We start from the raw sequence: 115343 nt of genomic DNA, 5'->3' as shown, positions 1-115343 counted from the left end.
TCGGCTTGCTCTAATAGTTCATCTAATGACAAGAATTCATCAATATATTCGGGTGATTTTTTAGATTTATTGTCTAAATACTTCGTATCGTAAGCCACGACTCTGCAACCTAAAGATTTTACTTTCTTTGCAAAAGAACTACCGATTCTACCAACTCCGATAACCCCTACTGTTTGTTCACTATGCCGGTATAGAGGCACACTTTTTTGATAATCCCAAATCCCCTTACGAACATAACTATTCATTAGAGATATACTTCTAGTAAAATTCAACATCATCGCTAATGCTTGATCAGCTACTTCATTCATTCCATAATCCGGAACATTACATACCTGAACACCATGTTCAGTTGCTGCATCTGTATCAACGTTATCCACACCAACACCATATCGGACAACTAGTTTTAGATCAGGTAAGTTTTCTATAACTCTCCTTGTGATTGGTGCATACTGATTAATAAATACTTCATAACCCTTACCTTTTGAAATTAAATCGTCTTCTGTATTACACTGTTCCAATTCAAAAGAAATCCCTTCTTTTTCGAGTGTTTCTTTTTCAATATCTACATTTCCATGATCGCAATCAGTTATTAAAACCTTCTTCTTTAACATAAAATTACTCTCCTCTCTTTACTTATCAGAGAATTTAATGTAAGCGATACCATTAAAGTATAAAACTTACTTATTAAAACCTCCTTATCTTTCTTTTTGTTCCGTAATACGGAATCAAGTTCCACAAATAATTATAACAAGCGCTTACATTTTTAACAATACAAAAATTAAAAATAAATTGAATATTTAACTTACTAATCGAAACTCAATTTACAAAAGATAATTTATCCTCTACTATTAAGTGGTAGCAATATCTTTAAGAAAAGGGTGAGAACAATATGTCAAACGTTCAATCTATTGAACGTGCTTTTACAATTTTAAAGGTACTTTCAAATAATCCCGATGGTTTGAGAATAACTGTATTGGCTGAAAATTCTAGCTTAACAAAAAGTACAACACATAGAATTACTTCAACACTTGTAAATTTAGGTTATGTTCAACAAGATCCTGAAACTGAAAAATATATGCTTGGTAATCAATTAATAAAATTAACAAGTGTGATGTTAAACAACATGGATGTAATTAAGGTTGCAGAACCCTACCTTGTTAATTTATCTAGAGATGTTAATGAAACGGTTCATTTATGTGTGGAAAATAATGGGGAAGTCCTTTATGTAGATAAAAAAGAAAAGAATCAGAACATCAGGATGTATTCTACAATCGGAAGTCGGGCTCCCCTCTATTGTACTGCTGTTGGTAAAGTTCTTCTTTCTGGCATGAATCCAATTTATTTTGAAGAAGTTATTAATAACATGACTTTTGAATTACGGACTGCACTAACCATTACCTCACAAGAGAAGCTTAGGAAGGAAATAGAAAAAGTAAAAGTACAAGGATATGCATTGGACAATGTTGAAAATGAAGAAGGAATTCGCTGTATAGCTTCACCTATTTATGATTACAAAGGTAATATAATAGCAAGTTTTAGTATATCAGGTCCTACTAATAGAGTGTCGCTTGATAGAGTAAATACTGAATTAGTAAAAAAAGTTAATATGACTTCTAAGTTAATTTCTGAACAATTTGGATACATAAAAAAAGAAAGTATTTAGTTCCACCTATCTTTATAACAAAATTAATTAGAGATCGGCAATAAACGACCAAATTGCTAAAAAGGAATATGATGTTTTTTTGAATTGTACTTTTTTCATATATGAAATACAAAAAAGGAAGCCCTTAACAGCTTCCTTTTTCATATATACATCTAATTCTGTTTACGATTCATCAACCAAGATACGGAAATTTATTATCCGTTAACTCAAATGAGTAATCTTCCGAGACAACAGATCCTACGATTTTGTCACTATCATATAGTTGAAGCATAAAATCAGCCATTTCTTCACTGGTATGATATTTATCAAATGCCTGGTCCATATCAAAATCTTTATCGCTATTAGCAATTTTGGCAAATTCAGATTCTGTTGCGGCAGGAGCTAATACTTTAGCTTGCATTTTCGCACCATTTTCTCTTAACTCAAGGGCAAGGTTTTCCGTAAAGGAACTAACGTAAAATTTCGTAGCACTATATATGACCGCAGTTGGAGCCATATTATAACCCGCTGCTGAGGAAATGTTAATTAATTGCGTTCCTTCTACATTAGCATAATCTTGAACATAAAGAGTAGATAGTATCGTTAACGCTTCGATATTCAAGTGAAGCATATTTTGTGCCCGACCGAGATCTTCATCTTTTATCAGTGTATGAATACCAAATCCAGCATTATTAATCCATGTTTCAATGTGGTATTGCTTTAAGTATTTATATAGCTGAATAACTTCCGTTGCATTGGATAAGTCAGCGACTTTAATCACTACATCGACTTCAGGATGATCCTCCAAAATTTCATCCTTTAATTGATGTAATAACGTTTCACGGCGGGCTATAATGATTATATTTTTTCCTCGGTTTGCAAATTTTTTGGCAGCTGCATAACCAATTCCTGAACTTGCTCCCGTTATGGCTGTATATTTTTGCTTAATAATAAATTCCTCCTTAAACCTTACTCACCTTTTCATTGTACCCGCGATGTATTTTTATTAACCTTCATTTTGTTAAATGGTCTACACAGACAATAATTGAAATTTATTCTTTTTAAAATCCTGTAGCCATTATCATTCTTTCTCGGTTTTTCAGAAATGTTTCTCTACAAATCTGCTTAATGTTGGAATAATTTTGCAAACAAATTTCGTCATAAATTAGCTTATTTAATTGATTTGCAGAATAATGCTTTTGATTAGGGGTTAACCTCCAATTAACCATAGCCATTCGGACAAACTTATCTTTTATCGAATCCATGAAATCTAGCATAACTTTATTGTTTGCAGATTCAATCATACACCGAGTAAAAAGAATATGGTTCTGTATGTACTTATAATAATCATCATTTTTTTCAGCATCTAGCTGCATGTTCAAATACAGTTTCAACTTTTCGATATTGAAGTGAAGTCCCCTTGCTTCTACTTCATCAACTGTAAATTCTTGCAAAAAAAAGATTACTTGACTAACGTCTAACAATTCTTTCAAGGAAATCTCTCGTACTATAATTCCACGATTTTTAATTGAACTTACAAAACCCTCAGACTCTAAACGTGAAATTGCACCTCTGATTGGTGTGCGGCTCATATCGAGTTCCTTTGCTAATCCATTTTCTGATAAGAGCATTCCTGGCATATAATCTGCTGTAACTATATGTTCACGGATTTTTGTAAAAGCTTTATCAACCAATGATTGTTCGGCCATGTTATTAATCCCCTTCGACAAATATTCACATACATTCTAAATTATCCTACTATTAACCTCAAGACATTTCCCCTTACATTCTTGTATGGTCGAGATCACGAATATGAAATAAAAATGAAGAAGAAGCACCTAAACACTTCTCCTAATAAAAAATATTTATGATACAACAATTTCACCAAGACCTAAAAAGCGTTCTCTTATTTGATCGATGGTATACTGATCCACATCTTTTGCTATCAAATATTGGTCAATACTTTGATAAGTTTCAAGGATGTATTCATAGGCTTTAAGAATATAATCACGATTAGAATACATATACTCCTGTGGAATATTTTCATTGGAACTAACTAAATGATGCATTGATTCTAAGTTTGTGTAAGTTACTTCATAATTGGAGACAATATCTTTTCTTTCTACTCCGGCTAGTCCTAACAGTAACATGGCTAAAATTCCTGTTCTATCTTTTCCCGCTGCACAATGAAAGAGGATGCAGCCTTCTTCAGCCCCTGCAATCACATCAAATATTTTTTTAACAGAATCGCTCTTTTGCTCCAATAGATCAATATAGAAATCTCCCATCGTCACCTTATAAGTAGAGAAGGTGATATCAGATACTTCTTTCGTAATAAAAGGGATATTATGATAGTTACAAAAATCCACTTCTGCAAGTGGATTTTTATGTTTCTCAATTTCATCTGCTCCACGCAGGTCAATGATAGTCTTCAATCCGTATGCTTTCAAAAAGTCGTTATCCTCTTGAGTAAGCTTACTCATATCACTCGATCTTAGAAAAGAGTGCCATTTTGTCTGCTGTCCGAATCTTGTGCTATACCCACCTAACTCTCGACAATTATCTAAACTATCTAAGGGTAAGCGAACCCAGTTTAATGTTGCATTTTTCATTTAAAACCCTCCTATATTAACTACTTCCATATTTAATATTAGATTTAATCTTTGTCATAACAAACTCAAGAACAATCATTAATAAACAAATCAAAATTACAATTGTAGTTGTTTGCGCATAGTTATAAGTATTAATAGCTTGTGTCAATAACAGACCAATTCCACCAACCCCTATGATTCCTAAACCGATGGATTCAGAAACATTGCTTTCAAAGCACACAGTAATCCATGCAACAAACGCGGTAATACAAAGCGGAAGCAAACCATGATACACAATCTTAAACCAAGATGCCCCTGTGGACTTCATCGCTTCAATAACCTCGCCACCTGTCTCTTCAATACTGCCTGTAAATGTCTTAACTAGATAGCCAACAGCAGAAATTAAAATTGCGATAAAACCCGACACATTGCCAAAACCTAGACTGGCTATTACCATTAACCCCCAAACTAATGAAGGAACAGATCGAATAATAGCAAAAAAACCTTTTATACAATTGGCTAAATATGGATTCGGCGCAATATTTGATGCTGCTAGAAAGCTTAGAAACATTGCTATAAAAATACCTACCACTAATGTTAAAAAAGCCAATGCTAAACTAGTTATAATATTTACTACGGCATTAGGAACAATAGAAAAATCAATAGCCATCATTTGACTTACAACGTTCGGGACATTTTCTAATCGTTCAAAAAACGATTGCATATCTAAGTTGATAAGCTTTACAGCTATAATAAAAACCGCACCTAATATAAGTACTAGAAAAATCGACTTGCTAAAACTTCCTTTTGAAGTGACCCTAATATGCTCCATGTGTCTTTAATCTCCTTACTATATATGACTTTGTGAACAACCTCTATAATTAAACAAAACGTCTTCGAATCGAATTGGTCACAAACTCTGTTAACAAAATAATCAAAACGACCATGGCAATAATGGTAATAGCTTCTCCATACTTAAATAAATTGATATTTGTATCAATTAAGACACCAATTCCCCCTGCTCCAACAAGGCCTAAAACAGCAGACGCTCGAACATTAATCTCAAAAGCAAATAATGTCCAATTAATCCAGGCAGGAACAAACTGCGGTATAATGCCATGGAACAAAATTTGAAGGTAAGAAGATCCATTCGCTCGTAAAGCCTCAAGCTTATCACCAGAAATTTCATCAATAGATTCTGCGTAACTTTTACTTAGAAAACCGATTGTTACCAAAATCAATGCCAGAACGCCAACAATCCCCCCTATACCAAAGATATATACCAATAAAGCTCCCCAAATAATGAAAGGAATATTACGTAAAATCGATACGAACCCACGTGTTATTACCCTAATGGTTTTATACTTATTGGTATTTTTCGATATTAATATTCCAAAAATGAACGCAATAATCGTAGAAATATAGGTAGCGATGATCGCATATCCAAGCGTATCGATTACTGCTGGAATATATTGTTGTATATTCTGCACGTTTGGTGGAAGAAAGTTTTCAAAGAAAAACATAATAAAGTTTGGCAAACCCATGAACATATCGATAAAGGAAATTTCTAAGTAAAATATGGAAAAAATCAACATAGAAAAGAGAGCCGCACCAATTACATAGATTCTGGTTGAATCTGTTTGCTTAAGGGGTATCTTATATAAGGCTTGTTTACTCATTGTTTTGACCCACAGCCAACCGCTTTGACTGCTCTCCCCCCATATCTAACTCTTTTTCCACTACTTCTCCTTCACCCTTGAGCGTTAGTTGCGATTCCTTTCCTTCATATATATCCTGTGTTATTTCATCTGTTAATTGTGATGGAGATCCATCAAAGACAACTGTCCCTTTTTTAATTCCAATAATGCGTGTGGCATACTTTTTGGCATAATCTACCTGATGTAAGTTCACAATACAAGTTAGTTTCTTTTCTTGAGAAATGGTATGAAGCTGTTGCATCACTATATTAGCGGAGAGTGGGTCTAATGATGCGATTGGTTCATCTGCAAGCAGCAGCTTTGGTCGCTGTAATATCGCTCGACAAATTCCAACTCGTTGCATTTGCCCTCCAGAAAGCGTATCAGCTCGTTTATATATTTGATCTTCTAGTCCGACTTTTTTCAAAAGCGTAATGGCCTCCTGTTTATCTTCATGGCGATAGAGACCGAACAAACTCTTGTACAATGGAACATTACTTAATTGTCCATGGAGAACATTTTTAATAACATTCGTTCTACCAACTAAGTTATAATGTTGAAAAATCATTCCTATTTTAGAACGTTCTTTACGTAATTTGCGCCCGCTCAATTTTTCCAAATGCTGTCCGTCAAAGATAACTTCTCCTTTAGTAGGATCTACAAGGCGATTGATATTTCGAATGAGCGTAGACTTACCAGCCCCAGATGGCCCGATGATGACAATAAATTCACCTGGATAGAAATCTAAGGAAATTCCATTCAACGCACGAGTATCTTTACCATAGACTTTAACTAAATTTTTTATAGATAATAATGAATTCATTCTGCATCTTCCTCTAATGCATTTATGGCTTCAAGCATTTCAATAGTGGTATCATAATAATCTTGTTCAGGTGCTACAAAACGGGCTTTAGGATCATTGTGAACCGCTTCAAAATATTTCTCATCTTCAAAAGATACAAACGCATCTCTTAAGGCTTTTTTAAAGTCTTCTGGTAAATCCTCTCTCATAATATAGGAAGCGTCTGGGATATCATCTGTACGACCAATAATCTTAAATTCATCTTTCTTAATAGTTCCTGCCTCAACCATACTATCTAGCTGACCAATCGCCACTGCAGCTGCGTCAAAATCATCCATTTTAACCCCCATTACACTATTTACATGGGATTCTGAGAAGGTAACATTTTCAAAAAAGTTTCCAGACTGCTCAACTAAATCAGGATCAAGATCAAACTCTTGAACTAAAGTTCCCTTTGGATATAGATAGCCTGAAGAAGATGCAGCATTAACAAAAGCAAAATTCTTTCCTTTTATATCCTCTAAATTGTTAATTTCTCCGTTGTCTTCTTTTGCAATAAAAGCAGTATAATATTCTTGGCCTTCTACTTGAGGAATAGCTAATAATTCCGCTCCTGCTTTTTGGTCAGCTTGATAGTAGCTCATTGGGCTAGCTAGCATGATATCTAAATTCCCACTCGCTAGGGCTTCAATTCCAACAGCATAACTGCCCCCTTCAAATTCTTTTACTTCTATTCCTAATTCTTCCGCAAGGTGATCTCTCAATGCTGAATGCATTGAAGCTGCATTGGGATTGTTTTCATTTGGCATTTGAACCAATGTTAGTTCCTCTGGCCAACCTTTGTTGTCTGCACCTTCTGAAGAAGATTGTGAACTTGCTTCATTTCCACACGCTGCCAAAGTTGTTATAAGTCCTACTATTAAAAAGAATTTTGATACTATTTTTATCATTTTCTATTCTCCTTTATTAAAAATTGAACAATCATAAAATGACAACCCAGGAATTAACTGATAAACATAGCTAGCCTTCCATCTCTTCTTTGGGTAAATATTTTTTATCACCTCTCCTTGTATGTAAGTTGTATACATCTATAACTATAAAAGTATTTTGTTAAGTTCGTTTGTTCATTGCGTAAAGGTTGAGTAAATATTTGTAAATTTAAATACACCAACCTTAGTGCAGTGCGGATGTTCACTTAATAATAGTACTTAAAATGTTGATTTCCACTATTATTGCACTATCTTTCATGTAGACTACTTTGTTAGAAATATCTCAATTTAAAAAAGCCTTTCCCAAAAAATGAGAAAGACCTTAAAAATACGTATTCACAACTAACTTGAAGCTAAGGAATTATCCTACTCTACCAACTTATTCTGAAATGCATAAATTACAGCCTGCGTACGATCATGCACCTCTAACTTCCCTAAAATATTGCTCACATGTACTTTTACTGTTTTTAAAGCAATATACAATTCATTAGCAATTTCTTGATTCGACTTCCCTTTTGCCATCAATAATAAAATTTCTTTTTCTCGTTCAGTTAATTGCTCGTGAAGTGCGGTATCCTGACCAGCACGCATACGATTCATGATTTTTCCAGTCACTTCTGGCTCTAAAATGGACTGTCCCTCATACGTCGAACGAATGGCTTTCGCAATTTCACTTGCTTTCGATGTTTTTAACATATAGCTTGTCGCTCCAGCTTCTAACGCAGGATATACTTTCTCATCATCTAAGAAACTCGTTACTATGATGATTTTTGCTTCTGGCCACGCCTCGATTATCTTTTTCGTTGCTTGAATTCCATCCATTTCTTTCATGACAAGATCCATTAAAATAATGTCTGGGCGTAAATCTAATGCAAGGTCTACAGCCTGCGTACCATCATCTGCCTCTGCTATTACATCAATATCAGGTTGTGAAGAAAGATATGCAGATACGCCAATTCGTACCATTTCATGATCATCGACAAATAAAACTTTAATCATTGGATGTATCTTCCTTTCTTAAGATAGGTACTTTTACTTCCAATCGTGTTCCTTCATTCGGTACGCTTATTATCTTGAATGTACCGCCAACTTCGTACGCGCGTTCACGCATATTCTGCATACCATAAGAGCTTGTTTTGACATCTTCTGCTTGAAATCCAATACCGTCATCCGACACACGTAAAATAATATTTTGGTCTCGCTCAATTAAGAGAACCTGTAACGTAGTTGCTTTCGCATGGCGTAACGTATTTGAGATAGACTCCTGGAAAATACGAAATAGCTGATCTTCTACTCCTTTATCTGTGTTAAAATCCTCTAGTTTCGCATCAATTTCTAATGGAACTTTTTGCGTTAATTCATGTAGGAGCTCCTCGACTCCCTCTTGCAATGACTTTCCTTTTAAAGCTACGGGTCGTAAATGCAATAATAATGCCCGCATTTCGAGTTGTGATTGGTGGATCATTTTTTCTACCATATTTAACTGTTTATTTAAGTTTTCATCTTCAGAAGTTCCCGCTTCATTAATTGCTGACATCATCATCGAAGCAGCAAAAAGCTGTTGACTTACAGAATCATGTAATTCTCTTGCAAGTCGATTTCTTTCCTGAACTACCACTTCCTGCAAGCTTTGTTCACGTTCATTTGCTCTTTCGGTCGCAATCCGTTGCGCATGTTCTGTTTGGACTCTTAATTTATCTTGAAGCTGGTTCATGCGGTTCGAAATAGTATCCATTTCTTTCGGAATTTCTTCTTTTTCAGGATGTCTGTCTCCTTGAATTATTCCGTTTAACATTTTTTCAATTTGCTTCAGGTTCTCTTTCCAATACCAGCCAATAATCGTACCAATGACCGTACCGAAGATAATCGTTAAAGCTACTAATGTTAATAAGAAAGATACATCTCCTATTTTCGCTTCCCATAATGCACTCCATCCGATGGAATCGTTTAAGGAAAAGGTTAAAAAAGTCATGACCACAAATGTAAACCCTAAGAAAAAACTACAAGCAATTGACAAGAGGACATATCGCATAATCGTCTTCATACGCGTTTCACCTCAATGTCTCCAGAAAATATTGAAGTAATGATTTTTACTCTTGGGTACGTTACACTGTAAGACTCAGTCTCATAATGAATAGATTTATTCATTAACCTTTGATGATACTCCCCAAATATCGATGCTCTTCCAAAAACGGAACTATGATGGATACTGACTTCAACTTCATATGGAACATAGATTTCAATATTACCAATTAGGTGACGAATGGATATTACTGCTGTATCATTCGGAAGCACGGTATTACTTAAATCAATAATACGATCACCGAAAATGCCATGCATGTTAACATCTTTCCACTGATAAGCAGTTTCTTCTGTTCGATAATCATCAAAAAAACGTTCATCGAATAAAGGCTCTACATATGTCATGGTTTCACGCTCGTAATCCTTTTCCGGAAATTCTGGTGTTTCCTGACTAGGTTCTTGAGTTGATTTAATATAATTCAATATGAAAAAGACAATCGCCGCAACAATGAAGAAACGTATTGCCAATAAGTTGAAAAATGAAAAGGTGAAACTAATTAAAGAAATCGCAAATACAATTTTCCACCATAAACTATGCAGCCTTTTCCAACTAAAATACACGAAGAATCCAGATATTAGTGCGGAAAACAAGGACCCACCGTGGAAGAATATAATTTCAAAAACAAAGAGAATAGCCCCGATGATCAATATCCAGTTAAAATATTTCGTGCTGAGTTGTTTGAACATCTGCCATTCTCCTCTCTTTTTGTTTTGTTTAAATGCTTTTGTTCATTATAACTAATCTAATTTTAATATGTAATAAATACAGGCGCAAAGTAAATACGCCTGTATTAGTATATCATGAAGATTTCCTATCTACCGAATCTATTTTACTTCATTTTCTTTCTCTTCTAATTTCTTCTCAAGCGCTGCAATCTTATTATCGAACGTACTTTGATAGTAAGAGCTATTTACTCTATACTCTAGATTTTCAATATATTGTTCCATTTCTTCAAACTTGGAGTAAGGTTTTTCTGCTGAATCTGTAACCACACGGTTAATCTGATGATTCGCTTTTGCGATATTCTCACGCCCCATTAGTTCCATTCTGCGCAAATGCATATCTTTTAAGCGATGCTTCATTTCTTCGTATTTTTGCTCTAAATCTTCTAGTTGCTTCATCGCTTCTTCTCTCGATGCTTTCATGCGATCTGCGCGACCTTGGTATTCTTCATATTCTTTTAAAGCAAATTCATGCATTTCTTCTTCTTGCGCACGATCGGCAACTCCCGCCTGTTTTAATCTTTTATCTGCAAGATCTTGTGCTTTCATGTATTCGCGTGTGAATTCTTCCTTTAATTTATACTGACGGTCAATAAGCTTTCTTACTTTTTCCTTTTCTTGTTCACTTTGACGTAGATAATGGTTTAATGCTGCAATTGGATTCTTTTGTTCCTTTTTATCCATCATGGTGTGAAGATCCGCGGAAACTGAGTCCTTTATTCGTGTAAAAATATTCGTTGCCATAAAAAATCTCTCCTTTTAATGTTATTTTATTTATTTAATTCTGCCCACTGTCGTTCAAAATTGGTAAATGGGTCATCATCTTCTTTTACTTCATGAACGATATCACTGTCTGTTGAATTCCAATTTTTATATATAAGATAAAGCGCATAGGCAGCTGCTATTCCAATAACCGCATAAATGTTTGAAAAGGTGATGCTTAGAACAATTAAACCAAGGATCACCCACCCAACTTTTGCAGCTGTGGAATCCGTTTGGATGAATTTCTTGAAGCATACATAAAGTAACCCTACACTGATTGCCAGTAATACCATCGGACCGAGATTGACAAGCAAGATGAATAATGCAACCATTCCACCGAGAAATAACATAAATTTTTTCATTGCCGTTTTCCTCCTTTCGTTATCATATCTTTATCTTACCGACTATACCGTTCCCCGATAATGAGCTTGAGAAATATCTTTTACTACGACTTAAGGTCTATATGGGGCTAAACCCTTTTAAAAAAGTAACTAAGGTCACTATTAGATATGTAGAACGGCACTATTCACTACTTTTTTGCTTTTCTCATGCTTTTTTGGGCTTTAGATTAAACCCCATCCTCCTGGGTAGTTGCCGGAGTATACTTTCCATGCTGAAATGTATTATTCTATTTAAAAATTTATCTCTTTCAATACCTAACTTGTTAGCAACTTCTTTTACAGCTTTTAAAGAGGTCGCTTCTTCTCAATCATTCTCCATTAACTTCCCTTCAAACTCGAAATTTCACAATAAGACTAGAACAATCAATTAATTTCTACATAAAGATAGTTAAATGTACCTAAAAATTACAATTAGAATGAAAATTGACAACATACCTAACAAATATTAATATTTAAACTAACATTTCTATCTATTAATTTATTGAAAGGAGGTAAGTAATGTCGTAGGTAGGTATACCTTGAAATACAGTGAAGGAGGCATAGGAATCTTGGGGTTAGAATACAACAATAGTTTTCTTTGGTTTGTAATAGGATATGGATTAATTATCGTAGTAATCGGAGCTCTTTATTCTAAAAAAGTTTCCTCAAGTGAGGATTTCATACTTGCTGGTAAATCTCTTGGACCAGTCGTATTAATGGGGACATTGCTAGCAACCTGGGTTGGAAGCGGGACTGTTACAGGTGGACCTAACTCTATCGCGTATTCAAATGGTTTATGGCCAGCAATTGGTTATGTTATCCCTAGTTTAATTGGGATTACTATTCTGCTATTAATATCAGCAAAGATTCGCAACTATGGAAAATATACTGTGTCAGAAATACTTGAGATTAAATATGGTCCTTTTGCTAGAATTCTTTCCTTAATCATTATTGTGCTTGCCTTTGTTGGTATAGTTTCTTATCAATATCAAGGGCTCGGATTTATTTTACACGTATCAACCGGTATCTCTGTAGAAACAGGAACAATTATAGGGGCTGTATTAATTATCTTCTTGGCAACAATAGGTGGATTAATGTCTGTAGCTCCAACCGATACTTTAAGTGCATCAATAATTTTTGTAGGCTTAATTATTGGAGTTCCTGTTATTTTGGGGGATATTGGTGGGTTCGATGAACTAATTAATAACGTGGATACAGAAAGTCTAGACCTATTCGGAAATCTAAATCTACTACAAGTTATGGGTTTTTATATACCTGTTTTATTCCTACTCTTAGGAGATCAAAATATGTACCAAAGGATATCTGCATCCAGTAGTGATAAAACGACCAAGCTTGGTATTTCTGGTTGGATTATAGGAATGTTAATCTCTACCCCTTTGGTAGCACTTCTAGCATTCTCCGCTAGATACTACTTTCCTGAACTAGATCCGGGAATGGCATTGATATCAACTTCATTGGTCTTACCAACTGCAATTGGTGGTTTATTAATTGCCGCAGTTACCTCCTTTATTGTTACTACAGGAAATTCTTATTTATTATCTTCAGCAACAAATATAACTTATGATATTTACGGTAACTACATTAATCCAAAAGCTACTGATAAGCAAAAGTTAGTTTTTACTAGACTATTAATACCACTACTAGGATTAATTGCATATCTATTAACTACTTATTTCCCAACTGTCCTAACCGTTCAAATGTATGCTTATACAGTCTACGGTGCGGGAATTACACCTGCTTTACTAGGAGTATTTTTATGGAGACGTGTAACAAAACAAGCTGGTATTTCTTCGATGTTAGCTGGTGTTACATCTACATTAATTTGGGAGTTCTTAGATATACCATTTGGTATCAATAGTTCCCTGATTTCTATTCCTATAGCAGTATTAGTATTAATTGTTGTAACTTTATTCACCTCAAAAAAACAAGAATTAGTCGACTATAGAAAGGATGGTTTAATTGCAAACGAAAAATAGAGTTGAAAAATTAAGGGCAATTATGGGAGAAAATAACATTGATGTATCTATCATTATGAACTTTGAGAATCAATACTATTTAAGTGGATTAAAGGCAATTACTTACTCACGTCCAATTGTACTTGCGATTGATACAAAAAATCTCAGTTTGATTATCCCCTCATTGGAAGAAAATCACGCAAAAGAAAAAACAGACGCAACTGAACTCTATATTTACCATGAAACAAGCTTATATGGAAGTGACAAAAACTCTTACTTAGATTATTTAGAAACAGTTATTTCTCATTATCCGAGTGGAACGAGAGTGGGAGTTGAATTTTCATCCTTATCTTTGAAAATGGCAAATATACTAAAAGAAGCTGGTTTTGAATTGGTTAATTTAGATCATAAAATCGCGGAAATGCGCTTTATTAAAAGCGATGAAGAAATTGAAATGGTAAAAGAGGCCGGAAAATTAGTAAGTTTAGCCTTAAGTAAATCATTGGAAAATGCTCAACCAGGTATAACGGAAATGGAGCTTGATCGTCACGGAACACAACTCTTATTTGAAGAAATGGATAATTATCCAAACGCTACTCTTGATTATTTTGCTATGTCACCATCTGGATTAGAGAGAAGCATTATGCCCCATGTTTTTTCAAATACTAGAAAACTCTTAGATAATGACATTGTGGTTCATAGTAGACAAGTAGCCTTAAATGGATATCGAGCGGAATGTGAAAGAACTTTTTTTGTAGGAAAACCAACTGAGAAACAATTAGACGCATTTAAAGCAGCATATGAAGCACAATTAGTGGCAATGGAAAAAATAGCCGTTGGCGTTACTGCTAAAGAAGTAGATGAAGTGGCTAGAGACATCTTTCAACAATATGGTTTAGAAAAATATTGTATTCATCGAACTGGTCATGGTATTGGAATTGGACTTCATGAAGAGCCTTCCCTTCGTTTTGATAATGATCTCGTCTTACAAGAAGGAATGATCTTTACAATTGAACCAGGAATATATATTCCTGGTGTTGGAGGATTCCGACACTCTGATACGGTAGTCCTAACAAACAAAGGAACAAAAATTATCACAGAATATCCTAGAGAAATAGAGAATTTAATTTTTAATAGATGAATTAAACTAAATAAACAGCAATAGCCTTAGGTGGCTACTGCTGTTTTTCATTTTAGTTTCTTTAATATTTTCTACTTTGTGTGTATATAAATATGATAATCAAAGTTTGTCTCATTGATATTGCATCTGACATAATTACGTTATAATTAACTATAATTAATGCTGCTTTAATATAATTTTATGTTGTAAAGGAGCCAATTCAATGAACATCTACCACATAGCAGACAAAATTATTAACGTCATCAAAGATATGATAGATGAACAAATTATTATATGTGATACAAAAGGAATTATCATTGCTAGTACGAATCAAGAACGTGTAGGAGATTATCACGAAGGATCCGTATTGGTTATCAAAAATAAGGAACCACTTATGATTACCGATTCATTAACGATCAATTTAAAAGGAGTTAAAACTGGCATTAACCTCCCCCTCTTTTTTAATAAATCCGTTATTGGTGTTATCGGTATCACTGGAGAAATCGAAAAGATAAAGCCGTTTGGGGAAATTGTTCGGAAGATGACAGAGCTGTTGATTCATGAGAATAATTACTATGAACAAATTGAGTTTGAACATAGATCTGTAGAAAATGTTATATTTGATTTACTTCGAAGTAAAAAAGTAGACCGTCCTTTATTGGATAGAGCAGAAACACTAGGTATGACACTAGATGGTACGAAACAGGTAATTATTTTAGTAATAAACAAAATTAATTCCACTCTCCAAAACCAGGTGTGGCAGTACCTAAATAATCTTATACCAGAGAAAGATATACTTGTTCGTTGGGGGAACAATCGCTTGTTCTGGATGCATACACTTTCATCAAAAAAAATAAAGCCTGACTTTTTGAAAACATTGCAAAAAGCTTGTGAAAATAACTTTCCCATTGAATTACATATCGGGGTAGGAGATACGGCAATTGTTGGTGACCTATATCGTTCCTACGAAGAGGCACTCATTGCGATTAATTATTTCCCTGTCAATACCCGGATATCTTTTCATACAGATTTACAGTTGGAACTTTGTTTGCAAGATATTTCTGATGATACAAAAAAGGAATATATTCATAGAACAATCGGTACGTTAATCGATCATAAACAATTACTACATACATTGCATGTATTCATAGAGAATGAATCATCCTTGCAAAAAACAGCAGAAGCATTATTCATTCACATCAATACACTGCATTATCGATTGTCTAAAATTCACCAGTTTACCGGACTCGATCCTAAACGCTTTAAAGATTTAACGAATCTATATCTAGCAATTACATTTTTAGATGAACATACAATTAATTCAAATAATACATCATCATTTTCGTATAAAAACACATAGAATTTTCTATGTGTTTTTATTTATACTGTATAAATTGTAAAAATAATTAAAGGCCTACAGGAGATTACTAATTATGTTAGATAAGTCAATTATTGAACAGTTTAAAGAAATTGTTGGAGAAAAAAATGTAGAAACATCCAACATGTCGCTTCATTCTTACAGCTATGATGCCACTCCTGGTTTTCGAAAAACACCAGATGTCGTTGTGGCACCAAATAACACAGAAGAAATAGCTGAAATCGTTAAAATTTGTAATGACCATAAAATCCCACTGACTCCTCGAGGATCAGGAACGAATTTAAGTGCTGGAACTACGCCCCTCAAAGGTGGGGTTGTATTACTTTTTAAACATATGAATAACATCCTAGAGATTGATGAGCAGAACCTGACTATTACTGTACAGCCAGGAGTAGTTACGAAAAAATTAATAGATAAAGTAGAAGCAAAGGGATTACTTTATCCCCCAGATCCTAGTTCAATGAACATCTCTACAATTGGTGGAAATATCAATGAAAATTCTGGTGGTTTGCGTGGGCTTAAATACGGCGTAACGAGAGATTATGTTCTTGGATTGAAAATTGTTCTTCCCAATGGCGACATTATTGAAACGGGTGGAAAGCTTGCCAAAGATGTAGCCGGATATGATTTAACTCGCTTATTTGTTGGATCAGAAGGTACTCTTGGAATTATCACAGAAGCTATTCTGAAATTGGTACCGATGCCAGAATATAAGAAAACAATGCTCGCAACTTATGCAGATATCGATGACGCAGCAAGAACGGTATCCGCAATTATCGAAAACCGAATCATCCCTGCTACTCTCGAATTTCTAGATCAGCCAACCGTTGAAGTCGTTGAAGAATACAATCAAATTGGCCTGCCTACCGATGCAAAAGCGATTTTATTAATTGAACAAGATGGTCCAGAATCAGTAGTAAATAAGGATATAGAAAAAATTGCAGAAATATGTAAGGAGTTAAAAGCGGTAACTGTAAGCGTTGCTAAAAATGAGCAAGAAGCAACTGCACTGACGACCGCACGTAGATCAGCACTGTCTACGATCGCTCGTTTACGACCAACTACCTTTTTAGAAGATGCCACCGTTCCAAGATCACAAGTAGCACCAATGGTAAAAGAGATTAATAGAATCGCAGAAAAATATAATGTAAAAATATGTACATTTGGTCATGCCGGAGATGGAAATCTTCACCCAACCGTTCCAACAGATGTGAGAAATAAAGAAGAATATCATCGTGTTGAGCAAGCTTTTGCTGAGATATTTGAAAAAGCGGTTGAGCTCGGTGGAACAATAACTGGAGAACATGGTGTTGGTGCAATGAAAGCACCATTTCTAAAACTTAAATTAGGCGAAGAAGGACTTCGAGCATTAAAGAGCGTCAAGCATAGCTTTGATCCAAATAATATCATGAACCCTGGAAAAATGTTTTTTGAAGAAGAGGAGAAAGGAGAATAGAACGTGGATACTTTAGTAAAAGAGCGGATTCAAGTAGACTTTCAGAATCGTATGAACAGAGATGAACTGGAAAATTGCATGCGCTGTGGGTTTTGTCTGCCTGTTTGCCCGACATATATCCAATCAGGGTATGACGAAACACAATCCCCTAGAGGACGAATCGCATTAATGAAAGGCATTGTTGATGGAGAAATCGAACCAGATGAAGATATTGAACAGACATTGAATGAATGTCTTGGCTGCAGAGCGTGTGAACCAGCTTGCCCTGCGGGAGTTAATTATGGTCAGCTTTTAGAGGAAGCAAGAGATATTTTCAATCAAAATAAGCAACATTCTCTCCCAGAAAAAGTAATTAGAAAAACTGTCTTTGAAGGATTATTTCCCCATCAAAACAGAATGGAAAACATGACCTCTCTTCTCACCTTTTATCAGCGTTCTGGCCTGCAAAAGATAGCTAGAAATATTGGATTTATGAAGCTATTTCCAGATACTCTGGCTACTATGGAAAAGGTACTGCCATCTACTCCATCACGAAAAGAAATGCGGTCTCAAGTTTCCTACTATGTACATAAAAGTCAGCTAAAAGCGACCGTAGCATTTTTCAAAGGCTGCTTAATGGATACAATGTTTCGAGAAGTGAATAAAGCAACGATTGAACTATTACAAAAATTCGGATGTGACATTGCCGTTCCAGACACACAAAATTGTTGTGGTGCATTACACGGACACTCTGGAGAAAAAGAAAAAGCGAAAGAACTAGCTAAGAAAAACATTGCTGCATTTGAAGAAGTCGGTGCTGATTATATTATTACAAATGCTGGTGGATGCGGGGCTTTCCTCCATGATTATGGTCATCTGCTACACGATGATCCCGAATGGTCAGAGAGAGCAGCAAACTTTGCTTCAAAAATTAAAGATATTACCGCAATTCTTATCGACCTTGATTTTCATCTGACGCCTCTGCAAATGCCAGAACAGGTCGTTACTTACCAAGACTCGTGCCATCTACGAAATGTACAAAAGACATTCGATGAGCCAAGACTTCTATTACAATCGATTGATGGTCTTCATTATGAAGAAATGAACGATGCAGCAAGATGTTGCGGTTCAGCCGGAATATATAACATCGTTCATTCCGAACTTTCTATGAAACATTTGGATTACAAAATGGAACAAGTAAAAGATACCGCAGCAACAACTATCGTGACTACCAATCCGGGATGCCTCTTGCAAATGAAATTAGGTATCGAACGAGAAGGATTGTCTGATAAAATGCGTGCTGTGCACATTGTTGAGTTGTTGATTGAGGCCGTGGATCGAAGAACAAGTGTATAAGTTTACACATTTGAAACCCAAACTGTTTAATTAATTCTACCAGTTTGGGGTTTCGTTCTATTTACAACTTTTTTATATTTGTTACGCTATTTTGGTTTATAGAACCGCTCTATTCACTACTTTCTTCGATTTCTCACGCTATTTTGGTTTATAGAACTGCTTTATTCACTACTTTCTTCGATTTCTCATGCTATTTTGGTTTATAGAACCGCTCTATTCACTACTTTCTTCGATTTCTCATGCTATTTTGGTTTATAGAACCGCTCTATCACTACTTCTTTGGATTTTTTAAGCTTTTTTCGTTTATAGGACCGTTCTATCCACCATTTTCGCGATTTCTCAAGCTGTGTTTGGGTATTAGACCATCCACTAAATTTAAAAGGAGCTAGTAAGATACTAGCCCCCTGAATCATTATAACTTCACTACTCCTCTACCACTTCCCCGGGTGCTTATGTACATATTCAGGAAAATCGGTAATAATTCCATCTACTCTTAGGTCAAGTAAGCGATCTGCCTGTTCTTGTGTTCTTACTGTATAAGCCCACATTTTCATGTCTTTATCATGAACACGATCAACTAAGTCTTCTGTAACAATATTCATATTTGGATTAAAGTAGTCGGCATATGTAGCAAATTCTTCTAGTTCTTCATCCGTTACATCTGCCCATGTTAGGCCTGCCAACACACCGTGTGGAATTCGAGGTAATAGCTCCTTTGATAATCGTACGGATTCATGGTTAAATGACTGAATGATAATTTTACCGTTTCTTGGTTTATGCATATTACGATCTCTTAAAGCTTCAGCAACTTTTTCTTCCATTCCTGGATACAGTTCAGGAGACTTTAATTCTATTAAAATACCAATTTTCCCACGGTATTTATCAAGAATTTCTTCAAATGTCGGAATAGGCTCCCCCGCGAACTCTTCACCAAACCAGCTTCCAGCATCTAATTGTTGAATCTCTTCTAGAGTATAATCACTAACATTCCCACTTCCATCTGTCGTCCTGTTCACTGTTGTATCATGGATTGCAATCAATTCACCGTCTGCTGTCATTTGTACATCGATTTCGATAAAATCCGACTTCATTTGTAATGCCTTATCAAATGCTGCGATGGTGTTTTCTGGAGCATGACCGGATGCGCCTCGATGAGCTACGTTAACCACTTCTTTGTGATGCGGATTTGCTTTTGTTTCTGCATTGGATGCAAAGGCGGGTGAAGTGAACACCGACATAAAAATAATTGCTACTAATACCATAAAAATGAGTTTACTAGACATTGAATCTCTCCCTTTTTCTTTATTTGGTTTTCATTATAATCAATGACTATTAAGGGAAAGTGAATTGTATGATAAGTATTTGTAAGGATTTTCCAAAGAAAAAGAACTGATTACTAATCGCATTGATCTACAATTTCGATTTTTTACAGGTTGACATCCCTGGTAATTAAAATGATACTGCTATTGAAGCATTCTTCTTTTCAATTCTCAGTTTTTACATAAATCATAACAAGAAATAATAACGTTTTTATAAGGAGGTATTCATTTGCAAAAGTACTCCAATCACAATTCATATGGATTTCGATTTAAAGGAGATTATCAAAGAAATGTAGCAGGCTTACAAGCGATTGGATATGAGTTACGGAGTGATCCGAGTTATTATTGGGAAGGCCTGAATAGGGGCGAAAAGAACGTAATTGTCTTTCAGTACACGTTAAATGGAAGAGGAGCTATACGTATTGGTGAAACAACACATCAATTAGAAAAAGGGACAGCGTTCTTTATAGATATTCCAAGCGATCATTGTTATTACTTGCCTGATAACTCCGCAGAATGGGAATTTATATTTTTTACGATATACGGTAACGAAGCGCATAGTTTATTTACTGAGATTACCAGAAAACATGGACACATCTTTCAATTACCGATTCATGCTGGTCCAATTAGACATATTCTAAAAACAATAGAAAAAATTGAAACAACAGGAATTAATCATGGCTATGAAGCCTCCTCATGTGCATATTCATTTATCATGGAGTGCCTAGAATATGTAGAATATGAACAAAGAAATGCAACAGTTGCCCCTCCCCCTATTTTAAAAGCAGTCGAATATATGAAAGAAAATTTTCAAAAAGACATTACGCTGGATGATATTGTTCGTGAATCTGGATTGTCAAAATATCATTTCACCCGTCGATTTGTAAAATCAATGAATGATACACCGATTCACTATCTCAATAATATGAGGGTGAAACAAGCTCTCCAACTACTGTTAATAGAAGAAAAAACAATTGAAGAAATATCAAAAGAAGTCGGATACTCTTCAAGCAATTATTTTAGTAAGGTATTTAAGCACATGGTTGGTGAGACTCCCAGTGAATATCGAAAAAACACATGCGTTATGCCCGTCAACCATTTATTTATCGACTAAACAAAAGAAGCAATATTTTACTCATGACAAAAAAATTTACGATTGAAAGCGTATCTAATCAGTATTATGATGTATTCAATAAATAGCAATTTTCTCCCACATTATACAGGCGATAATACTTCTACTTCAACGCGATAAAGGTTTCCAAACGGGTTAAGTGAGGAGAAAATTTTTTTAGGAGGTATAAGTAATGTCAAAAATAACATTTCTAGGTGCAGGTAGTACCGTATTTGCTAAAAATGTCTTAGGTGATTGTATGACAGTAGAAGCTTTACAAGATTTCGAGTTTGCTTTGTTCGATATTAATCAGGAGCGACTGCAAGATTCTGAGATGATGTTAAAGAACATGAAATCTAATATGAATTCTACCGTCAAAATTAAATCATATCAAGATCGTAAAGAGGCACTTCGCGGGGCAAAATATGTTATCAATGCTATCCAAGTAGGTGGCTATGATCCTTGTACGATTACCGATTTTGAAATCCCGAAAAAATACGATCTACGCCAAACCATCGCTGATACGGTTGGTATTGGTGGTATCTTCCGGAATTTGCGAACGATTCCAGTGATGCAGGAATTTGCTAAAGACATAAAAGAAGTGTGTCCAGATGCATGGTTCCTTAATTATACGAACCCTATGGCTTCCCTAACAAATGTCATGTTAAAAGAAGGAATCAAAACGATTGGACTTTGTCATAGCGTTCAAGTTTGTGCAAATGATTTACTTACATCATTAGATATGCCGACAGACAATGTTCAGTGGAAAATTGCTGGTATCAACCATATGGCTTGGCTTTTAGAAATTACCCGTAATGGAGAAGACCTTTATCCTGAAATAAAAAAACGAGCAAAACAAAAACAAAAAGAAAAGCACGATGATATGGTCCGTTTTGAACTGATGGATAAATTCGGCTATTATATTACAGAATCTTCTGAACATAATGCGGAATATCATCCCTACTTTATGAAGAGCCGCTATCCTGAATTAATTGAGCGTTTTAATATTTCATTAGATGAGTATCCACGCCGTTGCGTTAATCAAATTGAGGGCTGGAAACAAATGCGTGAAGACATTGTAAATAATACGGAATTAAACCATCAACGGTCGCATGAATACGGCTCCTATATTATTGAAGCAATGGAAACAAATATTCCGTTTAAAATTGGCGGTAATGTATTAAATAAAGGAAGATTAATAAATAATTTGCCTGAAAATGCAGTTGTTGAAGTCCCTTGTCTCGTTGATGCAAGTGGTATTTCTCCAACCTATGTTGGTGATTTACCGGAACAATTAGCTGCTTTAAACAGAACAAATATTAATACACAACTATTAACAGTAGAAGCTGCCTTAACAAGGAAAAAGGAGACAATTTATCAAGCAGCCCTGCTCGATCCACACACATCTGCAGAATTATCCATCGATGATATTATTTCCCTATGTGATGATTTAATAGAAGCACACGGAGATTGGTTACCTGAATACCTATAAAAAAATATAGAGGTGGGAGAACCAAAAGAATAGGTTTACGATAGCCGCTTCAGAAATATACTGTGCTTATCCAACGGCGGCTGGTGAGCCTCCGGCTGCTACGGAATCCAGGTTCTCACCTGTGCCTAACTCCCACAGGAGTCTCCATACATTTCTTACGCTAACTAACATTATCAATCGACTCTTTAGTCTAACATTTAATTATTTGTCTAAAAAACACTCGTTTTATAGTGCAGCTAATTACAAGCAGATTATTGAAAGCGGTTTATTATGTTCACAATCAACTTCAAATGAAAAGGAGTATCCTTATGCGATTATGTTTCAGATCATTTTTATTAGTAATGTTAGCAGTGATGATCCTTGCAGGCTGTACGGATGAAGAAACAGAAGTCAGCTCAAAGGATAATGAGGGTTCAGGTAATCAAGTAACGTTAACTGTCTATTCTACAGTATCCAATGAAGCAGAGCAGAATGCAGTTAAGAAAGTAGTAAACGATTTTGAGAAAGAAAATCCCCATATTCGGATCAATTTGAACCTTCCCGGTCAAGACTATGAAAGCCAACTGCGGATTCGAATGGCTGCCAATGACCTTCCAGATTTATTTGACACACATGGCTGGGCGAAGAACCGATATGGGGAATATACGATGGACTTAAGAGATATGGATTGGGTGGAGCATCTTGATCCAACATTGGAACAAATTTTTATTGATGAAAAAGGAAAAGTTTATGCTTATCCACTTAATCAGGCTATGGACGGATTAACCTATAATAAACAAATTCTAGAAGACTATAACATTGAGGTACCGGAAACGTTTGAAGAATTTATGCAATCTTTAGAAACTATCAAAGAAAAAAGTGATGGTGAAATTGCACCATTCTGGTTCGATGGTTCCACTACGACATCTTTCGGCCAGTACTATGATCAATTTGCTACTCCTCTACTCATTACTCATCCAGATCATGATTATAGAGATGAGCTATTGAACGGTACTTTTGATTGGGAACCTTATACATTTTTATCGGAAAAACTGTTGGAAATGCATGAGAAAGATTTACTTAATATCGATGTATTAACGGCTAGAACGTATGAACAAAATCAACTGATTGCTCAAGGGAAAATTGCTTTTGTAATGCGTACCGTACCGATAAATGTTATTAAAGAATTGAACCCTGATATCGAACTGGGTGTTATGCCCGTACCAGCTATTCATCAAGGAGACAGTCCGAGCTGGATCGGTGGAGAACGACATACACTTGCTATTTGGAAAGATACACCACATACCGAAGAAGCAAAAGCATTTCTTGATTTTCTTTCTAGACCAGAAAATGTAAAAGCTGTTGCAGAAGGAACTTCTCTATCTGCTGGACTTACGAACGCGAAAGCAGACATCTATTATCAGCCTTATTTTGATAAATATAAAGATATAGTAGTTGAACCATACTTCGATCGTATTTACTTACCAAACGGTATGTGGAAACCAATGGGAATGAGTGGCCAAGAGCTATTATCTGGTGCACTTTCCCCAAAAGGCGTAACCCAAAAAATGAAAAGTGAATATTTACGATTATTTGAACAAGCAGGATTCGATTAAACCCTTAAGATGATCAACGCATTAAATTTCTATAGGAGTTGAATGAAAATGGCAGTAAGCGTAAAGAAACCCTCACGAATCGCGCGAAACTCATCCCTTTGGTGGATGTACTTACCAGCCCTCCTGTTTGTTTGTTTTTTTATCGTGTATCCGTTTTTAAATGGTATTCGTATTTCATTCAGAAACTGGAATGGCTTCTCTCAAACATTTGACTATGTTGGTCTTAGACAATATACACGGTTGCTTACCGATCCTGATACATGGACAATTGTACGTAACACTTTGATTTACGGGATAGGTAGTACCTTATTTCAAAATATCATTGGACTAGGGTATGCCTTATTACTAAATCAAAGCATTAAATTCAAAAGTATTACGAGAACAATCATCTACTTACCTGTCATTATTAGCCCATTAATTATGGGATATATTTGGTACTTCTTTTTCTCCTATCAAGGCGGAGCATTAAATGATGTTCTCTTGGCATTAGGATTAGATAGAGTAAATATTTTAGGAAATGTAGATATCAATATTTGGATTATTGTTTTCGTAAACACATTTCAATTCGTAGGAGTAGCAATGATTATCTACTTAGCAGGTTTACAAAGCATTTCCAGAGATTTTTACGAAGCAGCAAATATCGATGGGGCTTCCGCTTTCCAGAAATTCAAAAATATTACACTTCCACTATTGATGCCATCAATTACGATTAATATCGTAATCAATATCATTGGTGGTCTAAAACTATTTGATGTCATTATTTCTCTAACTGGTGGAGGACCCGGTAACTCCTCACAATCGATGTCTACATTTATGTATGATTTATATTTTACAAAAGAAGATGCAGGATATGCAGCAACACAAGGTGTACTTATGATGGTGATTATTTTAATACTTAGCTTGTTAGCACTTATCTACTTTAAACGTAAGGAGGTTGAAGCATAATGGATTATATTTCAAGTAAACGAAAAATTACATTATCCACTTTTGCTTTAATTTTTGCAGTGCTTCATTTTCTTCCTTTCTATATATTAATTACGACAGCACTAAAAACAAAGAGCGATTTCAGTTCAAAATGGGTTTTTTCGACAGAATTTAGCTGGTCTAATTTTACAGAAGCTTGGCAAGTAGCGAATTTAGGCAATGCCTTATTAAACACTGGTATTATAACGTTCTTTGCAGCAATTTTATTAATTGTTATTGGATCACTTGCCGCTTACCCACTGGCAAGAAGACAAACAAAACTTAATCGATTTATGTTTATGTTCTTTATTGCCATTATGGTTGTCCCGCCACTTGCTGCATTAGTTCCTTTATATCAACTGGTAGTGAATATCGGCTTAATGAATACACATGAAGTAGCCATCTTTAATAACGTAGCTTCGTATTTACCCCTAACCATCTTTTTATATGCAGGATTTATTCGCTCTACGATTCCGAAATCTCTAGAAGAAGCAGCTAGGATTGATGGAGCTGGAACATTTCGAATCTTTTTTCAGATAGTTTTTCCTTTACTTAAACCAGTAACAGCTTCAATTCTGATTATCGCTTGTGTGTATATTTGGAACGACTATCAATTTGCTATATTCTTTCTTCAAGATGAAACTGTTCAGACAATGACGGTTGCATTATCTAGATTCTTTGGGGAAAATGCCAATAATATAAATTTAGTTGCAGCCGCGGCGATTATTGCTACACTACCGATGGCTATTCTCTTCCTCCTCCTGCAAAAACACTTTGTCAAAGGACTTGCAGCTGGTTCTGTTAAAGGATAGCCTATATATCCCATATATAGAAATTCTCTTAACAAATTAAAAAATTGATTGACAAGATCAAGAAAAGCTGTCCAAAATCGGAGAATGCTCCTACCTGGACAGCTTTTTGTATTAAAAATCTCTATCTTCTTCAGCGTCAGGAAGTGTTTCCATAAATCCTTCACGCATTTTTTTGAGTTCTTTTTGTTGTTTTTCTCTAAATTTAGGATCGAGTTGACGCTGTCTTTTTTCTATCGTTATAATGCCATGTTCGCTCCTCAATGCTTTGATAAGCGAAATACACATGAGAATCATTAAAATTCCAAATGGGAATGCAGAAATCAGCATAGCCATTTGAAGTGCATTGAGTCCTCCAGACCACAATAGAACAGCGGCAATTGCAGCAAGGATAACACCCCAAATAGCCTTAATTCCCATACCTGGGTTTAATTCTCCTCCTGTTGTCAGCATACTTAACACAAATGTACCGGAATCGGCAGACGTAATGAAGAACGAAGCAATCAAGAGTACTGCGACACCGATAACTACCGCTGCCATAGGTTGTTGCTCCAGAAATGCAAATAATGCTACTTCGTTTCCTAGTTCATTCATTAACTGATGAATCACGCCTCCTTGAGCCGCATCCATTTCTAACCCTGCGATACCAAAAACAGAGAACCATAAGGCGCTAAATAATACTGGTACAGCCGTTACTCCAATAACAAATTCACGAATTGTTCTACCTCTTGAAACCCTTGCGATAAAGGTTCCAACAAATGGTGACCAGCCAATCCACCATGCCCAGTAAAATAGTGTCCATGCATTTAGAAACTCTCTGTCACCGGTAAATGCATTCATATTTAAAGTCATTGATGGTAGATTTTGAACATAATTACCAATAGTTGTTGTAAAGGATTCAATCATTTGTACAGAAGAGCCGAGGACAAACACAAATGCCATTAATGCGATAGCAAGAACCACATTCGCCCAGCTCAGGTATCGTATACCTTTATTGATACCTGTAGTTGCAGAAAGAATGAATAATACAGTCACAATTAAAATAACAATTAAATTTGTAGCCAGATTATTTTCAATTCCATCAAAACTAAAGCTCAAACCAGCTGTAATTTGTGTCGCACCTAGTCCGAGAGACGTTGCAATACCAAATACAGTAGCAAAAACAGCTAGTGTGTCAATGGCAATTCCTAGTGGACCTTTAACACGGTCACCAAACAGTGGTGCAAAAGTGGAACTAATTAAAGCAGGTGCGCGGTGGCGGAATTTAAAGTAAGCCAATGCCAATGCTAGCACAGCATATGTAGCCCATGGATGAAGTCCCCAATGGAATAAGGTGTACTGCATTGATTCTTCTGCAGCTGCAATTGTTTCAGGTTCCGCAGAAGGAGGTGAATAATAATGTGTTACTGGTTCTGTCACTCCGTAGAATACCAGTCCAACACCCATACCGGCGGTGAATAAAAACGCAAACCATGTAAAATAGCTATAATCTGGTTTTTCGTCAGGTTTACCAAGTTTAATTTTTCCATATGGCCCAAAAATAAGAAATAGGGCAACCAAAACAAATCCTGTAGTAACTAATAAGTAAAACCAGCCAAACGTATTCGAAATATAGGTATCAACTATGCCTAAAACATACTCAACATTTGCAGGAAAAAAAGCTCCCCATATAATAAATACAGATACTAATGCCATAGAAACCCAAAAAACAGGTGTAATTGATTTGATAATATGACCTCCTTATCTTTCTTTGTCAAAACTCTTGTAGTATAACATAAACAGAAAACATGTAAAATACTTCTGTTTGATTAACCACTTAATTGTATGTCTTCAGTGTTTGTTATCAAAGAGTAATCGCCAAGTAGTTATTTTATAATACCTTCAACCTCCACCTTTATTCACGCTTCTTTTCCTTCCTTGCTTCCATTTCCCTATTTTCTTAACAATAAACACATCTGCACTTGTTGAAAGCTGAAATATTCTGTCTATACTTATGATTGATTTATGGTACGCTCAGTTTGTCCCAGTTGAGAAAATATAACCATTAAATTTTTAGAATTCAATTGTGTTCGTTTTGACAATATATAGGAAATTTATATTATAGAGGTTAAACCTATTGTTAAACACATATGTGATATTAGTAGGAAGACTTCTATTATTAAAAAAGCATTATCAAAAACATCCCGAAAAAGAATATTTTGATAATGCTATAAATATCAAAATGGATTTTACAATCAATTTATCTTATTAAATGTTGTTAACCAATTTTTATCTTTGATTCGATTCGTCCATTCACGTAATAATATAAGGAGAAATTTCTAAAGCTAATTTCTTCGTTATACGTTTATCAGCGAATTTATAATTATCTACCATGAAATTTGCTCACATATCTATGATATATAACTTTTACCATAAATGAAAGTGTTTTAAATCATTAAATCCAATTAAGAACATATTTAATCATATTGTAAACGTAAGAGTAAGACAATAGTCTATTCTATTTGACCGATCCAAGCATACCAGCAACAAAGTATCTTTGCAACAAGAAGAAAATTAGTGCTGTTGGGATTGTAGTAATAACAATTACTAACATAATTACCCCATAATCAGGTGTATAGCTGGAACCTAAATTTGAAATTAATAACGGAACGGTCTGATTTTCTGGAGATTGTAAAACTACCAATGGCCACAGGTAATTATTCCAACTATTCATGAATGTAATAATTGCTGCTGCTGCATATGTTGTCTTCATCGATGGAAGATAGACCCGAAAGAAAAGTCCCAATTCTGATAATCCATCAATCCTGCCTGCTTCTAAAAGCGCACGCGAGAACATCTTTGTGTTTTGTCGGAAGAAGAAAATTAAAAACGCAGTTGTAATAGTTGGTAATGCCGCTGCAGCCAATGTATCAATACCTATAAGAGGTGCTACTTGAGAAATACCTCCAAAAAAACGAAATAGTGGAATCATGATCGCTGCAAAAGGAATCATCATCGACAGTAGCAATATACTAAATACAATATCCTTTTTCTTACTACGAAAGATTTCAAAACCATATCCAGCCAACGATGCAATGAGAAGTGCAAACACAGTGGTCCCAATCGCGATTATCGCTGAGTTCCACATGGCTTGACCAATGGCAACGGAATCCAACATATTTTTAATATTCTCTATAAAATGTGCACCAGGAATTAAACTTCCCCTTGTCACATCAATAGACTTGTTAGTCGCACTAACAATCATGTAGTAAAACGGAAATATCGAAATGATTGAAGCAACGGTTAAAAATGCATACATAAACCCTTGTTTGAATTTAGTCATTCTTATCACCTGCAATTCTGAACTGAATAATCGAGAAGAATACTACCATCGCAACAATCGTAAATGATACTGCAGCTGCATAACCAAAATCAGGAGTGTATTCAAACGATAAATTATAAATATATTGAGAAATGGTCGTCGTAGCATTTCCTGGTCCACCTTCTGTTATATTCATAGGCTCATCGAATAACTGAAGCGTACCAATCGTGGAAACAATAGAAGTGAATAATATAATCGGCTTTAGCATGGGAACTGTAATTCTAAAAAATTGTTGAAAGGCGGATGCACCATCTATTCTTGCTGCTTCATAAATGGATTCATCCACATTTTGAAGTGCGGAAAGATAAAATATCATGTTATAACCTACCCATCTCCACGTAATCGCCAAGATAATGACTACTTTTGCCCAAAAAGGATCTTGTAGCCATAAAATAGGTTCAGAAATAATACCGAAATCCATCAACATGGTATTTACTGTGCCATTATTACTAAATAAATATTTAAAGATTATCGAATAAGCAACGAGTGATGTAATTGCTGGTAAGAAGATAGCTGTTCGAAATAGTCCTTTAAATTTCAAATTTTTATTATTTAACATGACTGAAATAATTAACGCAAATATAATCATTAGAGGTACTTGAATAATAAAAAAGATAACGGTATTAAATAAAGCTGTGAGAAAATTTGGATCTGTAACTAATCGAATATAGTTATCAAAACCTACATATTCTAAATTCACCCCAGGACCTGACTGAAATGATAGGAGGAAAGCTTGAATCATAGGATAAAAATAAAAGAGGCAAATCATAATTACTGCTAATATTATAAATAACCAACCTTTTTTCTTACGCGTCTTCGGTGGTAACTTCCATCTCTTTTTTCTATTAAACTTTGTATTTGTATTGGTTGACTCCATGAATTTCCACCCCTCTCTTAAAAAACGTAAGCTCTACAACATGATTATTATCTAAGCTGTCTTTCTGCTTGTTGTTGAGCTTCTTCCAATATCGCATCGAGGTCTCCGCCTCTGAGATACTGTTGCAACGAAATAGCGAGCATATCCGAAATAGCATACGTATGCATACCATAATTTACACCTGGAATCTCTTCTGCCCACTCCGAAAAATCTTCATAAATAGTTTGCCCTCCAAAGAACTCTACTTCTTCTCCATATATCCCTGCTTCGTTAGCTGGAATATATGTTCCAATTGCACCTATCTCATTAACCAGTTCACTATATAAATTAATACTTGAACCAAACGTATTGATGAGAAAATCAGCAGCCTGTTCTTTCCCAGGTATATTCAGTACGTAAAAAGATGAACCACCTGAATTAGTTGCATTCACAGATCCTTCTATACCAGGAAGTCTTGGAAATGGAACCACTGCCCAATTACCTAAGTGTGATTCTTCTGCAGTTATCGATGGCGTAAACCAATTCCCATTAGCTTGTGATATAACCAAATCATTGTTGACTGCTTCTAATAATTGACTCCACCCGGAATGGAGATTCAATAAACCTTCATCGACAAATGTCTTATATAACTCCAGAGATGTTTTTAACGATTCATTACCGGCAATATTTGGTGTTACTCCATCTTCTTCTGTTAGCCATTCCCCTGAAGATTGAATCATCATCCGAATAATTCCGAGATCATTATGGTCGTTCGTTATCAGATTTTTTCCAGTTGTCTCTTTTACATCTTTACCGATTTCGATGTACTCTTCCCATGTGATATTCTGTAGATCTTCAACAGTGTATCCGGCTTCTTCTAAGTAATCTCTTCGTACATATAATCCAGCCGATCCCGTATCAAATGGGATAGCGTAATTTTTCCCATCTTTACTTGTAGCTTGAATCTTATATGAAAGGAAATCATTCGATTCAAACTTCCCAGTCAAATCATAGAAAGCATCCGGGTATGCTTCAAGAAATGTCTGCGCCCGATAATCCTCTATTAAAACGATATTCGGAAGACCTTTTTGAGCCCCAGAACTTAAACTCGTATTTAACTTTTGAACAATATCTTCCTGAGCATTTTCAATGATATTTAACTCAAAATCAGCGTCCTTTTCCTTATGAATTTCTTCAGCTATTCCAAGAGCCTTCACATTGTAATAAGGATCCCAAGCCCATACAGTTAACGCTTCTGGTGTTTTGGATTGCGCATCTGATCCATTTCCTGAACACCCAGCTATAAAAATCGAAGTGACAACTACAATGACTAATAGAATCTTTCTCATTTTCTCCCTCCTTCTATACTTTTCATGACACAACTACCAATATTAATGCGCTTTCATAAATAAAAAAGAATATTTAAACTCTAATAAATTCGTATTCATAAACCACCGCAGCGTATTAAATAATTGTAGAGGTTAGAACATAACGATGTTTTCAAAAGATAGAGCATACTTAGAATATACATAAGAAATATACAGAGACTCCTTGGATTTAAGGCATAGATGAGACGGAATGCAGAGTCCAGAGACTCATCAACCGCCTTTGGATTAAGCGCAGTATATTTCTGAAGCGGGTTGTCAGACCCTTGGTTTAGGTTTTATCTTTTGATAAAATACTTTTGTCCCAACCTCTACTTGCTATCTAAAGCGATGTTACATCAATACACTTATATAAATTTAGTGGAGAAAATTGGTTTTTTGAATAGCCTTTTAAACTCAATGAAAAATGAAAATCATCGTTTTTCAATTGGTACTTATCCAATACACCTGGACCACAACTAGCTGAACCTAGCCCTTGTTGTTGATGGTCTAGGTTTAATACAATGAAATCTTCTTCTACTAAATCGGTAGTATGGCGAGCTTCTTGAATATTTTCAGTTGTATAATGATGCGCGCTAAAATTAAAGGCATCCCCTGCAATAAATAAGCCGACCCCATTATTATCTGTTAACGATGCCCAAGTCACTTCAGATCGATTTCCATTTTCTTGTGGCACCACATAAGGCGTATACAATTCTTCCACTGTTTTGGACCAAATTCCAAAACGATTCGCTAATTTACTATCAACATAAGATTCACCAGGGCCGCGACCGTACCAATCGACAAGGTTATATCGTTTATCCAGATTCAGTTGTAGACCAATACGCGGTAAAGTCTCTGAAGCTTCCCCTACCTTTATTCCTGAGACATCAATATTCACCGTACCATCATTAAATACGTTATACGTAATCTTGGTATCAAATCCCCAACTAAATGCTGGAGGAGAAACTTTGCTACTGACGGTGATAGTAACAAAATCTTTTGCTTTGGATACTTCGTAATCAATTGAATTAAGCCTATGCTGCATCATATGAAGTCCATGATTTTTCCAATTTCTCTCTTCAATTGTCGATCCGAATTCATCTGAACCTAATTGATCATTATCTGTCGTTGCCCGCCAGAAGTTTAGTTTTGGGCCTTTTTCTAACATTTCATGGCCATCCACTTGCCAGGAATCTAAGACTCCCGTACTTTTATTAAAAGTAATTTGAAAATGGTCACCCATCACAGTAATCGCACGACTTGATTCATCTGCTTCCACACGTAATACGCCATTACCTGTTAATTTACCTACTTCTTGCACGTCTTTTTCCTGAACAGGAAGTAAAAACTGTTGCCAAGCAACCTCATGACCAGCTTTTGCCCATTTCGTATCTTCCTTCTGGTTGAACTGGATGTTCAGCCAATAATCCGTTCTATCTTTAATGAGAGCAGGTAATGTATACGGAATCTCTACCTCTTTCATATCTCCAGCTTCAATCACTGGAAGTTCAATCGACCCAGAATCAATAATCGTATTATCTGCAACTAGTGACCAAGTAGCTGATAGATGATTTAAATTAAGGAAGTTGTAGCGATTCGTAATATGGACAATCCCTTCTTTCAGATTACCCGACTCTACTAGTACAGGTTCAATCACTTTCTTATACTCTATTAATGCAGGAGAAGGAGTTCCATCTGGCATTACCATTCCATCGATTACAAAGTTAGAGTCGTGCGGTATTTCACCAAAATCTCCACCATAGGCAAAATATTCTTCGCCATCATCATTTGTTTGACGAATTCCATGGTCTAACCATTCCCAAACAAAACCTCCCTGCAAACGATCATACTTATAAAATAAATCGAAATACTCTTTGAAACCTCCGGGCCCATTCCCCATTGCATGCGCAAATTCACATAATATATGAGGTTGTTCTAAGTCTCTCCGCTCACCTAACTTTTGCATAATTTCCACAGAAGTATACATCGTGGAAAACATGTCTGCTGCTACATGCAATTCATTTGGTTTATTATTTGTTTTATCCAATATGTGACGCGATTCCCCCTCATAATGAACGAGTCTGGTCGGGTCTTTTTCCTTCGTCCATTTATACATGGCTTCTTGGTTACGCCCAAAGCCAGATTCATTTCCTAAAGACCAAATAATGACAGAAGGATGATTCTTATCCCTCTCCACCATCCGCTTCATCCGATCTACATAAGCTTCTTGCCAACTTGGGTTGTCACTTATCGGATGTTCGTACCCCGAAAACCCAAAACCATGACACTCAATATCTGTTTCATCAATCACATATAATCCATATTCATTACATAAATCATAGAACTTCGGATCATCTGGATAATGCGACGTTCGCACTGCGTTAATATTATTCTGCTTCATTAATTGAATGTCTTTTTCCATCCACTCTATCGGAACAGCCCTTCCTAAATCAGGATGATGTTCATGACGATTAACTCCTTTAAATAGTACTGGCACTCCATTTACCTGAATCAGACCATCTTTTAATTCCACTGATCTAAATCCGACTTTCACAGGAATTGTTTCTATGACGCTACCATTTTCATCTTTCAACGTAATCAGTAAATGATAGAGATAGGGTATCTCTGCAGACCATTTTTTAGGAGAAGTAACATTCATTTTCAAAGAAACGTTACTCACTTCTTTTCCATTAACATTCACATCAATAGCCGTTGTTTTTATAACTTGATAAGCATTATCTAACAACTCTAATTCAATATTATAGGCACCTGTGTTCTTAGATGATGAATGAATAATCGCATCCACATCAAGTTCTGCATCGTCGTAATTCTTATCTAAGATTGTTTTCACAAAAAAGTCATGTACATGTACGTTTGGTTTTGTAGTTAAATACACATCTCTGAAAATACCACTCAACCACCACATATCCTGATCCTCGATATAACTTCCTACGGACCACTGATATACACGTACGGAAATCGTATTTTTCCCTTCATGCACGTAGGCACCTATATCAAATTCAGACGGCAATCTGCTCCCAGTGCTATAGCCGACAAATTCACCATTTATCCATACATGAAAAGCACTATCTACTCCTTCAAAACGTAAAATTATCTGATCGTCTAACATCTCTTTTGAAATATGAAAGTCTCTTCGATAAGACCCGGTTGGATTTTCTGAAGGAATATGTGGTGGATCAACTGGAAAAGGATACTGCACGTTCGTATAATGTGGCTTTCCATAACCATTCATTTGCCAGTTAGAAGGAACGTATAAATCATCCCATTCGTCAACGTTATAATCGTTTGTATAAAAATTTTGAGGAGCTAATTCTGGACTTTCTGCATAATGAAATTTCCAATTTCCGTTTAATAGTAAAAATCCATTGGAATGACTACGCTCATAACTTAGAGCATCCACTTTGTTACTAAATGACATAAAATAGGAATGTTCTTTAAGGCGACTCTTTTCTAATACCGACAAAGACTTGTAATCTCTCTTTTGTGACATATAAATAAACCTCCCGAGTTGAATCAATTTGTAAAACCTTATCAAATACTTACAAAATAACCTTTTCATACCTCCTATGTTAAGTTTAATTGTATATTCTCGTAATTTTATATTACCTTAATGTATCATTAATCTTTATTAATTAACTTAATTAAGATAATGTTATAGTTATCTTAACGAATATAGAATCATTTATCAATACTAAATTTTTAGAATAGAATAATATTTAACCATTACATTCACCCAAAACGAAGAATAGGCATAAGTTATATAAAATGAGACTTCCATCAGTGTGGTGATACAGACGGTTGTTCTCTAGATAAAAATAACCAAGTACCTATAACTTATTACAAAAAGGAAGTGTCTCGATGAAAAAGTATTACTATGTAACGGCAAACACTGCAAAGGGATTTTTAAACTTACTTCCCTCCAATATAAAGCGCCTCCATCAAGTCATTGGATTAAAACATCCTTCTCAAAAGATAAAAACAAAAATTCTAAAAAACTTAATCTCAAAATATGAATCTACTAATGAAGTGGAAGTATTAAAAAGTGCATTAGGTGATAGTTACTTGGATGGTGTTGTTATTCGTAAAAAAGGCATTGCTTTTTTAAATGATTGCATTCTACCAGATGATAGAAACGGGATAGTCGAACTAGATTTAAGTCCATTTACACAACACAATCCGATAAAAAATAAGGAGCAAGTAGAAAAATTCAACCATCATACTGAAAAAGCATATAAAAATCTAGAAACAGGCTTACGAGTTCATGATGACCTGGAAGAGATCTATATTAAAGAAATGAATTTTGAACGAGCGGATGAAATAACCGAGAGATTTATTCAAGAAAGATTAAAAGGGCAACTAAATAAAAATCGAAATGCACTTGAATATCATCGCCTTTTTGGTACCACGACTGTGGATGGCCCTGTCAATGTCATCCCCCATATTACGGAAAAACTTTCTCGTGTTTTTTATGTAAAAGGGCGGGCTGGCACAGGCAAGTCTACATTTATGAAAAAAGTAGCAAGTGCTTGTATAGAATATGGTTATGATACGGAAATTTATCATTGTAGTTTCGATCCTAATAGTATTGATATGGTATTAGTTCCCGATTTACAATTTGGTCTCTTTGATAGCACGGACCCTCATGAATTTTTCCCAACCAGGGAAGGGGAGGAAATCATTGATTTATACGAAGAAGCAGTCACTCCTGGAACAGATGAAAAATATGTTGATGAAATTAACAAAGTAAATGACCACTACAAATCCTTTATGAAAAAAGGTGTTGTAGAGCTGAGAAAGGCTGGAGAATATTTGGAAGAATTGGAACAACAGTATTCATGCACCGAAAAACAGCAAAAAGAAATCCTCAAATTTATCGGACATCAGATCCAGTAATTTTGAAAGTCGGAGCTTAAAGATAGTAATATCTTTATCGAAGTGTTCTGAGAGCTAAGATAAATTATGTCAAAATCACACGCAACCCTTTTTGCGTTATTTATTAGCTTAAACAAATGGGAACAATAAAAGGGGTTGCGTGTTTGAATTTTATCTTTCCCTCTATTTAGAAACGCTTTACAATGAAAGGTACCTCACTAATAACTTCTCTCTACTATCTTTCAATTCCTAATAAATATAAGATAATCGCTACTACTTCAACTAGTTGAACAACAGCTATCATTGCTCCAAATGCTGGATAAGCATTTTTATGCGTTTTACCTGAGTTAGATCGAATGATTGTTACAGGATAGCCTCCATGAAGTTATAGTCTCCTCTAGTAGATACACAAGAAAGATATTCGTATTATGAGTTATTCCTCTGTTTGTCTCTCGTAGTAGCAATCGAATCCCTTCCTCTAACCCTTCTGATACTAAGAATCTTCTCAAAAAACATGTTTAAAATTTAGAGTAGTGCTTTTGTTCCATCGATTGGAAAGCTATAAATGGCTACATTCGAACTATTGATTATATTATTTTGAGTAGCAAAATAATTCATACGACTACAATAAGGAGGAAATTCTATGCGAAAGAAATTATTATATCTAGTTGTAGCTATTCTGTTCTTATCTATCACCTCTACTTCAGCTTTAGCAAAACATGACCCTGGACAAGATGCGCAGAATCTCCATTTTAATTCCATCGTTGTCGATGGTCATAATGATACGATGATGAAGGTGGTAAATGAAGAAACATGGCTACCTGAAACAGATATCGGAGACGAAACATCATTTCAGCTTGATATACCCAAACTTCAGACAGGCGGTATCGACGCTCCCTTTTTTGCGGCATATACTTCCGGATATTATGATAACAACCCTAAAAGTATAAGCAGGACGTTAGCCTTAATTAATGCATTATACTGGACAGAAAAACAAAACCCAGAGGATTTAAAAATTTCATCATCTACCAAAGAAATCATACAAACCGTGAAAGATAATAAAATAGCGGCTGTTCCAACAATCGAAGGTGCTTATTCCATGGAAGAACATAATGCATTGGGGCTTCTGTATCAATACCATGACCTTGGTATAAAAGCTATTGGCTTTAATTGGAATTATTCAAACGCCCTGGGTGAAGGTGCTGACAGAGTATATGGCGATTCTGATAGAACACCTTCTGAGGGAGGACTAACAGAGTTAGGTACTAAAATAGCTCGGGAAATGAATAAACTAGGGATGGTCATTGATGTGTCTCATATGTCGAGAAATACATTTTGGGACGTAATTGAAGTCTCTGAAGCTCCTATAATAGCATCCCATTCAGGCGTAAATGGATTAAAAGATCACCAGCGCAATCTAACCGATGAACAGCTTTTGGCACTTAAAGAAAATGGGGGCATCATCAACATCGTTTTTTACCCTGCATTTTTGACAGACAATCCAACTGGTTATGTTGAAAATGTCGTTGATCATATCGAATATGTTGTTAATTTGATCAGCATTGATCATGTCGGGCTCGGTTCTGACTTTGACGGTGCCTCGATGCCTGATGATCTGCAAGATGCATCAAAAATGCCTAGAATTACGGAAGAACTAATCCGCAGGGGGTATTCAAATCAGGAGATTGAGAAACTGCTGGGCGAAAATCAACTACGTGTACTGAAAGATGTCGAAAAAGCGGCAGAACACGACTCATCACAACGAGGTATGAGCCCTGTTATAAAACCTGATTATGAAATGGGCGAAATCATTGATAGCAGAACACCTCTTCTAACAGCAAAAGTCGAGACGAAAAAAGGAACTCCCGTAGCTATTGATAGTTTGAAAGTTATTATAGATGGCATCACTTACAAACCTAATTTTAATAATGATTCATCAACTTTATCGTTGCAATTGACTGAAGACTTACAGGAACGCTTCCATGTGGTGACCTTTGAAGCAGCAAATAAAGCTGGCAAGGTCACAAGAGAGACTAGAATATTTTACGTTGAGGATTAAGATCAATTTATTGCCATACAGGAGCAGGATGAGTACATCTTGCCCCTTTTTTTGTTCAAAATCGTCTTTGATTTTTAGTAACTCAAGACTGACATTTTATAAACCAGAAAGTGACAGTACCTGAATAATCGTAAAGAACTTTTTATGTACCTCTACTCTATTTCAAATAGTAGTTAAAATTCCTAATTTGCTTAGGAATAGGGATAGCTTTTTTGGATGGTAATATTCTGGTACCACATTTTCTTGTTGGGCACCTTATAGATTCTAGCCCAATTCATCAATAAACCAAAACCTCAAACAGCGGAAATCTAAAAAAACTTTCCACCAATTGAAGTTTTGGCGTTTGATCAAGTTCCACATTTACCTAGCCCATTCGTTCTTTGAAGAAAGATTGGATATTATGTGCACGGAATTCCACCCATTCTTTATATAACGGTCCTTCAACGATAGTCTGCTCTGTACCATCTACTGAATTTAATAGATATCTTCTGGCCAATTAGCCACTTCCTCGCCAATATATTCTTCAAATTTCTCACGACTTAAATCACAAGATAGTACTGCCCCATTTCTCGGAATTTCTAAAGCCTCTCCATTCGTCGCCACTCTATCTTCGATTTGAGAGATTACACCATCAACAGCTTAAACTTCAACTTCCCAGCGATTAGATGGAGAAACATCATATTTATCAGGAGTAAATAAAATGATTTGGTTCTCTCCTCTTTCTGTATTCACCCCATCCAATAGAAGTTCCGATCCATTTTTTTCCTCAATGATTTGTACAGCCGTATAGAATTAGGATTGCCATTCCGAATGATCAAAAACTGGACCATCTTTATACGTGTTTCGTTGCCACTCCTTTTTTCATTTCACGCTTTAATTCACCAGCAATAATATTTTTCTGTATTTCTGACGTTCCTTCGTAAATCTTAGTGATCCGAGCATCACGGTAATAGCGTTCAATCGGATAGTCTCTCATATACCCAATACCAGCATGGATTTGTACAGCTAAGTCTGCTACTTTATTGTAAACTTCAGAACCATATAACTTAGCAATGGCTGCATCTTTAACGACACGTTGATTTTGATCTGTCATCCAAGCTACTTTATAAGTTAACGCTTCGAGCGCTGTAATTTCTTTACTGATATCTGCAAGCATATGCTGAATTGCCTGTATTTCAATGATCGGTTGACCGAATTGCTCACGTTCAGAAGTATATTCCAAACAGTGTTCAAGGAGGCGTTTACTTGAACCTAAATTCCGTGCTGATAGCCCTGCACGACCGTTAGCAAGGATTTTTAAGGCATTCACATAACCGTGGCCCTCTTCGCCAAGTACGTTCTCAACCGGAACTTCCATATCTTCAAAGAAAAGCTCTGCAGAATGTGAACCGCGAAGCCCCATTTTATCTTCTACGCTCCCTAAAATAAAGCCAGGGAAATCCTTCTCTACGATGAAAGAAGTGATTCCTTTCGCTCCTTTCGAAGGGTCTGTAACGGCCATAACAGTAAATACATGTCCATCTATAGCATTCGTAATATAATGCTTCGAGCCATTAATAATGTATTTGTCACCTTTTCTCACTGCAGTTGTTTTCATATTAGCAGCGTTGGATCCAGCACTTGGCTCCGTGAGAGCAAAAGCAGCTATCCATTCGCCGGTTGCTATTTTTGGTAAGTATTTTTGTTTTTGTGCTTCCGTTCCCATTTGTACAATCCCAACAGAACCAATGCCGGTATGAGCACCGATTAGCGTCGTAAATCCGTTATGTGTTTTACCAAGTTCTTCGTAGATTGCACATTTCCCTACCATATCCAGTCCGAGGCCACCGTATTCTTCTGGAATTCCAAGGCTAAAAAGTCCCATTTGCTTAGACTGCTCCACAATACGCTCTGGAATTTCATTATTCTCCTCAATTTCCATTGCTACTGGTTCTACTTTTTCTCGTACAAACTTTCTTACATTCTGTCTTAAAAAATCAATATCTTCCGAAAAATTAAAGTTCATGTCGACCTCTCCTTATCTGTTTTTAAATTCCGCTTGTCTTTTTTCAAGGAAAGCAAGCGTTCCTTCATGTTTATCCTCTGTGCCAAATGCCACTGCTTGGGAAAGCTTTTCGATCCACATTGCTGTATCTGCATCAATATCATAGCCTTTATGTACAGCACGTTTCGCAAGCATGACTGCCAAAGGTCCTTTCTTCAGTACAGCAGAAGCAACTTCAAGGATTTTATCCTGGAGTGCTTCATCTTCCACAAAATAAGAAACTAGACCGATTCGTTCCGCTTCTTCTCCATCAATAATCTTTCCAGTTAGGATCATATCTAGTGCACGCCCTTTTCCAACCATGCGGGAAAGTCGCTGTGTACCACCTGCAGCAGGAACAATCCCAAGATTTAGTTCAGGTAAACCGAATTTCGCATTTTTCGTTGCCAGGCGAATATCACAAGACATTGAAAGCTCACATCCACCACCAAGGGCGTAGCCACGGACCGCTGAAATGGTCACTTTGCTACTGTTTTCAATTTTGTTATATAAGCCTTGCATCCCAGGTATAAGTGCTTCCAATGGTTTTCTTTCATTTAAATGGCGGATATCTGCACCAGCAGCGAAGGATTTTTCGCCTGCACCTTGAATGACAATCACGTTGACTTCACCATTTGCTTCTGCTGCTGTAATCGCCTCGTCAATTTCACGCAACATGTTTGCATCTAATGCATTTCTTGCTTCTGGGCGATTGAGCGTCAGCCAGAAAATTCCGTTTTCCAACTTTACGTTTACACTTTCATAACGATTAACCACAGTTTACCTCCTAGTTATATTCATAAAAACCACGACCTGATTTTTTACCTAAACGCCCTGCTTTCACATATTTCATCAATAATGGGCAAGGTCGGTATTTCTCCCCTAATGTAGCATGCAAATACTCCATGTTTCTTAGCCTTGTATCGAGACCAACAAGATCAGCTAGTTCAAGAGGCCCCATTGGATGATTTAGCCCAAGCTTCATCGCATTATCAATGTCCGTAGCGGAAGCCACACCCTCCATGAGTAGATTCATCGCTTCGTTACCAATCAAACAATTCATTCGGGAAGTAACGAAACCAGGGAATTCGTTTACTTCCACGGTCGTTTTATTAATGTTCGTAGCTATTTCATGGACAAAATTCACAGTCTCATCTGAAGTCTCTAGACCGCGAATCACTTCAATTAGCTTCATTTTATGAACCGGGTTGAAAAAGTGCATCGCGATCACTTTATCTGCCCTAGAAGTCTGCGCCCCAATTTCTGTCGGGCTCATCGTGGATGTATTCGTTGCAAGCACTGTTTCTGGTGCACAGATTTCGTCCAGCTGCTTGAATACATCAATCTTTACATCCATTCTTTCTAAGACTGCTTCGATAATGAGTTCTGCTCCTTCAGCTGCCGTTCTCAAATCGGATTCAAATACTAGATTATTTTTAGCAGATTGATAGACTTTTTCTGCCAAAAAACCTTTCTCAGCACTTCCATGAAGTAATGAATAAATATCTTGTTTCGCTTTATCTAAAGCTGCTTCGTTAATATCGTTGACACACACGTCATAGCCACTAATGGCAAAAGCATAAGCGATCCCTTTCCCCATTACACCGGAACCAACAACGGTAACTTTACTCATATAATCACCCTTTTTGTATAGTTTGTTATAAATGAATCTGCTGGATGTATCTTGCTAGATTACTGGAAAGACGCATCAAACTTATTGTATTTTATTGGCTAGGTAATAAATCCTTTCGATAGAAACGCTGTAAAGCATAGATACCTGCTAAAATAGCAAATCCAACTATGTCCGTCCATAGGCCAGGCACAATCATTAAGATGGAACCAGCAAAAAGAATAACTCTTTCATACTTGAAAGCATGTCTTAATAGCCAGCCCTCAAAAGCAGCTGCGACACAGATAATCCCAATCACTGCGGTAATCGTAGCCAAGATAATTTCCAGTGGATTTCCAACCAATAGAAGCACTTCTCCATATACGAAGATATAAGGTACGATAAATGCAGCGATACCAAGCTTTACTGCTGACAAACTTGTTTTCATCGGATCCGATCCAGCTATTCCAGATGCGGCAATTGCTGCGAGTCCCACTGGTGGGGTGATTGCTGAGATGGACGCGAAATAGAAAACAAAGAAATGAGCTGCAAGTGGGGAAACTCCTAACTCTATTAAAGCTGGAATTGTTAATGGTACTTGCACAATATATGCAGCTACTGTCGGTAGACCCATTCCAAGAATAATGCTTGTAATCATTGTAAAGATTAATGTAACAATTAAGACTCCTCCAGAGATACTGATAATGAGGCTGCTGAATTGTAGTCCAATACCTGTGAAACCAATAACCCCGATAATTAAACCAGCCGCCGCACAGGCAATAGCCGTTTCTAGGGAAGCTCTAGCACCAAGATCCAGTGCTTTCACAACAGACTTCGCATCCATTTTCGCTACTCGATTAATTAATGCAACGAGTATCGTAGCACCGATAGCAAATAGACCCGCTCTCATGGGAGAAGCTCCAGTAGCTAACATGGCCACAATAATGATGAGAGGCAGGAAGAAAATGAAACCTTGCTTAAACACATCCCACGTCCTTGGAAGATCTTTTTTATTAAGACCATGTAAACCTGTTCGCTTTGCACGAAAATCGATCTGCATAAAAACACTGACATAAAACAGTAATGCAGGGATGACAGCAGCTAAAGCAATCTCAATATATGGAACACCCAAATAACTAGCGATGATGAAAGCGGATGCACCCATAATTGGCGGTGTGATTTGTCCTCCTATGGAAGCGACGGATTCAACCGCCCCTGCAAAGTTGCCTTTATACCCCGTTTTTTTCATCATCGGAATCGTAAAAGCTCCTGTCGTAACAGTATTCGCAACCGCGCTTCCAGAAATAGTTCCCATAATGGCACTTGCCACAACAGCGACTTTAGCTGGACCACCGCGATATTTCCCCATACCCGCTACCGATAAATCGATAAAAAATTGACCTGCTCCGGAAACTTCCAAAAATTTACCGAATAAAATAAACAGGAAAATAAATGTAGCAGATACTCCAAGTGGTGTACTGAATACACCTGAAGTTGAGTAATACAAATGATCAACAATCCACTGCAAGTCAAAGCCACCATGCGCGATCGCTCCAGTTAGCATTTGCCCAAAGAATCCATATATCAAGAAAGAGCTAACAATGATAACAAGTGCATTTCCAACTACTCTTCTTGTCGCTTCAATTAATACAATACCACCGATAATACCTAACGCGATTTGAAGCCAGGAAAGTGGTTCAATATACGTCATTCTGGCTGATATGTCTGTTGCATTAAACACGAAGTAGCTATAAACGATAGCAGACACTCCGATTAACATCCAGTCATACCATGGAACACTCTCTGATTTAGATGCTTTAGAAACTGGCTTATAGATAGCAAAGACGAGTACGAGCGCAAAGCCAAGGTGAGCAGACCTTTGTAAAATCGATTCAAATACACCGAATAAAGCAGTATATAGATGGAATAGTGACATTGAAATCGCAAGTAGGGAAATGATCAGACCAGCTTTCCCTTTTAATGAGCGGAGTTTATTTTGTTTATTACCGTCATCATCATATTCCTCATGTTTTTTCTCCTCTAATTCGATCTTTTGTTTTGTATTTTCCAAATTGTTTTCACTCTCCTTTACCCCAGTGAATCACTCTGTCCTAATTAATCCATAACCCCAATTTCTTGGTAATATCGAATAGCACCAGGATGCATCTCACCAACGTTATTTTCTATGGAATACTCTGCATCGAAATCATTCAATGTAGAGGAGATTGTTTTCCAAGCATCGTTACTTTCCACTACAAGTTTTGTTAAATTATAGACATCTTCTTCTGGCATCGTATCGTTATTCACGAGTAATACGCTATACGGAGCGACTGTCTCCACCTCTTCCACTTGCTTCGGATACGTGCCTGCTTCAATCGTATAAGGTACATATCCAGGGTTATCATCATACAGTCCATCAATTATTTCTTGATCTAGTGAAATCAAGCGAATACCTACCGTTGTATCCATTTCTTGCCAAGTAGCAGTTGGTGCAGCAATATTTCCAACCCAAGCATCGATATGGCGATCCCGCATTAAATCTGCCGCGTCTTCTGTACCAATATATTCAATACCACTTAAATCATCATAAGTCATGCCAAACAAATCTAATATTTTCTGAAAAGCAATTTCTCCACTATAACCGCGAATTCCTGGGCTCACTTTTTTTCCTTTAAGATCTTCAATGGTATAAATATCAGAATCTGTACGAACTACCACTTGTACTGGGTTCGGATATAGTGTTGCGATTGTGCTGAAGTTATCAATCACTTCATCAAATTCACCTGTACCATTGTTTGCTTCAGCAATCGCTTCTCCATTAGTAAACGCAACATCAAACGTCCTATTTCCAAGTCCTAAAATATTTGCAGTAGACCCACCTTCCACAATGGAGATAGATGAATCCGGAAAGATCTCATTCATCTTGTCCCCCATTGCACCTGCAAGTGTGTACCATACTCCTCCTACAGTAGCAGCACCAAATTCAATCGTATCTGGAGTAGTAAGGTTTCCATCTTCATCCACGTTATCTGCGTTTTCTCTCTCATTGCATGCGATTAAAACAATAAGTAGTGTTGAAACAACAAATAATGTAAGTATTTTTTTCACTTCTATGTCCTCCTCGTTTGTTTTCATGATTCTATACGTTTTGCAAGAATGCATACACTTTATTGGTACTTGCATTCATTTAACTATTAATTATATTTAGAATAATTTAAAATCAGTGGGTATAAAACGTTTTTTTTTTATTGTGAGAATCATGTTATTTATTGACTACACTATCTCGATAAATAAATGTTGTTCCTGTTATTCCCTGTAATTCGTCTAAACTTAAATCGGACAACTGCTCGACTAGTTCAGCCCCTTTCTCTGTAAACTTGAAGACAGCATGTTCCGTAACAAGCATGTCTGCTCTTCCGTTACCACTTGTCGGGAATGTCAGCTTTTCCACTAGTTTAGGAGTCCCATCTTTCGCTTTGTGCATGGATGCTATAATAATTCGCTTCGCCCCAGCAACGAGATCCATTGCGCCGCCCACACCTAAAATGTCTCTTCCTGGAATCGCCCAGTTGGCAATTTCTCCGTATTGATCAACTTGGAGTGCCCCTAACACAGCAACATCAACATGTCCACCACGAATCATTATAAAGGAGTCGGAACTGTCAAAAATCGATGCTCCAATATTCAATGTGATCGGGTGTTTACTGGCGCTGATTAATTCCATGTTAATATCCTCTTCATCTGGTGTTGGTCCCATACCAAGTACACCGTTCTCCGACTGCAAATCTACTTGTTTATCCCCAAGATAATCCGGAATTAGAGTCGGAATACCAACACCAAGATTAACCGTATTTCCATCAGATAATTCCTGTGCAATCCGCTTAGCAATCTTAATTCTACTCTCCAGCGACAACGTATTCCCCTCCCATCTTTATATAATCACTAATAATAAGATAATCTACATAGACATGCGGTGTTGAAATTTCATACGGACTCAGTTCACCGACTTCAACAATTTCATCGACTTCCGCAATAACGATTTTACCCGCGGTAGCCATGACTGGGTTAAGGTTACGACCAGTATATTCGTAAATCAAATTCCCTTTTGTATCTGCTTTCAAAGACCTGATTAAAGAAACTTCACCTTTAATTGCCTCTTCCAAAATATACGTTTCATTGCCAAACACTTTTTCGTCTTTACCTTTAGCAAGCTTCGTTCCAGCCGCGGTTTTCGTATAAAAACCAGCAATTCCAGCTCCCCCACAGCGTATGCGTTCTGCCAAAGTACCTTGCGGCACAAGTTCAATTTCCAAGTTCCCTTTTGCCCATTGATTTACTGCATCACGATTGGATGTAAAATAAGATCCTACTGCTTTCTTCAGACAGCCTGTATGTAGCAGAATTCCCAGCCCCTTATCTTTTTCACCAAGATTATTACTTACTACGGTTAACTCTTTTTTGTCCAGTGTGGCTAGCTCATCAATCAGTGTTAACGGTGATCCCGAAAGTCCAAATCCACCAACCAGTAAAGTATCACCATCTTTTATTAAATTCGACAGATCAGTTCTTTTGATCACATTACTCACAATTTTTCCTCCTTTCATTCCACCAATGGGGATTAGAGTTAACAACGTTTGTCACTTTCGTAAAGATTTCAAATCCTTTTTCACTAAAATCATCCTGTACCTCTTTTAATGCCTCTTCATTAATATCAATAAACACTACCTTTGCTCCCTCTTCTGCAAATCGTAATGCAACACCTTTTCCAATTCCGCGACTACCACCAGTAATTAAAGCTACATTGCCATCAAAATTATTAGCCATTCTTTTTTCCCTCCCCAACCTAGATATATTGTGCGACTTTCACATCACTTTTTAATAGATTTCTATTAATATGAATAATCAAAATTAAGACAATAGTCTATTCCTACAATCTATCTTTAATGAATACAAACACTAATTTTTCTGCTATAACGTACTTCCGCCATCTACACTTAACACAGTTCCAGTAACAAAATCACTTGCTTTTGAAGCTAAATAGATCGCTGCTCCTTTTAACATATTTTCATCACCAATTTTTCGAAGTGGAATGGTTTCTAAAACATTATCTTCCTTCAGGTCCAGTGTTTCTTTAGTCATTTTCGTTCGAAACATACCTGGGGCAATTGCATTAACATAAATATTATGTCTTGCCCATTTAATTGCTAGATCTTTCGTGAAATGAATAACCGCTGCTTTGCTCGTAGTATACCCAATCGTATTGGTAACTTCTGGCGGTCTTACTGTTAACCCTGCTGCTGAAGCAATATTAATTATTTTTCCATATTTCCGTTCAATCATATGTTTACCGACCTCTCGAGACAGGAGAAATGTACCGGTCACATTCACATTGATTACTTTATTCCATGCTTCTAAAGACATTTCTTCTACAGATGCACCCCAAGTAGTCCCACTATTATTAATTAAAATATCAATTTTGCCGAACTCTTCTATAATTCCATTTACGACTTCTTTCACTTTTTCTTCAGAACTTACATCCAATTGAAAACCTTTTGCTTTTATATCGTACACACGAGCTAACTCTCCTGCTGCTTCCTCACAATTTTCACTTTTTCTTGAACAAAGTGCCAAATTACAGCCCATTTCCGCATACACTTCAGCAATTTGTTTACCGAGACCACGTCCGCCACCAGTAATCAATGCAATTTTACCCGTTAAGTCAAAAAGTTCATTTACTTTCACTATTTAGCCCCCTCTATTACTGTTTTCATAGCCTACTAATGTCAACTCATTCTATCGAAACAACTTAAACGTCCCAACACCTTTTGCATGCAAATTCCCTTCTTCATCTATGAGTTCTGCTTCAGCTGCTACAATCTTATACCCTTGATTGATAACCCTTCCGATTGCATAAATCTCTCCTTCAAGAAATGGATTGAGATAACTTACATTAAGATTAATGGTCGTACACTGTGTTTTTGATAGTGATCGGATGGTCATGCCCATAATAGTATCCAGCATGGCGGCATGAACGCCACCATGCAATGTACCATTGGCATTTAAAAGCTGCTCTGTAATAGGAAGTTTAATTTTTACATTACCTTCTTCCATATAAACAACGTTAAAGCCGAGAAGAGAGAAAAAAGAGCTTGCTTCAAAACTATTTCTAACTTCCATTATCTCTTTATTCATTCCAAGCCCTCCTTTAAATAATTTTCTATTAAACTTGCTCAATCATGATAGCCATTCCCTGACCACCGCCTGCACACAATGTTGCTATGCCAAATTGCTGTTTACGTTTAATCAATTCGTGAAGAAGCGTTGTAATAATTCTTGCCCCGCTTGATCCAACCGGGTGTCCTAGCGCGATTGCTCCTCCATTGACATTTACTTTATCGATGTCTAATCCTAATTCTCTGATGACAGCAAGCGACTGCGATGCAAATGCTTCGTTTAATTCAAATAGATCTATATCTTGTAACTGTTTATTCGTTTGTTTTAATAGTTTTTGCACAGCTGGTATTGGACCAATACCCATGACTTTTGGTGATACACCTACAGTTGCCCATTCAACAACTCGTGCTAATGGCTTTAATGCCAAATCCTTTGCTTGTGATTCTTTCATTAATACTAAAGCTGTAGAACCATCATTTCTCCCACACGTATTCCCTGCAGTTACCGTTCCATTTTCCTTAAAAGCAGGCTTTAGTTTAGCAAGTTTGTCTATTGTTGTATTTGGTCGTGGATGTTCATCTTGTTCAAACATAAATGTTCGTTTACGTTCCTTTATTTCTACAGGAACAATTTCATCTTTAAATCTTCCCTCTTCTATCGCCTTCATTGCTCTTCTTTGACTTTCAGCAGCAAAATCATCTTGATCCTCTCTAGAAATCTGATACATCTCCGCCACATTTTCTGCCGTTATACCCATTCCGAGATTTTCCCCATAAATTTCTGTCGGTTGTTGTCCTGCTTCTGTATTCCCATCTACTAAAATCGGTCTGTCTCCACCAAATCTTGCATCTCGCAGATAAAGTGGAGAACGGCTCATGCTCTCCGTACCACCAGCAACAACAATATCAGCTTGATCAAATATAATTTGTTGGAACCCCGATGTTACCGCTTGCATTCCTGAGGCACAAAGTCGATTAACCGTATAAGCAGTTGCTTCCTCTTTTACCCCTGAACGTAAAGCTGCAACCCTTGCTATATTCGAAGATTCGGTAGTTTGGCGAACCTCTCCCATAATTACTTCGTCTACTTGACCTGCTGATATCCCTGCCCGTTCTATTGCTTCTTTAATGGATATGGTTGCAAGATGGCCGGAACTAATATGTTTTAAAGAGCCACCATAAGCCCCAATTGGTGTTCTCACTGCACTTACAATGACGATATTCTCTTTCATTTTTCTATCCCCTTTACTTTTTTTTGTCTTTATCTTTTAATACCCTTTTTAAAATTTTCCCTACCGTATTCCTCGGTAATTCATCAATTATTTCAAATTCCTTTGGGACTTTATACGGTGTTAAGTCTCGATAACAGAAACCTTTAATATCTTCTAAATCAATCGTTTTTCCTTCTTTAGCAACCAAATATGCCTTCACAATTTCTCCTTTTTCTGTATCAGGGATTCCAACTACAGCACATTCAATAACGTCTGGGTGTTCGTATAAAACATTCTCTATTTCCTGCGGATAAACATTAAAACCACCATTAATAATCATCTCTTTCTTTCTTCCGACAATAAAAAAATAGCCATCTTCATCCTGTTTTGCTAAATCTCCTGTGTATAGCCAACCATTCTTTATAGTGTGTCTTGTTTCTTCTTCGTTCCTCCAATATCCCTTCATGATTTGTGGTCCTTTGATAACTAATTCACCGATAAAGCCAGTGGGTAATTCTGTATTATCTTCACCCATAATTTTACAATCTGTATTCGGAAAAGGTATACCAATACTCCCAATTTTCTGAACACCATAGGGTGGATTTCTATGGGTAGATGGTGATGCCTCTGACAGCCCATACCCTTCGCCAATGACAGCTCCAGTTATCCTCTCAAATTTCCGGGTAACTTCAATCGGGAGAGGTGCTGATCCGCATGAACAGAACCGCAAACAATTAAGACCATACTCTTTCACATTTTTATAATTAACAATGGCATTATACATTTTCGGTACACCAGGAAAAAATGTCGGTCGGTACTTTTGTATAAGTTTTAAAACCTGTGTCACCTCAAACTTCTTAACTAATAATATAGTTGCGCCGATATAGATTCCTAGATTCATCGCACTTGTCATGGCATATACATGATAAAGCGGTGTAGCAGTAAGAATGATTTCCTGTCCAAACTTCATCCCGTCTCCGTACATTCCACGACTTTGATGTACATTTGCTACAATATTGTAATGAGTAAGCATGGCTCCTTTAATCGAACCAGTAGTTCCTCCAGTATATTGAATGACTGCGACATCATTTTTCACATTAATTGGAGTAGTTTTATCTAAAGGTTCAGATGTTTCCACTAAAGCTTCTACACTTTGATATTCCTCGCTTACGGGATCCACTATAAAAGTGTGCTCAAATTGGTATATATCTTTTACTTTGTTAACAGTTTGAACGACTTCTCCTTCTACTACAATGCATCTGGGTTTAGAATCATTAACAATCTGTAATAATTCTCTTGTAGTATAACGTGGGTTAATCTGAACAACGATTAACCCCAATTTCATTGCAGCGTAGTAAGAAACAATATAATAAGGATGATTGGACATCATCAGCCCAATTCTGTCTCCTTTTTTTAGACCTAACTTGTTCCAAGCTCCCGCCAATCTGTCTACTTTATTCTTCAATTGCTTATAGGTGAGGTTTGTATCTTCTTGTATAATAGCTATTCGATCTCCGTATATTTCTGATGTCTTTTGCAGGAAAGAGTATACAGGAACTTCTGATATTTTTATTTCTTTTTCTATACCAGATGGGTACGATTTATACCATCTGCGTTCTTTTATTTGGCTCAAGCAGCATCCCCCTTTTACAATTTTTTAATTATTCTAATACACCCATTTCTTCATAGTAACGCTCCGCACCAGGATGCAAATGTTCTGTATCAAAACCATTTAACACAGTATCCAGACTGAAGTCTTTTGCTCGTTCAGGCACTTGTTGTTCAAATGTTTCTAGATTTTCCCAGAATATTTTCGTTATATTGTATACATACTCTTCATCTAAATCCGCCCTCACCGTAAGCATTGTTTCAATGACATAGGTTGGAGTATCCCCATTGATTCCCTCATAGGTACCACCTGGTAGAGATCCTGCAGTAATTCCTAATCCCTTTGCTTCAAGGCCTTCCAGCTTCTCTTCATCAATCGCAAGCAATTTAATAGGATTGGTTACTTCCATCTCTTGTAATGCAGGCACATAAGGTGCTCCTCCAGCTAGAAATACATCTACGTTATTATCTTTAAGCATAGAGGCACCGTCTGAATAGTTTCCATAAGAAGTTTTCCCTCCTGCATTCACAATTGTCTGCTCATCAATCCCATATTCACTCAACATCGTCCAGAAAGCTACAGGACCTCCACCACCTTTTGGTCCAAGAAAAATATGCTTATCAAGAATATCTTCAATACTATTGATTTGTGCGTTATCTGCTGTCGTAGCGATCGTTTGATAAACAGGATAAAGAGTTCCGATAGCTGCAATGTTCTCAAGTGGTTCATCAAATTCATCCCCACCTTCTAGGGCAGCATTAAAATCAGTAGTATAGTTCAATCCCAACTGAATATCTCCTACTTCTAGCGATTTCAAGTTTGCAGTGGATCCACCTTCAAGCTGTGTTGAATTTAAACCACTAAACTCGTTAGAATATAGTTCCGTCATTGTCGTTGTAATTGGATACCATCCTGAACCCATTGGTCCAGAACCAATCGTTAGAAATCTTTCTGGTGCAGATGGTTTATCATTTGAGTCACCGACAGCTTCCCTATCCTCACCACATGCCGTTAACAAAAGAGTACTAAGAATAATTAAGCTGCTTAATATAATTTTTTTCATTACATTCACCTTACCTTTGATAATTTTTTTTCTTCCGTCGTCTCGGCTAATTTATTACCATTAGATTTCTTCTGCCATATAAAGATTCCTATGGCTAAGGCTAAACCTACCAGGTCTCCTAATATCCCTGGTACGACAAGTAACACAGCACTGATAAACATCAAGATTCTCTTTAATGCACCAAGTCGGCCTAAAAAATAATCTTCAAGAGCACCCGCAAATAACACACAGCTTAAAAAAGCAGTACTAATTGCGATTGTCATATCAACAGTATCTCCGCCTTGCATCAGTAAAACTGGATTATAAGCAAAGATAAATGGGATGAAGAATCCTCCCATTCCAATTCTCATGGAATACATAGATGTTTTAAGCGGATCCGAACCAGCTATACCAGCTGTAGTATAAGCTGTAATCGCTACAGGTGGAGTTAAACCTGACATGACACCAAAATAAAATACAAACATATGTGCAGCTACTTCATTAATTCCTAGCTGAATCAACGCAGGAGCAGCTAACACAGCTAAAATGACATATGCTGATACTGTCGGCATGCCCATTCCCATAATAATGGATGCTATTCCAATAAGAATGAGAAGCAAAAGTAAGCTTCCCCCTGCTAAATCAATAACGAACCTTGAAAAAGTGATCCCTAGTCCAGTTATAGATACTGCACCAACAATAATACCCGCTGTTGCACAGGCAGCTATTACCGTTAATGCACTTCTCGCACCATTTTCAAGAGCAGCTACTACGTCAAGAAGCTTCATTCGAGTTGCCTTACGAATCAAACTTAAAAGAATGGCAGCCAAGATCCCAAAAAATCCAGCCTTCATTGGGCTGTACCCATAGACCATTAAGCCAATAATGATAAGGATCGGTAAAAAGAGATATCCTTGTCTTAGTAATACTCTGCTTGCACTTGGTAATTTTTCCTTAGGAATTCCTTTCATTTCTAATCGCTTTGCATGAAAGTACACAACCGCCCCAACAATAAAGAAGTAAATAAGAGCTGGTACCAAGGCATACAAAGCAAGTTGAATATATGGAATTCCAAGGGTTTCAGCCATGATAAAAACGGAAGCACCCATAATAGGAGGCATAATCTGTCCACCTTGTGAGGAAACGGCCTCTAAGGAAGCTGCGAATCTTTTACTATAGCCAAGCTTCTTCATTAATGGAATGGTAAATCCACCAGTGATTGCTGCATTTGCTGCTCCATTTCCTGTAATTGTCCCTACAAGTGCACTAGACCCTACGGCTGATAGTGCTGGGCCTCCAGTTTTATTTCCAAATAACCCGAAAGCAAAGTCTGTAAAAAATTGTCCTCCTCCCGATTTCATTAGAAAAGATCCGAATATAACAAATAATATTAGCACAGTTGAACTAACATAGATTGGTTCACTGAAAATACCTAATGTTCCACTGAACATGTGATCGATCATTTTCTCATACCTAACTCCTGGGTGTGCAAGTGCACCAGGGAAATATTGACCGAAGAGAATATAGCCTAAGAAGAATACCCCAATAGCAGCCATTAATATTCCATTTGTTCTTCTAGTAGCTTCAAGTATCAAAGCGATAAAAAACGTTCCAAAAATAACATCAATTGAACTAATATTTCCTTGCCTGCTTTGAATTCCCTCTGCATCAATGAGCATATAGCCAGCTGTAATAACTGTTACAAGAATAATCAAGATGTCTATTATTCCGAATTTTTTCCCTTTTTTAAATGGGAACAGAAGAAATATTAAAAGAATCGTCCATAAAACGTGTACGCTTCGATGTTGCCAAGAAGATAACGTACCAAATCCGGCTGTATATACATGAAATACCGATAGGCCTATTGCCAATAAGGCAATGATAGACATTAAAATTCTCGTTTTGTTCCATTTTTCTTTTCTAGAATTCCAAAGTTCCTCAACATACGCTGGCTTCTGCTTTACTTTCGTATCAATCTTGTGAACTGTTGCTGACTGAGCTACCATTCTATCACCACCAATCCATCGTTTTTATTATTTTTAATAATGTCTACATTTATCAATTGTAAACATTTCAACCATTTTTGGTAACGCTTACATTTTATTCATTTTTATTTGCTTAATTCTCTTCTAAAATTTTCCTTGCAATAATAAGACGCTGGATCTCATTTGTTCCTTCATAAATTTTCGTAATTCTTGCATCCCGATAGAATCTTTCTACTGGATACTCACCTATATATCCAATCCCCCCATGAATTTGTACGGCATTATCTGCCACTCTGTTAAAAACATCAGATGCATACAACTTGGCCATTGCCGCTTCTTTTATTACTTTTTTGCCAGCATCAATTTTTTCTGCAGCCATCATAGTCAATGTGCGAGCTGCTTCCGTTTCCGTTGCCATATCTGCTAACATCCATTGAATAGCCTGATTATTAGAAATTGGTTGACCGAACTGAACACGTTCTTTCGCATAGCTTGCAGAGAGCTCAATTAATTTGTCACAGGACCCTACTGCTCTAGCAGCTAACCCAACACGACCTTCTCCCAAAATCCTTAGGGCATTGATGTATCCCATTCCAACCTCACCAATTACATTTTTTTCAGGTACAATACAGTTTTCAAAAATGACTTGAGCAGTATAGGAACCTCGTAATCCCATTTTTTTATCTTTTTTTCCAATTATTAGTCCAGGAAAATCCCGTTCAACTAAAAATGCTGTAATCCCACCTTTTGCTCCCCTCTCTTTATCCGTTACAGCAAATACTGTGAAAACATCAGCTACTGGTGCATTCGTGATAAAATGTTTCGTTCCATTAAGCATCCAACTACTGCCTTGTTTTTCTGCTTGGGTTGTTAGATTCGTAGCGTCAGACCCAGCACCAGGCTCAGATAAAGCAAATGCTGCAATTTTATTTCCCGCAGCCATATCCGGCAAATATTTTTGTTTTAAATACTCGGAACCTAGTTTCACAATACCTGTACTCCCAATACCTGTATGAGCACTAATTAAAGAAACATACCCATTGTGAGTTCTGCCTAACTGTTCAAGCACTATCGCTTTTCCTACAGTGTTTAAACTGATTCCACCATATTCTTCTGGAATACTGATACCAAACAATCCTAGTTCCTTTGCTTTCTCAATAAGACGTTCTGGAATAACATCTTCATCTTCAATTTGTTGAGCATATAAGTCGACCTCATTATCAACAAAGTTCTTGATCATTGTTTTCATTTGTTGCAGTTCATCTGTTACTATTCCTATCATTTAATTTCCTCCTTAAAATTTATGTACTTATATATCAACTAGCAAAAACCATGCCAATTCCCACATAATTATGTATATATTTAATACAAATCGTTGTTTATTAAGGTTTACACACTATTTTTTAAATAGGATTTAAAAAATATAATTTGTTTATATTGTTTTTATATTTTTCAATAACTTCAATATTGAATCAAAAAAGTATGAAAAAGGAAGCAAATACCGATTCAATAAAAAATTAATAATTCAAAAATGAATTATTATAATTAAATAAACCATTGTAGTTCATATAATTTGTGAATATAATCAAACAGCCCATACTAAAACAATAAGTATAGGCTGCTTACACTATAAATTTCATTGACTCTTATTTATCAGATGTTCATTGTCACTGGTTCTTTATTAAGATATATTAAGACACTATATAACATTTGAATTTTAGGTACATTCACATTCATTTCGTTTGCTTTTCTCATGACATACCCACAAATTGCTTCTACTTCCATTGGTTTCCCACTTAAACGATCCTGTAGCATGGATGTATTATGCGTCCTTGCACGCTCTGCATTAGTAAAGATTGTTTCCAATGTTTTGCTACGATCTATGTCTACACCTACATTTAAAGCTACATCAATCGCCTCGTTGCATATTGATTCTGCAGTTTTCCTCAAATGTTCATTATCTAAAATCTCCCCCACTTTTGCTGTAGAGACAGCAGATAATGGATTAAAAGTAATATTCCAAAGTAATTTCTTCCATTTTCTTTCAATGATTTTTCCACTGTGTCTTGTATCAATGCCTGCCTGCTGGAAGCTTAAAACAATATCGGAGCATATTTCTCTTGTTGAGGATTCTAGTTCTCCGATTACCAATTGTACTCTTCCCTGCTGACTAATAATACCTGGTTCTTCTATTATAGATTGTATATATGTTGCACAGGAGAAGACACGCTTCGTAGTAAAAATTTCACTTAAAACTTCTTCATTATCGACACCGTTTTGCATCGTTATAATTTTTGCATCTAGATTTAGTATAGGCAGTAATTCCTTCGAAATCTGTTCAGTACTATTTGCCTTCACACAAAACAGTACCAAATCTGAATCAGAAAGATCATGCAGGTTATTAGTAAATGCACTATGAATTGTAAATTTCTCAGAACCATGCTTGACAAGCATGCCATTTTCCCTGGATACTTCAAGATGCCTTCCTCTTGCTAGAAAGGTTACCTTATGTCCAGCCTTATGCAGTAACGAACCAAAAAAACCTCCCACGGCTCCCGCTCCGACAACTCCAATTTTCATGTTAAACATCCTCTCAATTATTTTTTATATCCATCTTGTATTTTTTTAATTTCCTTACAATTGTGGGTTGACTTGATTCCAGTGCCTTTGCTATCTCATATGTACTAGTGTATTTTTCAGCAGCTAAAGAAAGCACTTTTTTCTCAGCAATTTCTACTGCAGCTTTAAGTGATACAAGTTGATTTGTTGTATACTCTTTACTAGTTATATATTCGACTGGAAGATTATCTATCGAGATTAATTCATCACGAGTGGTGACGACTAATCTTTCTATTAAATTAGACAGTTCCCTAATGTTTCCGGACCAATCATAGGATAAGAAAAAGCTTTTCAGATTATAATCTATCGTTTTATTAAGGTTATATTTCTTATTCATTTTTTCTAAAAAATAATGAATCATCGGGATGATATCATCTCTACGTTCTCTAAGTGGAGGAATTTTAATAGGTATTACGTTTAATCGATAATACAAATCCTCCCTAAACTCCCCATTTTCTACCATCGACCTTAAATCCCGATTGGTTGCTGTTATGATTCGGGTGTCTATTTTTTGCGGTTTTGTTCCTCCTATTCTATGAATTTCTCCATCTTGTAACACCCTTAATAATTTTACTTGCAAAGGTAAAGGTAGCTCTCCAATCTCATCTAGAAAAATGGTACCCTTATCTGCTAATTCAAACATTCCTTTTTTTCCTTGACTATTTGCTCCTGTAAAAGCTCCACTTTCATAACCAAATAATTCCGATTCAAGTAAATCAGATGGAATTGCTCCACAATTCACCTTCATAAATTCTCCCTTTTTTGACCTTTCACTATTAGAGTATATATAATTAGCTAATACATCCTTTCCGACACCTGTTTCCCCTAGAATAAGTACGGTTGCATCGATATTAGCAATTCTTTGTGCTGTATCATAAATTAGTTTCATTTGTTCACTTTTCGTAATAACGTCTTTTAATTGATCCGGCCTATTCTTTAAACGTTCTAATTCTTTTTTAAATTTATCGTTCAGTTTATTAACTCGCAATAATTCCGTTTGCAGTTCATATAAATCAGATAAATCTCTAATATTCGTTACAACCTTCTCAATTTCTCCTTTTTCATTATAAACGGGACTTCCTGTTAACAGTGTTTGATTTCCAGCATAATTTATTTGAACTAGTGTAACGGTTCGATTTAATTCAAGGACTTTATTTGTTACAGAATTTTTTAGTATTCCTCTTTCGATGAGAGCGTTAACATTCTTACCAATGTAATACTCTTTAGGAATACCCGTTATTCGTTCAATTGCTGAATTAGTTTTTAATGTTACACCTTTACTATCTGTTATATAGATGCCATCGTATGAGTTTTCAATAATTGCATCCAGTTCCCTATTTAGATTTTTTATTTTTTTAATTTCTTTTATCAGGTCATTTATCTCAGGTGTCTCTACTCCAATTAGTAATCGATTGTTGAGAATTGAGGCAACTTTTATAAAAACAAAAACTTTATCCTCGTATTCAGCGTGGATGAACTCAGAGGATGTTGTTTCTTTCCAGACTGAGAAAAGTTCCATAATATTCTTTCCAATGATTATATTTTCTTCTTTAACCGAATCAATATGATATAAAAGAACTTGATTATTTTTATTTAGGATAAGAAAAGGGACACCATATTCTTCTAACAACCTTTCATTAAAAGTAAGCTGCATTAAACCACCCTTATTTTTATTTTTGAATAGGAATTAAACTTTCCACAAAAAGGATTTCACTGATAATAATTGGAAATCCGTCCTTAGGCATTACTCTGGTCCCAGAAAAATTCCGGATACACAGTAGACGGAATCATTCCTGAAACCGATTAGACCGTTGTTAGGTCTGAACAATCCGAAGAAGATAACAGCCACCATAATATTCTCCTCGTAATATCAATTTCTAATTTCACATGGTTCTCGATCGTAACAGAAAAGTAGTCTTACCATGTGTTCCGATATTTTTCCTAAAAACCCCTCTCTACGCTTATTCTTATTTGACATCATAAGATATATTTAAAATACATAACTAATTTACTAAATATAATATGATGTAAATAGTATGAAATCTTTAGTTGAGCTTATATTAAATAAATACAACAATATCAGAACTAGATCTTCCTTACGTTATGCGACAATTACTTCATCAATTAGTAGCCTATCAATCTGTATTCTTAGAATAGAGCAAACTTCCACTCAGATTTAATACAAGCAACATTAAAAGAAAAATCCGAACTTAATTCAAATTCCCTATTTGAATTAAGTTCGGATTGTTTGCTATTATATCCTGATTTCCCTGAATCACTTAGCATATTAGGTCGCTTTTCCTCTCTCTAACTTTCTTGCACTACCTCAGCAGAATTTTGTCGTTGATAATTCTTTGCCATTTCGACGGCACTTTTGGCTTCAATATATCCCCATATATCATCAAGTGTTGGATGAGATGTTGCTTTTAGGATGCTCTTTATATCATTTGGACTGAGATTAGGATTAGCTTCCAGCATAAGGGCGATGATCCCTGCACAAATTGGTGTTGCCATCGATGTACCCGACAATTGTATATAATTTTCATCGATAACCATCTCCGGGATTTGGGATTCCAACACTGATCCCGGGGCTAACAAGGAGATAATATTTGTACCTGGAGCATATACATCCGGCTTAATCAGCTTATCAATTGTAGGTCCTCTACTAGAATAATCTGCTATTCCATCATCCGTACGCTCTAATGTATTCTTATCATCCGTCGATCCAACCGTAATGACAAATGGGTCAATGGCCGGGGTACTAATCGTTGATGCGGCAGGCCCATCGTTTCCAGCAGCAGCACAAACTACAATTCCTTGATGCCAAGCAGATTGAGCAGCTAGTGATAATGGATCATCCCTGAAAGATTCATAGGCCGGCGCTCCAAGCGAAAGCGAAATAATCCGTATATTGTGCTCTTCTTTATGATCGACACACCATTCCAAACCCTCAATAATCGTGGATAATCTCCCACTCCCTTGCTCATCTAAAACCTTTAGCCCAATAATAGATGCTTCTGGTGCTGGTCCAATATACTTTCCATTGGAGAGACTGCCATTTCCAGCCGCATCACCAGCACAATGTGTTCCGTGTCCATTATCATCATAAGGTTCGCTTTCTCCGTTTATAAAATCTTGAAAAGCTATAATTCTATTTGTCGGATCCGTCAAGTCATCATGGGTATGGACACCTGTGTCGATTACTGCTATCGTAACGCCTTTTCCAGTTAATCCAAGCTGTTCTTGAACATTGGCAGCTCCTGTTTGCTCACTTGCTATATCTAAGAAGGCAGTTACAATCCGATCATAAAAAATCCGATCGACTGCTTCATGGTCTTTAATCTGTTGTATTCTATCAGGTGTTAAATATCCTTTCATCGCATTTATACTGCGTAGTTCTCTATGGAGATTGTTATGGGAGTCAATATTACATACTTTTAAGAGGTTGTCTTTTTTGCCTCTTTCACAATCCTTTTTCAAATAAACGATAAGGGGGATTTCATTGTTGCTAGTTTCATTCTGGTCTACTTTTCGAGAATTCCGTAATTGTTCCACTAAGCCAGGGTCAAGTTTACGTTCTGCATCTTCAAACCATACTTTTTTCCTGTTGCTCATTTTTACTCCTCCTCGATTATTTTTTGTGTTGTTCACTAATAGATTATCAAGGACTAGTAATGGAAACAATCGGACAAGATAACTATTTTTTTGAAAATTTAAACAAAAATATAGTAGTTTTGACGATAGGTAGATAATAATTAGATTCAATGCGAAGTTTGATTGAGTCTATACTATCAAAGAATAGTATAGTTCCTAAATCAATACACTTTTCTACTATAAACAACCTCACCGTCAATCATCGTCCACTCAACCTTTATCTCTGGGATATCATCTACATCAGCACTTAATAATGAACTATCTAGTAAAATTAAATCTGCTAGCTTTCCTATTTCAATACTTCCTTTTATATCTTCTTCAAAAGATGCATAAGCACCATTTAGAGTATACATACGGATAGCGTCCATTAGTGAAACGGTTTTCTCTTTACCAAGTACTTGCCCCGAATGTGTCATTCTTGTTAATGCAGCATGAATTCCACGCATTGGGGAATATGTAGTTACTGGACAATCAGAGCCGAATGCAGCAGGAACATCCGCTTCTAAATAATCATTTAATGGATACATGTTCGAAGTTCTTTCCCCGTAATTAATTGCATACCCATCTCCAAACTCATAGAGAAAGGCAGGATTTGGTGTCGGTATAACATTCTGCTCCTTCATTCGTTGAATTAAATCTGGAGATGCTATACCAGCATGCTCAATTCGATGTCTTGCATCAGGTCTTGGGTGCAGATTATTAGCCTTTTCAATAGTATTTAGCAACATATCAATTGCGGCATCTCCTTGAGCATGGGCAGTAATTTGCCAACCATTTTTATGTGCTGGTATAAAAATCTCGTCTACCTCTTCTTGTTCATAGTACTGCACACCATATTCATCAGCATCACTTGTGTATGGATCTCTAGTCCAAATAGTCGGACCACTACTGCTGCCATCCAAGAATAACTTAACTGGTCCAATTCGATATTTGTCATCACCCAATCCAGTAAAAATAGCTGATTTATTCATACTTCTAACTATTTTATCAGCTCCATTTAAAGCACCAATCATTACATATAATCTTTGTTTAATAATACCTTCTTTTGAATGCGTCTGTAGTTGGCGAATATTCTGTAACCCAAACCCCGATGCTTCATGAATTGAAGTAATCCCTTTCTCTGCAAACTGTTTAGATGCTATTGTATGTGCTTCCTTCATCTCCTCATTGCTAAAGGAAGCCTTAGCGAACATATCCATGTGCGCACTTTCGATCAGCAGTCCATTAAGTTTACCATTTTCTTCTCTTCCAAGCCTTCCACCAGCTGGGTCTGGTGTGATTCCTGTTAATCCTGCTTCTTCAAGCACTCTACTATTAACCACAGAAATATGATTACACGTTCTGGTCAAAATAATTGGATGTTCAGTCGATACTGAATCCAATTCTTCTTTAGTAGGGAATCGCTTTTCTTTAAACTTGCTTTCATTATACCCCCAAGCACGAATCCATTTGCCAGTTTGGGTTTTTGAAGCTTGCTCTTTCATAGCACCTATCAAATCTTTAATAGAATTAATACGCTCATCTTTACAAGATACCGATAACTCATTGGTACCATGTAACGTAATATGTATATGGGAATCAATAAAACCTGGCATTAACGTACGTCCACCTAAATCAATTACTTTTGTGTTCCTATCTTTTAGTTCTAGTATTTTTTCATTGTCACCAACTGCTACTATTTTATTTTTAGAAATAGCAACAGCTTGAGCAACTTCATTACTTGCATTCACTGTGATGACTTCTCCATTAATCATTAAATATGTCATTGTCTCGCCCCTTAAAAAATTTAATGACAGTACTAAATCCCTATGACAGGCTATAAGAAATAGAAATAGATCTCAAAATTCTCATTAATCCGTCTATTTTGTTACTACATAATTTTCATCATCTACTTCTTCTTTTATTTCATCTTCATTCTCTTTAAAATTGTTTAATGCACGGTCAAATCGATCAATTACGTTTTGTTGTCTTGGTGCTGTAGAAAGACTAACCGTTACATACAGAACTACATTTAGAATAAGTCCCCACATAGCAGGATTTAAACCAAATGGACTTGTTATTCCTGGTACAAAAGTGAAAAGTAACGTAACTGCTACTCCACCAAATAAACCAGCGATCGCACCTTTTCCATTTGAGTTTTTCCAAAAAAGTGCACCCATTGTAGGAACAATCAATTGTGCCGTACCACCAAATGCAACAAGCCCGATTGTTACAAGCACTCCTGGAGCAAATAATGCAAGTATATAAGCGATGATGGAAAACAGAAGAATAGCAAAACGTGATACCTGTTTTAGTTGACTATCGGAAGCTTTGGGATTTTGATATCGTTGATAAAAATCCTTCGTAATGACAGTAGATACTGCATGGATTTGACTATTTGCTGTAGACATTGCTGCTGCAGCTCCACCTGCAAGCACTATCGACCCAAACACAATTGGCATATAATCCATTACCATCATCGGTAATATCTGATCTGCATTTTCTACATTTGGCATCACAAGAACACCTGTCCAACTTATTAGTACGGAACCGATATACGTAATCGCAATAAATGAAATGAGGAGAGGCATTAAATTAAATAGTTTACTATTTTTCACTGCATACATTCGTAACCATAATTGTGGTCCCATGATCGCGCCAAGTGCAGTAATCACGCACAAAGAAATCCATGCAGCGTAACCTGATTCCCCTTCTGGACCAGGAAGCGTTAAATGAGCAGGATTTTGCTGACTCATTTGTTCAAACATTGCAGTCGGACCTCCAACAAGGCTTGAAATATAAAGACCAACGAATAATAAACTGAAAAACAAAAGAGCACCATAAATAACATCTGTCCATGCAACTGCACGCATTCCACCTACCCATACATACACAATAATAACAGCATAGAAAAGTGCAGCAGCCATCCAAAACGGAATTACTCCACCAGATGCTACCTCAATTAAGTAGGCACCACCGGTTAATTGAATTTGTAAATAAGGAATAGTAAAAACACTAACAATCAATGCCACAATAATACGCAACTTCTCACTATCATAAAAATCCCCAAGAAAATCTGAAGGAGTTGTATAATTAAATTTCTTTCCTAGATACCAAATTCGTTTTCCTACAACATAGTACAAGTATCCAAATAATATATTCCATGCAAAAGCTGTTAAATAAACAGGGCCATCTGTATAGAAAGAGGCATTCGATCCGAGAAATGCGAATGCACTCCACCAGGTTGCTGCAACTGTAAAAAATGCAGCAATTGACCCCATTCCTCTTCCCTGAATAAAATAATCATCACTGCTGCTTTGTCCTTTAGATGCTGCAACAAACCCTACAATAAGTGGTATTAATAAAAATAGAAATATAATTATACTGCCAGAACCCATATATAAATACCCTCCCTATTCTTTGTTTTTCCCCCAGTTCGTCCGATATGCAATATATAAAACAACGCAACAAAACAACCACCAAAACAAAACCCAGCTAATAAGAAAAGGAAATCCAAAAATCATTGGTTCTACACGATTTGCAGCTAGAATAATAGGACTTTCTAGCATAATTAGCCCGAAGATTGTACATAAATGGTAAACATATTTTGATTTAAATATTTGCAAATTAATCACCCATCCCTATTTGGTAGAATTATTAATTGTCTTTACATTTTTTTGCTTAAATCAACAATATATATTATTGAGAAAATTATAAATATTAAAAGTTTGATTATCATTGGACGAAGTGTAAAAAGAATAGCTGACCGATGTTTCGAATTGTAAAAGAATGGTCCACCTCTTCTTCTTCTCTTTTGTTTATGTATAGGGAAACGATTAGTCTGGAATAAGTCCATTAGAAAACCACATAAAAAAACCTCCTTTTAACCTTTCATATCTTTATAACCGAAATGAAAAGTTAAAAGGAGGTGTAAACAATAAAAATTATACAAATTAAAACAATCTTATTTACGTATTAAGAACATACGCCGAACATGAAAGTTACAATAGAAAAGTATATTATTAAACCTTAGCTCTTTAATCACTAAACAAGTTCACATGATCGATACTAGAAAGTTTGCATAATACGGAGGAACTATTTAAACCAACCCTTTTCTTTTAATTTGGAAATGGCTTCAATACGGTTGCTGACATTCAATTTGTCCATGATTGTTGATACATAATTACGAACAGTACCATTTGTTAAATAAAGTTGACCTGCAATCTCTTTCGTTGTCTTCCCGTCGGCAATGAGTTTAAGCACTTGCTCCTCCCGCTCTGTCAGCGGATTTCCTTCCTCGTAGGCCATATCAATTAATTCTGGTGCATACACCTTGCGACCAGCCATAATAGCGCGAATTGAATTTGCTAATTCTTCACTAGGACTGTCCTTTAATAAATAACCGCTAACATTCGCTTTACGCGCTCGTTCAAAATATCCGGTACGAGCGAAAGTAGTTAAGACAATAACTTTACATTCATCATCTCGTAATACTTCTGCTGCATCTAACCCAGTCTTCACAGGCATTTCTATGTCCATGATACACACATCAGGCTTCCATTTCTCAACTAAGTTTAATACTTCTTCCCCATTCTTCGCCTGTCCAACCACTTCCATATCCTCTTCCATACTAAGAAGAGTGCCCAAAGCTCCGAGCAATAATTGTTGATCTTCGGCAATCACAATTCGAATCAATTCGACTCCTCCTGTTCCGTCTGTTGAATTACACGTGGCACTTGGATGGTAAGGATGGTTTTACTCTTATTCGTAGCATCAAACGACAAGGATCCATTAACGAATCCCAACCGCTCCTTCATTCCAAGAATTCCATTCCCTTTAAATGTATGTACCTTATCTTGAATACCTATACCATTATCTATAATGCGAATTGTCCATTCATCAGGTGTTTGCTTCATTACTATTTTACACTCTGTTGCCTCACTATGTTTCACCACATTTGTTACTGCTTCTTTTAAACACATACTTAATACATTTTCAATGAGTAATGGGGCATCCCAACGCTTAAGATTATCTTCCACTTCAAAAGTTATTTGTGCTACTTCAAGAAGTTGGCGAACACGGATAAGCTCATCTTTTAATCTGGTTCCTTTCATTCCAGAAACAAGTTCACGAACCTCTTTCAGAGCTGTTCTTGCTGTTTGATGGATATCCACCAACTCATTCTTCGCTGACTCAGGGTTAGCGTCAACTAATTTTCCAGCAAGTTCACTTTTTAGCCCCATAAGCGAAAGTTTTTGTCCCAATGTGTCATGCAAGTCTCGAGCAATGCGCTCACGTTCTTCGAGCACAATTAGTCGGGCGATTTTTTGATTGGCATTCTCTAGTTGATTTTCTAACTTCTCTCGTTTATTTCGATTATACATGGTAAACGGAAGTAAAATAACACCAATTACACAAATAATAATAAACGGCCATTGAGTATAAAACATCGCTTCTTGAATGAAAAAACCAATGCTTACTGCTGCCAGTGTCGTGACGAGATGGATAACATACAGTGAAATAAAACCAGCCTTATTCTGTATGTTCCCTATAAAGAAAGCTAAAAATAATGAAAAATATACATAACCAAAATATAGAGTTACTCCAACACTAATGAAGATTTCAATACCAACAGATACATAGACCGTCCAGCCTTTTTTAATAAACGCCAATCGGTAAGTTGCAAAGAATAAAACAATCATGATTACTCCAACAGCAATCTCTATTGGTGAAGAGGAGCGAAGCACAAAATAAAATGGAAGCAGACAAAATGCAATCCACGCAAAAAGACTAAGACCCGTATTTTTCGGAAATAGATGATACCAATGTTGCATTCCAATCTCTCCTCTATTCATTCCTTGTTCTGCTTAGTATAACAAAAACCCTTCATACGTGTTATAAAGGGTTTTGTTTCTAACCTATAATTTTTTATTTTTTCTAACCGTCATTAATCTATTTTGAGAAGAATGGTTATTTTTGAAAACTTGTTTTTCTTGATTTTAATTGTTGGTTTAATTTGTCTTCGTTCTCCATCTGCTTAAATTGCTTAAAAGAAACAAATGACTTGCTCTTTTCATCATACAAACGAAAACGAAGTGATTGTAAACTCGTTAATAACGTGATTGTTGTTGCTTTGTGCAATGGTGGTGTTGACTCATGTGCTTTCTCCAAGTGGTAGTTTGGAACCCTTGGGCTTAAATGGTGCACATGATGATAACCAATACTTCCTGTTATCCACTCGATTACCTTTGGAAGCTTATAATAAGAACTTCCATCAACTGCTGCTTTTACATAATCCCATTCATCTTCATTTTCAAAGTAAGAATCTTCAAACTGATGTTGCACATAGAACAACCAGATTCCTGCAGCTCCTGCAACAAATAAAATTGGTAATTGGACGACCAAAAACGCTTGCCAGCCAATAGCCCAAATCAATAAACCATAAATAGCTAAAATGGAAACATTGATTAGATATGTATTCCAGCGCTCTTTACGCTTGGCACCTTTTCGATTAAATCGGTTTGAAATCAAGAATAGATATGCCGGACCTAATCCAAACATAATAATTGGATTACGGTAAAGTCTGTACGCAAGTCTGCCCCAAAAGGAAGCATTCGCATACTCGTCCACTGTCATTACCCACACGTCACCAGTTCCACGTTTATCTAAATTACTACTTGTCGCGTGGTGAATAGCATGATCTCGTTTCCATTTTTCAAAAGCAAAGTGCGTGATAATACCCGATATCGTACCGACGATTCTGTTCGCTTTGGCATTTTTAAAAAATGACATATGCGTACAATCATGGAAAATGATAAAGATACGAACAACAAATCCTGCTGCAACAACCGATACTGCTAAAGAAAGCCAAATAGATACCGATAGGCTCTGATATGCCAGAAACCATAATAGGAAGAACGGCAAAATAGAATTTATTAGTTGAATAATGCTCGTCCTTGTATCTGACTTAGCAAAGACGGAAACACTTTTTCTTAATTGCGCTTGTTTTTGTTTACTCATGCTTTTCCTCCTCTAACAGGTTACATATTAGTACTATTCTAAACTTCGGATAAAGCTTTCATAAGTCATAAACGTCATGGAATGATATGACATTTGTCATATAGAGGTGTTGCTTTGAAATAAACTATGAAAATTTATACTATAGATTGATCATTTTAAATAAAGTCTGATGATTTATAAAAAAATTTGATACAATGACGTTGACAATATGGATTGTGATAATGCAACAGACGGGCGGAATAAATAAGGGGCAACACTAGGTTGCCCCTTGATGCACCTATAACTATCTTTACTATAGCTCTTCATCTCAGTAATAATGAAAAAGGAAAGGCGATGAACAATATGATTTTTGGTGACAAATTAAAAAAGGAACGAGAAAAAAGAGGTTGGTCACAAGACTATCTCGCTGAAAAAGTATATGTTAGTCGTCAATCAGTTTCAAAATGGGAGACTGGTAAAAATTATCCTAGCATCGAAGTGATTATCAATTTAAGTGACTTATTCGGTATCACGATAGATGAATTATTGAGGAGTGACGAAGAATTGAAAGAAAAAGTAATTCGAGATAGTAAACAACTGGCGCATCCAAAATGGAAAACTTTTTTTGACAGCTTATTTTTATTAGGTGCATTTTTATTATTAGTAAAGCTGATAATTTTGGGCTTGAATTATTTCATTGGTACAGAATTTTTGGTAACAGATGGGAAGCTAGTAAAAATCTTAGCCAACTTTTTACCATTAGCTATGATGATAATAGGCGGAATTGGTTCAGATAGTTTAAAGGATAAGTATATTGATTAACTAATTTGTATCATATTCAGCCAGATCAAAGGTCAGTCATAAGCTCAATGCATAGATTCCGCTTCCCTGTAACAAAAAACAAGCGTGGTATTTTTTATCCGTGTTTCATGAAAAATACCACGCTTTTCAATTCAATTAATCTATTCTAAACTAACTATATATATTATTACCGATCTGTTAGAGGAATCTTATCATAATCCTCTACATCCAATTCATAGACTTCATCCGTTGCAAGACTATTTAAAATTCCGTATAACCCTTCTTCAACAGCCTTAGTCAATTGTCCCATTTTCTTTTGACCAAAACTTTGCGTCTGTCCGGTAACTTCAAATAATACAGCTCCACTTCCATTTAGCGCAAACGAACCAAGTGCAGTACCTGGTAAATCTAAGTCCTGTGAATAAAGTGAAATATTGCCAAATGGTGAATTCCCCATCTGCTGTAATGCATCATAAGCAGCAACATTCAATTGTTTGGAAAAATCTTCATTATAAACGTCCGCATACTCACTATATTTCTCCCCTTCTGGTGTACTAGGGTGGGGTACAAATACACCCGATAGAGATAATGTAACTGGAATATCAGTACCATCGATTACATATTCACCTTGATGATGTAGGTCTATAAATACATCAACAGTACCAAATTGTTCTTGCAGATCTTTATAAACATCTCGGATTGTCTGAGCTTCGGGAGTAATAAACCATCCTGGTTCTGAAGAATTATTTGGGAAATCTTCAAATTGTGGTACATAATTCAAATTCGGATTAAAGTCTCGATTTACATCAAAACCTGGATTTGAAGCATAATCCCAATATTGGTTAGTATAAGTATAATAATTCCAAGATGGCTCTGCACCTTCCAATTGTGGGAACTGATTAATTACTTCATCCCAATTCAACTCATTACCACGACGATTCAATTCAGAGCCATCAGGATTGACCATTGGCATTGCCACAATTGTCACCTCTTCTCTAAGTTGTCTCATTTCTGGAGAGTTGTTTTTACCTATCTTTTTAATCATATTTAACAACGCTTTTGTACCTACTTTTTCATTTCCATGAATCTCACTTTGAATTAAAACAACTTTATCACCTGAACCAACTGTCGCCTTATAAATTTCACGATTGTGATTAGAATAACCAACAACATCTACTTCTACATTACCATTGCTTGTTCTTTCAATTTGATTAAGTTCTCTTGTTAATTCATCATGACTGATAAAACCTGAAACTGGTGGCATATTAATTTCTGACGCCTCTGAAATAACTGGGGAACCAGCAAACGGTGTTAACATCCCTGCACCTAACAAAATAGAACCACTCAACAATACAACCTGTCCTATACGTTTCATCTTATCCCTCCACATTTTTAGTTTATATGTAGAAGTATTCCTTCTATATCTATCAATTTCCTTCAAATAAATTAAAAATGAATCTATAATACTCCCATACTTTCAAAAAATTAAGTCATCTACCCTAACACTTTTTCAAAAATTAGGTTTAATGATCCTATTTGTCAGGACTAGGGGTTGCAAATAAATAAGTTGAGTGTGTTGTTAATACAAATCAATACTAACTCCCAGTATTTTCGACTACGACCTAACTCATATTTTTTGTTACAACAACTTTATACTTTGGTAAACCTAACTTTATAACAATGTTATATAATACAGTTGAACCTACCAAAAGGAGGAGAATCAATTGCAAAATATCCAAAAAAGAACACTGATTATAGCTCTTGTATTGCTTGCATCTGTATTATTGTTTATCCAACCATTAACAAATATTTTTGTGAATGCATCTTCAGGAGATGAATCAGTCTCGTCCCCATACACCGTCTCACAGGCTATTGCCAATCAAGATAATTCTAGTCAAACGGTTGAGGGATTTATTGTCGGCCAACCAGTCTCCACAACTTCAGTCATCACAAGTAACTTTCCAAATAATTACGCTTTGGCATTAGCTGACAGCCCTTCTGAAACGAACATAGAAGAAATGATTTACGTTCAAATACCATCTTCATTTCGAACTTCATTCGGCCTACAATCTAATCCTTCCATATTAGAAGAAAAAGTAAGAGTAACTGGTACACTTACAAACTATTTTGCGCATGCTGGAATAAAAGATGGCACTGCTTTTGAACTGCAGACGGACGACGAACAACCACCAGAAACAGATCCTGAAACTCCATCCCCAGACGGCTATTATGATGAAGCAGAAGGTAAATCAGGAGAACAATTAAAATCTGCTCTACACAACATCATTGATGATCATACGGAAATCTCCTATTCAAATGTTTGGGAAGCACTACGTGAAACAGATGAAGATCCAAATAACTCCAATAATGTACTTCTTCTTTATACTGGTCGTTCACAAGGGAAAAACGAAAACGGTGGAAATGCGGATGACTGGAATCGCGAACATGTTTGGGCAAAATCTCACGGAGACTTCGGTACATCGATGGGGCCTGGCACAGACCTCCATCATTTAAGACCAACAGATGCTTCTGTAAACAGTTCCAGAAGTAACCTCGACTTTGATGATGGTGGCAGCGAACATACAGAGGCAAGCGGAAACTACTATGACTCCGATTCCTGGGAACCAAGGGATAGTGTAAAAGGTGATGTGGCAAGAATGATTTTTTATATGGATGTACGTTATGAAGGTGATAGCGGCGAACTAGATTTAGAATTAAATGATCGAGTCAATAATGGATCTGCACCATATCACGGAAAACTATCCGTATTACTGGAGTGGCATGAGGAAGATCCGGTTGATGATTTTGAAAGAAGAAGAAACGACATTATCTACAACGATTACCAGCATAACCGTAATCCATTTATTGATCACCCGGAATGGGTGAGAGAAATTTGGGATTAATTATTGTTGGAAGAATTCGGTGCATAGTGCTTTATAATCAAACTTTTGTAATCGATTGATTTTTCCCTTGTCGTAGTCGCTTTACTGGAATACAATTTAGGGATATTACATCGCTAAGCTTGCAAGGTTGGATATGGATGATGATGGGGAAATTTACAGGAGTTTTCTTATTTACTATAACGTTAATTGCGGTTGAACAATCCAAAGAAGAATGATTTATTTTATTACAAAAACTCGCCCACTACCGGGCGAGTTTTTGTAATAATTGTAATCAGGTATTGTTGGTCTATGGGAACAGAATATATCCCTCTAAAACTCATTGATTTGGGATTTGCATGTTTATCCCAAACTAGCCAATCAGCTACTAAAAAATAAAATCTAACTTTAAAGGATAGTCAACAATTTAGGATAACGTGGTATGAAATGGGTAATTTAGCTAATCTATTAAGTTATTTTCCCATCCTTCAAGTAAAATGTTTGCATTCGTTTAAGGTTTATTTTCCCATCTTTCAAGTAAAAGATTAATGTCACTATTGAGTCTGTTATAAGCTTCTTGTCCAATTAGTTTGTTTTCTCGCTGATTTTCTAGTAAAACTTTAAATCCATTCAAATGCTTGACCATTTTTTCGCTATTCTCTTGGTTTTCATAGATTTCTAGAGTAGCTAAATGGTTATCTACTAAACGAGCATCGCTATCATTTTTAAATTGTTCTTCTTCCGTAAAGCGTACCATAACATCTCTCATATCTGTTATGTTGTTTGTCCAATACCTAGGAATTTCTGTAAGGAAATCGTCACCGTTTAAATTATCAATAGAACCATCAGCCATATGAGAAATAATCCCCCATAACCCGTTTTCCACACGATCTACTAGGTCTTGATCATAACCAAATTGAGGTTGCTGACCAGGCATTTCAAAAAGAACAGTTGCCGTTCCATTAAGAGCAAATGCAGATCTAGCTTGTCCAGGAAAATCACGTTCTTGAAAGTGGATATACTGTGCTACACCAGGCTCCTCTTTCTCTGAGAATTCCTTAACCCCAAGAGCTGCAGCTAATGCATAACGTTTAGACCTATCCTGATCCAACAATGGATAATCATCGTATTTTGTGCTGTCGTCTGGTCCTAATGGTGGATAGTCTATTGCAATTGTTACGTCTTCACCTGTTTTATTCATTACTGGGGTGCCCATGTGATGAATATCAGCATAAGCTTCTACATGACCAAACTCATCTTGCAACTCCAAATAAAGATTTCTCAGTAATTGAGATTCATTAGTTATGAAGAAACCAAAATCATTAGTGTGTCCAGGTAAATCTTCAGCTACTACTTCATAGTTCAAATCAGCATTAAAATCACGATTAAGGTCAAAGCCACCATTTCTCTCATTATAATACCATGCAGGGGTAGCGCCCTCTAAATGTGGATAAGTAGAAATAACTTCTTCCCATGGAAAGATATTTTGTCTTTGAGGTATCTCGAGACCATCAACATTATATCGTGGAATAGCCACTATAGTAACCTCATCACGAACAGATTGTGCAAATGAGCTATCGCTAGTACCAAGGTATTCTAATATTTCTATAAGTGCCTCGCCACCACTTTTTTCATTTCCATGTATGCTACCAGTAATTAATAACACTTGACCTCCAGTACCAATACGCGCAGATATAACTTCATTTCCTTGTGTAGAATAACCTGCGACATCAGTCTCAACTTTTCCATCACTAGCGTCTACAATTTCGCTTAGTCTTTCAAGGAATTCTTCATTGGTCATCCAATCTCTTTCAGATTCAGCTGAAACCCCACTCACTGGAATTAACATTATAAGTAAGACAGTTACAAAAAATATAAATCTCTTCCAAATATCATTTTTTATAATAGCCACCATAATATCCTCCTCGTAATATATCAATCTACAATTTCACATTGTTCCCAATAGTAACAGAGAAGAAGTTTTACCATGAATACTTATAATTTACTAAAAACCCCCCTACGTTTATTTTTGTTTACATCCAAGATTTTCACTTTATAATTACAACTATTCTTTCTACATATTACGATTTCCTTCAAGTAAATTATAAATGAATCTAATATACTCTATCGCTTTCAAGAATTGAGGCTTCTTCCCTAACAAATCTTCATAAATTTGGTTTATTGTTCCTATATATAAGGACTAGGTATTGCAAAACACTAAAAAATCACAATTTCTAAATATATTTAAGCATTTTATAAAGATTGTTGATGAAGTTTGCTATTCTTTATTAGCTTTCTATCTTTAAATTTTCATTAAAAAAAGGATAACCTTAAAGGCTACCCTTTCCAAATCATATTTACATATTTTATATTAATTCTTTAAATTTATTTACCACATTCTCTACCGTAAATCCATACTGCTCAATTACTTCGTCTCCTGGAGCAGATGCTCCAAATGTATCAATACTCATTACAATACCTCTACTACCAGCATATTCTCTCCACCCTACTTTGGAGCCCATTTCAACGGTCAATCGTTTATGCAAGTCCTTTGGCAGTATACTTTCTTGGTATTCAGTTGATTGTTTTTCAAACAGGTCCCAAGATGGCATACTTACCACATTCACATGAATCCCTTCATCGGATAAACGGGTTTGAGCATTAATAGATAGAGAAACTTCGGAACCCGCTGCAATAATAATCCCATCAGCTTCACCCTTCGCCTCAGATACTATATAAGCTCCTTTACGTACCCCTTCACTTGCCAATTTCTCTGTTTCTTTTAATGTAGGTAACCCTTGTCTTCCTAAAACTAGCATTGTAGGATGACTTTTTTCTTCCACAGCAATCTTCCATGCTTCTCTTGTTTCGTTAGCATCCGCAGGACGAATGACTGAAATCCCTGGCATTGCTCGAAATGCAGCAAGATGTTCGACTGGTTGATGTGTCGGTCCATCTTGCCCGACAGCAATCGAATCATGTGTAAACACATAGATCACTGGCAATTCCATTAAGGAAGCTAGCCTAATTGCTGGGCGCAAGTAATCTGAAAAAACGAAGAAAGTACTGACAAAAGATCGTAAATGATGTAATGCCATTCCATTAGCAATTGCTCCCATGGCGAACTCTCTCACACCAAACCGAACATTTCTACCAGAATAATCATTACGGCTAAAATCTACATAATCTTTTAATCTCGTTTTTGTTGATGAATCGAGGTCAGCAGACCCACCTACTAGTTCAGATAGCTTACTAGCTAATGCATTTAATGTTTCACTCGATGCAACCCTTGTAGCAAGCGTATCACCTACGGAATAAACTGGAAGACCGTTATCCCACGCTTCAGGAAGCTCTCCATGGATGATTCTTTTCAACTCTTTTGCTAATTCCGGGTATTCATTTTGGTATTCAACAAATAAGTCATTCCATTCTTGTTCTTTTTCTACACCATTTGCTTTTATACTATTAAAATCCTTATATACTTCTTCCGGCACATGAAATGCTTCATGTTTCCAGTTATAAAATTCTTTTGTTCGTTCGATTTCTTCCCTACCTAGTGGATCGCTATGTGCATCACTTGTACCCTGTAAGGAAGGAGATCCATAACCAATAACTGTTTTTACTTCTATAATCGTAGGTCTATTTTCATCGGATTTCGCTTGTTCTAAAGCAATTTGAATAGCTTCAATATCATTTCCATCTTCTACATATAAATATTGCCAATTAAAAGATTCAAACCTTTTTTTGATATCCTCGGAAAAAGACAACCCAAGTCCACCATCTAAGCTAATATCATTTGAATCATACATTACAATTAATCGTCCGAGGTTCAAGTGACCGGCTAGTGATGCAGCTTCATAAGATACACCTTCCATAAGATCGCCATCCCCACAAATGGTATATGTGTAATGGTCAACTACAGGGAAATCTTTTCTATTATATGTTTCAGCCAAATGTCTTTCTGCCAATGCCATTCCGACACTTACTGGAATCCCTTGCCCAAGTGGTCCTGTTGTTGCTTCCACTCCTGGAGTTATTCCATATTCAGGATGTCCAGGTGTTTTACTTCCCCATTGTCTTGTATTTTTTAAGTCTTCAACCGTAACATCAAACCCAGAAAGATGCAGCAGATTATACAATAGATTTGACCCATGTCCAGCTGACAATACAAATCTATCACGATTAAACCAACTCGGATTTTCAGGATTAATATTCAACACATTTTTCCAGAGACTATATGCCATAGAGGCTGCACCCATGGGCATTCCTGGATGACCATGCTGTGCTTTTTCCACACTATCAATAGTTAACGTACGTATCGTGTTAATAGCTAATTCAGAAACTGTCGAACTTCTTGTTGCCATATAAGAGACCTCCTATATTATCAAGACCATTGTCTTATTGGTTATTTTATAAATAAAATGTCTAGGTAATTTTGTTTTGCTTCTTCTTTTTAAATGGTATTGCCATTAGTACGATAATTACAATTAAACTTACTGTAATAGCAATTGGTCCTGCATAATTAGCCAAGGAGCCAAAGAAAATACCAGTTACACCAAAATCAGCATCAGAAAATGTCGTATTAGCAAAACCTAAATCTCCTAGTACTGGCATTAAGAACACTGGTAGGAACGAAATAATTATCCCGTTCACAAAGGCTCCTGTAATAGCACCTCTAAATCCCCCAGTCGCATTACCAAAAACTCCTGCGGCAGCTCCTGTGAAAAAGTGAGGTACAACACCTGGAAGAATTATAATACCTCCAGTAAAAATCATAATAAACATACTGAATATCCCACCAACAAAACTTGCAAAGAAACCAATTAACACTGCATTCGGTGCATACGTAAACACAATCGGTACATCAAGTGCCGGTTTCGCATTCGGTACCAGTTTAGTAGAAATTCCTTTAAATGCTGGTACGATTTCGGCTAGAACTAAACGTACTCCTGATAGTATGATAAATACTCCTGCTGCAAAACTACCAGCTTGAATTAGAGAGAATACTAGAAAGTTCGTGCCTCCACTTAGTTCACTTTCGATAAATGAAGGTCCTGCAAAAAGCGCTACAATTAAATACATCAGGATCATTGTTAAAGCTATACTAACTGTACTATCTCGTAAAAAGCCTAATCCTTTAGGAAAGTTAATATTTTCAGTAGAATTTTCCTTACTGTCTTTAAAAAGTTTACCTACTAAACCACTCGCAGCATAACCTACAGCACTAAAGTGACCAAGCGCAACATTATCATTTCCAGTTAATTGACGCATAAATGGCTGAAGAATAGCTGGAGACAATGTCATCACAATACCAAGAGCAACAGATCCTGCAGCAATTAATCCAACTGTGTCGAACCCTGCTACAGCCATAATTACAGCTAGCATCGCTGCAAGATAAAGGGTATGATGACCAGTCAAGAAAATATATTTGAAACGGGTAAATCGAGCTATTAAGATGTTGACAACCATCCCAAAGAACATGATTAAAGCAGTATTTCTTCCAAATTCAGATAATGCTAAAGCAACAATTGCTTCATTATTCGGTACAACCCCACTAACATTAAACGCTTCTTCAAACATTGCACCAAAAGGCACCAGTGAAGTTTCTAAGATACCTGCTCCAGCTGAAATTACAAGAAAACCAACAAAAGTTTTTGTCGTTCCTTTGATGGTATCAGGCATATTCTTTCTTTGTGCAATTAAACCAATTAAAGCAATAAGTGCTACTAAAATTGCCGGTTCACTCAAAATATCAATTAAGACTTTCATTGCTTTCCCCCCTTTTTTAATACTCTACTGTTAAACCAGTCCTTTTTCTTCCACTACTTGTTTTACTTTAATTCTTAATTCATCCATATCAATGATGCTCTCCATAACGACCACTTCACCTAAATGTGATCCCCCTTCAGCAATATCTTTTGCAAGGAAAAATACATCAGCATCTCCCGGAGCTGCCGAACTCAAATCAGAATGAGATACTTCAACACCTGTTACACCTAGTTCGTTTAAAATTTGGTTGATATTCATCTCTACCATAAAACTCGTTCCTAAACCTGATCCACAAACAGCTAAAAATTTCATTATTGATTCTCTCCTTTTTTTATAATTTCAATGACTTGCTCTGCCGTTTCAGCTGATTTTAAAGAGTCTAGTAATTCATTGTCACCTAAAATTTTTGTTAACTGTGCAAGTGCCTTTAGATGTGCTTCACTATCTATCGCAGCTAAACAAATAAAGATATCAATTTTATGTTCCTCCTGATTTAAAAGCAAAACTGATGATTTTGTTCTAAGGAAGGACATCCCTAGCTGATTCACTCCATTTTCCGGTCTCGCATGTGGAATAGCGACCCCTTTTCCAATGTGAATATACGTACCCACTTCTTCCACTTTCTTTATCATCGCATCCACATACTGCTTCTGTATTTTATTGGATTCTACCAATGGTTGTGATGCTTTATTGATTGCATTTCTCCAATCCAATTTTTCCTCTGTAAAATGGATTGTTTCTTTTGTTAATAACTCTGATAACATTGGTTTGTCCATCCCCTTGATTTTGTTTTGTGCATAAAATAAATGAACTATTTCGGAATATAGCTTATATTCATCTTTTACCTCTGAATGTTTCTTAATTAGCTCCATTAACTGATCCACCGAGACATTTCGTTCATTCAACCTTGGAAATTGTTGTAATACGGATCGAATTAAATAATTCTTTTCCACATCTGATAGTAAAGGTTTAACCATGAAGACTGGCTTTACGGAAGTAACACGAACCGTTGAAAATACTACGTCATACGTGTCTGTAGGTATATCTTCCAATCTGTCACGATTACTTACTCTCAACAAACGAATATCAGGAAACAGTTCTCTTAATTGCGCCTCTAACATGATTGACGAGCTTACTCCATTCGAACAGATAATTAACCCAGTTATTTTCTCTGAATTCATCTTTTTACCTTTATCCAAGAACCCCCCGAAAAGTATAGTGAAAAATCCAATTTCATCTTTGCTAATTTCTTTGCCAGTCCAAAGCGTCAACGGGGTTAATGATCGCTTAACAAATTGAAAAAGTTCTGTATACTCCGTCTGTATTCGATCAGTTAATGGATTAAAAAGCGGAATCTCAAATGAAATTCTAAAAAATGCTGGAACTAAATGATTATATAGACTTTGCTTTAGAAACTCTTTATCTTCAATTGGTAGTAACGTATTTTTTTCAAATTCATCCATAATCTGTCCTGCTAATACCTCTAAAGCAGGATTTTCAGATATTGGGACTACATGAAGTGTCATCAATAACTGTATCGTTACAAAATAACTTTCCTCCTCACCTCCTCCAGGAAATAATTTTCTTGATAATGCTTTACCATGCTTAAACATACTCTGCCCTTCAAGCATCTGTTTTTCTAAACTTTTAAAAGATAACTCCTTCTTCAACAGACGAACTTTTATTAGAGTTAGGTAGATAATCATCTCTGTTTTTCTACTTTTAACTAACGATAGCTCTTTAGACTCCAAATACTGATCAATAATCTGCTGTGTTTCTACAAGAACTTCTTCCTTACCCCAAGACTTAAGTGCCAAGACAATTATTTCTTTCCCAAGTGGTTGAGACAGTAAATGATTGACACAATATATTGCTAGCCTCCGCTTGTCTAATTCAGTACCAACAAAATGATATCCATCCAAACGAGTATAAATAAAGTCAACATTCCTATTCTTACTTATTTCTTTCAATCTTTTTACATCGTTAAGAGCTGTATTCTTACTAACTCCCAGTAACAGCTGAATATGGTAATTAGAAATAGGCTCTCTTCTAATAAATGTATACAAATAGATCAAGTATGATCTATCCTGTTCAGATATAACGAACTGATTAGCATTAAGATCTAAATTGTTAGTTTTAAATAACGTCTTTAGTTGTTTCTTAATAATAATGACCTGGTTCGATATTTTAATTGACGGTAAGTCATTGACCGTTAGTACTTCGTTCACTTTCTCCAAGTCATACATCAACTGTCGTTCAGATAAGTTTAATTGGATTAATATCTCTTGCTTTGTTATTTTGTCATGTTTTATTAATTCTTCTAACAATTTATAAGATCGTTGATCAAACAATGGGTACCCTCCAAATCTTAATCTTATTGTAAAACGCTTACAATGCTGATTCAATACAAATTGAACCCAACTTTTGCAATGATATTCGAACACTAATTGGGCTATTCAATGTTAGATAATTGGTCTAAGTTTTCTTTATACTAATATACATACACATTGGATATTAGATACTACGTTTTAGATTTATCTAATTCGATTCTTAGATAAATTTAGGCATAAAAAATACCACTTTTTTACAAGTGGTGCCTATAGTGATTATTCTGTTTGACGCTACATGTAACATATTTGATCTTCGAAATTCCCCGCTTCCTTCAATAACCCATCAATTACTTCCATCCTAAACATAATAGGCTCAGACCAGAATGTAATCATTCTTAGTAATGCGGAAAAAATGAACCATCTGTGTAAAGTTTCTCGCAGCCATTTGTGGACGATTGAGTCAGTGTCTATGGAGCTGGTTTTAGTATGGAATAATTTCACAGAATTAAATAGCTACTATTATTTATAATTAAAAACTGTTTTAATCTAATGACAATAAAAATACTATGGAAGACAATTAATCTCCCGTAGTATTTTCCTCTATTAATCTTGTTAATAAAAACCCAAAAAAATCCATTGCAATACTTCTTCAAGTAAATACTCTGTGTTACGATTCAACAAATCATATGCGTCATCGGAAATCAGCTCTTCATCTCGATGATATTCCAAGAGATTTTATAAACTCTTGAAATGCTTCAACTATTTATTGTTTGCCCGTTTTATTCATAACGAATAGTAAGTTCTTGATCTCCTATCACAGTTGAATCGAATACAGAAATCTAATAATCTATTTGATAAACTGTTCATATATTTTTCCCGTTTTAAAAAGAAGATCCTCTCTATAATAGCTTGTAATCATTTGAAAGCCTAGAGAAACACCATCCTCTTTCATCCCAGAAGGCATTGTCAATGCAGGATGACCCGTAAAATTAAATGGAGAAGTATTTCGAACCATATAGTCTCCAATTGCCTCATATTCTTTCCCGTTAAATACCTGTTCTTCATGAATATACGGAGGAAGAATTGGCATTGTCGGTGTTATCATGATATCTACTTCCTTTAGGAGACTATCCATTTTAAATTTCCATTCTTCTCTTATCTTGAGAGCATTCAGATATTCAAATGCAAGTATGTTATTTCCTTTTTTAAAGGTTTGTACTAACCCTTCATTGTATGATTGTTTATGAAGTGTATACTTTTCATTATGTCCAACCGTAATTTCTGAGGTTCCTATTGTTCTAGACAACTTTAACGAATCATTATTCAGAAAGGAGACGTCGACATTTTTAAGCTGAGCTCCTAACTTTACCAGATGATTTATCACCATTTCCATCATCAAATTCGTAGTATTATCATTAAATTCATTAAAATACACATTGGGAAGACCAATCTTTACATCGTTTAATCCGTTTTTATCATCAAATTTTCCGTATTTTGTTCCGGTGAGTGCCTCCATTAAATATTTTGTATCATCAATATTATTTGCAATAACTCCAATGTGATCCAATGTCCATGAAAGAGGCATTACTCCTTTCATTCCTATCAACCCAGTTGTAGGCTTGACTCCTACAACTCCACAGCAAGCTGCCGGTACTCGTACTGATCCTGAGGTATCTGTTCCAATTGAACCGATGCTTAATTCTGCTGCAACAGATACGGCAGATCCGCTGCTTGATCCTCCTGCGGTTCTATTCTTATTCAGAGGATTAAGTACATTTCCGAAATGTTCGTTCTTAGAGGTAACATCTGCCGCATATTCAGACATGTTATTTTTCCCTAAGGTAATACAGCCTGATACCTCCAATACATTTACCACTTCTGCATTACTTTTGGCAATATTATTTTTATCAATTTTCGATCCATTTGTTGTAGGGAATCCCGCAATGTCAATCGCATCTTTAAATGAAGTTGGTATACCGTACAAATTCATTTTCTCTCTGTTTTTCCATGTTGCTTCAACTTTTTCAGCCTGCTCAAGAGCTCTTTCTTCCATTAAGGTAATATAGGAATGAAGCGTCGTATCCATTTCTTTAATTCTCTTTAAGTAATTATTAGTGATTTCAATAGGAGAATATGTACGCCTTTTATATCCTTCTAAAAGCTCTTCTATAGAAAATCCCATAGAAACTCTCCTCTCTAAAAAAATGTTCATTTTCAATCATCTATCTGTATCTCCTTTAAGCAAGAAGAAAGTACATCTCGAATTTTAGTACTCATACCAATGCTAATAGAACATTCATTGTGAGCCGAGATGTACTTTGTTTTTAAAACATTATCTTAGTTTTTAGAATTTGATACTACTTCTTTTAAAGCATCTGTTATTATCTTATTCGTTACAACGGAAACATAGCTAGCTCCTTGATTAAAAGCTTTTACAGTTGAAGCTGTGTCAGATGCTACTAATCCCATCTTTATATCATGGTCTTTTGCTCTTTCAAACAGATTTGATATTATATCTTGTACCCCTGAATCATTAGGGTTATCATAGCCTAAATTAACAGCTAAATCTGTTGAACCAATAAAAGCTATATCAATTTCATTTACAGCGATGATTTCTTCAAAATTTTCTACAGCTTCCTTTGTCTCAATGTGTACAGATATAAGATTATCTTTGTTTGCTTGATCTAAATAAGACCTTCCGCTTAATGTTCCATATTGTGCTGCTGGAATAGAGTAAGCAACTCCCCGCATTCCAATTGGAGGATACTTGGCTTTGGAAACAACTTCCTCTGCCTGCTCTCGATTATTGACCATTGGTACCTGGATGCCTTCCGCACCACTATCTAAAGCCTTTTGCACAGATGAAGGATCGTAGGAAGTGCGTACTACTGGTGACATATTTGTTCGTTTCGCAGCACGTATCATATCTGTAATTTCAGATTGACTGAATGCCCCATGTTCGTTATCAATCACAACGAAGTCATACCCATTAAAGCCAAGCATTTCAACAAGTGAGGGATTATATGAGTTTACAAATCCCCCTAAGACTTTTTCATTGTTAAATATTCGTTGTTTTAGTCTTTTAGTCATTTACTCTCATGCTCCCTTTAAGCTATTTTGCTGTAGCCACTCTTTTAATTTACGGGAAACTTCCATCGGATTATCTAAGCTGCTCAAGTGTCCCGCATCTTTGACTATCGTCAGTTGAGAATTTGGAATTTCCCGAACCAGTTCATTGCTCATTTCAACAGGGCAAACACTATCTTCCAGTCCAACCATGACGCTCACAGGACATTTAATCGAAGGCAGTATTTTAAACGCATCAGGACGATGCATCAATGCTGTCATCTGTCTTTCCATTGCCTCCGGTCCGACTTCCTCTGCCATATCTATTATCGCTTGACTAAGTGATGAGTTCTGACTAGACTGGCGTATTAATCCCGGCATTAAGTAGTCCTTTGTTATACTTGTAAACTTTCCTTCTTTGCTCATTTGAATGAACTTATTCCAAGCTTCAATTTGAGCACAAGTAGGAGACCTTGGATTCGTATCCAGCAAAGCTAGCTGTGTAACACGTTCAGGGGCTTGTCTCATAATTTCAATTGCAACGATCCCCCCCAATGATAATCCTGCAAGTGCAAAGGTTTCAGGAGCTTTATCCAAAACACTCGATGCCATATCTTCTATCGTATTGTCTTGAGTTAAATCCCCAACTTGAATAGCTGCTATATCTGCTAAATACGCTATCTGATGTTCCCATAACTTTTCATTACAAAGTGTGCCAGGAAGTAATAGTAGTGGGATTTTATTGTTCTGCTTTAAATAACTTGCTTTTTCCAAGGATAACTCACCCTTAATAAAAATTTTCTAACTGTATCTATCTGAGTATAATAAAAATCGATTACTTACAGTTCATACTAGTAACATAGCTGCTCTTAGATTTATATTTCACCCATTTTTAATTTTTTGGCCATTTCTTCTTCAAGCTGACTAAAGTTCTCTGGAGCTATCATTTTACCTTTATCATCTACACGGAAGTTATATTCTTCCCCTTTTTTCACTACTTTTGGATCCCAAATTGGATCTGGACGATCGAATACTTCGTGCTGCTCTAAGATAGAGAATAACCAAGCATCTTCTTCCGCAATATTTTCAAAGCCTCTATACATATACGGAGGTAATGAAATCATATCCCAAGGCTTTAAGATTGTTTCTCCTTCAATTTCGTCTTCACTATTTCCCCAGTAGAATCTCCACTCACCTGTTAGTACGAAGAATGTTTCAATATACTCATGCGTATGGAATGCAGGGCCGTTACCTTTAGGAGCCTTTACCATACCAATTTGAAAGCCATGCGGTTCTGTAATTACCGGATTATAATTTTCATTTTCACTTGCTGTGTCACCAATCAAAGCATAATTAAGCCGGTTATGTCCTGGAATAATACTATCGATAAACATCAATGGAATTGCTTTATCCTTAATTTCATCAAAACGTACTGTCCAATCTCTTTCAATTGTTTCCTTTGTGTAATTTGTCTTTTTAGTAGTTGTCATTGTAAATTCCTCCTTAGAATATGTGATAAATCGATTTTATTGTTTTATTTAGAAAACTCTGCCTGCGCTTTTCGTTTGAATGCAGACAAATGGTGTCCCTCTAAACCTTCCATCTCTGACTGTCGACTCGCATGCGTTGCCAACGTGTTTACGCCGGGTCCAGTAATCTCTTGGAATGTCGCTACTTTGACGTAACTTCCAACCCAAAGTCCGCCGGTATATCTACCACCACGGTTTGTCGGCAATGTATGATTCGTACCCGATACCTTATCAGAGAACACAACCGAACTATTCTCACCAATAAATAGAGAACCGTAATTGTGAATCTGCTCTACCGCTTCTTCTGTCTCTTTTAAATGAAGGTGAAGATGCTCGCCTGCAAACTCATTACACACTTCAATTCCTTCTTGAATCGAATCGACTACAATAATTTCGCCCATCTTATTCCATGACTCATGAGCTGGAGAATTCTCATCAAACTGCTCTAATAATTTCTCTACTTCTAGCATCGTGTTTTCTCCTAATTCTTTGGAAGTGATAATTAAGATGGCTCTCGCATTCGGATCATGCTCTGCTTGTGCAAGTAAGTCTGCAGCAATAAGATCCGGTTTTGAAAATTCGTCAGCAAACACCACAACTTCACTTGGTCCTGCCACTAGGTCAATGCCCACTTCTCCGAATACTTGTCGTTTCGCTTCTGCAACGAAACGGTTACCTGGTCCGGAGATGACATCTACTTGTGGAACACTTTCTGATCCGTATGCCATCGCAGCTATTGCTTGAGCGCCACCAATCGCAAAGATCTCGGTAACTCCCGATTGCTTTAATCCGTAGATGATTGCTGGATGAATGCTGCCATTGTAATTTGCAGGACTACATGCAATGATACGCTTTACACCAGCTACTTTTGCTGGGGCAGCTACCATTACTCCACTAGACAATAATGGGAATCTTCCGCCTGGCACATACGTACCAACAGTTTCCACTGGGATTAACTTATGTCCCAAACGAATGCCATCTCCAAAATCTCTATCTAATGGAAGTAAGCAATCCAATTGCGCTTTCGCAAAGTTACTCACGCGCTCTACTACGTTATCTATTAAACTCTTTTGTTCATCTGTTAAACTCGCAATCGCACTCTCGATTTCTTCTTCAGATAGACGAAGTGACGTACGATCGTTATTGCCAAACTTCTTCTCGTATTTATGAATTGCCTCATCACCATTTAATTGGATATCTTTAATAACATCCTTTACCGTTTGTTCCGTTGCTACTGATGTTTCTGTTTTTATGTTCGTTGACTTTTTTATATACTCCACAAGTACATCTCCTCTTCACAACAATTTTTAAGTTAAACGATTGATAGCTAAACTACTTATTTAATCGCACCTGCACTCATTCCTTTTACAAATTCCTTACGTACAATAAGCATAAAGATGATCGTAGGTATAACATAAATCACTCCCGCAGCTGCCATTTCATTCCAAACTACTCCGTTCTCACCAATAAAGTAGGAAAGTGCTACTGGAAGTGTAATTGCTTCTCTACTTGTTAGAATTAACGCAAACATAAATTCATTCCATACGACTACAAAACAGAATACCGTCGCTGTAATGATTCCTGGCTTTGCAATTGGCAATACGATATTCCACAAGATTCGTAATCTACTAGCACCATCAATTGAGCCAGCTTCCTCCATATCAATGGGAATGCTATCCATAAATCCTTTAATTAACCATATTGCATATGGAATCGTATGTCCTAAGTTGACGATAATTAGCGCAATCGTCGTATCCAATAGTCCCCAGTTACGGAATGCAGAGAAGAAAGGGATAACATTTACAATTAACGGGATGAATTGTGTTGCCAATATTGCAAACATTAGTAATGCTTTACCCGGTATTTTGTAACGAGATATGCTGTATGCAGCTAACACACTTACCGGTAACGTGATAATTAGCGTAAAAAATACAACGATAATACTGTTCATGTAATATTTGCCAAAATTATTCTCCGTATTGAAGATCGCCCGGAAGTTATCCAGTGTCGGTTCAAATATGAGACTAAGCGAATATACATCTTCTCCGGATTTAAACGACGTGATTAGAATCCAAAGTATTGGGAAAAAGAGAAAGGTAACAACCAACAAAACACCAAGTAACTCAGCAATTGAAATGAACATTTTTTTACGCTTTAAGCTATTCGCATTCATTAGTTCCACTCATCTCCTTTCACCAATTTACGCATGTATACAAGCACAAATCCAATTGTGATAATAGCTAAGATGTATCCGAGTGCTGCCCCGTAACCCATATCAAAGTATCTAAACGATTGCGTGTACACGAGGAAGTTCAGTACTTCCGTTGAATTCCCTGGTCCACCGCTTGTTAGCGTTACGATTGGGTCAAATTGCTTCAAGGAGAACATCGTCATTAAAATCGTTGCGATGAGCACAATTGGTTGAATCATCGGTAATGTAATTCGGAAAAAGGTCTGAATGCTATTTGCTCCATCCATTTTTGCTGCTTCATACACTTCCTTTGGCAGACCCATAATGCCACTGATAAACATCAATGACATAAATGGTAACCAGATCCAGACCACCACAGAAATCAATGCAATCATCGCTGTTACTGTATTACCTAACCAAACCACATCTGCTAGAGGAGGAAAGAAGAAACCGACGATCGCAGAAAACACACCATAGTCAGGGTTCAACATGAACCTCCACGAATACCCGACAAGAGCGGGACTTAAAGCAAATGGAATAATTAGTATTGCTCGTAAATAAGAAATATATGTTTTCTCCTTACTTAACAGTAGCGCTACCATGATCGCACAACTAATTGTCACAAGGACTGCCGCTACAGTAAATACCAACGTTACCCATGCACTATTCCAAAAATTCGGGTCACTGAACGCTTTTACATAGTTATCAAACCCGATAAAGGCGCCCATTTTCAAACTTTCGGTAAGCTTCCATTCATGAAAACTTATCCAAAGCGATCGAATTAATGGAAAAATAGTAATTATAGCCATAATAAGCAACGCAGGAGCTAGAAGAATATATTTGAAATATTTATTACCCATTTTTCTCCTCCCACCTAATACGCACTCCGTATCAATTATCTCTAATGTGATTACTTAATCCTCTAGTATTCTTTCAATCTCCTCGGCTGCCGCATCAAGCTCCGTCTTCGCGTCTTCACCTGTTGCAATATCCGATATTGCTCGGCTTAAGACCGTCGATACTTGTGGCCACTCTCGCAACGTAGGGAAGATTTTCGCATTTTCAAAACTATCTCCACCTATATTAAAGAGGTTATCTCCAGCCTCGTTTAACTCCTCATCTCTCAAGTTTTCAAGCTGCACGATATCCGTTGAAAATTGATCCGCTGGCACTTTATCTTCAAGCGAGTCCATGACAATACTCTTTTCATTCTCTGGTCTACTTAACCACTCTATGAACTTCCATGCCTCTTCCTTCTTTTTCGAGCTTTCCATCATTGCAATTGGGAATGTAGAAATACCAGATACTTGCTCTCCACCTTCCCATGTAGGAACGGTAGTAAAGCCGACATTGCCGCGAACTTCTTCAGCGGAGGAGTCACTCTCATTAAAATCAGAGTACACCCACCACCAGCCAATCCACATTGCTGATCGTCCTTGCTTAAAATGTGTTCTTGACTCTTGTTCATCAAAGGAAACCGCACCTTTTGGAGCCAAGCCATCCCTTAATAAATCAATGTATTGTTCTGTTGCCGCGATACCTTCTGGGCTGTTAAAAACTGGTTGGTTATTTTCATCTAAGATTTCAGCACCATTTCCCCATAAGTACGTCGCCCAAATGGACAAGTTCTGCCCATTCTTACCGGCTTTAAAATAAGGAGTTATTGCACTCATATCCGTCTCTTCGGTAATAATATCACCAGCTGCTTCTAAGTCCTCCCATGTCTTAGGTGGGTCAATGCCTAAGTCTTCAAAAACATCTTTTCTATATAATAAAATTTGTGCGTTCGCACGTAATGGAACGCTATAAATTTTATCTTCAAAAGTGGATAACTCCACAATTGAGTCCGGGAACCGATCAAAGAAGTCTGCATCTGCGTACTCATTCAATGGCTCTAGGAACGTCGATAAAGAAGGACCCATTACATCCAAATGCGTTACTAAATCAAACGTTGGCTTTCCAGATATTCCTTCTGCTAAAATTCGATCTAGTAAACTTTCATATGGTATTCCAATAAATTCTACTTCGATTCCAGTCTCCTCGGTGAACTCACTACTCCTAGCTTTCCATTGGTTAAACTGGCCGATATTCCCCTCCGTAACCGCAATAGTTAATTTATCTTCCTCACTTTCTGCATTGTTAAGCGAACAGGCAGCTAAGAGAGAAACCAAAGTAAGGAGAAGGATAAACAACATAAGCTTCTTCAAACGAATCACCTCATCGTTTACATTTTTCAATATATTTAGTTATAAATCATATAGGAAACGTTATCGACATCCCGCTTAGGATACGCCAGTAAAGTTGCCATCATCGATTCCATGACCTTCACTTTCACTACCTCGATCTACATCATTCTCTGTGTAAATTTGACGTAACACTTCCATACCATCAAATAGCATCCACTCTTCAAGGATCTTTTCATTTCTCACTTTGTAATGGTTCATTCCATGGATTTCGATTGGCTTACCACTCGGCGCTCCGAAGTATCCAATACCACTGTGCAACCCTTGAACTCTCCAACGAACCGCTACATCCCAGTCCCCTTCATTGTTACGCTTATTACACGTCACACGCTCTACAATTACTTTGGAGTTTGGAACGGACGCGAATAGATTAATAAACATACCTTGAATCTCGCTTTGACCGACCATATCCTTGTTACACACATAGTGAAGAACCGCATTGTTATCATAGAAATCTTTCACTTTATTAATCGAACGACGGTCCCATACTTGATTGAAAAGCATTAGCATAAAGTCACCAATCTCAAATCCATCATGTTGTGGCACATACGCTCTTGGCTGCAATCCAGATTCTGCTGACTGAGAAACACTGAACTGTAACGATGGAGCAAGTTTGCTCGTTTGTTTCGCCGTACGCTTCGCAATCTCGATTGGATCATATCCTAACTGCTGAACCAGATGGAATGTATCCATTACTAACCACTCTTCATAAATCTTGTTTTCATGAATCAAGCAATCTGCTGTTGTACGGAATACGACTTTGTTTCCTGTAGCCGGACCATATAACGTATCTCCTAAATTCGTCCCAATCGATCTACCTCTATGAGATGTGAAGAATCCCTCTTTATCATTACCTGACCAGACAATACTCCAACCAAGACCCGTACGATCTGGGAAAGATTGTAACGTTTGGAGTGTACCTGCAACTACTTCATTTACCCCGTGGCTATTGATTAAGCCTCTGTGGATTTGTACTCCATGGCTGTACGTATCGTAAATAAGTCCAATATCTTTCTCTTTCCAAATTTGTCTTGTAATACGAACGATATAGTCGATGATGTTATGGTAGTCGCCGAAACCTTCCATACTTTGTTTCTTAATATGTTTTGTATCAATCTCCAAATAGTCATCATCATCTTTAGAATCGACCATATTAACATCTGAACTATCCGCATAGAAAACAAGTTTCGAAAGATCAGTCTGATTCGTCTTCGTTTCTTTAACCGGTTTACTGCTCTTAGGCTTCTCTACTGCATATGTTTGTTCTTCCTTTTCCTTCGTTGCAACAGCACTGCTTTTTGTATCTTTCATTATGAAATCTCCCTTTCTATCAATTGATATTTTTATTTAAAAACTTAATTTAAGTTCATTACACCTAGCTTCAACTCAGACATCTCATCCATCGAGAATCGAATGCCCTCACGGCCCGTACCGCTATTCTTCACCCCACCATATGGCATATGATCGACACGGTAAGTAGGAATATCATTGATAATCACGCCACCTACTTCCAAATCATCTACAGCTTGAAACGCTTTTTGAAGTGAATCTGTAAATACTCCCGCCTGCAAACCATATTGCGAATCATTCACTAACTCCACGGCTTCTTCCCATGTCTCATACTTGTTCACAACCATAATCGGAGCAAAAGCTTCATCTCTAATGACTGAGAAATGAGAATCGATATTGGTTAGAACAGTCGGTTGAATGACCGAACCGGATCTTTCGCCACCCCTTGCAACCTGTTCTTTACTCACCTCTTGAATCCACTTCTCCACACGCTCTGCTTCCTGCTCGTGAATGAGTGCAGATACGACGGTGTCCTCGTTTAATGGATTTCCTACTTTAATGTCTTCTACTTCTTTGGTTAGTGCATCCATAAACGCATCGTAGAACTTATCTTTTACATAGACACGCTGTACAGAAATACAAGTTTGTCCAGAGTATGAGAATGCTCCGTTCGCACATTTGGCAGCAACCTCCGCTAAATCATCCGCGTGATCAAGAATCACTGCAGAGTTTGAACCTAATTCCAACGTCACTCGCTTGAGGCCTGCTTTCTCACGGATACCTTTTCCTACTGGAACACTTCCAGTGAACGTGACCATCTTAATATCTTCATGCGTCACAAGCGCATCACCTACTGTTCTTCCAGAACCAAACACTAGATTTAATGCTCCTTCTGGTAATCCCGCTTCCTCAAAGATTTTTGCTGTCATAATCGCACTTAATGGTGTTTGAGATGCCGGTTTTAAAACAACAGTATTTCCCATGGCAAATGCTGGGCCTAACTTATGAGCTACAAGGTTAAACGGGAAATTAAACGGTGTGATTGCTGCGATAACACCAAGTGGTTCTTTCTTTGTAAAACCGAATCTGCCTGCACCGTTTTTCGCTGCATCCATCGGAATTACTTCTCCAGCAATTTTCTTCGCTTCCTCAGCTGCAAATTTATATGTTTCTATCGTTCTCTGAATCTCACCTCTCGCCATCTGTATAGGCTTTGCGTTTTCAAAAGCTAAGATTTTCGCACATTCTTCCTGCTTTTCTGTGAAAATGGCAACGACTTTTTCTAAAATCGTGGAGCGTTCTAATAGTGTTAGTTTCTTCATCTTATCCGTTGCAGCTTTCGCACTTGCAACAGCTTTTTCCACAGTATCCTCATCCGCTAATGGGATATGCGCAATTACTTCTTTGTTGTAAGGGGCAATTAAATCGTAATGCTCTTCTCCTTCTATCCACTCGCCATTAATAAAGAACTGATGTTGTTTTACTTCCATCGCTATCATTCGCCTCCTTCATAAGCATCTTCATAAATACGAAGAATCTGCTCTTCACTTAAACGATAAGGTGTATTTGATAACAATCTTTTAACTTGAGATGCCTGCTCTGCTAAATTAGGCAGGTCGGATTGTTTCACTCCCAATTCCTTTAAAGAAGTCGGTAAGTTTAAATCTTTCAACAGTTTCATCAAATAATTGACTACCGCATCCAGCGCCTGATGTTTAGAGTTACTAAAATCACCAATTTCTATGAAAGAAGCAACTCTGACCATATCGTTAGTACATGTTTTTCCAATAACTTTAAAAACATAAGGCATTAAAAGAGCATTTGCTACACCATGTTCAATATGATACGTCCCTCCTAACGGGTAAGCCATTGCATGAACAGCTCCAACACCTGCGTTTGCCAATGAAACTCCTCCCAATAGGCTTGCCCAACTCATTCCTGACCGATCCTTTATATTGCTGCCATTATGTACAGCATTTGTAATGTGTTTTGCAAAAAGTTTCATTGATTTTTCAGAATAAATCCGTGTCTGTTCTGTAGCATTTGTCGATATATACGATTCAATTGCATGAGTGAAAGCATCTACTCCTGATGCCGCCGTCACCCTTGCAGGACAGGAAAGCGTTAATTTAGGGTCTACGATAGCTGTATCAGGTAACAAAGCAGAGCTGACAATTCCTTTTTTCACACCTTCTTCTTCATCAGCAAAAATAGCATTTTTCGTTACTTCTGCACCTGTTCCAGATGTAGTTGGCAGAAGTACACAAGACATGGTTCGATCTTCTATTATTTTATTTCCACTGAAGTAATCCTCTAGGTCTTTTTTATCCTGTAGAGCAGCACTTGCTTTGGCAACATCCAGCGCACTTCCTCCACCGATTCCTATAACAAAATCAGCTTCCGATTGGTTTAGTATTTTGATAGTTCTTTCGACCAATGCGAAAGTCGGTTCTCCCACAATATCTGTCATTGTTTCTATCGGTATTTCAAGCGGTTTCAATACATTTTTTAATTCATCTACTAAGCCGGCTTTTTCAACTCCTTTATCACTGACAATAAATATTTTTGAAGGTTTTTTAGCTAAGACCTCGTCTTTAATTGTTACTAAAGCTCCTTCTCCAAAGCGAATAACGCCTGGTATTTGAAAATCATTAAATGTAACGATACTTTCTGCTTTCTTTTCTTCATTCATTAATACTGTCAAATCCTTCTCCACCTTTCTTGAATCCGCATTCAAAAAATCACCAAACAGTCCATCCGCCATCTACAATCAGCGTTTGACCAGTTACCATATTAGATGCATTTGATGCAAGATAAACAAAAGCACCAAATAAATCTTCTTCTTTCGCCAATCTTCTTAAAGGAATACGATTTAATACATCATTTTTAAAATCCTTATCAACTAACATTTTTCTTGTCATCGGTGTTTCAATAAAAGTTGGTGCTACAGCATTTACATTTATGTTGTAAGGGGCCCATTCAATTGATAATGATCTGGTTAATTGAGTGAGTGCCCCTTTACTAGAGGCATATACAGACCGTTTATAATAGCCAACAAAAGCCATTTGCGAGGAAACATTGATAATTTTACCTTGCTCAGCAGCTTTCATATATTTCCCTACGGCTTGGCTGATGAAAAACACGCTTTTTACATTTATATCGATAATTCTATCCCAATCATCTTCCGTAACCTCTTCAGCTTGCTTCGGGATATTCATTCCAGCATTATTAACCAATATATCTATCTTGCCAAAATACTTATATACCTTTTCTACCACACTTGGAATTTCATTAATATTTGTTAAATCAATTGGAATCGGCAAAGCTTTCTGCCCAATTGCTTCAATTTCTTTGGCAACATCAGACAATTCCTCTTCATTCCTTGCCATTAAGGCAACATCTGCTCCATTTTGAGCAAACAACAACGCAATACTTCTCCCAATCCCCTTACCGGCTCCAGTAACAATAGCCGTTTTCCCAGATAAATCAAAAAGTTCGTGCGCTTTGTATTTAACCATTTCCTCACCTCGTGGAATATTCGTATTTATTTTAATGATTGTTGACACCTGTTGTTTTACGAATAATTAATTCCGGTTCCAATGTAATTTTATTTGGATCATTGCTTGAATCAGTATTATTAATTAATAATAATAATCTCTCTAATGTCAGTACGGCCATCTCTCTTTTCCTTTGAGAGATTGTGCTTAAGCCAATGTAAGGGTTACTTGCAATTTCGATGTCATCAAAACCAATAACGGAAACATCAAATGGAATATGCCGTCCACTTCTAGCAGCTGCATCCATTATAGCCAATGCTATTTGGTCTGTTGAAGCAAAAAAAGCAGTCGGCATATCTTCTTTTCTCATTAGATTCAAAGCGAATTGAAATACCTTCTCATAGCTTACATCTCCTTTATAAATTAATGACTCATCATATTCTAAATTATTTTCTTTGATTGCTTCTTTGTATCCTTCAAATCGTTGGTAGAAAGTAGAATATATAGCAGGTCCTGAAATAAAGGCGATTTTTCTATGTTTATTCTCAACCAAATGATTAACTGCCATCTTAGCCCCTAATTTATTATCTACTTCTACATAATGGCTTTTTTCAATACCATAGATTCGTCGATTATAAAAAATGATGGGAAATCCTTTGTCATAGAACTCTCTTATTTTCTGGTTATCCATACGGATTGAAGCAACAATAATACCATCTACTCTTTTTCCATTAAGGATAGATATTGCTCTTTGAAAACTCTTTTCATCTGTCTCCGAATCGATAATGATGACTTCATAATCATATTTCTGAGCTTCTCTTAAAATAATATGTGCTGTTTCTGCATAAAAAGAGTTTGAGATGTCCTCTACAATTAATCCAATTGTATTTGTTTTTTTACTAGCAAGGCTCCTCGCAATTTCATCTGGTGAGAATCCTAAGGTATTAATTGCATCGTGAACCCTTTTCCTTGTCTCCTTTCGTACATGTGGGTAATTATTAAGAACTCTTGAAACGGTAGTCTGTGAAACCTTAGCCAATTTTGCAACATCGTAGGCGCTCACTCTTTCATTCATAGTATAAAGTCACCTCACATGAATGCGGATTCAATCATTTGAAAGCGTATTCAATTCATTTTATTTTAATTTATCACACGATTATGTTTTTTGCAATATTTTTTAACTTTCGATATTATAAAAGATTTTTTTGCAATTTTCACAGATGGAACTGTTCTCTCTTAGAAATTCTAAAAATGTTAATGCATATAACGGGTACACATAGATTACGCAATATAACTCCGTTACATTCAATATTATTGGTCTTCTATCCATATGAAAAGCCTCCTTTTACACCGAAATGAAAGTGTAAAAGGAGGCAGTTTATTCTTTCTTTAAAGGATTATTTTCTTTCTAGAAAATATGTGCACCGATTAAAGTGATAATCAAGACGACAATACCAGCAATGGCCTCACTAGTAGTATACGTTTTCAGTCCGCCTTTTACACTTAAACCAGCAATTTTCGTAGTAATCCAGAATCCACTATCGTTTACATGGCCTAGCATTAATCCACCTGATAGAGAAGCCATAGCTACCCAAACAGGATGAACATCTACCCCTGTAACAACACCTGCCATGATAGTCATAGTTGTTATTCCAGCAACAGTACCAGAACCAGTTATCGTACGGAATAATACACCCATGAAAAATGCTAATAAAATAACACTTAATACAGATTGTGCATCACTTACAAATATGTCTAGGATAGCTTGGTCAATACCAGTACTTTGAATAATGGCGCCGAAAGCACCCCCTGCGCCAGTAATTAATAATACAATACCAGTTGCTTGCATTGCCTCCGAAGAAGATGCATCTCTTTGTTTCTTATTAAGCGATTTTGCTGCTACAAAGTATGCAGCAATTGCACCAATGAGTAAAGCTATAATTCTATCACTTAAAAACGTAATAATTTCTGGATTTTCATCATAGATAACATTCCCTACTGAACCTAACAAAATCATAATACTTGGTAAAATGATTGGTATAATCGCTATCCATGCAGAAGGAGGATTATCTGGAATCTCCATTTTACCGTATGGGTTATCCATAGTAGAATCCTCATCGGTTTCCTTTTTCCAGAAACCTTTATCAAGAATAACGAAGAAAATTTTTATCGTTACCAAGGTGGCGATGAAGCCAACGATTGCACCTATAGAAATCATAATACCTAAATCGAAATCTAAAATACTAGCAGCTGCCAAAGGATTTGGTGTAGGCGGTACCAAAGTATGAGAAAGTGCTGCCCCAATCACAATAGCCCCTACTGGATATGGTAGTGGCTTATTTAGTTGTTTTCCAATTTGCACTGAAAGCGGTACCAAAATTAAGAAAGCAACATCAAAGAAAACGGGTATAGCTAATACGAATGCAGCAAGCCCAATAGAATAAAGTGCTAGTTTTTCAGATGTCTTCGTTACAATTGCATGAGCAATTGAATATGCACCACCTGAATCAGAAATCAACTTACCTAAGATTACTCCTAACCCGATTGGAATACCGAGGTCTCGCATCATACTACCAAAACCATTGGAAATTCCTTCAATCGTTCCAACTAACCCCAAACCAGATGCAATACCCATGAATAAACTAGCGATTACTAAGGCCATGGCAACATTCAATTTAAAAAATACAACAACTCCCAACATGATGGCTAAGGCTATTACCAAATAAACAATCAACATCATATCTTCCCCCATAAAAATTCCCCCTGTAAAAAGGCGCTTACCTCCTAGCAACTAAATAGTAATCAGTAAAGTTTGCTGAAATAGCGCCTATTTATTCATAATTTTCTTATGCGTCTTTAAATACTTGTGTTAAATTAGCATCTTTTGATAATGTAACTCCGAAACCTGGTCGATCATCTAGCTTCACCTTTCCGTTTTCAGGAATAACTTCTCCTTCTAACAATGGGTAGTATTGTGGAACTACCTTGTCAGCATTTGGACTCATTACTAGATATTCCGCAAACGGACTATTCGTTTTAGTAATTACATAGTGATAGCTGTATACACCGCTACCATGCGGAATGACATATTTACCATAGCTTTCTGCAAGATTACCAATCTTAATAAGTTCTGTTAGACCACCACACCAACCTACATCTGGTTGTAAGATATCTAAATCTGTAAATTCTAATAACATCTTAAATCCATAACGTGTTGCTTCATGCTCTCCTCCAGTTATCATCATATTGTTAGGAGCACGTTTCTTCAGATCGCGGTATGACCAGTAATCATCTGGATTAAAGCATTCTTCAATCCAACGAAGACCATATTCATTTGATTTCTCCATCAGCTTTTGTGCGTATGGTAAATCAAGTGCCATCCAACAATCCCACATAAGCATGAATTCATCGCCTACTTTTTCACGCATAGCAGCTAATTGATCAATATTCTTTCTTAGTCCTGCTTCACCATCAGCTGGCCCATAAACTAGTGGCATTTTTCCGCCAATAAAGCCCATCTCTTTTGCTAAATCTGGACGAGGTCCGGTTGCATAACAGGAAATTTCATCTCGAACCTTTCCACCAATCATTGCATATACAGGCTCTTGTCTTATTTTCCCTAGTAAGTCCCATAATGCTAGATCAACCGCAGAAATGGCATTCATGACGACACCTTTTCGCCCATAGTACATCGTAGCCCGATACATTTGATCCCACATTTTTTCTACTGCTTCAACAGGTTGTTCAACGATAAAGCGATCTAAGTGGTTCATCACGATCCAAGCTGCCGGATAACCTCCAGTAGAGATCCCAACTCCAACTTCCCCATTATCAGATTCCACTTCAACTACGATTGTCTTTAGTGCATTAATCCCAAAACTTGTACGTGTCTTTTTATATTCAGGATAAATACTCATTGGAGTAGCAATTTGATTGACAATCCAATGTTCTTCACCTTGATCATGATAGTCACCTCCGCCACCGCCAACAACATAGGCGCGAATGTCAACAATCTTATGTCCTGTTACGCTCATCATATATTCCTCCTCAAAATTGTTTTATATTTAGTGAAAGTTCTTTGAATACCATCTAAGTTTTTTATCTATTTAAATCAAGAAAAATTTTACTACTTTTCACTTTACCTTCTACTAAGTCCATAAAGGATTGTTGTCCATCTTCCAAGCTCCTAACTTCTGTCCATCCTTTTGGCGTAATCTTTTCCTCTATTAATAACTGAACAGCATCTAGGAAATCTTGTCTTGAATAACAGAACGAACCAAGAACTGTAATTTCACTACGTATATAATGATTAATCGGAACAATCGTCTCATCAATTCCTAGACCAACATTCATAATTACACCGCCTGGATTAACCACATTTGCAGATTGTGTACGTGTTGGTTGAAATCCTACTGCATCAATTACAACATCTATCCCCTTATAGCCTGTAATTTCATTTAATTTATCTTCAAAGTCATCTTTAGAATTATTTAAGGTGTCTTCGATCCCTACTTTTGTAAGCGTCTGTAGCCGGTCTTCATTAATATCCGCTACAATAACTTTATTTGCCCCAAGTTCCTTTGCTACAAATGCACTCAGTAACCCAATTGCTCCGGCTCCATACACCAAAATATTTGGCACCGTATGCATACTGATTGCACGTCTTATTGCCCTGAATGTACATGCTAATGGTTCTGCTAAGGAAGCTGCAAAGGAATCAAGCTCTTCTGGAATCTCAACGATAGAACTTCCGGGAACTGCTACATATTCTGCAAATGCTCCTGAACGATGAATTCCGATGATTTCTCTATGTTCACACTGTGTTTCATTGCCACGAATACACTGTTTACAAGTTCCACAAGTTAATAGTGGATTAACGACTACTTTTGTTCCTTTTACAATCCCTGTAACAGATTCCCCTATATCCGCTACACGTCCACTAAACTCATGCCCCATTACTAGCGGAGGTATACGCAAGCTGTTATGCCCTAGAAACCCTTCAATCTCTGATCCGCAAAGTCCCACTACATCTACTTTAACGAGTACTTCATCTTGTTTGACTTCAGGTATTGGTCTTTCCTCGATATCCATTTCCTTTGGCCCGTTCCATGATAAAACTTTCATTAAAATCTCCCCTTAGTTGTTATTAATCTACCGTGTTTTCTAATACCCCTATGTTTTCTATCTCGATCGTGCATGTGTCACCAGACTTTAAGAATACTTGTGGATCTCGAAACACTCCAACCCCATGAGGTGTTCCAGTTGCGATAATATCTCCTGGTTCAAATGTAAATCCTTTTGATAAGTAAGAAATGATGTAAGGAATGTCAAAAATTAAATTAGTTGTATTAGAATCTTGTAATTTCTCCCCATTAAGCTCCAATGTAATATCAAGCTGATGTGGATCTTCAATCTCATCCTTTGTAACAATCACAGGACCAATTGGCGCAAATGTATCGTAGGATTTTCCACGAACCCATTGTACATCTTCAAATTGAATGTCTCTTGCACTTACATCATTGATAATTGTGTAACCAAATACATAATCAAGTGCTTCTTCTTCTGTAATATTTTTTCCTTTCTTTCCAATTACCACTGCTAATTCTGCTTCATAGTCAACTTGCACAGATTCCTCTGGTAATTTAATTGCATCATCAGGACCAATAATACAAGAAGCCCATTTGGAAAAAATCATTGGCTTTTTCGGTGGTTCTACATCTTGTTCAATACAATGATCCATATAATTGTTCCCTACACAAACTAATTTTCCAGGACGGTTAACAGGAGCCAGAATCTTTACATCTTCCCATTTGTAGGTAACTCCGGATAACGAATCTATATTCTTCTCTGCCCATTGCCATACCGATATGATAGATTCCATAACTTCTTCGTTTTGAATAACTAAAGAGTCTAAATCATTCAAATCATACTCCATTAACAAATTTTCATCATTCGCTTGGTTAAACTGCTCAGTTAATTTTTGCAGATCATAAACTGTTTCTTTTTGTTGAATACCTACTTTTGCTTGTTCATTGTGTTGAAATGTGAGTAACCTCATATCATAACCCCTTTTCTCAAATTTGAATTAATAGAACCTAAACTGATAACGCTTCCATTAAACTTTAAAAAAACATCAGTAATTTTTTACTTTGATCAATCTTTTAGTTTAATATAGTAAACTAAGTTTTTGTTGATAAACTAATTATAGGTCAACATTATTTTATTGTCAAACAATTCCCGCATTTATAATTGCATTCTTAACTTATTTACAATTAGCAAAGTAGAATTCATCTGCAGAATAGATTGCCTAAATATTGAAAAATTGACACTTAAATGAATTCTATAATAGAATATAGCTAAGTTTTCTTTATTAAACTAAGTTTATTATTTTAAAAGAATATGAGGGTGAATAAGAAATTGACTAAAAAAAAGTATTGGGTACCAGCTCTTGAGAGAGCAAATACTGTTATTGAAGAAATAGCAAATTCCCCACATCAATTGAGATTAATCGATTTATCAAATCGTTTAGAAATAAACAAAAGCTCGATGTTTTCTTTATTACATACATTAGAAACATTGGGATGGGTCACAAAGGATAAAAGTGAAACATATGCATTGGGGTCTGTATTGGGATTCCTCGGAACAACCTATTTAAACCAATTTAATATTTTGGAAACGTTCGCTAATGAAGCAAGAAAATCAATCGAACAAGTAGATGAGCATATCCAGCTGGGAAAATTAATTGGAAGTGATGTGTTTTACATTGGAAGAGAGGAAGGAAGCTCACCAGTACGACTAGTGACAGATCCTGGCACACGTTATCCTGCATACGCATCTGCAATAGGAAAAATTCAATTATCTAAATTTAACTATGAAGAATTGAAAACAGTATATCCGGAAGGCGAATTTGAAAGAAAAACCGAGTTTACTGTACGTAATGTAGATGAGTTATGGAAACAAATTGAACACGCTAAAAAGGATGGATTTGTAATAGAGGAACAAGAAGGAGCACAAGGATTTTATTGTGTTGCCGCACCAGTTTTTAATCAAAGTAATGAAATAGAATATGGGGTCAGTTTTACTATGACTGAGCATAGCTGGAAAAACAAGAAAACATTAGCTACGGAAGAAATTATTAAGTTAGCGAATAAGTTATCTGAGAATGGTGGGTCTTTTTCGGTTTCTCGTGGAGGGAACTAGTTCGTTTAGTGATAACTTTTTAATGAAGATAGTTGGCGAATGAAACATGGAATAACTATATTTGGACAACAAAGTATTTCAAATTAACAAGTAAACATTGTGTCATCCTACTTAACGGTTACAATAGACTGAATTAGTCTTATATGTCTGATATAGGTGCTAAGTTCTAAACTTGATTATAAATACTACGAGAGACAATTAAGCTCCCGTAGTATTACTCTTTATTAACCTTGTTAATCTAAACCTCAAAAAATTCCATCACCATAATTCTTCTAATAAATATTCAGTGTTACGCATTAGAAAATCATATGCATAATCAGAAATCAGCTCTTTATCTCGATGGTATTCCAAAAGATTTTGAAAACCATTTAAATGCTTCAACAATTTTTCCCTTTGCTCTGTTTCTTCATAACGTTTCAGCGCGGTAAGATGAACTTCCAACGACCTTGCCACATTATCATCGGCAAATTCCCCTTCGTCCTGTAAGTTCTTCACTTGTTGTTGCATGCTATCCAGGGATGGCGCTTCAACACTAACATTTATATTTTTATCTATAGTTTTGCCGTTTTCTTCATAATGAATGGTTAGTTCTTGGTCGCCTATTATAGTTGAATCGAAACCTGTAATCTCTGAAAGCTCGGTAACATCTCGTTGATAACCATTATCATATCCTGCATAAACGTTTACATTTAATTTTTCATGTAAGATGTATTCTAAATCACCCTCAATCTCCAATTCCTCTAGTTGAGAAATTGGCAAGTCTATAGATTGCTCTACCCCGGCTATTTGATACATTCCTCTTATTTTTAAAGAAAGTGATTCTTCTGTTTTATCTTCTCGATACCAACCAGTATTACCCTCTCCCAAAAACTCAATGGGAGATTTTTGAAGTTCTTTAGCTTTTAGCTGAGACATGGTGTAATAGAATATACTGCTCCTCTTCAAGTGATATTGGCTGGTAATCATAGAAAATGAATCTATATCATCGTATTGATTGTACAAAATCTCAAAACTATTCGAGGCGTTTTCAACAGTATTTGAGCTTTCATTTTCTACAATGATTCTGTCTTCAGAAAGACCATGATCCACTAACCAGTCATGCATTCGATCGCCTTCAGTCCAACCATTTTTCTCTACTCCTCCGGTTACTAGAACATAAGCATTAGGGTATTTTTCTGCACTATTTAGAGCAACTTCTAATCTACCAATTAATTCGTCTTCCATCTCACCATTACTATCTAAAGCAAATCCTAAGACAACAAACACATGGGTATTATCTTCTGGCAATCCATCAGGAGCTACATTTAAATTTTCCTCCATTTCATTCTCAATCCAGTCCCACTGTTCAATGACTGAATTCCATATTTTATAATCTTCCGGAAATTCTTCTTCCATTAGATCGAGCGTTCTTAAAACGTCTGTACGTGCTTCTTCACCATAATAATATATTAATTCACTTATTCGTTCATCCAGGCTTTTTTTATTGTTTTGAGTTTCTGCTGACACAGTTGAAAAAGATAGAAAACTGAAGATCAATAGTGTACTGATAAAAATCATATAAATTTTTTTCATTTATTACACCTCGCTTTGTTCTCTTTCAATTATTTTTCGCAACTTTAACCATCTTTCATCCTTTTAAAGATTTTATTAACGGCTAGCGTCTTCTACACCTCCCTTGGGATTTTATGCTGTTAGTTATGGGAAATATTCAAATAACAATATGAATTTACATTGCAAGAGAAAACATACCACTAGGGAGGGGTCAGTTGTTGTATACTATAAATCTAATCGATCCACTAGTGGTCCAATAATTTTATAAACAATAAAAATCTAAAGAAATTAAAATAATAAAAGCGATTAAATAGATAATTAACCCTCTTGTATCATCCTTTCATATAAAAGAAAGAGAGATGAATTTTCATTCACCTCTCTAAATAAATGCAGTTATACTTTCGCTTTAACACCATAAGGCAACCGGGTAAATCTCTGATTGTTGGTGATCATTTTGAAGCTGACGAGCAATCATCGCTCCTGCTGACCCAGCACCAATGATTAGAGTACATTTTTGATCCATATTTTTTAATATAACGATCTCGAACAATTCTCCACATAAATCGAGAACCGCCAATTAACATAATATGTAATAGCCACGTAATTACTAAAGCTCGACGATAAACCATTCCATTGGTTATTAATTGTACAACTGCAACAGATAAAACAGTAAGTGTTACTGCTTGTACGATTGCTAGTAATTCTCGTACACTAGCATAGGCCCATACTTTGTAATATAACTTATAAATGAATGCAAATACATGGTGGAATACGAGTAATGCAATTGCACTTACCCATAATTCTTCTCTTAGGAGTACTCCTGGTTACGCTGGATACACGACCCAAAAAGCAATGAAAATGGCAGTAGTGACAATTGCTGAATCAAGCAAAATTAGCAATCCTAACCTTTGCCTATACGACATCTATGCACATCCCTTTCTTATGCAATTATGAAATAACATTAAATTCTTTATTTTCCTTATTGATGAAAGAGTCAGATTTTAGATTATTTAAAAATTCTATCATATTTCGTCGACCTTTTATATGCAACTTTCGGTACAGATTACTTACGTGAATCTTTACTGTTCCTTCTGTAATGCCTAATTCACTTGCAATGTTAAGATTTCTTAACCCTTCCTTTACACGATAAGCGACATGTGCTTCTTTAATGCTAATTTCAATGCCATTGTCGGTTAACTTCTGGTAGAAAATATCGAAATTCGTTTTTTTCAATTCCTGCACCCGCTCCAGCAAACTTTTATGAACGGATATTGGCAAATAAAAATAATCATGTTGTAAATGATTGATAACTTGCCGTAGTTCATTCTCTTTCATTTGATATTTTTCGAGAATACTGTCCACCTGACTATCAATCATTGTATACATTTCTTTTTCAAGGATGGTTGGGACTAGAAAGATAATCTTAATATCAGGTTGCATTTCTTTAATAATAGTCATTTTCTCCAACAATTCTTCATACGAGAGCGATTCCACATCAAATATAGCAACTTCGGGACTATAGCTTAAGATACGATCCGTGATTTTCCTATCCCATGACAATACTTGTACAGCCTTACGTTCTAAAAGTCTATGTATATATTGCTTTTGTTCTTTACCGTTACTTACATACACAACCTCTATCATACTTTTTCCGCCTTACTTCAATAATCATCTGTTTAAAAGATGTATATACATCATACTATAGACCCAATCATATAATTAGTGACTTTTGTCATAAAAAGTCACTTTTAGAAAAATATTCCTCTGATTGGAAAATCTTCATTTTAAAATTCAATTGTTTTAGTTCGATTATGGATATTTAGTTTGTTATAAATTTCACTAATATAGTTTTTTACAGTACCTTCACCAAGGAATAATTTAGAAGCTATTTGTAGATTTGTATGGTTAGTCATTAAAAGATAAGCAATATCCTCTTCTCTTTTTGTTAGACGAATACCATGTTGAATTATATCATATTACTATGTAAATTCTATATTTATTTTATAAAGTTTTGAAAATAAGGTTTATTTTTTAGGCTTAATTACCCAGTCGCGACTGAATTCCCATGTTATATATTACAAATAGATTACAAATAACCTCTGAATCTATAAAATTATGTCAAAAAACGGTATAATATGATTAAATTATTGTTAATAATTGGATATTATTTAAAAATCAACCAATCTCACAACTATCGAATCGCTTCTTTAGACCTACGACATCCTAACGCTTTCAGACTTCTCATACGATTTATCTACGATCAGGCAGAAGTGTTTATTACAATCAAATTTCAATTATTAAACTCAACTAGGGGGACTTACGAATGGCAAATAAGAAAATCTTTTTTTCAGTTACCGCAAGTGCAGTAGTGGCATCGGCATTTTTTGCAGTAGATGAAGCAGAAGCAGCATCTTACAAAGTAAAATCTGGGGACTCATTATGGAAAATCGCTCAGCAACATAGCACTTCTGTTTCCACTTTGAAGTCGATTAATAATTTATCTTCAGATGTGATTTATCCAAATCAAGTATTGAAAACAAGTAAGTCTAGTTCTGGAAGCTCTAGTAACTCAAACTCTAGTAATTCTAGTTCTAACTCCAATTCCTCAGGCAGCGCGACATACACTGTTAAGCGCGGTGACACATTAAGTGGAATTGCATCTAAACATGGTATTTCATTATCTAACTTAATGAAATGGAACAACCTTTCAACTACTTTAATTTATCCAGGAGATAAGTTTGTTGTAAGCAAAAATGGTACAAGTAATTCTGGATCAAGTAACTCCGGTTCCAACTCAGGAAGTTCAAATAGTGGTAATTCTAATTCAGGAAGCTCAAAGGTACATACAGTCAAATCAGGTGACACATTATCCGCACTTGCGAAGAAGTATAATACGAGCGTATCAAACTTAAAGAAATGGAATAACTTAAATTCAAGTCTAATTATAGTTGGACAGAAGTTGAATGTATCTTCTACTGGAAGCAGTGGCAATAGCAATAGTAGTAGTAATTCTTCTAGCAATGCAGATGTTGATTATAATGTCGATAAATTAATCAGCACGGCCAAAAGTCTAAATGGTACTCCTTATGTATGGGGAGGATCTACACCAAGTGGATTTGATTGCAGTGGTTTTATCTATCACGTATATAACAAAGCAGGCAAAGGAATATCTCGTACATCCAGTCAAGGATATTTCGATCGTTCCTACTATGTGAATTCGCCACAAAAAGGTGATTTGGTATTCTTTAAAAATACTTACAAATCTGGTATCTCTCATTTAGGAATTTACATTGGTAATAACCAGTTCATCCATGCTGGTTCTAGCGGCGTACAAATTACAAGTCTAGATAATTCATACTGGAGCAAGCACTTCGATAGCTTCAAGCGTTTTTATTAATAGTATATTTTCTAATCGAACCCTCGTGATGAACGAGGGTTTTTTGATTAAGATCTTTTTAAAATTTCTTTTCTTTAAATATCCACAAAGATAAAAGGCTACCCTCACCTCTTTACAAAATGCGGATAACCCTTTATCATTTCAAAAACCATTTCTGTTGTTTCTTATTAAATACATAGTTAGCACTCTTCAATAAGTATTTCACAATATGCCTTGATGTTACATGTAGCCATTTGGCAGCCTCTTTATTTGTTAGTGAACGTTGAAAAATATAATAATAATCCATCAATGCTTGTCGATGAGCATGTTTCGATGTATGCTTACAAGACTGACATTGCCATTTCCCATTATACCGGAGCATTCCTAACTTCCCGCACTCGGGGCATGCAACTCCAGTTAAGACATCGCCTTCCTTGATTCTATATTTCTTCAAGATATTTATTTTCTTCTTTTTACATACAGATTTTAATCGATCTCCCAACTTCTCATGATTAATGATTGGCGGATGAGTCGATTTTTCCTGTTCGAGATCCGTTATTTTTTGCTGAAGTTTATTCACCATTATCACCGAGTCATTCATGGGTATTGTATCTTGCATAATCTTCATCATTATTTTTGGATCACTTATGACGATAAAAGCCTCTATCGATAAATTGTATAACTCTTGGGACTCTAACCATTTTTGTAATTGAATTTTTTTAATTTCTAATTGTTGGAATGGAAATAAATCTTCTATTATAAGCTTTGGTTTGTATGGCACATTCTGAATTTGTTCTGAAGTAAATTCAAATGCAGGTTCAACGATATCATTATTTACATCTATTATATAAATAGTATGCGGTGTAATAATCAAGTTATCTACCTCTAAGTATTGATTCTCAACTTTAATATACACTTCATGTAATATCGTATAAGATGCTCCTATCGCTTTTAAAGAAAAATCAACAGAAGTCATACCAAGAAAATGACGATGACTTTTGGAGTAATGTTGTTCAATTATTTCTTTCTCCGTAAAGTCATTTCTCAATCTAGCCAATATTGATTCATACGAATTCAATATAATTGGCTTCTTCCTTTTCTTGATAATCATCCAAAATCACGTTCCTCTATCTCTATATCTTTCCATTACATTCTTTCATTATGTAGAAATATAACAAACCTAGTCTATAAAATGCACAGTAATCCTCTTATTCTACCATCAAATTGACAGTAAATTATATAATAAATCATTACTTAAAATTAAATTGATATATCTAGGTATCTGTCACAACCAACCACTTCTTCACATAGGCTACTATTGAAAATTTAAAGATTGGAGTTGTATTTATGGCAGGATTATCCCCAATGGAGTTTTATTCAAATCCAAATAGACAATACTTTTTAGATGTAAATCAGGAGCGCCTATTTACTCGTAATGACAATAACTACATTAATCGTCTAGGAAGAGATGTATTAGATACACTTGGAGACGTGTCAATGCTGGATATATATTTAAGTAATGGTCGTGTCGTTGAACCACACTATCATCCGAATGCAGCTGAACTGGTTTACTGTATTACAGGAAGCGTGGTTGTCTCATTTATTAATCCATTCACAAATGAAAGAAAAGATATTACAATTACTCCTGGAGAAGTAGCAAATATTCCGAAAGGTTGGTGGCATTGGGAGGAAGCTTCCGAAGATCAAACTCATTTATTAGCCATTTTTGATGCGCCTTATCCACAGTATATTCTTGGTTCCGATATCCTAACAAAAACACCAGTGGAAGTGATGGCACATACGTATTGTCTTGATCCAGATACATTTAGTGAAGCAATTGCACCAATTGGTAACCAATCAATTGTTATTGGTCCAACAGATGCTTGTATACAAAATCGGGATAATCGAAATTCGGGAATAGCTGAACAAGAAACCAATCCTGAACGAGAGGTAAGCAATCCAGAAGAAGACCATGTAGATCAACCAATATATCAACAAAACTTACCACAATACACACCAGCGCATATACAACCACTTGGGAATCCTACACAGCAATCCAACTCTTTTCCAAATCAATCGCATGATTGGGAAAATCAACAATATCAAGGACAACCAGAAATTCAATCAAATTGGCATCCAAAACAACAACCTTATCTATTATACCCGCAAATGAATCAAGTAGGTACAAATTTAAACTTTCATCCCCAACAGACGATGTATCCGAATAACTCAGTAGCTCAAAGTCATCTTATCAATGAATACCCACAGCAACCTAGAAATTATGATCGCCCTGTAAATAATTTTAATGGCGGACCAGTATACTATTACCCGAATCCAAATGGTAATAACGACTCTGTATAGGTATAGGAAACAAGTCTAGTAATATTCACCACTCCTTGTCCATAGAATGTACAAATGGACTTTTTTGAGGAGGAAATGACTAATGAATACAGGGGATTATGCAGTTACAGAAGATATGCTATCTCGATATTACGAATTAAATAAGCTACGGAAAGAAATTGACTCCGAAATGAAAGAACTGAAAGAGGTGTTTCATTCCTATATGGACCACCAGGTAGGAGAAAACAAAAAAGGGGAATTTTCAGAAGGAAGTTATCAATTAATACGGCAAATTAGAAAAGCAGAAAAATACCGTGAGGCTGAAACTGTAGAGAAATTAGAAGAAATGCAGCTACATGATTTAATTCAAGTGCAAAAGAAACCAAATGTCACAAAAATTAATGCAGCTGCTGAATTAGGTTTACTCCGTGAAGATGAACTAGAAGATTTAAAGACAATAAGTTATACACAAGCAATTGCAGTGAAGAAAGCATAGCTCGCTTCAACTGACATAATAGGAAGAATTGATTTATGAAGTTAAACCATAACGAAATGCGCCAGTTAATTGGTACCTTGCATTGTTGATTGATTGGATTAATCCATTTTCACCAATTTAATTAAGGTGCATTTTTGTTTTGGGGTTGGGTTTTGGGGTGGTTTGAGTGATGAGAGGTGAGGGTTGAGTGATGGATTTCGATTTGTAAGTTTGAGCTTAACCGTTTCCCTTACCTTTGCCTGTAAAAAGTGAGCATAAATCAAAGCTTACTTATCCTCGTCTCCTATTTTGAGTTCGGGAAGTCATCATCTTTATGGGTGCCCATGTTTCCTTTATTCCTTGTATTCTGGTTACTCATCATCTATATGAGTGACCATTTTTTCACGCTTCCTTGTATTCTGGGCATTCATCGCCTTTATGAGTGACCATTTTTTCACGCTTCCTTGCATTCTGGGCATTCATCGCCTTTATGAGTGACCATTTTTTCACTCTTTCTTGTATTCTGGGCATTTATTTTACGTAATAATAGCAAGACAATTATTACCTTATTGGGTCGGCTAGTGTATTTCGGACACATATTTCCATCTTGGAGATGGCTTCTTCATTACGGGCGCTTATTTTCTGTTTATCTTACCAGTCTCGGATGGTACTTTATTTTCGGGAATATTCCACAACTTCAAATTAATTCCTCCCCAATAGCATATTTAATTTCCCCCTTTGGGCTTTAGTGATAATAATTTAACCGCATTGGTAAATACTAAGAATCTAAACTAATACAATGAGGTGATTATCATGGGTAGAGATGAACACAAGAAGTCGAAGAACAACTTTCTTTCACAAACTCCTGAAAATCAAAAGTCAGATGGTCGTGATATTGAGTTCTCCGAGGAATTAGCAGATTATGATGACAAAGAGGCACAAGCAAGAAGTCGTGCTGCGGATAAACGTGCAAAGAGGAAATAGTTAATACGAAAGAGGCGATTCCTTTATGAATCACCTCTTTTTAATACTTTTTCTATAGCATAGACTTAATCAAACGTTTGATCAATACTCATACATTACTTACGATAAGCAGTTTTCCCTCGACAAATCGTATACTGAATATCCAACTCATTATTTACCAGAAGAATATCTGCATGCTTCCCTACTTCTATACTCCCCTTCTGATCAAAAATACCAACTTGCTTAGCGGGGTTTACAGAAGCCATCTGAATAACATCTTCTATACTAACTCCTTCTAACCCTAACATATTTTTAACACCATCAATCATTCGCAACACACTTCCAGCTAAACTACCATTCGCAAGTGTTGCTCTCCCCTCTTTTACCGTTACAGGTTGTCCGCCTAATTCATAATCACCGTCTTCTAGTCCTTTTGCTCGCATCGCATCTGTAATAATAATAATTCGTTCTGAACCCATTGAATCATAAATAAGTTGCATCATTTCTGGTACAACATGAATTCCGTCTGTAATTAGCTCTGCACGTAGGTCTTCTAATTGAAAAGCTGCTCCCACAGCTCCAATATCACGATGATGAATGCCGTTCATCGCATTACATAGATGGGTTAATTGACGAACACCTTGAGATACAGCTGTTTTCATTTGTGAAAATGAAGCATCTGTATGACCAGCAGATACATTCATGCCTGATTCGTGTAGGTATTTAATAAATTCTCCATTTGCATCATGCTCGGGTGCCATCGTAATTGTACGAATGTTATTTCCTGATATCTGTTGCCAATGTCGAAATTGATCTAAGTCTGGCTGTACAATATATTCTTTTGGCTGTGCTCCAGCTTTCGACACTTCCACAAATGGCCCTTCTAAATGAACACCCATCATTTCTGCAGTACCAGCCTGATTTTCAAACGAATAAACATTTAAAAGAGCTTTTTCAATTTCTTCAGGTGATTGAGTAATTGTTGTAGCAAGATAACTTGTCGTTCCTTCACTAGGAAGTTTTTCCGCTAACATTTGTAATGAATGAACATCTGCATCCATAACATCAACGCCATATCCACCATGAATATGCCCGTCAATAAATCCCGGCATTGCATTCCATTCATGGTTTGCATCAATTACTTCGAAACCTTCTGATGGCTCAAACTGCTCCTTCTCGGAAATAATGCGCTCAATTTTCCCTTCACTTACAAAAAGCCCTGCATTCTCTATTTTTTCAAAACCAGTATAAATCGTTTTTATATTCTTTATCCATACGTTTCCGTTCCCCATTTTTTCAGGCACTCCCATTCTAAAGCATCAATTATATAGTACTTTTATTATATACCTTCTACCGAAAACAAAAAAGATTGCTGTCGATATTTCCCGGGAAATGATAAGTTAGTAATTAAATTGTCTAATTTTTATCCAAAAACAAGAAATTTTTCTATAATTATATTGTAGGATTAGTCCATATAGTTATATAATATAGAAATAAGTGTTTTACTTGGAGGGGAAAATTATTACTACCGTCTTAACATATGGTACATTTGATATGTTACATATTGGACATATTAATTTACTTAAAAGAGCGAAAAGTTTAGGCGATTATTTGATAGTAGGAATTTCAACAGATGATTTCAATACATTAAAATCTAAAAAATCTTACTATTCATATCCAGACCGTAAATTAATTGTAGAAGCAATACGGTATGTAGATAAAGTAATTCCAGAATCCACTTGGGAGCAAAAAATAGAGGATATTAAGAACTATAATGTCGATTATTTTGTAATGGGAAGTGATTGGGAAGGTAAATTTGATTATTTGAATCCATATTGTGAAGTAATATACTTATCCAGAACTGAAGGTATATCGACTTCCAAGATAAAAGATGACTTTTCACAATAAATTACCATATTAGCCAATTTCCGACAAATTACATTTGAAATGTAATTTTAAATTTACGTAAAGTTATATTCATAGTAAAATGATATATGGTTGTCAAGAATTCCAACCTAAATCCTTTTGAAAAGGAGTTTAAAAGATGAAAAAGAATAAATCTGTACAAACACGTACAGTAATGAGAAAAAAGAAAAAACGTAGAATAAGAAAGCGTGTCTTATTTATTTTACTACCAATAGTTATTATATTTTTTGGAGTGTTAGGCTACGGCGTTCATTTATATGTTCAAGCTCAAAATGCTGTCTCTAACTCGTATGAAGATGATGGCAGAGAAAAATCAGATCTACGAGAAGGACAAGTGGATCCGAACATTGATAATGTATCTATCTTAATTATTGGTACAGATGCAAATGAACACCGTGATAACGCAGATAATGCAAGATCAGATGCACTTATGCTTGCTACATTTAACAAAGATAAAGAAAGTGTGAATTTAGTTAGTATACCACGTGATTCTTATGTTCATATTCCCGAGGTAGGATATGAAGACAAAATCACACATGCTCATGCGTATGGAGGACCTAAAGCAACAATCGAAACCGTGGAAAACTTGATGAATATTCCAGTTGACTATTATGTTCGTGTAGACTTTCATGCTTTTGTAGATGTAGTTGATGCTATTGGGGGTATCGATGTTAACGTTCCTTATGAGTTTAAAGAATCTAACTCAATGGATAAACGAGACGCAATTCACTTATTAGCCGGTGAACAAACAGTAGATGGAGAAGAAGCACTTGCTTTAGCCCGTACTAGAAAATTAGATAATGACATTGAACGTGGAAAAAGACAAATGGAAATCATTAATGCAGTAGCAAAAAAAGCAGCTTCAGTTAATTCAGTATTTAATTTTGATGATGTCATAAATGCTGTCGGTGACAACATGTCTACAAATATGAGTTTTAAAGAGATGAGAACTTTCGTAAGTTATGTAACAGGTGGGTTAAATATTAATAACTATACTTTAGAAGGAACTGATTATCAGCCTGGTTCTACGTATTACTGGCAATTGGATGAAGTAGCACTTCAAGAAACAAAAACTATGCTACAAGATCATCTAGAGATATCAAGTCCTACAGTGAATACCGGAAGCGAATCATATAATCAGACAAACGAGACTCAAGAATCACAAGACGCTCAAAATTATTAAAATAAAACTACCAATCTATAAATATCAGATTGGTAGTTTTATTTATCTATTAATTTTCACTTTTTCTCCCAAAATACGTAATTGTGAGAGGATCGGTTTTTTCTTGTCAGCAATGCCTACTATTTCTGAGAATAGCTGTATTGCAAATAATATTAAACATCCTATCATCAATGAAGTAATCATACGAGCACTATTAAAAATAACGGCCATTACTCCAAAATAAATACTAAATCCATAGATAATCAGTACAGATTTCCGATGAGAATACCCTTTATTCATTAACAAGTAATGTATATGTTTATTATCAGCAACCGCTATCCCTTGATGGTTACTTAAGCGTCTAAAAATAGCTAATATAGTATCAAATATAGGGATTGCTAATACGATTGCTGGAACAATGAAACTAAAGAATGCAATATTTTTAAACAATCCTAACATGGAAACAACAGCTATAGAATAACCTAATAATAATGCTCCTGTATCTCCCATAAAAATTTTAGAAGGATAGAAGTTATAAGGTAAGAAACCTAACGTACTTCCAATCAGTATCACACATAATCCAATCACTAAAATACGATAGTCCATGATAGCCATCACCAGAATACTGGATAATCCAATGACTGATATGCCAGCAGCTAATCCATCTAATCCGTCTATTAAATTAATCGCGTTAGCTGCAGCTACAATCCAAAAAATAGATAAGGCTATTCCTATATAATCATTTAAAAAAACTGTTCCAGCAAACGGAATCGTCAGTTTCTCAATCACAAGTCCCGAAGATGTAACAACAGTTGCCGCCATTAATTGACCAGCCAACTTATAACTTGCCCGTAAATTAAACATATCGTCTAATAATCCTGTTAGTAGTATAATTACAGCACCTATTATAATCCCAATCATCTCAGGTGAGTCTGGTGATAAATATATAAAGCCAACAGCTATACCGATAAATATCCCTAATCCACCCATACTAGGCTTTGGTATTTTATGCATTTTTCGTACTTGATCTGGTCTATCTACAAAATTCAAAGTATGAAACAATTTTATCATCAATGGTGTAACAATAAGAACTGTTCCAACTGATAAAAGAAATGCAATTAACAACTCTCCTATCGACCACATAATAATCCCCACTTTTCAAGGAGTTTTGTATATCCTTGTACATTTTATCATATTTTTAATAGATTAGGTGTTTTAATGTAGAAATATAGTAAAAACCACTGACAAAGAATTGTCAGTGGTGATTATCATCAGTATTAACGGTATTGTGGAATATCGAATTTATACATTGGATTATCCAATTGATCATAAATATTTTTAATATTATTTACCTGTTTTGTTGCCCAAGCAATATCTGTAGCATATTGATGAGTAGCAGGATTAGCCGGATTCCAACGCATTTTGTAAAGGGTATCTTGTCCACCATGGATATACCCTTCTCCAATAAATTTAGCTCCTCCTATAATTGCTTGTTCAGGAGAAAACCAACCTTCATTATATGCACGAATAGCTCCACCTGCTCTTGCATTACTATCTACTGCACCGATACCAAACATATTATAGGATGTTTTAATATTCGTAAGACTAGATCTATTAGATGATGTTACCAACACTGGATTTCCACTACTATTTTTACCTACTTCAATTCCAGTAGCTAAATCTGAAGTTCCATGCCCAGTCTCTAATAATGCATGTGAGATTAGATATACTTCGTTAACACCATGTTGACGACTTGCACTGATAAATGACTGGCCTTTTCCACTTAAGATACCCTTACCAGAGAGAACATTATTTAATGAAGATGCTGTCACGCCAACACTTTCTGAGAGGACAAGATGTTGGAAAATATCATTGTTATCCGGATCTAGGTACTGTAAGACATCTTGTTCAGGAGCATTTCTCCATGTTTGATAAGAAATCCCGTGCCAAGTTCCACCTTCTTCTACTATGTTTACCGTTGTTCCTCTTGGAATCACACCATAAGAATGGCTGCTGCTACTCTTTGCAGATCGTACATTAACGTTCGCTGTTGTTCTTCCAACGAGTGTATTTATATTGGCCAAGGATGAGTGAACATACACAACTTGGCTTCTGTATCGAATTTTGTACCATTTATTACTACCACTATAAACGGCACCCGTTACTTCCTCAATATAATCTATTGATGTTCCATTACTTACATTAAATGCAACATTACTAATTAATTGTGGAGCAGTGCGTAAGTTGACACTAGACCCCGTAATAGCAGCTGTTCTACTTAGTTCAATATAATTCTTATGAACATAAGCTGGAGAGTTACGATACGCATCTGTCTGGGGACTCACAGCCATTTGCCTAGTTAGAGTTTGAGATAATGTGGTTGGATAAGGCGTATATTCTATAATCCAACGATTTTCACTAGCTTCTTCAATTTTTGCTAATGTAATCTCATCTGCAATACCACTAACTGGAAGGCCATAATCCTTTTGGAATTCCTTCAGTCTTTTTTCTGTCCAATCACCAAAGTAATCACTTATAGCGATCCCATCATAACCTAAATTATTTAGGTTTTCTTTTAAGGTTATGATATCTGGATGTCTATTCCCTAATTGTAATGGACTATTATAAATTTCATCAATCTTAGCAAAAGTAACTTCATCTGCTATCCCATTTACACGCAGCCCATAGTGCTCTTGAAAGTTTCTTACTTGAGTTTCAGTAAAACTACCAAATAATGTAGATACCGTAATATAACCAAAACCAATATGATTTAATTTCTCTTTTAATTCTACGGTTCCATCATGGCGTTTACCATTCTGAAAGGGACTATTATAGACGCTTGAAATTTTTTCTTCAGTAGTATGATCTACTTTTCCTGTTACGGTTAACTGATAATATTGTTGAAATTGTTTAACACGGGTTTGTGTCCATTCTCCAAAATAATTAGTCTCAGAGATACCACCAAATCCAATCGCATTTAATTGTTGTTTAATTTTAATAATATCATCATGACGATCTCCTAATTGAAAGCTTGAATTATAATAAGTTTCATCAAGTTTTAACCAAGTGATCTCGTCTGCTATACCATTCACCA

At 36.1% G+C, this 115343-nt stretch carries 98 protein-coding genes and 1 pseudogene (1 of these 99 running past the window's edge); 23 read left to right on the top strand and 76 right to left on the bottom strand.

All coding sequences use genetic code 11. From position 1 onward, the window contains the following. Window positions 1-611, bottom strand: the 5' portion of a protein-coding gene (locus AQ616_RS07515) for a C-terminal binding protein (protein WP_069685433.1). Its footprint begins 379 nt before the window's first position; only the first 611 of its 990 coding nucleotides appear in the window; its start codon is at window positions 609-611; its stop codon lies beyond the left edge, outside the window. A 278-nt stretch (window positions 612-889) separates the two neighbouring features. On the opposite strand from AQ616_RS07515, the gene AQ616_RS07510 reads away from it, so the two are divergent. After that, window positions 890-1663 carry an IclR family transcriptional regulator gene (locus AQ616_RS07510; RefSeq protein ID WP_017798017.1) on the top strand — a complete coding sequence of 258 codons (774 nt, stop codon included), beginning with the start codon at window positions 890-892 and terminating at the stop codon, window positions 1661-1663. 172 nt (window positions 1664-1835) lie between these two features. Here the strand turns inward: AQ616_RS07510 and AQ616_RS07505 are convergent, their stop codons facing one another. From AQ616_RS07505 to AQ616_RS07450, 12 genes are all read right to left on the bottom strand, one after another. Further along, entirely contained in the window at window positions 1836-2594 is a 759-nt protein-coding gene (locus AQ616_RS07505; protein ID WP_069685432.1) for an SDR family NAD(P)-dependent oxidoreductase, read from the bottom strand. Window positions 2595-2703: 109 nt separating this feature from the next. Next, window positions 2704-3351, bottom strand: coding sequence for a GntR family transcriptional regulator (locus tag AQ616_RS07500; protein ID WP_069685431.1), 648 nt, complete (start codon window positions 3349-3351; stop codon window positions 2704-2706). Window positions 3352-3507: 156 nt separating this feature from the next. Next, a complete protein-coding gene (locus AQ616_RS07495) occupies window positions 3508-4254 on the bottom strand; it encodes a tyrosine-protein phosphatase (protein ID WP_069685430.1) in 747 nt (248 codons plus the stop codon). Between the two features lie 16 nt (window positions 4255-4270). Next, window positions 4271-5065, bottom strand: coding sequence for a PhnE/PtxC family ABC transporter permease (locus AQ616_RS07490; RefSeq protein WP_069685429.1), 795 nt, complete (start codon window positions 5063-5065; stop codon window positions 4271-4273). A gap of 49 nt (window positions 5066-5114) precedes the next feature. Further along, window positions 5115-5912: a phosphonate ABC transporter, permease protein PhnE gene (gene phnE, locus AQ616_RS07485; protein ID WP_069685428.1), complete on the bottom strand. Its 798-nt coding sequence runs from the start codon at window positions 5910-5912 to the stop codon at window positions 5115-5117. Next, window positions 5905-6753, bottom strand: a complete 849-nt coding sequence (gene phnC / locus AQ616_RS07480) for a phosphonate ABC transporter ATP-binding protein (protein WP_069685427.1) — start codon at window positions 6751-6753, stop codon at window positions 5905-5907. The genes phnE and phnC overlap by 8 nt, the downstream gene beginning before the upstream one ends. After that, window positions 6750-7682: a phosphate/phosphite/phosphonate ABC transporter substrate-binding protein gene (locus tag AQ616_RS07475; RefSeq protein WP_069685426.1), complete on the bottom strand. Its 933-nt coding sequence runs from the start codon at window positions 7680-7682 to the stop codon at window positions 6750-6752. The genes phnC and AQ616_RS07475 overlap by 4 nt, the downstream gene beginning before the upstream one ends. A gap of 405 nt (window positions 7683-8087) precedes the next feature. Continuing rightward, window positions 8088-8720: a response regulator gene (locus tag AQ616_RS07470; RefSeq protein ID WP_017798019.1), complete on the bottom strand. Its 633-nt coding sequence runs from the start codon at window positions 8718-8720 to the stop codon at window positions 8088-8090. Continuing rightward, window positions 8713-9765, bottom strand: coding sequence for a sensor histidine kinase (locus tag AQ616_RS07465; RefSeq protein WP_017798020.1), 1053 nt, complete (start codon window positions 9763-9765; stop codon window positions 8713-8715). Before AQ616_RS07465 ends, AQ616_RS07470 begins: the two co-directional genes overlap by 8 nt. Continuing rightward, on the bottom strand, window positions 9762-10490 hold the full coding sequence (gene liaF, locus AQ616_RS07460; RefSeq protein WP_017798021.1) for a cell wall-active antibiotics response protein LiaF: 729 nt from the start codon (window positions 10488-10490) through the stop codon (window positions 9762-9764). Before liaF ends, AQ616_RS07465 begins: the two co-directional genes overlap by 4 nt. A gap of 138 nt (window positions 10491-10628) precedes the next feature. After that, window positions 10629-11270 carry a PspA/IM30 family protein gene (locus tag AQ616_RS07455; protein ID WP_017798022.1) on the bottom strand — a complete coding sequence of 214 codons (642 nt, stop codon included), beginning with the start codon at window positions 11268-11270 and terminating at the stop codon, window positions 10629-10631. 26 nt (window positions 11271-11296) lie between these two features. Continuing rightward, window positions 11297-11650, bottom strand: coding sequence for a lmo0954 family membrane protein (locus tag AQ616_RS07450; RefSeq protein ID WP_017798023.1), 354 nt, complete (start codon window positions 11648-11650; stop codon window positions 11297-11299). A 587-nt stretch (window positions 11651-12237) separates the two neighbouring features. Here AQ616_RS07450 and AQ616_RS07445 point away from each other — a divergent pair. From AQ616_RS07445 to AQ616_RS07425, 5 genes are all read left to right on the top strand, one after another. Beyond that, window positions 12238-13665 (top strand): sodium:solute symporter family protein, encoded by a 1428-nt coding sequence (locus AQ616_RS07445; RefSeq protein ID WP_069685425.1) that lies wholly within the window; start codon window positions 12238-12240, stop codon window positions 13663-13665. Then, window positions 13649-14785 carry a M24 family metallopeptidase gene (locus tag AQ616_RS07440; protein ID WP_069685424.1) on the top strand — a complete coding sequence of 379 codons (1137 nt, stop codon included), beginning with the start codon at window positions 13649-13651 and terminating at the stop codon, window positions 14783-14785. The genes AQ616_RS07445 and AQ616_RS07440 overlap by 17 nt, the downstream gene beginning before the upstream one ends. Before the next feature lie 202 nt (window positions 14786-14987). Then, window positions 14988-16124 (top strand): CdaR family transcriptional regulator, encoded by a 1137-nt coding sequence (locus AQ616_RS07435; RefSeq protein ID WP_069685423.1) that lies wholly within the window; start codon window positions 14988-14990, stop codon window positions 16122-16124. Between the two features lie 73 nt (window positions 16125-16197). After that, entirely contained in the window at window positions 16198-17598 is a 1401-nt protein-coding gene (gene glcD, locus AQ616_RS07430) for a glycolate oxidase subunit GlcD (protein WP_069685422.1), read from the top strand. Between the two features lie 3 nt (window positions 17599-17601). Continuing rightward, window positions 17602-18933, top strand: coding sequence for a (Fe-S)-binding protein (locus AQ616_RS07425; protein WP_069685421.1), 1332 nt, complete (start codon window positions 17602-17604; stop codon window positions 18931-18933). Between the two features lie 431 nt (window positions 18934-19364). Here the strand turns inward: AQ616_RS07425 and AQ616_RS07420 are convergent, their stop codons facing one another. Then, on the bottom strand, window positions 19365-20216 hold the full coding sequence (locus AQ616_RS07420) for a glycerophosphodiester phosphodiesterase (protein ID WP_069685420.1): 852 nt from the start codon (window positions 20214-20216) through the stop codon (window positions 19365-19367). 265 nt (window positions 20217-20481) lie between these two features. On the opposite strand from AQ616_RS07420, the gene AQ616_RS07415 reads away from it, so the two are divergent. The 5 genes from AQ616_RS07415 to AQ616_RS07395 all read left to right on the top strand — a co-directional run bounded on the left by AQ616_RS07415 (window position 20482) and on the right by AQ616_RS07395 (window position 26225). Further along, entirely contained in the window at window positions 20482-21366 is an 885-nt protein-coding gene (locus AQ616_RS07415; RefSeq protein ID WP_069685419.1) for an AraC family transcriptional regulator, read from the top strand. A 190-nt stretch (window positions 21367-21556) separates the two neighbouring features. Then, on the top strand, window positions 21557-22855 hold the full coding sequence (gene melA, locus AQ616_RS07410) for an alpha-glucosidase/alpha-galactosidase (RefSeq protein WP_069685418.1): 1299 nt from the start codon (window positions 21557-21559) through the stop codon (window positions 22853-22855). A 308-nt stretch (window positions 22856-23163) separates the two neighbouring features. Next, window positions 23164-24450: an ABC transporter substrate-binding protein gene (locus tag AQ616_RS07405; protein ID WP_069685417.1), complete on the top strand. Its 1287-nt coding sequence runs from the start codon at window positions 23164-23166 to the stop codon at window positions 24448-24450. 48 nt (window positions 24451-24498) lie between these two features. Continuing rightward, complete coding sequence (locus AQ616_RS07400; protein WP_069685416.1) at window positions 24499-25395, top strand: carbohydrate ABC transporter permease; 897 nt, start codon at window positions 24499-24501, stop codon at window positions 25393-25395. Beyond that, window positions 25395-26225, top strand: a complete 831-nt coding sequence (locus tag AQ616_RS07395) for a carbohydrate ABC transporter permease (protein ID WP_069685415.1) — start codon at window positions 25395-25397, stop codon at window positions 26223-26225. The genes AQ616_RS07400 and AQ616_RS07395 overlap by 1 nt, the downstream gene beginning before the upstream one ends. Before the next feature lie 111 nt (window positions 26226-26336). Here AQ616_RS07395 and AQ616_RS07390 read toward each other — a convergent pair whose 3' ends face one another. The 5 genes from AQ616_RS07390 to lacZ all read right to left on the bottom strand — a co-directional run bounded on the left by AQ616_RS07390 (window position 26337) and on the right by lacZ (window position 35317). Beyond that, complete coding sequence (locus tag AQ616_RS07390; protein WP_168156639.1) at window positions 26337-27950, bottom strand: BCCT family transporter; 1614 nt, start codon at window positions 27948-27950, stop codon at window positions 26337-26339. Window positions 27951-28719: 769 nt separating this feature from the next. Continuing rightward, window positions 28720-29544 (bottom strand): carbohydrate ABC transporter permease, encoded by an 825-nt coding sequence (locus tag AQ616_RS07385; RefSeq protein WP_017798053.1) that lies wholly within the window; start codon window positions 29542-29544, stop codon window positions 28720-28722. Then, on the bottom strand, window positions 29537-30460 hold the full coding sequence (locus AQ616_RS07380; RefSeq protein ID WP_017798054.1) for a carbohydrate ABC transporter permease: 924 nt from the start codon (window positions 30458-30460) through the stop codon (window positions 29537-29539). The genes AQ616_RS07385 and AQ616_RS07380 overlap by 8 nt, the downstream gene beginning before the upstream one ends. A gap of 47 nt (window positions 30461-30507) precedes the next feature. Further along, complete coding sequence (locus AQ616_RS07375) at window positions 30508-31788, bottom strand: ABC transporter substrate-binding protein (RefSeq protein WP_069685413.1); 1281 nt, start codon at window positions 31786-31788, stop codon at window positions 30508-30510. Between the two features lie 358 nt (window positions 31789-32146). After that, window positions 32147-35317 carry a beta-galactosidase, LacZ type gene (gene lacZ, locus AQ616_RS07370; protein ID WP_069685412.1) on the bottom strand — a complete coding sequence of 1057 codons (3171 nt, stop codon included), beginning with the start codon at window positions 35315-35317 and terminating at the stop codon, window positions 32147-32149. A 368-nt stretch (window positions 35318-35685) separates the two neighbouring features. Between lacZ and AQ616_RS07365 the strand changes: the two genes are divergently transcribed. Then, on the top strand, window positions 35686-36720 hold the full coding sequence (locus AQ616_RS07365; RefSeq protein WP_069685411.1) for a hypothetical protein: 1035 nt from the start codon (window positions 35686-35688) through the stop codon (window positions 36718-36720). A 622-nt stretch (window positions 36721-37342) separates the two neighbouring features. After that, the gene (locus AQ616_RS07360; RefSeq protein ID WP_069685410.1) at window positions 37343-38758 is read left to right on the top strand and encodes a dipeptidase; all 1416 of its coding nucleotides are present in this window, start codon (window positions 37343-37345) and stop codon (window positions 38756-38758) included. A gap of 364 nt (window positions 38759-39122) precedes the next feature. On the opposite strand, the gene AQ616_RS20055 is transcribed toward AQ616_RS07360, so the two are convergent. From AQ616_RS20055 to desA, 26 genes are all read right to left on the bottom strand, one after another. Then, window positions 39123-39254 carry a hypothetical protein gene (locus AQ616_RS20055; RefSeq protein WP_272031770.1) on the bottom strand — a complete coding sequence of 44 codons (132 nt, stop codon included), beginning with the start codon at window positions 39252-39254 and terminating at the stop codon, window positions 39123-39125. Further along, a complete protein-coding gene (locus tag AQ616_RS20050) occupies window positions 39233-39361 on the bottom strand; it encodes a hypothetical protein (RefSeq protein ID WP_272031772.1) in 129 nt (42 codons plus the stop codon). Before AQ616_RS20050 ends, AQ616_RS20055 begins: the two co-directional genes overlap by 22 nt. A 229-nt stretch (window positions 39362-39590) precedes the next feature. After that, a complete protein-coding gene (locus tag AQ616_RS07355) occupies window positions 39591-40763 on the bottom strand; it encodes an acyl-CoA dehydrogenase family protein (RefSeq protein ID WP_069685409.1) in 1173 nt (390 codons plus the stop codon). A gap of 12 nt (window positions 40764-40775) precedes the next feature. Continuing rightward, complete coding sequence (locus AQ616_RS07350) at window positions 40776-41558, bottom strand: enoyl-CoA hydratase/isomerase family protein (protein ID WP_069685408.1); 783 nt, start codon at window positions 41556-41558, stop codon at window positions 40776-40778. 10 nt (window positions 41559-41568) lie between these two features. Next, window positions 41569-42414, bottom strand: coding sequence for a 3-hydroxyacyl-CoA dehydrogenase NAD-binding domain-containing protein (locus tag AQ616_RS07345; RefSeq protein ID WP_069685407.1), 846 nt, complete (start codon window positions 42412-42414; stop codon window positions 41569-41571). A 91-nt stretch (window positions 42415-42505) separates the two neighbouring features. Next, complete coding sequence (locus AQ616_RS07340) at window positions 42506-44461, bottom strand: TRAP transporter permease (protein ID WP_069685406.1); 1956 nt, start codon at window positions 44459-44461, stop codon at window positions 42506-42508. A 44-nt stretch (window positions 44462-44505) separates the two neighbouring features. Continuing rightward, window positions 44506-45498, bottom strand: a complete 993-nt coding sequence (locus AQ616_RS07335) for a TAXI family TRAP transporter solute-binding subunit (protein WP_084822444.1) — start codon at window positions 45496-45498, stop codon at window positions 44506-44508. A gap of 154 nt (window positions 45499-45652) precedes the next feature. Then, window positions 45653-46303: a 3-oxoacid CoA-transferase subunit B gene (locus AQ616_RS07330; RefSeq protein WP_069685404.1), complete on the bottom strand. Its 651-nt coding sequence runs from the start codon at window positions 46301-46303 to the stop codon at window positions 45653-45655. Further along, complete coding sequence (locus tag AQ616_RS07325; protein WP_069685403.1) at window positions 46287-46994, bottom strand: CoA transferase subunit A; 708 nt, start codon at window positions 46992-46994, stop codon at window positions 46287-46289. The genes AQ616_RS07330 and AQ616_RS07325 overlap by 17 nt, the downstream gene beginning before the upstream one ends. Then, window positions 46969-47214, bottom strand: coding sequence for an SDR family NAD(P)-dependent oxidoreductase (locus tag AQ616_RS07320; protein ID WP_069685402.1), 246 nt, complete (start codon window positions 47212-47214; stop codon window positions 46969-46971). Before AQ616_RS07320 ends, AQ616_RS07325 begins: the two co-directional genes overlap by 26 nt. A 144-nt stretch (window positions 47215-47358) precedes the next feature. Then, window positions 47359-48132 (bottom strand): SDR family oxidoreductase, encoded by a 774-nt coding sequence (locus AQ616_RS07315; protein ID WP_069685401.1) that lies wholly within the window; start codon window positions 48130-48132, stop codon window positions 47359-47361. Window positions 48133-48183: 51 nt separating this feature from the next. After that, window positions 48184-48582 carry a PaaI family thioesterase gene (locus AQ616_RS07310; protein ID WP_069685400.1) on the bottom strand — a complete coding sequence of 133 codons (399 nt, stop codon included), beginning with the start codon at window positions 48580-48582 and terminating at the stop codon, window positions 48184-48186. A 28-nt stretch (window positions 48583-48610) separates the two neighbouring features. After that, window positions 48611-49795, bottom strand: coding sequence for a thiolase family protein (locus AQ616_RS07305; RefSeq protein ID WP_069685399.1), 1185 nt, complete (start codon window positions 49793-49795; stop codon window positions 48611-48613). Window positions 49796-49808: 13 nt separating this feature from the next. After that, window positions 49809-51407 carry a long-chain-fatty-acid--CoA ligase gene (locus AQ616_RS07300; RefSeq protein WP_069685398.1) on the bottom strand — a complete coding sequence of 533 codons (1599 nt, stop codon included), beginning with the start codon at window positions 51405-51407 and terminating at the stop codon, window positions 49809-49811. Window positions 51408-51435: 28 nt separating this feature from the next. Further along, window positions 51436-52446 (bottom strand): TAXI family TRAP transporter solute-binding subunit, encoded by a 1011-nt coding sequence (locus AQ616_RS07295; protein WP_069685397.1) that lies wholly within the window; start codon window positions 52444-52446, stop codon window positions 51436-51438. A gap of 5 nt (window positions 52447-52451) precedes the next feature. Next, window positions 52452-54431 (bottom strand): TRAP transporter permease, encoded by a 1980-nt coding sequence (locus AQ616_RS07290; RefSeq protein ID WP_069685396.1) that lies wholly within the window; start codon window positions 54429-54431, stop codon window positions 52452-52454. Window positions 54432-54543: 112 nt separating this feature from the next. After that, window positions 54544-55692, bottom strand: coding sequence for an acyl-CoA dehydrogenase family protein (locus AQ616_RS07285; protein WP_069685395.1), 1149 nt, complete (start codon window positions 55690-55692; stop codon window positions 54544-54546). A 371-nt stretch (window positions 55693-56063) separates the two neighbouring features. Continuing rightward, window positions 56064-56990: a ketopantoate reductase family protein gene (locus AQ616_RS07280; RefSeq protein WP_069685394.1), complete on the bottom strand. Its 927-nt coding sequence runs from the start codon at window positions 56988-56990 to the stop codon at window positions 56064-56066. 13 nt (window positions 56991-57003) lie between these two features. Continuing rightward, window positions 57004-58683: a sigma-54 interaction domain-containing protein gene (locus AQ616_RS07275; RefSeq protein WP_069685393.1), complete on the bottom strand. Its 1680-nt coding sequence runs from the start codon at window positions 58681-58683 to the stop codon at window positions 57004-57006. A gap of 653 nt (window positions 58684-59336) precedes the next feature. After that, window positions 59337-60644, bottom strand: a complete 1308-nt coding sequence (locus AQ616_RS07270) for a S8 family peptidase (RefSeq protein ID WP_069685392.1) — start codon at window positions 60642-60644, stop codon at window positions 59337-59339. A 200-nt stretch (window positions 60645-60844) separates the two neighbouring features. Then, window positions 60845-62449 carry an amidohydrolase gene (locus AQ616_RS07265; protein ID WP_069685391.1) on the bottom strand — a complete coding sequence of 535 codons (1605 nt, stop codon included), beginning with the start codon at window positions 62447-62449 and terminating at the stop codon, window positions 60845-60847. Window positions 62450-62542: 93 nt separating this feature from the next. Next, complete coding sequence (locus tag AQ616_RS07260; RefSeq protein WP_017798074.1) at window positions 62543-64060, bottom strand: sodium:solute symporter family protein; 1518 nt, start codon at window positions 64058-64060, stop codon at window positions 62543-62545. A gap of 15 nt (window positions 64061-64075) precedes the next feature. Next, on the bottom strand, window positions 64076-64297 hold the full coding sequence (locus AQ616_RS07255) for a DUF3311 domain-containing protein (RefSeq protein WP_481855788.1): 222 nt from the start codon (window positions 64295-64297) through the stop codon (window positions 64076-64078). 460 nt (window positions 64298-64757) lie between these two features. Further along, window positions 64758-65357 carry a response regulator transcription factor gene (locus AQ616_RS07250; protein ID WP_017798076.1) on the bottom strand — a complete coding sequence of 200 codons (600 nt, stop codon included), beginning with the start codon at window positions 65355-65357 and terminating at the stop codon, window positions 64758-64760. Continuing rightward, the gene (locus AQ616_RS07245) at window positions 65354-66496 is read right to left on the bottom strand and encodes a sensor histidine kinase (RefSeq protein ID WP_017798077.1); all 1143 of its coding nucleotides are present in this window, start codon (window positions 66494-66496) and stop codon (window positions 65354-65356) included. Before AQ616_RS07245 ends, AQ616_RS07250 begins: the two co-directional genes overlap by 4 nt. 136 nt (window positions 66497-66632) lie before the next feature. Beyond that, window positions 66633-67682: a Delta(5) desaturase DesA gene (gene desA / locus AQ616_RS07240; RefSeq protein ID WP_017798078.1), complete on the bottom strand. Its 1050-nt coding sequence runs from the start codon at window positions 67680-67682 to the stop codon at window positions 66633-66635. Window positions 67683-68024: 342 nt separating this feature from the next. Between desA and AQ616_RS07235 the strand changes: the two genes are divergently transcribed. Further along, window positions 68025-68483, top strand: a complete 459-nt coding sequence (locus AQ616_RS07235; protein ID WP_026133826.1) for a helix-turn-helix domain-containing protein — start codon at window positions 68025-68027, stop codon at window positions 68481-68483. 166 nt (window positions 68484-68649) lie between these two features. Here AQ616_RS07235 and AQ616_RS07230 read toward each other — a convergent pair whose 3' ends face one another. Beyond that, the gene (locus AQ616_RS07230; protein WP_069685390.1) at window positions 68650-69837 is read right to left on the bottom strand and encodes a M14 family zinc carboxypeptidase; all 1188 of its coding nucleotides are present in this window, start codon (window positions 69835-69837) and stop codon (window positions 68650-68652) included. 349 nt (window positions 69838-70186) lie between these two features. On the opposite strand from AQ616_RS07230, the gene AQ616_RS07225 reads away from it, so the two are divergent. Beyond that, the gene (locus AQ616_RS07225; RefSeq protein WP_017798081.1) at window positions 70187-71365 is read left to right on the top strand and encodes an endonuclease; all 1179 of its coding nucleotides are present in this window, start codon (window positions 70187-70189) and stop codon (window positions 71363-71365) included. Window positions 71366-71852: 487 nt separating this feature from the next. Here the strand turns inward: AQ616_RS07225 and AQ616_RS07220 are convergent, their stop codons facing one another. The 22 genes from AQ616_RS07220 to AQ616_RS07115 all read right to left on the bottom strand — a co-directional run bounded on the left by AQ616_RS07220 (window position 71853) and on the right by AQ616_RS07115 (window position 99314). After that, entirely contained in the window at window positions 71853-73256 is a 1404-nt protein-coding gene (locus AQ616_RS07220; protein ID WP_069685389.1) for an FIMAH domain-containing protein, read from the bottom strand. Between the two features lie 451 nt (window positions 73257-73707). After that, window positions 73708-75705 (bottom strand): transketolase, encoded by a 1998-nt coding sequence (gene tkt, locus AQ616_RS07215; RefSeq protein WP_069685388.1) that lies wholly within the window; start codon window positions 75703-75705, stop codon window positions 73708-73710. Window positions 75706-75766: 61 nt separating this feature from the next. After that, complete coding sequence (locus AQ616_RS07210; RefSeq protein ID WP_017798084.1) at window positions 75767-77110, bottom strand: PTS ascorbate transporter subunit IIC; 1344 nt, start codon at window positions 77108-77110, stop codon at window positions 75767-75769. Between the two features lie 30 nt (window positions 77111-77140). Then, window positions 77141-77422, bottom strand: a complete 282-nt coding sequence (locus AQ616_RS07205; RefSeq protein WP_069685387.1) for a PTS sugar transporter subunit IIB — start codon at window positions 77420-77422, stop codon at window positions 77141-77143. After that, complete coding sequence (locus AQ616_RS07200; protein WP_069685386.1) at window positions 77422-79461, bottom strand: BglG family transcription antiterminator; 2040 nt, start codon at window positions 79459-79461, stop codon at window positions 77422-77424. The genes AQ616_RS07205 and AQ616_RS07200 overlap by 1 nt, the downstream gene beginning before the upstream one ends. 826 nt (window positions 79462-80287) lie before the next feature. Continuing rightward, window positions 80288-81622 carry an amidase gene (locus AQ616_RS07195; protein WP_069685385.1) on the bottom strand — a complete coding sequence of 445 codons (1335 nt, stop codon included), beginning with the start codon at window positions 81620-81622 and terminating at the stop codon, window positions 80288-80290. A gap of 155 nt (window positions 81623-81777) precedes the next feature. Continuing rightward, window positions 81778-82530, bottom strand: coding sequence for an HpcH/HpaI aldolase family protein (locus AQ616_RS07190; protein WP_069685384.1), 753 nt, complete (start codon window positions 82528-82530; stop codon window positions 81778-81780). A 6-nt stretch (window positions 82531-82536) separates the two neighbouring features. Further along, window positions 82537-83280 carry an alpha/beta fold hydrolase gene (locus tag AQ616_RS07185; RefSeq protein ID WP_069685383.1) on the bottom strand — a complete coding sequence of 248 codons (744 nt, stop codon included), beginning with the start codon at window positions 83278-83280 and terminating at the stop codon, window positions 82537-82539. 101 nt (window positions 83281-83381) lie between these two features. Further along, complete coding sequence (locus AQ616_RS07180; protein ID WP_069685382.1) at window positions 83382-83996, bottom strand: cupin domain-containing protein; 615 nt, start codon at window positions 83994-83996, stop codon at window positions 83382-83384. 44 nt (window positions 83997-84040) lie between these two features. Next, window positions 84041-85315: a histidinol dehydrogenase gene (gene hisD, locus AQ616_RS07175; protein WP_069685381.1), complete on the bottom strand. Its 1275-nt coding sequence runs from the start codon at window positions 85313-85315 to the stop codon at window positions 84041-84043. A 56-nt stretch (window positions 85316-85371) separates the two neighbouring features. Next, window positions 85372-86208: a carbohydrate ABC transporter permease gene (locus tag AQ616_RS07170; RefSeq protein ID WP_069685380.1), complete on the bottom strand. Its 837-nt coding sequence runs from the start codon at window positions 86206-86208 to the stop codon at window positions 85372-85374. Continuing rightward, a complete protein-coding gene (locus AQ616_RS07165) occupies window positions 86208-87086 on the bottom strand; it encodes a carbohydrate ABC transporter permease (RefSeq protein WP_069685379.1) in 879 nt (292 codons plus the stop codon). The genes AQ616_RS07170 and AQ616_RS07165 overlap by 1 nt, the downstream gene beginning before the upstream one ends. A gap of 54 nt (window positions 87087-87140) precedes the next feature. Further along, window positions 87141-88442 carry an ABC transporter substrate-binding protein gene (locus AQ616_RS07160; RefSeq protein ID WP_240490488.1) on the bottom strand — a complete coding sequence of 434 codons (1302 nt, stop codon included), beginning with the start codon at window positions 88440-88442 and terminating at the stop codon, window positions 87141-87143. Between the two features lie 66 nt (window positions 88443-88508). Then, window positions 88509-89780, bottom strand: a complete 1272-nt coding sequence (locus AQ616_RS07155) for an ester cyclase (protein WP_069685377.1) — start codon at window positions 89778-89780, stop codon at window positions 88509-88511. A 44-nt stretch (window positions 89781-89824) separates the two neighbouring features. Further along, a complete protein-coding gene (locus AQ616_RS07150) occupies window positions 89825-91258 on the bottom strand; it encodes an aldehyde dehydrogenase family protein (RefSeq protein ID WP_069685376.1) in 1434 nt (477 codons plus the stop codon). Continuing rightward, window positions 91255-92463 carry an iron-containing alcohol dehydrogenase gene (locus AQ616_RS07145; protein WP_084822441.1) on the bottom strand — a complete coding sequence of 403 codons (1209 nt, stop codon included), beginning with the start codon at window positions 92461-92463 and terminating at the stop codon, window positions 91255-91257. Before AQ616_RS07145 ends, AQ616_RS07150 begins: the two co-directional genes overlap by 4 nt. Window positions 92464-92500: 37 nt before the next feature. Further along, the gene (locus AQ616_RS07140) at window positions 92501-93277 is read right to left on the bottom strand and encodes an SDR family NAD(P)-dependent oxidoreductase (protein WP_069685375.1); all 777 of its coding nucleotides are present in this window, start codon (window positions 93275-93277) and stop codon (window positions 92501-92503) included. A 31-nt stretch (window positions 93278-93308) separates the two neighbouring features. Beyond that, complete coding sequence (locus AQ616_RS07135; RefSeq protein ID WP_017798099.1) at window positions 93309-94331, bottom strand: LacI family DNA-binding transcriptional regulator; 1023 nt, start codon at window positions 94329-94331, stop codon at window positions 93309-93311. Window positions 94332-94664: 333 nt separating this feature from the next. Further along, the gene (locus tag AQ616_RS07130) at window positions 94665-96008 is read right to left on the bottom strand and encodes a GntP family permease (RefSeq protein ID WP_069685374.1); all 1344 of its coding nucleotides are present in this window, start codon (window positions 96006-96008) and stop codon (window positions 94665-94667) included. Between the two features lie 94 nt (window positions 96009-96102). Further along, entirely contained in the window at window positions 96103-97290 is a 1188-nt protein-coding gene (rhmD, locus tag AQ616_RS07125) for an L-rhamnonate dehydratase (RefSeq protein ID WP_069685373.1), read from the bottom strand. 64 nt (window positions 97291-97354) lie between these two features. After that, a complete protein-coding gene (locus AQ616_RS07120) occupies window positions 97355-98380 on the bottom strand; it encodes a zinc-dependent alcohol dehydrogenase (RefSeq protein ID WP_017798103.1) in 1026 nt (341 codons plus the stop codon). A 22-nt stretch (window positions 98381-98402) separates the two neighbouring features. Next, window positions 98403-99314, bottom strand: a complete 912-nt coding sequence (locus tag AQ616_RS07115) for a fumarylacetoacetate hydrolase family protein (protein ID WP_069685372.1) — start codon at window positions 99312-99314, stop codon at window positions 98403-98405. Between the two features lie 359 nt (window positions 99315-99673). On the opposite strand from AQ616_RS07115, the gene AQ616_RS07110 reads away from it, so the two are divergent. Further along, a complete protein-coding gene (locus tag AQ616_RS07110) occupies window positions 99674-100456 on the top strand; it encodes an IclR family transcriptional regulator (RefSeq protein WP_084822440.1) in 783 nt (260 codons plus the stop codon). A 258-nt stretch (window positions 100457-100714) separates the two neighbouring features. Here the strand turns inward: AQ616_RS07110 and AQ616_RS07105 are convergent, their stop codons facing one another. Both AQ616_RS07105 and AQ616_RS20185 read right to left on the bottom strand, forming a co-directional pair. Continuing rightward, window positions 100715-102028, bottom strand: coding sequence for a YdcF family protein (locus AQ616_RS07105; RefSeq protein ID WP_069685370.1), 1314 nt, complete (start codon window positions 102026-102028; stop codon window positions 100715-100717). A gap of 385 nt (window positions 102029-102413) precedes the next feature. Next, window positions 102414-102530: a nucleoside-diphosphate sugar epimerase/dehydratase gene (locus AQ616_RS20185; protein ID WP_416375726.1), complete on the bottom strand. Its 117-nt coding sequence runs from the start codon at window positions 102528-102530 to the stop codon at window positions 102414-102416. Between the two features lie 224 nt (window positions 102531-102754). Here AQ616_RS20185 and AQ616_RS19885 point away from each other — a divergent pair, with 224 nt between their 5' ends. Beyond that, window positions 102755-102961, top strand: a complete 207-nt coding sequence (locus AQ616_RS19885; protein WP_240490478.1) for a hypothetical protein — start codon at window positions 102755-102757, stop codon at window positions 102959-102961. Here AQ616_RS19885 and AQ616_RS07100 read toward each other — a convergent pair. Together AQ616_RS07100 and AQ616_RS19415 are read right to left on the bottom strand one after the other, a co-directional pair. Continuing rightward, window positions 102956-103651, bottom strand: coding sequence for a LuxR C-terminal-related transcriptional regulator (locus AQ616_RS07100; protein WP_069685369.1), 696 nt, complete (start codon window positions 103649-103651; stop codon window positions 102956-102958). The two genes, AQ616_RS19885 and AQ616_RS07100, sit on opposite strands and share 6 nt — an antisense overlap. Window positions 103652-103791: 140 nt before the next feature. Then, window positions 103792-103920: a response regulator transcription factor gene (locus AQ616_RS19415; protein WP_240490477.1), complete on the bottom strand. Its 129-nt coding sequence runs from the start codon at window positions 103918-103920 to the stop codon at window positions 103792-103794. A gap of 410 nt (window positions 103921-104330) precedes the next feature. On the opposite strand from AQ616_RS19415, the gene AQ616_RS07095 reads away from it, so the two are divergent. Further along, entirely contained in the window at window positions 104331-105404 is a 1074-nt protein-coding gene (locus AQ616_RS07095; protein ID WP_017798124.1) for a C40 family peptidase, read from the top strand. Window positions 105405-105540: 136 nt separating this feature from the next. Here the strand turns inward: AQ616_RS07095 and AQ616_RS07090 are convergent, their stop codons facing one another. Then, window positions 105541-106494 carry an NERD domain-containing protein gene (locus AQ616_RS07090; RefSeq protein WP_069685368.1) on the bottom strand — a complete coding sequence of 318 codons (954 nt, stop codon included), beginning with the start codon at window positions 106492-106494 and terminating at the stop codon, window positions 105541-105543. A gap of 254 nt (window positions 106495-106748) precedes the next feature. Here AQ616_RS07090 and AQ616_RS20180 point away from each other — a divergent pair. The 3 genes and pseudogenes from AQ616_RS20180 to AQ616_RS07075 all read left to right on the top strand — a co-directional run. Next, window positions 106749-107294 (top strand): annotated as a pseudogene (locus AQ616_RS20180) (cupin domain-containing protein); the annotation flags it as partial. Window positions 107295-107826: 532 nt separating this feature from the next. Further along, window positions 107827-108219, top strand: coding sequence for a hypothetical protein (locus tag AQ616_RS07080; protein WP_069685366.1), 393 nt, complete (start codon window positions 107827-107829; stop codon window positions 108217-108219). A 792-nt stretch (window positions 108220-109011) separates the two neighbouring features. Continuing rightward, the gene (locus tag AQ616_RS07075; protein WP_017798128.1) at window positions 109012-109182 is read left to right on the top strand and encodes a YfhD family protein; all 171 of its coding nucleotides are present in this window, start codon (window positions 109012-109014) and stop codon (window positions 109180-109182) included. Between the two features lie 95 nt (window positions 109183-109277). Here AQ616_RS07075 and nagA read toward each other — a convergent pair whose 3' ends face one another. Further along, window positions 109278-110453, bottom strand: coding sequence for an N-acetylglucosamine-6-phosphate deacetylase (nagA, locus tag AQ616_RS07070; protein WP_069685365.1), 1176 nt, complete (start codon window positions 110451-110453; stop codon window positions 109278-109280). 229 nt (window positions 110454-110682) lie between these two features. On the opposite strand from nagA, the gene tagD reads away from it, so the two are divergent. Then, on the top strand, window positions 110683-111069 hold the full coding sequence (gene tagD, locus AQ616_RS07065) for a glycerol-3-phosphate cytidylyltransferase (RefSeq protein WP_026133829.1): 387 nt from the start codon (window positions 110683-110685) through the stop codon (window positions 111067-111069). A gap of 136 nt (window positions 111070-111205) precedes the next feature. Continuing rightward, a complete protein-coding gene (locus tag AQ616_RS07060; protein WP_069685364.1) occupies window positions 111206-112270 on the top strand; it encodes an LCP family protein in 1065 nt (354 codons plus the stop codon). Between the two features lie 42 nt (window positions 112271-112312). Here the strand turns inward: AQ616_RS07060 and AQ616_RS07055 are convergent, their stop codons facing one another. Both AQ616_RS07055 and AQ616_RS07050 read right to left on the bottom strand, forming a co-directional pair. Continuing rightward, complete coding sequence (locus AQ616_RS07055) at window positions 112313-113392, bottom strand: glycosyltransferase family 4 protein (protein WP_017798132.1); 1080 nt, start codon at window positions 113390-113392, stop codon at window positions 112313-112315. A gap of 134 nt (window positions 113393-113526) precedes the next feature. After that, on the bottom strand, window positions 113527-115343 hold a 1817-nt coding region (locus tag AQ616_RS07050), incomplete at its 5' end, for a peptidoglycan-binding protein (protein ID WP_205634383.1).

The sequence above is a fragment of the Oceanobacillus sp. E9 genome, assembly GCF_001741975.1.
In the GTDB taxonomy this organism is placed as follows: domain Bacteria; phylum Bacillota; class Bacilli; order Bacillales; family Amphibacillaceae; genus Oceanobacillus; species Oceanobacillus kimchii.
This window is presented reverse-complemented; position numbering and strand designations above follow the sequence as displayed.

What these genes read in the sequence shown, in the direction of transcription:
- AQ616_RS07210 (WP_017798084.1), bottom strand. Translation starts at nt 77,110, where the DNA reads ATGAAAGTCTTAATTGATATTTTGAGTGAACCGGCAATTTTAGTAGCA.
- AQ616_RS07365 (WP_069685411.1), top strand. Translation starts at nt 35,686, where the DNA reads ATGAAAAAGTATTACTATGTAACGGCAAACACTGCAAAGGGATTTTTA.
- AQ616_RS07310 (WP_069685400.1), bottom strand. Translation starts at nt 48,582, where the DNA reads ATGAATAAAGAGATAATGGAAGTTAGAAATAGTTTTGAAGCAAGCTCT.
- AQ616_RS07180 (WP_069685382.1), bottom strand. Translation starts at nt 83,996, where the DNA reads ATGACAACTACTAAAAAGACAAATTACACAAAGGAAACAATTGAAAGA.
- AQ616_RS07400 (WP_069685416.1), top strand. Translation starts at nt 24,499, where the DNA reads ATGGCAGTAAGCGTAAAGAAACCCTCACGAATCGCGCGAAACTCATCC.
- AQ616_RS07355 (WP_069685409.1), bottom strand. Translation starts at nt 40,763, where the DNA reads ATGAACTTTAATTTTTCGGAAGATATTGATTTTTTAAGACAGAATGTA.
- AQ616_RS07265 (WP_069685391.1), bottom strand. Translation starts at nt 62,449, where the DNA reads ATGACATATTTAATGATTAATGGAGAAGTCATCACAGTGAATGCAAGT.
- AQ616_RS07360 (WP_069685410.1), top strand. Translation starts at nt 37,343, where the DNA reads ATGCGAAAGAAATTATTATATCTAGTTGTAGCTATTCTGTTCTTATCT.
- desA (WP_017798078.1), bottom strand. Translation starts at nt 67,682, where the DNA reads ATGAGTAAACAAAAACAAGCGCAATTAAGAAAAAGTGTTTCCGTCTTT.
- AQ616_RS07055 (WP_017798132.1), bottom strand. Translation starts at nt 113,392, where the DNA reads ATGTGGTCGATAGGAGAGTTGTTAATTGCATTTCTTTTATCAGTTGGA.
- AQ616_RS07305 (WP_069685399.1), bottom strand. Translation starts at nt 49,795, where the DNA reads ATGAAAGAGAATATCGTCATTGTAAGTGCAGTGAGAACACCAATTGGG.
- AQ616_RS07195 (WP_069685385.1), bottom strand. Translation starts at nt 81,622, where the DNA reads ATGGGATTTTCTATAGAAGAGCTTTTAGAAGGATATAAAAGGCGTACA.
- phnC (WP_069685427.1), bottom strand. Translation starts at nt 6,753, where the DNA reads ATGAATTCATTATTATCTATAAAAAATTTAGTTAAAGTCTATGGTAAA.
- AQ616_RS07140 (WP_069685375.1), bottom strand. Translation starts at nt 93,277, where the DNA reads ATGGTTAAATACAAAGCGCACGAACTTTTTGATTTATCTGGGAAAACG.
- AQ616_RS07465 (WP_017798020.1), bottom strand. Translation starts at nt 9,765, where the DNA reads ATGAAGACGATTATGCGATATGTCCTCTTGTCAATTGCTTGTAGTTTT.
- AQ616_RS07510 (WP_017798017.1), top strand. Translation starts at nt 890, where the DNA reads ATGTCAAACGTTCAATCTATTGAACGTGCTTTTACAATTTTAAAGGTA.
- AQ616_RS07120 (WP_017798103.1), bottom strand. Translation starts at nt 98,380, where the DNA reads ATGAAAGTTTTATCATGGAACGGGCCAAAGGAAATGGATATCGAGGAA.
- AQ616_RS07375 (WP_069685413.1), bottom strand. Translation starts at nt 31,788, where the DNA reads ATGAGAAAGATTCTATTAGTCATTGTAGTTGTCACTTCGATTTTTATA.
- AQ616_RS07345 (WP_069685407.1), bottom strand. Translation starts at nt 42,414, where the DNA reads ATGAGTAAAGTTACCGTTGTTGGTTCCGGTGTAATGGGGAAAGGGATC.
- AQ616_RS07500 (WP_069685431.1), bottom strand. Translation starts at nt 3,351, where the DNA reads ATGGCCGAACAATCATTGGTTGATAAAGCTTTTACAAAAATCCGTGAA.
- AQ616_RS07090 (WP_069685368.1), bottom strand. Translation starts at nt 106,494, where the DNA reads ATGATTATCAAGAAAAGGAAGAAGCCAATTATATTGAATTCGTATGAA.
- AQ616_RS19885 (WP_240490478.1), top strand. Translation starts at nt 102,755, where the DNA reads ATGAATGCAAATACATGGTGGAATACGAGTAATGCAATTGCACTTACC.
- AQ616_RS07060 (WP_069685364.1), top strand. Translation starts at nt 111,206, where the DNA reads ATGAAAAAGAATAAATCTGTACAAACACGTACAGTAATGAGAAAAAAG.
- AQ616_RS07115 (WP_069685372.1), bottom strand. Translation starts at nt 99,314, where the DNA reads ATGAGGTTACTCACATTTCAACACAATGAACAAGCAAAAGTAGGTATT.
- AQ616_RS07325 (WP_069685403.1), bottom strand. Translation starts at nt 46,994, where the DNA reads ATGAAAGGAGGAAAAATTGTGAGTAATGTGATCAAAAGAACTGATCTG.
- AQ616_RS07190 (WP_069685384.1), bottom strand. Translation starts at nt 82,530, where the DNA reads ATGACTAAAAGACTAAAACAACGAATATTTAACAATGAAAAAGTCTTA.
- AQ616_RS07470 (WP_017798019.1), bottom strand. Translation starts at nt 8,720, where the DNA reads ATGATTAAAGTTTTATTTGTCGATGATCATGAAATGGTACGAATTGGC.
- AQ616_RS07490 (WP_069685429.1), bottom strand. Translation starts at nt 5,065, where the DNA reads ATGGAGCATATTAGGGTCACTTCAAAAGGAAGTTTTAGCAAGTCGATT.
- AQ616_RS07230 (WP_069685390.1), bottom strand. Translation starts at nt 69,837, where the DNA reads ATGAAACGTATAGGACAGGTTGTATTGTTGAGTGGTTCTATTTTGTTA.
- lacZ (WP_069685412.1), bottom strand. Translation starts at nt 35,317, where the DNA reads ATGTCACAAAAGAGAGATTACAAGTCTTTGTCGGTATTAGAAAAGAGT.
- rhmD (WP_069685373.1), bottom strand. Translation starts at nt 97,290, where the DNA reads ATGAGCGTAACAGGACATAAGATTGTTGACATTCGCGCCTATGTTGTT.
- AQ616_RS07205 (WP_069685387.1), bottom strand. Translation starts at nt 77,422, where the DNA reads ATGAAATTTTTAGCTGTTTGTGGATCAGGTTTAGGAACGAGTTTTATG.
- AQ616_RS07450 (WP_017798023.1), bottom strand. Translation starts at nt 11,650, where the DNA reads ATGAAAAAATTTATGTTATTTCTCGGTGGAATGGTTGCATTATTCATC.
- nagA (WP_069685365.1), bottom strand. Translation starts at nt 110,453, where the DNA reads ATGGGGAACGGAAACGTATGGATAAAGAATATAAAAACGATTTATACT.
- AQ616_RS07080 (WP_069685366.1), top strand. Translation starts at nt 107,827, where the DNA reads ATGAATACAGGGGATTATGCAGTTACAGAAGATATGCTATCTCGATAT.
- AQ616_RS07275 (WP_069685393.1), bottom strand. Translation starts at nt 58,683, where the DNA reads ATGCAGCTTACTTTTAATGAAAGGTTGTTAGAAGAATATGGTGTCCCT.
- AQ616_RS07435 (WP_069685423.1), top strand. Translation starts at nt 14,988, where the DNA reads ATGAACATCTACCACATAGCAGACAAAATTATTAACGTCATCAAAGAT.
- AQ616_RS07260 (WP_017798074.1), bottom strand. Translation starts at nt 64,060, where the DNA reads ATGGGTTCTGGCAGTATAATTATATTTCTATTTTTATTAATACCACTT.
- AQ616_RS07165 (WP_069685379.1), bottom strand. Translation starts at nt 87,086, where the DNA reads ATGGGTAATAAATATTTCAAATATATTCTTCTAGCTCCTGCGTTGCTT.
- AQ616_RS07285 (WP_069685395.1), bottom strand. Translation starts at nt 55,692, where the DNA reads ATGATAGGAATAGTAACAGATGAACTGCAACAAATGAAAACAATGATC.
- AQ616_RS07455 (WP_017798022.1), bottom strand. Translation starts at nt 11,270, where the DNA reads ATGGCAACGAATATTTTTACACGAATAAAGGACTCAGTTTCCGCGGAT.
- AQ616_RS07295 (WP_069685397.1), bottom strand. Translation starts at nt 52,446, where the DNA reads ATGAAAAAAATTATATTAAGCAGCTTAATTATTCTTAGTACTCTTTTG.
- AQ616_RS07235 (WP_026133826.1), top strand. Translation starts at nt 68,025, where the DNA reads ATGATTTTTGGTGACAAATTAAAAAAGGAACGAGAAAAAAGAGGTTGG.
- AQ616_RS07270 (WP_069685392.1), bottom strand. Translation starts at nt 60,644, where the DNA reads ATGAGCAACAGGAAAAAAGTATGGTTTGAAGATGCAGAACGTAAACTT.
- AQ616_RS07380 (WP_017798054.1), bottom strand. Translation starts at nt 30,460, where the DNA reads ATGGAGTCAACCAATACAAATACAAAGTTTAATAGAAAAAAGAGATGG.
- AQ616_RS07130 (WP_069685374.1), bottom strand. Translation starts at nt 96,008, where the DNA reads ATGGGGGAAGATATGATGTTGATTGTTTATTTGGTAATAGCCTTAGCC.
- AQ616_RS20185 (WP_416375726.1), bottom strand. Translation starts at nt 102,530, where the DNA reads ATGGATCAAAAATGTACTCTAATCATTGGTGCTGGGTCAGCAGGAGCG.
- phnE (WP_069685428.1), bottom strand. Translation starts at nt 5,912, where the DNA reads ATGAGTAAACAAGCCTTATATAAGATACCCCTTAAGCAAACAGATTCA.
- AQ616_RS07320 (WP_069685402.1), bottom strand. Translation starts at nt 47,214, where the DNA reads ATGGCTAATAATTTTGATGGCAATGTAGCTTTAATTACTGGTGGTAGT.
- AQ616_RS07420 (WP_069685420.1), bottom strand. Translation starts at nt 20,216, where the DNA reads ATGTCTAGTAAACTCATTTTTATGGTATTAGTAGCAATTATTTTTATG.
- AQ616_RS07220 (WP_069685389.1), bottom strand. Translation starts at nt 73,256, where the DNA reads ATGGTGGCTATTATAAAAAATGATATTTGGAAGAGATTTATATTTTTT.
- AQ616_RS07475 (WP_069685426.1), bottom strand. Translation starts at nt 7,682, where the DNA reads ATGATAAAAATAGTATCAAAATTCTTTTTAATAGTAGGACTTATAACA.
- AQ616_RS07395 (WP_069685415.1), top strand. Translation starts at nt 25,395, where the DNA reads ATGGATTATATTTCAAGTAAACGAAAAATTACATTATCCACTTTTGCT.
- AQ616_RS07290 (WP_069685396.1), bottom strand. Translation starts at nt 54,431, where the DNA reads ATGGTAGCTCAGTCAGCAACAGTTCACAAGATTGATACGAAAGTAAAG.
- AQ616_RS07280 (WP_069685394.1), bottom strand. Translation starts at nt 56,990, where the DNA reads ATGAAAATTGGAGTTGTCGGAGCGGGAGCCGTGGGAGGTTTTTTTGGT.
- AQ616_RS07105 (WP_069685370.1), bottom strand. Translation starts at nt 102,028, where the DNA reads ATGAAAAAAATTTATATGATTTTTATCAGTACACTATTGATCTTCAGT.
- tkt (WP_069685388.1), bottom strand. Translation starts at nt 75,705, where the DNA reads ATGGCAACAAGAAGTTCGACAGTTTCTGAATTAGCTATTAACACGATA.
- AQ616_RS07405 (WP_069685417.1), top strand. Translation starts at nt 23,164, where the DNA reads ATGCGATTATGTTTCAGATCATTTTTATTAGTAATGTTAGCAGTGATG.
- AQ616_RS07170 (WP_069685380.1), bottom strand. Translation starts at nt 86,208, where the DNA reads ATGAATGCGAATAGCTTAAAGCGTAAAAAAATGTTCATTTCAATTGCT.
- AQ616_RS07385 (WP_017798053.1), bottom strand. Translation starts at nt 29,544, where the DNA reads ATGACTAAATTCAAACAAGGGTTTATGTATGCATTTTTAACCGTTGCT.
- melA (WP_069685418.1), top strand. Translation starts at nt 21,557, where the DNA reads ATGTCAAAAATAACATTTCTAGGTGCAGGTAGTACCGTATTTGCTAAA.
- AQ616_RS07245 (WP_017798077.1), bottom strand. Translation starts at nt 66,496, where the DNA reads ATGCAACATTGGTATCATCTATTTCCGAAAAATACGGGTCTTAGTCTT.
- AQ616_RS07150 (WP_069685376.1), bottom strand. Translation starts at nt 91,258, where the DNA reads ATGATAGCGATGGAAGTAAAACAACATCAGTTCTTTATTAATGGCGAG.
- AQ616_RS07095 (WP_017798124.1), top strand. Translation starts at nt 104,331, where the DNA reads ATGGCAAATAAGAAAATCTTTTTTTCAGTTACCGCAAGTGCAGTAGTG.
- liaF (WP_017798021.1), bottom strand. Translation starts at nt 10,490, where the DNA reads ATGTTCAAACAACTCAGCACGAAATATTTTAACTGGATATTGATCATC.
- glcD (WP_069685422.1), top strand. Translation starts at nt 16,198, where the DNA reads ATGTTAGATAAGTCAATTATTGAACAGTTTAAAGAAATTGTTGGAGAA.
- AQ616_RS07100 (WP_069685369.1), bottom strand. Translation starts at nt 103,651, where the DNA reads ATGATAGAGGTTGTGTATGTAAGTAACGGTAAAGAACAAAAGCAATAT.
- AQ616_RS19415 (WP_240490477.1), bottom strand. Translation starts at nt 103,920, where the DNA reads ATGACTAACCATACAAATCTACAAATAGCTTCTAAATTATTCCTTGGT.
- AQ616_RS07135 (WP_017798099.1), bottom strand. Translation starts at nt 94,331, where the DNA reads ATGAATGAAAGAGTGAGCGCCTACGATGTTGCAAAATTGGCTAAGGTT.
- AQ616_RS07075 (WP_017798128.1), top strand. Translation starts at nt 109,012, where the DNA reads ATGGGTAGAGATGAACACAAGAAGTCGAAGAACAACTTTCTTTCACAA.
- AQ616_RS07155 (WP_069685377.1), bottom strand. Translation starts at nt 89,780, where the DNA reads ATGAAAGATACAAAAAGCAGTGCTGTTGCAACGAAGGAAAAGGAAGAA.
- AQ616_RS07495 (WP_069685430.1), bottom strand. Translation starts at nt 4,254, where the DNA reads ATGAAAAATGCAACATTAAACTGGGTTCGCTTACCCTTAGATAGTTTA.